General features: G+C 66.6%; 110 protein-coding genes and 2 pseudogenes (1 of these 112 only partly in view). 66 read left to right on the top strand and 46 right to left on the bottom strand.

What is annotated here, in order from left to right; all coding sequences use genetic code 11:
- A protein-coding gene (locus tag J2X45_RS15340; RefSeq protein ID WP_310216327.1) for a sugar kinase crosses the window boundary here: on the top strand, positions 1–896 show its 3' portion. Its footprint begins 211 nt before the window's first position; 896 of the gene's 1107 nt are visible here — the last part of the coding sequence; its start codon lies off the left edge, out of view; its stop codon occupies positions 894–896.
- Here the strand turns inward: J2X45_RS15340 and J2X45_RS15335 are convergent.
- From J2X45_RS15335 to J2X45_RS20360, 3 genes and pseudogenes are all read right to left on the bottom strand, one after another.
- Positions 893–1102, bottom strand: coding sequence for a hypothetical protein (locus tag J2X45_RS15335; RefSeq protein ID WP_310216325.1), 210 nt, complete (start codon positions 1100–1102; stop codon positions 893–895). The genes J2X45_RS15340 and J2X45_RS15335 overlap by 4 nt on opposite strands.
- 677 nt (positions 1103–1779) lie before the next feature.
- Positions 1780–2091, bottom strand: coding sequence for a DUF1244 domain-containing protein (locus tag J2X45_RS15330; RefSeq protein ID WP_310216322.1), 312 nt, complete (start codon positions 2089–2091; stop codon positions 1780–1782).
- Positions 2092–2133: 42 nt separating this feature from the next.
- A pseudogene (locus tag J2X45_RS20360) lies at positions 2134–2254 on the bottom strand (hypothetical protein); the annotation flags it as partial.
- An 81-nt stretch (positions 2255–2335) separates the two neighbouring features.
- On the opposite strand from J2X45_RS20360, the gene pip reads away from it, so the two are divergent.
- Together pip and J2X45_RS15320 are read left to right on the top strand one after the other, a co-directional pair.
- On the top strand, positions 2336–3421 hold the full coding sequence (pip, locus tag J2X45_RS15325; RefSeq protein WP_310216321.1) for a prolyl aminopeptidase: 1086 nt from the start codon (positions 2336–2338) through the stop codon (positions 3419–3421).
- A 61-nt stretch (positions 3422–3482) separates the two neighbouring features.
- Entirely contained in the window at positions 3483–4220 is a 738-nt protein-coding gene (locus J2X45_RS15320; RefSeq protein WP_310216317.1) for a hypothetical protein, read from the top strand.
- A gap of 124 nt (positions 4221–4344) precedes the next feature.
- Here the strand turns inward: J2X45_RS15320 and J2X45_RS15315 are convergent, their stop codons facing one another.
- Both J2X45_RS15315 and J2X45_RS15310 read right to left on the bottom strand, forming a co-directional pair.
- Positions 4345–4845: a PIN domain-containing protein gene (locus J2X45_RS15315; protein WP_310216314.1), complete on the bottom strand. Its 501-nt coding sequence runs from the start codon at positions 4843–4845 to the stop codon at positions 4345–4347.
- Positions 4845–5072, bottom strand: coding sequence for a type II toxin-antitoxin system Phd/YefM family antitoxin (locus tag J2X45_RS15310; protein WP_310216313.1), 228 nt, complete (start codon positions 5070–5072; stop codon positions 4845–4847). The genes J2X45_RS15315 and J2X45_RS15310 overlap by 1 nt, the downstream gene beginning before the upstream one ends.
- 209 nt (positions 5073–5281) lie before the next feature.
- Here J2X45_RS15310 and J2X45_RS15305 point away from each other — a divergent pair, with 209 nt between their 5' ends.
- The 3 genes from J2X45_RS15305 to J2X45_RS15295 all read left to right on the top strand — a co-directional run bounded on the left by J2X45_RS15305 (position 5282) and on the right by J2X45_RS15295 (position 9056).
- Complete coding sequence (locus J2X45_RS15305) at positions 5282–6646, top strand: cation:proton antiporter (RefSeq protein ID WP_310216310.1); 1365 nt, start codon at positions 5282–5284, stop codon at positions 6644–6646.
- A gap of 114 nt (positions 6647–6760) precedes the next feature.
- On the top strand, positions 6761–7474 hold the full coding sequence (locus J2X45_RS15300; protein ID WP_310216308.1) for an AraC family transcriptional regulator: 714 nt from the start codon (positions 6761–6763) through the stop codon (positions 7472–7474).
- A 76-nt stretch (positions 7475–7550) separates the two neighbouring features.
- Positions 7551–9056, top strand: coding sequence for a serine hydrolase domain-containing protein (locus J2X45_RS15295; RefSeq protein WP_310216306.1), 1506 nt, complete (start codon positions 7551–7553; stop codon positions 9054–9056).
- Between the two features lie 10 nt (positions 9057–9066).
- On the opposite strand, the gene J2X45_RS15290 is transcribed toward J2X45_RS15295, so the two are convergent.
- Genes J2X45_RS15290 through J2X45_RS15270 form a run of 5 tightly spaced genes read right to left on the bottom strand, consistent with a single transcriptional unit; the run spans position 9067 to position 12667 of the window.
- Positions 9067–10626 (bottom strand): tryptophan 7-halogenase, encoded by a 1560-nt coding sequence (locus J2X45_RS15290; protein ID WP_310216303.1) that lies wholly within the window; start codon positions 10624–10626, stop codon positions 9067–9069.
- Between the two features lie 53 nt (positions 10627–10679).
- Complete coding sequence (gene arsC, locus J2X45_RS15285) at positions 10680–11093, bottom strand: arsenate reductase (glutaredoxin) (RefSeq protein WP_310216301.1); 414 nt, start codon at positions 11091–11093, stop codon at positions 10680–10682.
- On the bottom strand, positions 11090–11764 hold the full coding sequence (locus tag J2X45_RS15280) for an MIP/aquaporin family protein (protein ID WP_310216298.1): 675 nt from the start codon (positions 11762–11764) through the stop codon (positions 11090–11092). Before J2X45_RS15280 ends, arsC begins: the two co-directional genes overlap by 4 nt.
- 4 nt (positions 11765–11768) lie before the next feature.
- A complete protein-coding gene (locus tag J2X45_RS15275; RefSeq protein WP_310216296.1) occupies positions 11769–12299 on the bottom strand; it encodes an arsenate reductase ArsC in 531 nt (176 codons plus the stop codon).
- Positions 12296–12667 (bottom strand): helix-turn-helix transcriptional regulator, encoded by a 372-nt coding sequence (locus tag J2X45_RS15270; protein WP_310216293.1) that lies wholly within the window; start codon positions 12665–12667, stop codon positions 12296–12298. Before J2X45_RS15270 ends, J2X45_RS15275 begins: the two co-directional genes overlap by 4 nt.
- A gap of 54 nt (positions 12668–12721) precedes the next feature.
- Between J2X45_RS15270 and arsH the strand changes: the two genes are divergently transcribed.
- Positions 12722–13456, top strand: coding sequence for an arsenical resistance protein ArsH (gene arsH / locus J2X45_RS15265; protein ID WP_310216291.1), 735 nt, complete (start codon positions 12722–12724; stop codon positions 13454–13456).
- On the top strand, positions 13453–13962 hold the full coding sequence (locus J2X45_RS15260) for an arsinothricin resistance N-acetyltransferase ArsN1 family A (RefSeq protein ID WP_310216289.1): 510 nt from the start codon (positions 13453–13455) through the stop codon (positions 13960–13962). Before arsH ends, J2X45_RS15260 begins: the two co-directional genes overlap by 4 nt.
- 42 nt (positions 13963–14004) lie before the next feature.
- On the opposite strand, the gene J2X45_RS15255 is transcribed toward J2X45_RS15260, so the two are convergent.
- The 3 genes from J2X45_RS15255 to J2X45_RS15245 form a co-directional block, all read right to left on the bottom strand.
- Complete coding sequence (locus tag J2X45_RS15255; protein WP_310216287.1) at positions 14005–15231, bottom strand: PQQ-dependent sugar dehydrogenase; 1227 nt, start codon at positions 15229–15231, stop codon at positions 14005–14007.
- A 119-nt stretch (positions 15232–15350) separates the two neighbouring features.
- Entirely contained in the window at positions 15351–16625 is a 1275-nt protein-coding gene (locus J2X45_RS15250; RefSeq protein WP_310216737.1) for an MFS transporter, read from the bottom strand.
- Positions 16626–16671: 46 nt separating this feature from the next.
- A complete protein-coding gene (locus J2X45_RS15245; RefSeq protein WP_310216285.1) occupies positions 16672–17490 on the bottom strand; it encodes a 2-keto-4-pentenoate hydratase in 819 nt (272 codons plus the stop codon).
- Between the two features lie 219 nt (positions 17491–17709).
- Here J2X45_RS15245 and J2X45_RS15240 point away from each other — a divergent pair, with 219 nt between their 5' ends.
- The gene (locus J2X45_RS15240) at positions 17710–18072 is read left to right on the top strand and encodes a BlaI/MecI/CopY family transcriptional regulator (RefSeq protein ID WP_310216283.1); all 363 of its coding nucleotides are present in this window, start codon (positions 17710–17712) and stop codon (positions 18070–18072) included.
- Between the two features lie 6 nt (positions 18073–18078).
- Here the strand turns inward: J2X45_RS15240 and J2X45_RS15235 are convergent, their stop codons facing one another.
- The 4 genes from J2X45_RS15235 to J2X45_RS15220 all read right to left on the bottom strand — a co-directional run bounded on the left by J2X45_RS15235 (position 18079) and on the right by J2X45_RS15220 (position 25174).
- On the bottom strand, positions 18079–19569 hold the full coding sequence (locus tag J2X45_RS15235) for a trehalose-6-phosphate synthase (RefSeq protein ID WP_310216280.1): 1491 nt from the start codon (positions 19567–19569) through the stop codon (positions 18079–18081).
- On the bottom strand, positions 19566–20345 hold the full coding sequence (otsB, locus tag J2X45_RS15230) for a trehalose-phosphatase (RefSeq protein WP_310216279.1): 780 nt from the start codon (positions 20343–20345) through the stop codon (positions 19566–19568). Before otsB ends, J2X45_RS15235 begins: the two co-directional genes overlap by 4 nt.
- A 109-nt stretch (positions 20346–20454) precedes the next feature.
- Positions 20455–23268 carry a TonB-dependent receptor gene (locus J2X45_RS15225; protein WP_310216276.1) on the bottom strand — a complete coding sequence of 938 codons (2814 nt, stop codon included), beginning with the start codon at positions 23266–23268 and terminating at the stop codon, positions 20455–20457.
- Between the two features lie 94 nt (positions 23269–23362).
- Complete coding sequence (locus J2X45_RS15220) at positions 23363–25174, bottom strand: glycoside hydrolase family 15 protein (RefSeq protein WP_310216272.1); 1812 nt, start codon at positions 25172–25174, stop codon at positions 23363–23365.
- A 205-nt stretch (positions 25175–25379) separates the two neighbouring features.
- Here J2X45_RS15220 and J2X45_RS15215 point away from each other — a divergent pair, with 205 nt between their 5' ends.
- From J2X45_RS15215 to J2X45_RS15200, 4 genes are all read left to right on the top strand, one after another.
- Positions 25380–26888 (top strand): L,D-transpeptidase family protein, encoded by a 1509-nt coding sequence (locus tag J2X45_RS15215; RefSeq protein ID WP_310216271.1) that lies wholly within the window; start codon positions 25380–25382, stop codon positions 26886–26888.
- A gap of 72 nt (positions 26889–26960) precedes the next feature.
- Positions 26961–27611, top strand: coding sequence for a DUF882 domain-containing protein (locus J2X45_RS15210; RefSeq protein ID WP_310216268.1), 651 nt, complete (start codon positions 26961–26963; stop codon positions 27609–27611).
- Between the two features lie 109 nt (positions 27612–27720).
- Complete coding sequence (locus J2X45_RS15205) at positions 27721–28053, top strand: hypothetical protein (protein ID WP_310216266.1); 333 nt, start codon at positions 27721–27723, stop codon at positions 28051–28053.
- A gap of 116 nt (positions 28054–28169) precedes the next feature.
- Complete coding sequence (locus J2X45_RS15200) at positions 28170–28544, top strand: GFA family protein (protein ID WP_310216265.1); 375 nt, start codon at positions 28170–28172, stop codon at positions 28542–28544.
- 70 nt (positions 28545–28614) lie between these two features.
- Here J2X45_RS15200 and J2X45_RS15195 read toward each other — a convergent pair whose 3' ends face one another.
- The 3 genes from J2X45_RS15195 to J2X45_RS15185 form a co-directional block, all read right to left on the bottom strand.
- Positions 28615–29655 (bottom strand): substrate-binding domain-containing protein, encoded by a 1041-nt coding sequence (locus J2X45_RS15195; protein ID WP_310216263.1) that lies wholly within the window; start codon positions 29653–29655, stop codon positions 28615–28617.
- 126 nt (positions 29656–29781) lie between these two features.
- Positions 29782–32154: a transglycosylase domain-containing protein gene (locus J2X45_RS15190; protein WP_310216259.1), complete on the bottom strand. Its 2373-nt coding sequence runs from the start codon at positions 32152–32154 to the stop codon at positions 29782–29784.
- A 283-nt stretch (positions 32155–32437) separates the two neighbouring features.
- Positions 32438–34519: a TonB-dependent siderophore receptor gene (locus J2X45_RS15185; protein WP_310216257.1), complete on the bottom strand. Its 2082-nt coding sequence runs from the start codon at positions 34517–34519 to the stop codon at positions 32438–32440.
- A 147-nt stretch (positions 34520–34666) separates the two neighbouring features.
- On the opposite strand from J2X45_RS15185, the gene J2X45_RS15180 reads away from it, so the two are divergent.
- From J2X45_RS15180 to J2X45_RS15170, 3 genes are read left to right on the top strand one after another with little or no spacing between them, the layout of a single operon-like run.
- Positions 34667–35392, top strand: a complete 726-nt coding sequence (locus tag J2X45_RS15180) for an ABC transporter ATP-binding protein (RefSeq protein WP_310216734.1) — start codon at positions 34667–34669, stop codon at positions 35390–35392.
- Positions 35389–36837, top strand: a complete 1449-nt coding sequence (locus J2X45_RS15175; protein ID WP_310216255.1) for a DUF3526 domain-containing protein — start codon at positions 35389–35391, stop codon at positions 36835–36837. Before J2X45_RS15180 ends, J2X45_RS15175 begins: the two co-directional genes overlap by 4 nt.
- Entirely contained in the window at positions 36834–38189 is a 1356-nt protein-coding gene (locus J2X45_RS15170; protein ID WP_310216253.1) for a DUF3526 domain-containing protein, read from the top strand. Before J2X45_RS15175 ends, J2X45_RS15170 begins: the two co-directional genes overlap by 4 nt.
- 7 nt (positions 38190–38196) lie before the next feature.
- Here the strand turns inward: J2X45_RS15170 and J2X45_RS15165 are convergent, their stop codons facing one another.
- On the bottom strand, positions 38197–39333 hold the full coding sequence (locus J2X45_RS15165; RefSeq protein ID WP_310216250.1) for an acyltransferase: 1137 nt from the start codon (positions 39331–39333) through the stop codon (positions 38197–38199).
- A 132-nt stretch (positions 39334–39465) separates the two neighbouring features.
- Between J2X45_RS15165 and ligA the strand changes: the two genes are divergently transcribed.
- The 3 genes from ligA to J2X45_RS15150 all read left to right on the top strand — a co-directional run bounded on the left by ligA (position 39466) and on the right by J2X45_RS15150 (position 42966).
- Positions 39466–41817 (top strand): NAD-dependent DNA ligase LigA, encoded by a 2352-nt coding sequence (ligA, locus tag J2X45_RS15160; protein WP_310216248.1) that lies wholly within the window; start codon positions 39466–39468, stop codon positions 41815–41817.
- Positions 41793–42422, top strand: a complete 630-nt coding sequence (locus tag J2X45_RS15155; RefSeq protein ID WP_310216247.1) for a 3'-5' exonuclease — start codon at positions 41793–41795, stop codon at positions 42420–42422. The genes ligA and J2X45_RS15155 overlap by 25 nt, the downstream gene beginning before the upstream one ends.
- Positions 42423–42537: 115 nt before the next feature.
- A complete protein-coding gene (locus tag J2X45_RS15150) occupies positions 42538–42966 on the top strand; it encodes a DUF2147 domain-containing protein (protein WP_310216246.1) in 429 nt (142 codons plus the stop codon).
- Between the two features lie 118 nt (positions 42967–43084).
- On the opposite strand, the gene J2X45_RS15145 is transcribed toward J2X45_RS15150, so the two are convergent.
- The 3 genes from J2X45_RS15145 to J2X45_RS15135 form a co-directional block, all read right to left on the bottom strand.
- Positions 43085–44896 carry an aminopeptidase P family protein gene (locus J2X45_RS15145; RefSeq protein WP_310216243.1) on the bottom strand — a complete coding sequence of 604 codons (1812 nt, stop codon included), beginning with the start codon at positions 44894–44896 and terminating at the stop codon, positions 43085–43087.
- An 80-nt stretch (positions 44897–44976) separates the two neighbouring features.
- Complete coding sequence (locus J2X45_RS15140) at positions 44977–45843, bottom strand: 50S ribosomal protein L11 methyltransferase (RefSeq protein ID WP_310216241.1); 867 nt, start codon at positions 45841–45843, stop codon at positions 44977–44979.
- Positions 45844–45882: 39 nt separating this feature from the next.
- Positions 45883–46386, bottom strand: a complete 504-nt coding sequence (locus J2X45_RS15135) for a hypothetical protein (RefSeq protein WP_310216240.1) — start codon at positions 46384–46386, stop codon at positions 45883–45885.
- 55 nt (positions 46387–46441) lie between these two features.
- Here J2X45_RS15135 and J2X45_RS15130 point away from each other — a divergent pair, with 55 nt between their 5' ends.
- Entirely contained in the window at positions 46442–47656 is a 1215-nt protein-coding gene (locus J2X45_RS15130) for a low temperature requirement protein A (protein WP_310216238.1), read from the top strand.
- On the opposite strand, the gene J2X45_RS15125 is transcribed toward J2X45_RS15130, so the two are convergent.
- A complete protein-coding gene (locus J2X45_RS15125) occupies positions 47657–50074 on the bottom strand; it encodes a UvrD-helicase domain-containing protein (protein ID WP_310216236.1) in 2418 nt (805 codons plus the stop codon).
- 145 nt (positions 50075–50219) lie between these two features.
- Between J2X45_RS15125 and J2X45_RS15120 the strand changes: the two genes are divergently transcribed.
- Positions 50220–50408 (top strand): hypothetical protein, encoded by a 189-nt coding sequence (locus tag J2X45_RS15120; protein ID WP_310216234.1) that lies wholly within the window; start codon positions 50220–50222, stop codon positions 50406–50408.
- A 17-nt stretch (positions 50409–50425) separates the two neighbouring features.
- On the opposite strand, the gene J2X45_RS15115 is transcribed toward J2X45_RS15120, so the two are convergent.
- Positions 50426–50671, bottom strand: coding sequence for a ribbon-helix-helix domain-containing protein (locus tag J2X45_RS15115; protein WP_310216232.1), 246 nt, complete (start codon positions 50669–50671; stop codon positions 50426–50428).
- A gap of 120 nt (positions 50672–50791) precedes the next feature.
- Here J2X45_RS15115 and J2X45_RS15110 point away from each other — a divergent pair, with 120 nt between their 5' ends.
- The gene (locus J2X45_RS15110; protein WP_310216229.1) at positions 50792–52303 is read left to right on the top strand and encodes a tryptophan 7-halogenase; all 1512 of its coding nucleotides are present in this window, start codon (positions 50792–50794) and stop codon (positions 52301–52303) included.
- A 3-nt stretch (positions 52304–52306) separates the two neighbouring features.
- On the opposite strand, the gene J2X45_RS15105 is transcribed toward J2X45_RS15110, so the two are convergent.
- The gene (locus J2X45_RS15105) at positions 52307–52483 is read right to left on the bottom strand and encodes a DUF4169 family protein (protein WP_310216226.1); all 177 of its coding nucleotides are present in this window, start codon (positions 52481–52483) and stop codon (positions 52307–52309) included.
- Positions 52484–52488: 5 nt separating this feature from the next.
- Positions 52489–53391 carry a DUF6807 family protein gene (locus tag J2X45_RS15100; protein ID WP_310216223.1) on the bottom strand — a complete coding sequence of 301 codons (903 nt, stop codon included), beginning with the start codon at positions 53389–53391 and terminating at the stop codon, positions 52489–52491.
- A 172-nt stretch (positions 53392–53563) separates the two neighbouring features.
- On the opposite strand from J2X45_RS15100, the gene J2X45_RS15095 reads away from it, so the two are divergent.
- A complete protein-coding gene (locus J2X45_RS15095) occupies positions 53564–54199 on the top strand; it encodes a glutathione S-transferase family protein (protein ID WP_310216731.1) in 636 nt (211 codons plus the stop codon).
- Positions 54200–54443: 244 nt separating this feature from the next.
- On the opposite strand, the gene J2X45_RS15090 is transcribed toward J2X45_RS15095, so the two are convergent.
- On the bottom strand, positions 54444–55646 hold the full coding sequence (locus tag J2X45_RS15090; protein WP_310216219.1) for a pyridoxal phosphate-dependent aminotransferase: 1203 nt from the start codon (positions 55644–55646) through the stop codon (positions 54444–54446).
- Between the two features lie 263 nt (positions 55647–55909).
- Between J2X45_RS15090 and J2X45_RS15085 the strand changes: the two genes are divergently transcribed.
- Positions 55910–56503, top strand: coding sequence for a hypothetical protein (locus J2X45_RS15085; protein ID WP_310216218.1), 594 nt, complete (start codon positions 55910–55912; stop codon positions 56501–56503).
- 110 nt (positions 56504–56613) lie between these two features.
- Here J2X45_RS15085 and J2X45_RS15080 read toward each other — a convergent pair whose 3' ends face one another.
- Together J2X45_RS15080 and J2X45_RS15075 are read right to left on the bottom strand one after the other, a co-directional pair.
- A complete protein-coding gene (locus J2X45_RS15080) occupies positions 56614–57153 on the bottom strand; it encodes an NADPH-dependent FMN reductase (protein ID WP_310216215.1) in 540 nt (179 codons plus the stop codon).
- Between the two features lie 9 nt (positions 57154–57162).
- Entirely contained in the window at positions 57163–57825 is a 663-nt protein-coding gene (locus tag J2X45_RS15075; protein ID WP_310216212.1) for a ParA family protein, read from the bottom strand.
- Between the two features lie 219 nt (positions 57826–58044).
- Between J2X45_RS15075 and J2X45_RS15070 the strand changes: the two genes are divergently transcribed.
- Positions 58045–58764: a TVP38/TMEM64 family protein gene (locus J2X45_RS15070; RefSeq protein WP_310216210.1), complete on the top strand. Its 720-nt coding sequence runs from the start codon at positions 58045–58047 to the stop codon at positions 58762–58764.
- Here the strand turns inward: J2X45_RS15070 and J2X45_RS15065 are convergent.
- Positions 58727–59401, bottom strand: a complete 675-nt coding sequence (locus J2X45_RS15065) for a helix-turn-helix domain-containing protein (protein ID WP_310216208.1) — start codon at positions 59399–59401, stop codon at positions 58727–58729. The genes J2X45_RS15070 and J2X45_RS15065 overlap by 38 nt on opposite strands.
- A 48-nt stretch (positions 59402–59449) precedes the next feature.
- On the opposite strand from J2X45_RS15065, the gene J2X45_RS15060 reads away from it, so the two are divergent.
- From J2X45_RS15060 to rodA, 9 genes are all read left to right on the top strand, one after another.
- Entirely contained in the window at positions 59450–61405 is a 1956-nt protein-coding gene (locus J2X45_RS15060) for an alkyl sulfatase dimerization domain-containing protein (RefSeq protein ID WP_310216205.1), read from the top strand.
- Between the two features lie 96 nt (positions 61406–61501).
- Positions 61502–61558, top strand: a complete 57-nt coding sequence (locus J2X45_RS15055) for a hypothetical protein (RefSeq protein ID WP_127847010.1) — start codon at positions 61502–61504, stop codon at positions 61556–61558.
- Positions 61559–61645: 87 nt separating this feature from the next.
- Complete coding sequence (locus J2X45_RS15050) at positions 61646–63220, top strand: 2-isopropylmalate synthase (RefSeq protein ID WP_062097130.1); 1575 nt, start codon at positions 61646–61648, stop codon at positions 63218–63220.
- A gap of 124 nt (positions 63221–63344) precedes the next feature.
- Positions 63345–64223, top strand: coding sequence for a DMT family transporter (locus J2X45_RS15045; protein WP_310216202.1), 879 nt, complete (start codon positions 63345–63347; stop codon positions 64221–64223).
- Positions 64224–64575: 352 nt separating this feature from the next.
- A complete protein-coding gene (locus tag J2X45_RS15040; RefSeq protein ID WP_004623009.1) occupies positions 64576–65619 on the top strand; it encodes a rod shape-determining protein in 1044 nt (347 codons plus the stop codon).
- A gap of 49 nt (positions 65620–65668) precedes the next feature.
- Positions 65669–66718, top strand: coding sequence for a rod shape-determining protein MreC (mreC, locus tag J2X45_RS15035; RefSeq protein ID WP_310216200.1), 1050 nt, complete (start codon positions 65669–65671; stop codon positions 66716–66718).
- A complete protein-coding gene (locus J2X45_RS15030) occupies positions 66715–67230 on the top strand; it encodes a hypothetical protein (protein WP_310216197.1) in 516 nt (171 codons plus the stop codon). Before mreC ends, J2X45_RS15030 begins: the two co-directional genes overlap by 4 nt.
- A gap of 4 nt (positions 67231–67234) precedes the next feature.
- Complete coding sequence (mrdA, locus tag J2X45_RS15025) at positions 67235–69256, top strand: penicillin-binding protein 2 (protein ID WP_310216195.1); 2022 nt, start codon at positions 67235–67237, stop codon at positions 69254–69256.
- Positions 69253–70410 carry a rod shape-determining protein RodA gene (rodA, locus tag J2X45_RS15020; RefSeq protein ID WP_310216193.1) on the top strand — a complete coding sequence of 386 codons (1158 nt, stop codon included), beginning with the start codon at positions 69253–69255 and terminating at the stop codon, positions 70408–70410. The genes mrdA and rodA overlap by 4 nt, the downstream gene beginning before the upstream one ends.
- Before the next feature lie 28 nt (positions 70411–70438).
- Here the strand turns inward: rodA and J2X45_RS15015 are convergent, their stop codons facing one another.
- On the bottom strand, positions 70439–71116 hold the full coding sequence (locus J2X45_RS15015) for a uracil-DNA glycosylase (protein WP_310216190.1): 678 nt from the start codon (positions 71114–71116) through the stop codon (positions 70439–70441).
- Between the two features lie 2 nt (positions 71117–71118).
- Positions 71119–71715: an NYN domain-containing protein gene (locus J2X45_RS15010; protein WP_310216188.1), complete on the bottom strand. Its 597-nt coding sequence runs from the start codon at positions 71713–71715 to the stop codon at positions 71119–71121.
- A 48-nt stretch (positions 71716–71763) separates the two neighbouring features.
- Between J2X45_RS15010 and folK the strand changes: the two genes are divergently transcribed.
- From folK to J2X45_RS14995, 3 genes are all read left to right on the top strand, one after another.
- A complete protein-coding gene (folK, locus tag J2X45_RS15005) occupies positions 71764–72258 on the top strand; it encodes a 2-amino-4-hydroxy-6-hydroxymethyldihydropteridine diphosphokinase (protein ID WP_310216728.1) in 495 nt (164 codons plus the stop codon).
- 128 nt (positions 72259–72386) lie between these two features.
- Positions 72387–72746 carry a DNA-directed RNA polymerase subunit omega gene (gene rpoZ, locus J2X45_RS15000; RefSeq protein ID WP_010919426.1) on the top strand — a complete coding sequence of 120 codons (360 nt, stop codon included), beginning with the start codon at positions 72387–72389 and terminating at the stop codon, positions 72744–72746.
- A gap of 80 nt (positions 72747–72826) precedes the next feature.
- Positions 72827–75076 (top strand): bifunctional (p)ppGpp synthetase/guanosine-3',5'-bis(diphosphate) 3'-pyrophosphohydrolase, encoded by a 2250-nt coding sequence (locus tag J2X45_RS14995; RefSeq protein WP_310216185.1) that lies wholly within the window; start codon positions 72827–72829, stop codon positions 75074–75076.
- Here the strand turns inward: J2X45_RS14995 and J2X45_RS14990 are convergent.
- The gene (locus tag J2X45_RS14990) at positions 75073–75480 is read right to left on the bottom strand and encodes an NUDIX domain-containing protein (RefSeq protein WP_310216182.1); all 408 of its coding nucleotides are present in this window, start codon (positions 75478–75480) and stop codon (positions 75073–75075) included. The two genes, J2X45_RS14995 and J2X45_RS14990, sit on opposite strands and share 4 nt — an antisense overlap.
- An 82-nt stretch (positions 75481–75562) precedes the next feature.
- Between J2X45_RS14990 and pyrE the strand changes: the two genes are divergently transcribed.
- Positions 75563–76144, top strand: a complete 582-nt coding sequence (pyrE, locus tag J2X45_RS14985; RefSeq protein WP_062097104.1) for an orotate phosphoribosyltransferase — start codon at positions 75563–75565, stop codon at positions 76142–76144.
- A gap of 114 nt (positions 76145–76258) precedes the next feature.
- On the opposite strand, the gene J2X45_RS14980 is transcribed toward pyrE, so the two are convergent.
- A complete protein-coding gene (locus J2X45_RS14980; RefSeq protein WP_310216178.1) occupies positions 76259–77875 on the bottom strand; it encodes a M20 family metallopeptidase in 1617 nt (538 codons plus the stop codon).
- A 175-nt stretch (positions 77876–78050) separates the two neighbouring features.
- Between J2X45_RS14980 and J2X45_RS14975 the strand changes: the two genes are divergently transcribed.
- The 4 genes from J2X45_RS14975 (at position 78051) to rnc (ending at position 80933) form a co-directional block, all read left to right on the top strand.
- Positions 78051–78815 carry a pyridoxine 5'-phosphate synthase gene (locus J2X45_RS14975; RefSeq protein WP_310216175.1) on the top strand — a complete coding sequence of 255 codons (765 nt, stop codon included), beginning with the start codon at positions 78051–78053 and terminating at the stop codon, positions 78813–78815.
- Entirely contained in the window at positions 78812–79213 is a 402-nt protein-coding gene (gene acpS / locus J2X45_RS14970; RefSeq protein WP_310216173.1) for a holo-ACP synthase, read from the top strand. The genes J2X45_RS14975 and acpS overlap by 4 nt, the downstream gene beginning before the upstream one ends.
- A gap of 169 nt (positions 79214–79382) precedes the next feature.
- On the top strand, positions 79383–80228 hold the full coding sequence (gene lepB, locus J2X45_RS14965; protein ID WP_310216170.1) for a signal peptidase I: 846 nt from the start codon (positions 79383–79385) through the stop codon (positions 80226–80228).
- A 9-nt stretch (positions 80229–80237) separates the two neighbouring features.
- The gene (gene rnc / locus J2X45_RS14960; protein WP_310216167.1) at positions 80238–80933 is read left to right on the top strand and encodes a ribonuclease III; all 696 of its coding nucleotides are present in this window, start codon (positions 80238–80240) and stop codon (positions 80931–80933) included.
- Between the two features lie 152 nt (positions 80934–81085).
- On the opposite strand, the gene J2X45_RS14955 is transcribed toward rnc, so the two are convergent.
- Both J2X45_RS14955 and J2X45_RS14950 read right to left on the bottom strand, forming a co-directional pair.
- Complete coding sequence (locus tag J2X45_RS14955; RefSeq protein WP_310216162.1) at positions 81086–81916, bottom strand: ABC transporter permease subunit; 831 nt, start codon at positions 81914–81916, stop codon at positions 81086–81088.
- On the bottom strand, positions 81916–82833 hold the full coding sequence (locus tag J2X45_RS14950; protein WP_310216159.1) for an ABC transporter ATP-binding protein: 918 nt from the start codon (positions 82831–82833) through the stop codon (positions 81916–81918). Before J2X45_RS14950 ends, J2X45_RS14955 begins: the two co-directional genes overlap by 1 nt.
- A 171-nt stretch (positions 82834–83004) precedes the next feature.
- On the opposite strand from J2X45_RS14950, the gene J2X45_RS14945 reads away from it, so the two are divergent.
- From J2X45_RS14945 to J2X45_RS14890, 12 genes and pseudogenes are all read left to right on the top strand, one after another.
- Entirely contained in the window at positions 83005–84234 is a 1230-nt protein-coding gene (locus tag J2X45_RS14945; protein WP_310216157.1) for an ectonucleotide pyrophosphatase/phosphodiesterase, read from the top strand.
- Between the two features lie 62 nt (positions 84235–84296).
- Positions 84297–85919 carry a GMC family oxidoreductase gene (locus tag J2X45_RS14940; RefSeq protein WP_310216154.1) on the top strand — a complete coding sequence of 541 codons (1623 nt, stop codon included), beginning with the start codon at positions 84297–84299 and terminating at the stop codon, positions 85917–85919.
- Between the two features lie 67 nt (positions 85920–85986).
- On the top strand, positions 85987–86442 hold the full coding sequence (locus J2X45_RS14935) for a glyoxalase/bleomycin resistance/extradiol dioxygenase family protein (RefSeq protein ID WP_310216152.1): 456 nt from the start codon (positions 85987–85989) through the stop codon (positions 86440–86442).
- Positions 86439–86774: an MmcQ/YjbR family DNA-binding protein gene (locus J2X45_RS14930; RefSeq protein ID WP_310216150.1), complete on the top strand. Its 336-nt coding sequence runs from the start codon at positions 86439–86441 to the stop codon at positions 86772–86774. Before J2X45_RS14935 ends, J2X45_RS14930 begins: the two co-directional genes overlap by 4 nt.
- Positions 86771–87100, top strand: coding sequence for a metalloregulator ArsR/SmtB family transcription factor (locus tag J2X45_RS14925; protein WP_310216147.1), 330 nt, complete (start codon positions 86771–86773; stop codon positions 87098–87100). Before J2X45_RS14930 ends, J2X45_RS14925 begins: the two co-directional genes overlap by 4 nt.
- Positions 87097–87591, top strand: a complete 495-nt coding sequence (locus J2X45_RS14920; RefSeq protein WP_310216144.1) for an SRPBCC domain-containing protein — start codon at positions 87097–87099, stop codon at positions 87589–87591. Before J2X45_RS14925 ends, J2X45_RS14920 begins: the two co-directional genes overlap by 4 nt.
- The gene (locus tag J2X45_RS14915) at positions 87588–88838 is read left to right on the top strand and encodes a TCR/Tet family MFS transporter (RefSeq protein ID WP_310216143.1); all 1251 of its coding nucleotides are present in this window, start codon (positions 87588–87590) and stop codon (positions 88836–88838) included. The genes J2X45_RS14920 and J2X45_RS14915 overlap by 4 nt, the downstream gene beginning before the upstream one ends.
- 92 nt (positions 88839–88930) lie before the next feature.
- Positions 88931–90349 carry a Do family serine endopeptidase gene (locus tag J2X45_RS14910; protein WP_310216142.1) on the top strand — a complete coding sequence of 473 codons (1419 nt, stop codon included), beginning with the start codon at positions 88931–88933 and terminating at the stop codon, positions 90347–90349.
- Positions 90350–90386: 37 nt separating this feature from the next.
- Entirely contained in the window at positions 90387–91688 is a 1302-nt protein-coding gene (locus tag J2X45_RS14905; protein WP_310216141.1) for a replication-associated recombination protein A, read from the top strand.
- Between the two features lie 169 nt (positions 91689–91857).
- On the top strand, positions 91858–92667 hold the full coding sequence (locus tag J2X45_RS14900; protein ID WP_310216139.1) for an RluA family pseudouridine synthase: 810 nt from the start codon (positions 91858–91860) through the stop codon (positions 92665–92667).
- Positions 92654–93189, top strand: a pseudogene (locus J2X45_RS14895) (CC0125/CC1285 family lipoprotein). The gene J2X45_RS14900 and the pseudogene J2X45_RS14895 overlap by 14 nt, the downstream one beginning before the upstream one ends.
- 166 nt (positions 93190–93355) lie before the next feature.
- A complete protein-coding gene (locus J2X45_RS14890; protein ID WP_310216136.1) occupies positions 93356–94138 on the top strand; it encodes an SDR family oxidoreductase in 783 nt (260 codons plus the stop codon).
- 928 nt (positions 94139–95066) lie between these two features.
- On the opposite strand, the gene J2X45_RS14885 is transcribed toward J2X45_RS14890, so the two are convergent.
- Positions 95067–96194 (bottom strand): serine hydrolase domain-containing protein, encoded by a 1128-nt coding sequence (locus J2X45_RS14885; protein ID WP_310216134.1) that lies wholly within the window; start codon positions 96192–96194, stop codon positions 95067–95069.
- Between the two features lie 228 nt (positions 96195–96422).
- Between J2X45_RS14885 and J2X45_RS14880 the strand changes: the two genes are divergently transcribed.
- Entirely contained in the window at positions 96423–97223 is an 801-nt protein-coding gene (locus J2X45_RS14880; RefSeq protein ID WP_310216130.1) for an SDR family oxidoreductase, read from the top strand.
- Between the two features lie 124 nt (positions 97224–97347).
- On the opposite strand, the gene J2X45_RS14875 is transcribed toward J2X45_RS14880, so the two are convergent.
- Positions 97348–98007 (bottom strand): DUF1176 domain-containing protein, encoded by a 660-nt coding sequence (locus J2X45_RS14875; RefSeq protein ID WP_310216128.1) that lies wholly within the window; start codon positions 98005–98007, stop codon positions 97348–97350.
- Between the two features lie 299 nt (positions 98008–98306).
- Between J2X45_RS14875 and J2X45_RS14870 the strand changes: the two genes are divergently transcribed.
- On the top strand, positions 98307–98798 hold the full coding sequence (locus J2X45_RS14870) for a hypothetical protein (RefSeq protein ID WP_310216125.1): 492 nt from the start codon (positions 98307–98309) through the stop codon (positions 98796–98798).
- 157 nt (positions 98799–98955) lie between these two features.
- Here the strand turns inward: J2X45_RS14870 and J2X45_RS14865 are convergent, their stop codons facing one another.
- The 3 genes from J2X45_RS14865 to J2X45_RS14855 all read right to left on the bottom strand — a co-directional run bounded on the left by J2X45_RS14865 (position 98956) and on the right by J2X45_RS14855 (position 101231).
- The gene (locus J2X45_RS14865; RefSeq protein ID WP_310216124.1) at positions 98956–99303 is read right to left on the bottom strand and encodes a hypothetical protein; all 348 of its coding nucleotides are present in this window, start codon (positions 99301–99303) and stop codon (positions 98956–98958) included.
- 529 nt (positions 99304–99832) lie between these two features.
- Positions 99833–100543, bottom strand: coding sequence for a DUF6624 domain-containing protein (locus tag J2X45_RS14860; RefSeq protein ID WP_310216120.1), 711 nt, complete (start codon positions 100541–100543; stop codon positions 99833–99835).
- A gap of 259 nt (positions 100544–100802) precedes the next feature.
- Positions 100803–101231 (bottom strand): hypothetical protein, encoded by a 429-nt coding sequence (locus J2X45_RS14855; RefSeq protein WP_310216118.1) that lies wholly within the window; start codon positions 101229–101231, stop codon positions 100803–100805.
- 173 nt (positions 101232–101404) lie between these two features.
- Between J2X45_RS14855 and J2X45_RS14850 the strand changes: the two genes are divergently transcribed.
- From J2X45_RS14850 to J2X45_RS14830, 5 genes are all read left to right on the top strand, one after another.
- A complete protein-coding gene (locus tag J2X45_RS14850; RefSeq protein WP_310216115.1) occupies positions 101405–102073 on the top strand; it encodes a hypothetical protein in 669 nt (222 codons plus the stop codon).
- A gap of 122 nt (positions 102074–102195) precedes the next feature.
- Positions 102196–102963, top strand: a complete 768-nt coding sequence (locus J2X45_RS14845; RefSeq protein WP_310216111.1) for a tetratricopeptide repeat protein — start codon at positions 102196–102198, stop codon at positions 102961–102963.
- Positions 102964–103007: 44 nt separating this feature from the next.
- On the top strand, positions 103008–103958 hold the full coding sequence (locus J2X45_RS14840) for a hypothetical protein (protein ID WP_310216108.1): 951 nt from the start codon (positions 103008–103010) through the stop codon (positions 103956–103958).
- Between the two features lie 106 nt (positions 103959–104064).
- A complete protein-coding gene (locus J2X45_RS14835) occupies positions 104065–105051 on the top strand; it encodes a phosphotransferase (protein ID WP_310216104.1) in 987 nt (328 codons plus the stop codon).
- A gap of 148 nt (positions 105052–105199) precedes the next feature.
- A complete protein-coding gene (locus tag J2X45_RS14830) occupies positions 105200–105649 on the top strand; it encodes a DUF1330 domain-containing protein (protein ID WP_310216101.1) in 450 nt (149 codons plus the stop codon).
- Positions 105650–105873: 224 nt separating this feature from the next.
- On the opposite strand, the gene J2X45_RS14825 is transcribed toward J2X45_RS14830, so the two are convergent.
- Together J2X45_RS14825 and J2X45_RS14820 are read right to left on the bottom strand one after the other, a co-directional pair.
- Positions 105874–106497, bottom strand: a complete 624-nt coding sequence (locus tag J2X45_RS14825; RefSeq protein WP_310216098.1) for a hypothetical protein — start codon at positions 106495–106497, stop codon at positions 105874–105876.
- Positions 106494–106916, bottom strand: coding sequence for a LuxR C-terminal-related transcriptional regulator (locus J2X45_RS14820; RefSeq protein ID WP_310216095.1), 423 nt, complete (start codon positions 106914–106916; stop codon positions 106494–106496). Before J2X45_RS14820 ends, J2X45_RS14825 begins: the two co-directional genes overlap by 4 nt.
- Before the next feature lie 328 nt (positions 106917–107244).
- Between J2X45_RS14820 and J2X45_RS14815 the strand changes: the two genes are divergently transcribed.
- Positions 107245–107910: a hypothetical protein gene (locus J2X45_RS14815; RefSeq protein ID WP_310216092.1), complete on the top strand. Its 666-nt coding sequence runs from the start codon at positions 107245–107247 to the stop codon at positions 107908–107910.
- A 358-nt stretch (positions 107911–108268) separates the two neighbouring features.
- Here J2X45_RS14815 and J2X45_RS14810 read toward each other — a convergent pair whose 3' ends face one another.
- The gene (locus J2X45_RS14810; RefSeq protein WP_310216088.1) at positions 108269–108613 is read right to left on the bottom strand and encodes a hypothetical protein; all 345 of its coding nucleotides are present in this window, start codon (positions 108611–108613) and stop codon (positions 108269–108271) included.
- Positions 108614–108758: 145 nt separating this feature from the next.
- Between J2X45_RS14810 and J2X45_RS14805 the strand changes: the two genes are divergently transcribed.
- The 4 genes from J2X45_RS14805 to J2X45_RS14790 all read left to right on the top strand — a co-directional run bounded on the left by J2X45_RS14805 (position 108759) and on the right by J2X45_RS14790 (position 111759).
- A complete protein-coding gene (locus J2X45_RS14805) occupies positions 108759–109847 on the top strand; it encodes a histidine kinase (RefSeq protein WP_310216086.1) in 1089 nt (362 codons plus the stop codon).
- A complete protein-coding gene (locus J2X45_RS14800) occupies positions 109844–110617 on the top strand; it encodes a LytTR family DNA-binding domain-containing protein (protein WP_310216083.1) in 774 nt (257 codons plus the stop codon). Before J2X45_RS14805 ends, J2X45_RS14800 begins: the two co-directional genes overlap by 4 nt.
- A gap of 100 nt (positions 110618–110717) precedes the next feature.
- Positions 110718–111284, top strand: coding sequence for a GNAT family protein (locus tag J2X45_RS14795; protein WP_310216082.1), 567 nt, complete (start codon positions 110718–110720; stop codon positions 111282–111284).
- A gap of 202 nt (positions 111285–111486) precedes the next feature.
- Positions 111487–111759, top strand: a complete 273-nt coding sequence (locus tag J2X45_RS14790) for a hypothetical protein (protein ID WP_310216080.1) — start codon at positions 111487–111489, stop codon at positions 111757–111759.
- Positions 111760–111807 lie beyond the last annotated feature (48 nt).

The following is a 111807-nucleotide window of genomic DNA, read 5'->3' as shown; positions in this document are numbered from 1 at the left end:
CGGTGAACGACCTCGGCTGGCTCGTTGAGGATCTGATGATGCAGGGCGGTGTCGACACCTCCCACATCATCTGGCGTGATTTCGACGGCCTGGGCCGCAACACGCGCGTCGGTCTCAACTTCACCGAAAAGGGCTTCGGCGTTCGCCCGGCCCTGGGCTGCAGCGACCGGGGTCACTCGGCCGCCTCGCAGATCCGCCCCGGTGAAGTGAACTGGGAAAAGCTGTTCGGTGAGGAAGGCGTGCGCTGGTTCCACACCGGCGGCATCTTCGCGGCCCTGGCCTCGAACACGGCGGAAGCCGTGATCGAAGCCGTGGAAGTGGCCCGCAAGTACGGCACCGTCGTGTCCTACGACCTGAACTACCGCGCCAGCCTGTGGAAGTCGCAGGGCGGCAAGGAAGGCGCCCAGAAGGTCAATCGTCACATCGCCCAGTACGTCGACGTGATGATCGGCAACGAGGAAGACTTCACCGCCTGCCTCGGCTTCGAAGTCGAAGGCCTGGACGAGCACATCAGCTCGATCGACCCGGCCAACTTCAAGAAGATGATCCAGACGGCCGTGAAGGAGTTCCCGAACTTCAAGGTCGCCGCCACCACGCTGCGCAACGCCAAGACTGCTTCGGTCAACGACTGGTCGGCGATCCTGTACGCCGGCGGCGAGTTCTACGCCTCGATGATGCGCGAGAACCTGGAAATCTACGACCGCGTCGGCGGCGGCGACGGCTTCGCTTCCGGTCTCGCGTTCGGCTTCATGGAAGGCAAGGGCCCCCAGGCCGCCGTCGAGTACGGCGCGGCTCACGGCGCCCTGGCCATGACCACGCCGGGCGACACCTCGATGGTGCGCAAGGAAGAGGTCGAGGCCGTGATGAAGGGCAAGGGCGCACGGGTCATCCGCTAAAGCTCTCTGTCCACGGACACGATTGAGCCCTCGGTCGCAAGGCCGAGGGCTTTTTCTTTGGCCAACATCCGTCGGTACTCCTCCGAATTGCGGAACTTCCGGACTTTCTTGAACACCGCGCGCCGCAGCGCCGCGATGCGGGTTGGCGGCCATTCGCAATCGGGCGCGATTGGGCGCGAAGTTGCGTTCTTTTTCTTGCGGGACATCGACCCCTCCTGGGACGTGGGAAGGCGCTCCGACGCGGCGCGCCGGAGGAATGGGGAGGGAGGCGGGGCGTCCGGGCCACGCCCGGAGCAAAGGAAAAATACCGTTTCGACGAAGCCTGAGCGCCCCGCGCGATCGTTATCCAGAAGCGTGACGTCGCGACGCTATTGGCGCCTCTTCGCCCTTGAAGCCTCCGACGGGCGGGCCAGGCCGCGAAGCCTAGTCCCGGTCAGGAGTCTTTCAACTCCCCTGTCGCTCTCCTCGGCCCGCATCCACCGTCGTTTCTGTGTTCCAGGGTCGACTACCTCGGGGATGGTGCGGTTGCGGAGTTTTCCCCGCGCCGACGAGCGCGCCCGCTCGACCGCTCCCCAAAGCCGCGAAGGTCGCTGGCCGCGCGCCCTCCCCAGTGCCTCGAGGTGGGAAGAGGATAGGGCCGGTTTTGCAGGGGAGGATGAAATCGCGTGAACGCCCACCGGGTCCCCTCTCCTTTCGAGAGAGGGAGGGGCCCAAGCGAAGCTTGGGAGGGTGAGGGGTTTCACCCTTTCAAGGGAGGATGGGGTCGAGTAAGATATTGAATTCGTATAGGATTTGTGGTTAGCTCCGTAACCACTCACCCTCCCACGCCTGACGGCGCGGGCCCCTCCCTCTCTCGAAGAGAGAGGGTTTCTACGCCCATCCCCTAAGAGCGTTCGCCGCGCAGCTTGGCGTTCAGCGCCAGGCTCGCCTCCATCCGCGCCAACTGTTCGGGCGTCGCTGGCGACTGGTGCTTGGCCTTCCAGTCGGCGGCCGGCATGCCGTGGACGGCTTCGCGGGCGGCTTCCTTGCTGATCGCGCCTTCCGAGGCCTCGTGGACCCAGTCGCCGAGACAGTTGCGGCAGAAGCCGGCCAGGCCCATCAGGTCGATATTCTGCGCGTCGGCCCGCATCTGCAGGTGCTCCACCAGACGGCGGAAGGCGGCGGCGGCGAGGCGGTCTTCGATCTCGAGGGTCATGGGTGTAGCGTCCTGTAAGGGCGACAGTTGTCTCCACCACCCTCAGTGAAAAGTCCAACTCAACCTCGTCATCCCGGGCGGAGAAGCCGACCCGGGACCTAGGGGCCAAGCCCAGTGCGGTCGCCCCTGGGTCCCGGCTCTCCGCTTCGTTGCGGCCGGGATGACGAGAGAAATGAACAGAGGGCTCTGGAGATCGCCCCTCTTCAGCGCGAGAGTGCCCGATCCCTTTCGACCGGATTCGACCATGGATTTCTCGAAGCTTCGTACGACCAGCAAGGTCACCACCGAGTGGACCTATCCGCAGGGCGAGCCGCTGCGCGCGGGTTGGCTGCGGGTCGACACCGCGCCGGACCACGAGCTCTACTGGGAGGAATATGGGCGCGCCGACGGCGAGCCTGTGATGTTCCTGCACGGCGGGCCGGGCGGGGCGTGCGCGCCGGTGATGTCGCGCTTCTTCGATCCGGACCGTTATCGCGTGATCCTGTTCGACCAGCGCGGTTGCGGCAAGAGCCGCCCGACCGTGGCGGCTGATGGGCCGGCGAAGGCCTTGGCCAACAACACCACTGATCACCTGGTCTCCGATATCAACGCCCTGCGCGACGCGCTGGGGATCACCGGCAAGATGCATGTGTTCGGCGGCAGCTGGGGCAGCACGCTCGCGCTGGTCTACGCCATCCGCCATCCGGACAAGGTCGCCTCGCTGATCCTGCGCGGCATCTTCCTGGGGCGGACGGAGGACCTGCTCTACATGTACCAGGGCAATGCTGCGACCTATGCCGAGCAGCCCTACGCCATGACCGCGCCGGGCGCCTACATCACCTATCCCGATGAGTGGAAAGCCTTCGTCGAGGTGATCCCGCCCGAGCAGCGCGGCGACATGATGGGCGCCTACAAGGCGATCTTCGATACGGCGCCGACCACGGACGCCGAACGCGAGGCGCAGCTGAAGGCGGCCCTGGCCTGGTCGGTCTGGGAGGGCACGATCTCGAACATGATCCCGGCCGCCGACGACGCGGGCAAGTTCGGTGAGGCCGCGTTCGCGCTGAGCTTCGCCCAGATCGAGGCGCACTTCTTCGCCCACGACCTCTTCCTGAAGCCGGACGAGATCACGGACGGCGTCGCGGCGCTGAAGGGCGTGCCGGTTCACATTGTCCATGGCCGTTTCGATCAGGTCTGCCCGCTCACCCAGGGCTCGCGGCTTGTCCAGGCGCTGGAGGCGGCGGGTCTGCCGCCGGCGACCTTTGTCATGACCGACGCCGGCCACAGCGCCATGGAGGCGCAGACCGTGATCGCCCTGACGGCCATCATGGACGGCTTGCCACGGCTTTGACGGAACGGCGCGGGCGTCTTCGCGGTTAACCCGACATGCTCCACCGCTCGGGACCTGGAAGATGACCGCGCCAGCCTCACCGTCGTCGGCCTCGCCATCCGCCGCCTTGCTCGGCGTGGCGGTTTTGGCGCTGGCCTTCGGGGGCGCCGCGCCGGCGCGGGCCGAGCGTCAGCAGAAGCCGCCCCAGACCTCGGCTGAGGCCAACACCGACAATCTCGGATCCGCCGTCGTCGCGCCGCTGCGTGATATCAATATGGTCCGGTCAGAGATCCCCGACCTGCTGAAGCGGGCGGTGGCCGATCCCTACGCCCCGCCGGCCACGGGTTGCGAGCCGCTCAAGGCCGAGATCGAACAGCTCGACGCCGTGCTGGGCGACGATTACGACGAGCCCCGGAGCGACAAGAAGGACGACAGCGCGCTGTCGCGTCCCGTCCTTGGCGTGGTGGCCAGTACGATCACCGACGTCATTCCGATGCGCGGCTGGGTTCGACGCCTTACCGGCGCGGAGCGTCATGACCAGGCGGTGCGCGACGCCATCAAGGCGGGCTTTGTCCGGCGCGGCTACCTGAAGGGCCTCCAGAAGGCGGGAACCTGCCAGAGCGACCGGGTGGTGTTCGTCGCCGCCAAGTCCGCGCCACCGGTGGTTCTGGTCGCCGCGCCGACAGCGCCGCCAGCCATGGTCGCGGCCGCGCCGGCGACGCCGCCGGTCGCTGCGCCCGTGGCGCCTTTCACCAACGTGATCCGCGTGGCCTCGTCCAGCGAGGCGCGTACGCCGGTCGCCGCTGTCCCGGTGCCCTAGAGCATTTTTCGAGCGAAGTGGTTCCGGTTCGCGTGAAGAAAAATGCGCCAAAACAAAAGATTAGAGCTCACGGCCTGACGCAGTCAGGTCGTGAAATGCTCTAGCGGGCGGTGGCCACGCGTTCTCAGCCGCGCACGAAGATGTTGCGCAGCCACTGGCTGCCGGCCTTGGCGACCTGGCCCCAGTCCTCTTCGTCGTCCAGCGCCTCGGGCTTGTAGCTCCAGGGGTTGAACAGCTTCAGACGCGGGATCTTGGCGAAGGTCGCGGTGTCCCGTGTGGCCAGGGTCAGGCCGTGCTCAAGCGCCGTGGCGGCCAGCAGGGCGTCGCGCGCCTGCGTCAGCGGGATCTGGCTTCGACGGCGGGCGACTGCGGCGTCGACCGCCAGGATGCGGCCGTCAAAGGCGGGCAGCACGCGCTGGTCCAGCCATTCGCGCATCACCGCGCCGCCGCCCTTGTCGCTCCGCTCGGCCCGCGTGGCGGCGGTCTCCAGCTCCATCAGCGTGATCGCCGAGATGAAAAGGTTCGTACGGGCCACGCCGGCGGCCCAGGCCGCCAGGCCCGCATCGGCCATCCCCGCCTTGGCGTTGCGCAGCTCGTAGACCACGCCGGTGTCCAGAAGGTGCATCAGCGGTCCCAGCGCTCGGGCGCCAGGTCGACGGCGGGGGAGGGCGAGGGCATGGCCAGCAAGTCGACGATCGTCTCGCTCTGGCCCGAAAGGCGGCGGTAGGTCTCGACGCTCATCAGCACATGGGTGGGACGGCCGCGGTCGGTGATGAACACCGGCTCGATTCGCGCCGCGCGCTTGGCCTGGGTGACATCCTGGTTGAATGCGCGGCTGGTGACGACCTTCATGAGCCTGCCCCTCTCGCCCTGCATGACAAGGCTGTCTTGTAGGTATGTTACTACATCGTGGCGTGGCGGCAACAACCGATAGGCCAACAAAAACAATCGACTGACAAGGCTGTCAAAAATATGCCCGACCGGTTGCGCGAACGACCGATCTCTGTTCGGCATGCGGTCAAGGCGCAAAGCCAAGGACGATCCGTTAGGGGGCTAAGGACGTGTCAGACATCATCGCGCACACGCTGCACACGATCGCGGACGTCCTGTCCCCGCACGGGCCGGCGACCAAGGCGGCCGCGCAGAGCTACACGCCCAACGACTTCTCCATCCATTTCTTCCTGCAGCTGGCCGTGATCATCCTGGCCTGCCGGGTGGTGGGGTGGCTTGGGAAGAAGCTCCTGGCCCAGCCGCAGGTGGTGGGCGAAATGATCGCTGGCGTGGTCCTGGGCCCGTCTCTGCTGGGTCTGTTGTTCCCCGACTTCCAACTGGCGCTGTTCCCCAAGGAGACGCGCAACGTTCTCTATGTGGGGGCGCAGCTCGGCGTGGGCCTCTACATGTTCATGGTCGGGACGACATTCCAGGCGGGGCACTTCAAGGCCAAAGCCAGGAGCGCGATGAGTGTGTCGTTCGCTGGCATCGCCGCGCCGTTCGCGCTGGCGGCGATCATCACGCCGTTCCTGCTGAAGGTCCCCGGCCTTTTCGCGCCGACCATCAGCCAAGGCGCAGCGACGCTGTTCATGGGCGCCTGCATCGCCCTGACCGCCTTCCCGATGCTGGCCCGGATCATCAACGAGCGCGGCCTGCAGAAGACCTCGCTGGGCACCCTGTCCCTGACCGCCGGCGCCTTTGACGACGCGGTGTCGTGGTGCGTGCTGGCCGTGGTGCTGGCGACCTTCGGCGGCGGGCCGGGCGTGGCGGTGCTGGCCATCGGCGGCGGCCTGGCATGGGTGCTGTTCGTTACTACCCTGGGTCCGAAGATCCTCGCGCCGCTCGGCCGCATCGTCGAGCGCGAGGGCGAGATGAGCACCCATGTCCTGGCGCTTGTGATCCTGGCCTTCTGCGTCTCGGCCTTCCTGATGGACGCGGTCGGCATCCACGCCATCTTCGGCGGCTTCATCATGGGCGTGGTCATGCCGCGCGGCCGCCTGACCGAGGAGCTGAAGAAGAAGGTCGAGCCGCTGGCCGTGGTGCTGCTGTTGCCGATGTTCTTCACCTATTCGGGGCTCAACACCCGCATGGACATGGTCAATTCCGGCGAGCTGCTGCTGATCGCGCTGGGTATCCTGGCCATCTCGATCCTGGCCAAGTGGGGCGCGTGCTACGTCGCCGCGCGCCTCACGGGGGAGGACCACCCGACCGCCATGGGCATCGGCGCCCTGATGAACTCGCGCGGGCTGATGGAGCTGATCATCATCAATATTGGCCTTCAGAAGGGCATCATCGGCCCCACACTGTTCTCGATGCTGGTGTTGATGGCGATCGTCACCACGGTGATGGCCAGCCCGCTGTTCGAGGTCGTCTACGGCAAAAAGGCCCGCGAGCGCGGGGAGTTGGAAGCGGCGCCTGACGCGGCCAAGGCCTAAGCCTTGTGCGCGGGGCCCGCTTCGACGGGCCCCGTCGCGCTGTCGCCAGAAAAGTTTCAGCGCCCCGCCTCCAAAGCGCTCGCCCGAGGCCTCTAACAGACGGGAGGCCGCTTCATGCCCGTCAGTATCGTCCTGTCCGCGTCGTCGGATCACCGCTGGGTCCTGTCGCACTATGCGCCCGGCGAGACCTGCCGCGCGCACCGGCACGCCGAGGCCCAGACCTCGCTCTTGCTCGCCGGCGACTATGTCGAGGATAGCCCCGAAGGCCTGATCCGGGCGCAGGGGCCGCACCTCAGCCGCAAGCCCAGCCTGTTCGAGCACGAGAACCAGTTCGGCGACGCGGGGGCGCTGATCCTGTCGGTGCACGGCGTCGACGCGAGGGCGGGCCCGGCGCGCTATGATCTTGAGGCGTGCGAGACGCGGGAGGTCGGTCACGCGGCGCTGACCCGGGCGGCCTTGGGCGAGACGATAGCGCCAGGCGCCGTCACGCCGACGCGGCGAGACGCATCGCCGGCGGCCTGGCTGGTCAAGGCGCGGGATCGCTTGGTCGGCGCGCCTGATCAACCCGTCGGGATGTTGGCCGAGACTTTGGGGCGCCATCCGGTCGCCTTCGCCCGCGCATTTCGCAGCGCGTACGGGCGTTCACCGACGCGCTATCGCCATGACTGGCGCGTGGCTGGGGCCATCGACCGGGTCGTGCGCTCGACGGCGCCCCTGGCCGATGTCGCGGCGGAGGCCGGCTTCGCCGATCAGGCCCACATGACCCGCGCCGTACGTCACGCCAGCGGTTGGAGCCCCGGCGCCCTGCGGCGGCTCTTCGTCCCCTGAAAGGGCGGTTTGCTCCGTTCAAGACCCGGATCGGCGATGACGGCTTAGCTGTCGTCTCCTTCCAGAGGCCCATCGCATGATCACACGCCGCCACGTCATCGCCGCCTTCGTATCCGCGCCCTGGCTTGCCGCGCCCGCTCGCGCCTTGGCCGCCGGCGCCCGACGAGGCCAAGAGGCTGACGCGATTGACGCCTTCGTGCGCCGAGCCCTGGCCGAGGTCGCGGTCGTGCCGGGTCTCTCGCTGGCCGTGGTGCGGGGCCATGAGGTGCTGATGACCGCCGGCTACGGCGTCGCCGATGTCGCGACCGGCCGCCCGGCGGACGCCGACACGGCCTTCTACATCGCCTCATCGACCAAGGCCTTCACCGCTCTGGCGATCAAGGCCATGGCCCAGCGCGGAGCCTTTGATCTGGACGCGCCCTTGAGCCGCTGGGTTGGAAAGAGCGCCTTGCCCGTCGATCTGGCGGCGTCGGTGACCCTGTCGGATCTCCTGTGTCACCGCTCGGGCCTCGAGAACCTGGCCATTCCCTATCGCGCCGCCTTCACGGGCGAGCACACGCCGAGGGTCATGAGCGCCTTGCTGGGCGCCACCAAGCGCAGTCCGGACCCGCCGTACGGCGTTTTCCGCTATTCCAACACCGGCTACAATCTGGCGACCACGCTGATCCAGGACCGTTTCGGCCTGGACTGGCGTGACATGGTCGACGAGGCGGTGCTTCGGCCTGCGGGCATACGACGCACGACGGCGCGCATCAACGGCGCGCGCCGTCGGATGCAGGTCGCTGTGGGCCACACGCCCGCCGCCGACGGCCGCATAGCGCCCAGCCCGTTGCAGAAGGTCGACGCCACCATGCAGTCGGCCGGCGGACTCGTTTCCACCGCCCGTGACATGGCGCGCTGGCTGGAGATCCAGTTGAACGACGGCGTCCTGGCGGGGAACCGGCTTTTTCCCCAGGGCCTTGTCGCCTCCACGCACCGGCCGATCGTCGAGCAGCAAGCCAAGTTCGGCCCCTATGTCCGCGATGGCTATGGACTGGGCTGGCAGACGGGACGCTATGGCGACCAGCGCTTGATCCACCACTTCGGCAATTTCGCCGGGGCGCGCGCCCATGTGTCGTTCATGCCCGAGCGCAGCGTCGGCGTTGCGGTGATGGCCAATGAGGACGTCATGGGCGGCGAGGTCGCCGATCTGGTGGCCAACTACGTCTATGACCGTCTGGCCGGACGCGCAGACCTGGAAGCGGTCTATGAAGGGGAACTGACCGCTCTGAAGATGCGGATCGACAAGCGTCGCGCCGGCCTGGCCGCCAGCCGCGCCGACCGTGCGCGGCGCGCCTGGTCGTTGGGTCAGCCGAACAGTCACTATGTCGGGACCTACCGCCATCCGCTGATGGGGCGGCTGGACATCGTCGAGCTCGAGGGCCGGCTGACGGTGCGCGCCGGGGCGATGGCGGCTGTCGCCGAAGCCGGCGCGGAGCCCGAGACGTTGCGGGTGGAGCTGGTCCCGATGAGCGGCCAGACCCTGCGGTTCTCGGGGGCTGACATTCTGGTGCTGGACGGTCAGACCTATCAGCGGGGCTAGGGCGCGGCGCTCACACCCCCTCCAACGCCTTGTCGAAACCAAACTGGTTGATCTGGGTAATCAGGTCGCGGTGGCTGGGCAAATCCAGGGTGGCGCGGTCGGCGAAGCCGCGGATCTTGGCGAAGAGCTTGGCGGCGCCCGCCACGTCCGGGAACTCGCCCGCGCCGTCCGCCAGGTCGGTCTCAAAGCCCATGCCGTACAGAATGTACTGGTAGTTGAAGAAGGCGAAGGTCTCGAGATCCAGGATGAAGTCGAACCTCGCCGGCGGGCGGTGACGCCACTGTTCCAGCAGTTCGGCAAGACGCTCGGGGATCGAGGCCGGATCGACATTGTCGCGCCAGAACGGCTCGGTGCGTCGGCTGAGAGCATAGTGCAGCTTCAGAAAGACGATGATGTTGTCGAAGCGCGCGGCCATCAGCTCGTTGAAGCGGCGGGCGGGGGCGCTGACCGGGCCTGAGTGGGGAAAGAGTTCGGCGATCATCGCCACGGCCGCCTCGATCAGCACGACGCCGGTCGACTCCAGCGGCTCCAGGAAGCCGGCCGCCAGGCCCACCGCGACGCAGTTCTTGATCCACTGCTGCTCGCGATAGCCGGCGTCGAAGGCGATCTTGCGGGTCTCGATATCGCCCGCCGCCTTGCCGAGATAGTCGCGCAGCACCGCTTCGGCGCGGTCATCGTCCATATAGTCGCTGGCGTAGACGCAGCCGACGCCGCGGCCGCCGGCCAGGGCGATGTCCCAGATCCAGCCCGCCTCATGGGCGGTGGCGACAGTGTAGCTCTGGATCGGCGCGTCGGGGCGCTCGTAGGGCGCGCGGCAGGCCACGGCGCGGTCGGCGAACAGGACGGGCTTGGCCGACTTGAACGGCGAGCCCAGCGCCTTGCCGATCAGCTCGGCGCGGAATCCGCTGCAGTCGATGAAGAGGTCGGCGCTCAGGGCCCCGTGGCCTGGCGAGGCGACGTGGGCGATCGCGCCGGTCTCGTCCAGCGCCACCTCCGACACCGCGCCTTGCAGGTGGCGGACGCCCAGCTCCCGCGCGCGATCGGCCAGCACCTGGGCCAGCTTGGCCGCGTCGAAGTGATAGGCGTAGTTCAGGGGACCCGCAAAGTCGCTCTCGTGCGGACGCTTGGGCGCTCGGGCCGCGTCGGCCACCCGCGCCTGGATCGTGACAGCCTCGGCGAACGGCGCGCGGGTGCGTTCGTTCTGCAGCAGCCAGTAGGGCGCCAGGCTGGTCCCCTCGGTGGCGAAGGGGGCCTCGAAGGGGTGGAAGTAGCTGTGGCGATGTCCGTCGCGCGGCGCCTCGGCCCAGTCGACGAAACGGATGCCCTGCTTGAAGGTCGCCGATGTCGCGCGAATGAAGTGCGCCTCGTCGATGCCCAGGAAGCGCAGGGTGTTGCGGATGGTCGGGAAAGTGGCCTCGCCGACCCCGACGATGCCGATGTCGGGCGACTCCAGCAGGGTGATCTCAAGATGGCTCTGTTCGGCCACCCGCAGCGCCTTGGCCAGATAGGCGGCCGTCAGCCACCCGGCCGTCCCCCCGCCCACGATCAGAATGCTACGCCTGCGCTGCATGGCCCCAGTGATAGCAGAGTTCGGGGCGGGGGAGGGAAGTTCCCAGCGTCGCTTCAGGGGATCACGACCTCGCCGTCTTCCTTGCTGAACTGCTCGGGCTTGCGGTCCAAGAGGTCGAGCACCAGTTCGGACGGACGGCACAGCTTCACGCCCTTGGGCGTGACGACGATGGGGCGGTTCACCAGGATCGGGTGCTCGACCATGGCGTCGAGCAGGCGCTCGTCCGACACGTCGTCGGCCAGTAGGCCCAGGGTCTCGGCGGGCGTGCCCTTTTCCCGCATCAGAGCGCGCAGCGATCCGCCGGACCTGGCGGCGAGATCCCGCAGCTGCTCACGGGTCCAGCCGGCCTCCAGGTACTCGACGACCTGCGGCGCATAGCCGGCGGCCTGGACCATGGCCACGGTGTTGCGCGAGGTGCCGCAGGCCGGATTGTGGAAGATGGTGATCGGGAACGCGGTGTCGGTCATCGAGAAGGGTCCGTCTTGAGAAGCCAGCCAAACAGCGCCGCCGCGAGCAGGGCGCCGACCAGCTGGGCGAGGATGAAGGCGGGCGCGCTGGCGGGCGCGATGCCGGCGAAGGTGTCCGACAGGCTGCGCGCCACCGTGACCGCCGGATTGGCGAACGAGGTCGAGGCGGTGAACCAGTAGGCTGCGGTGATGTAAAGCCCCACGGCCATGGGCGTGCTATCGGGTCGAAAGCGGCTGACGCCCAGGATCGTGGCCAGCAGGCCAAAGGTCGCCACGACCTCGGCGAAAGCCTGGTCGCCGCCTGACCGCAGCTTGGTCGAGACTTGCAGGATCGGCTCGCCGAACATGGCGTGCGCCGTCCAGACGCCGGCGATCCCGCCCAGGACCTGCGCCAGCGGATAGGCCAGAGCCAGCGCGATCGGCAACTCGCGTCGCAGCGCCGCCACCAGGGTGACCGCTGGATTGAAGTGGGCGCCGGAGATCGGGCCGAAGACCCAGATCAGCACGACGAGGGCCGCCCCTGTCGCCAGGGTGTTGCCCAGCAGCGCGATGGCGACGTTCCCGCCCGACAGGCGCTCGCCCATGATCCCCGAGCCGACCACGACGGCGAGCAGAAAGGCCGAGCCCAGGGCTTCGGCGACGAGGCGGCGCCCCGAGTCGAATGAGCTCATTCCGTCAGGCCGCCGTATCGTTTGGCGCGTCGGTGCGACCGATCTCGTCGAGGCGGCGCTGCAGAGACAGACGATCCAGGGACGTCATGGGCAGGGCGCAGAAGAGGGTGATGCGGTTGTTGAGCTGGCGATAGGCGTCTGCGAACGCGAGGGCGATCTCGGCTTCGGACCCTGTCGCGGCGGACGGATCGGGAATGCCCCAGTGCGCGCTCATCGGCTGGCCGGGCCATATCGGGCAGACCTCACCGGCGGCGTTGTCGCAGACTGTGAACACGAAATCGAGCTCCGGCGCGTCGGGATTGTTCTCGGTCGCAAACTCTTCCCAGCTCTTGGAGCGCAGGTCGTCGGTCTTGAAATTGAGCTGTCGCAGAAGGCCGATCGCGTGCGGGTTCACGGTTCCGCTCGGCATCGAGCCTGCGGAATAGGCTTTGAACCGGCCCGCGCCGACCCGGTTCATGATCTTCTCGGCGAGGACTGACCGGGCGGAGTTGTGGGTGCAGAGGAACAGGACGTTTAGAGGCTTGGGGTCGCTCATGCGGGTTCCCTTTCCGGCAAACAGGTTCCGTCGCAGGCCTCGGCCTTGCTGACGATCGCGCCCAGCGGGGCGCAGATCCGTGGCGCGCCGGCGCAGCAGTCTTCCATCAGAAAGCCCAACAGCCCGCTCATCGCGTCATAGTCCGCTGTGTAGATGATCGAGCGGCCGTCTCGGCGCGAGGCGATCAGGCCTGCGTGGGAGAGCACGTTCAGATTGGCCGACAGGCTGTTGGGCAGCACGTTCAGCGCGCGCGCGATTTCGCCGGCGGCGACGCCGGCGGGGCCGGCCTGCACCAGGAGGCGGAAGATGGCCAGGCGCCCTTCATGGCCCAGGGCCGACAACATGTTGACAGCGGCTTTCGATTCCATATTTCCAATATGCTCGAATTATTCGACAGTTCAATGACGATGCTGGAGACGCCGTTGTCCGAGTTCCCCGCCCTGGATGCCAAGTTCCTGGCCAAGATCGACAGCGGCCGCCTGGAGGTCGACGCGCGCGCCGGGCATCCGCCGCGGATCCTGCTGCTGTACGGCTCGCTGCGGGAACGCTCGTTCAGCCGCCTGCTGGTGGAGGAGGCCGCCCGGATCTTGCAGGCGCTGGGCTGCGAGACGCGGATCTTCGACCCCCGCGATCTGCCCTTGCCCGACGCGACAGGCCCCGACCATCCCAAGGTGCAGGAGCTGCGCGCGTTGTCCCAATGGTCCGAAGGCCAGGTCTGGTGCAGCCCCGAGCGGCACGGCGCGATCACCGGGATCATGAAGGCGCAGATCGATTGGATTCCGCTGGAGATCGGCAGCGTACGGCCCACCCAGGGCAAGACCCTGGCGGTGATGCAGGTCAGCGGCGGGTCTCAGTCGTTCAACGCGGTCAACACCCTGCGCCTGCTGGGCCGCTGGATGCGGATGATCACCATTCCCAACCAGTCGTCGGTCGCGATGGCCTTCCGCGAGTTCGACGACAACGACCGCATGCTGCCGTCCAGCTATTACGATCGCGTCGTGGACGTGATGGAGGAGCTGGTGAAGTTCACCCTGCTGACGCGGGATCGCGCGGACTATCTGGTCGATCGCTACAGCGAGCGGAAGGCCCAGGGGCGGATCCCAGAGCACGTCGCCCTGGCTGCCGAGGCCATGAAGCACGAAACAGCGCCCGCATGACGGGCGCCGCGCTGACCACGCGTCCGGCCACCGTCGCCGATGCGACGGCGATGGCCGAGATCTACAACGAGGGTATCGCCGACCGGGTCGCGACTTTCGAAACCCGGCAGCGGACGCCAGAGGAGGTTCTGGGCTGGCTGGACAACAAGCATCCGGCCGTGGTCGTCGTGGATGGCGAGGGACGGGTGGTCGGCTATGCGGTGACCTTCGCCTACGCCGACCGCCTCTGCTACGCCGGCGTGGCGGAGTTCTCGGTCTATGTCCGGCGATCGCATCGTGGTCAGGGTGTCGGCGCGGTGGCCATGAAGGCCCTGATCGCCGCCGCGGAGGCCGCGGGCCTCTGGAAGCTGCTGTCGCGGGTGTTCGTCGAGAACCGGGCCAGTCTGGCGCTGTTGCGCTCGGTCGGATTCCGCGAGGTGGGCGTGCATGAGAAGCACGGCAAGCTCGACGGCGTCTGGCGCGACGTGGTCGCCGTGGAGCGGGTCATCGAAGCCAATCTTGGCTAGAAGCAGGGCCTGAGCGTCTCGGCTCAGGCCCTGCCTTCGAGATCAGCCCTTCGGCGTGATCTTGATCAGCTTGCCGTCTTCCTCGTCGGTGACGACATAGATCGCGCCGTCCGGACCGACCGCGACGTCGCGGACGCGGCCGCCGATGTCGGTGAACAGGCGCTCCTCGCCAACCACCTTGTCGTCCTTCAGCACCAGGCGCGCGACATGCTGCTCGCGCATCGAGCCGATCAGCACGCTGCCCTTCAGGGCGGGGAACAGGGCGCCGTCATAGATGGCCATGCCGGATGGGGCGATGACGGGGTCCCAGTAGTAGACCGGCTGCTCCAGACCTTCCTTCTGGGTCGCGCCGTCGCTGATCGCCTTGCCCGAGTACTCCTCGCCATAGGTGATCAGCGGCCAGCCGTAGTTCTTGCCGGGCTCGGGACGGTTCAGTTCGTCGCCGCCGCGCGCGCCATGCTCGACGGTCCACAGCCGGCCTTGGGCGTCCAGCGTAGCCGACTGGATGTTGCGGTGGCCCAGCGACCAGATGTCGGGCTTGGCGCCGGCCGTGGTCACGAACGGATTGTCGCTGGGGATCGAGCCGTCGGCGTTGATCCGTACGACCTTGCCCAGCGTGCCGTCGAGGTTCTGGGCCTGCACGCGGCCGGCCATGACCGAGCGTTCGCCGGTGGTGATGAAGAGCTTGCCGTCGGGCGCGAAGACCAGGCGGCCGCCAAAGTGCAGGGCGCTGGCCATTTTCGGCGTCTGGCGCCAGATCACTTGCACATTGTCGACCTTGGGCGCGGCGCCCAGGGTCAGCTTGCCGCGCGCTACGGCGGTGCCGTTCACGCCGTCGACCTCTTCGGCGTAGGCCCAGTAGACGAGGCCGTTCTTGGCATAGTCGGGATCCAGGGCGAGGCCCAGCAGGCCGCCCTGGCCCTGCGCGTAGATCGCCGGGAGACCCGTCACCGCAGGCGAAAGCTTGCCGTCCTTGCCAAAGACCCGCAGGCGGCCGGCGCGTTCGCTCACCAGGATTTCGCCGGTCGGCAGGAAGGCCATGCCCCACGGATGCTCCAGGCCGCTGGCCAGGGTCTGGTACTGGCCGGTGACGCCGGAGTTCAGGCCCGGGGCGCGGGTCTGGCCGGCGAAGGCGGGCTTCTGGTCGGGCGCGTTGGGCGCGCGGCTTTCGACCGGCGCGCCGGCCTGACCGGGCTGAGCAGGGGCGGGACCACAGGCGGCCAAGGCGGCGGCGAGGGCGGCGGAGGCGGTGAGCAAGGGTGTGCGCATGAGTCTTACTTAGAGCGCTTTTTACGGCGCGCCACCCTGATCCGCCCCAGTTCAAGCTTGATACGAAAAGGGCCGGGGATGGCTCCCCGGCCCGGATCGCGTTCGCGTGAAGGCGGTGACTAGATCTTCACCGGCTCCATCTTGGGCGTCAGCAGGTGGACGACCAGAAGGGCGATCAGATAGGCGCTGCCGGCCACGATGAAGATCGGCGTGTAGGTGCCGATGCTTTCCAGCACGCCGCCGATGTACTTCGAGAACACCATGCCGCCGAAGGCGCCCAGCATGCCGCCGATGCCGACGACCGAGCCGACTGCGCCGCGCGGGAAGACGTCCGAGGGCAGGGTGTAGAGATTGGCCGAGAAGCCTTGGTGAGCGGCGGTGGCGACGCCGATGATCAGCACGGCCAGCCAGACCGAGTCTGCGAAGGAGGCGAACATCACCGGCACGGCCAGCAGGGCGCAAACCAGCATGGTCAGCTTGCGGGCCTTGTTGATGCTGGCGCCGTTCTTCAGCAGGCGCGAGGACAGCCAGCCGCCGCCGACGCTACCCACGTCGGACAGCAGATAGATGGCGACGATCGGCGGGCCGAAGGTCTTGAGGTCCATGCCGTAGCGCTTGCCCAGGAAGTCGGGCAGCCAGAACAGGAACATCCACCAGATCGGGTCGATCAGGAACTTGCCCAGGGCGTAGGCCCAGGTTTCGCGCTTGGTCAGCAGTTTCGTCCAGGCGATCTTTTCGACCGGATCGGCCGGGTCCTGCTCGATGTGCGCCAGTTCGGCGGCCGACAGCGTCTTGGTCTCGCGCGGGGTGCGGTAGACCAGCAGCCAGATCGGCAGCCAGATCAGACCGGCGACGCCCGTGACGATGAACGCCATCTGCCAGCCCCAGGTCAGCACGATGGCCGGAACGACCAGCGGCGTGACGATGGCGCCGATATTGGTGCCGGCGTTGAAGATGCCGGTGGCGAAGGCGCGTTCCTTCTTGGGGAACCACTCGGTGACGGCCTTGATGCCGCCCGGGAAGCCCCCGGCCTCGCCGACGCCCAGCGCCATGCGGGCGAAGATGAAGCCTGTCAGGCCCCGTGCGCCGGCGTGGGCGATGTGCGCGACCTGCCAGATCAGGAAGGCGATGCCGAAGCCCCAGCGCGCCCCGATCTTGTCCATGATCTTACCCCAGACGAGGTAGGCCACGGCGTAGGAGAGCTGGAAGTAGAAGACGAGGTCGGCGTAGTCCTTCTCGCTCCAGCCGAACTCTTTGGACAGGTCGGTCTTCAGGAAGCCGATCGTCTGGCGATCGACATAGTTGATGACCATCGCCAGAAACAGCAGCGTGACGATGACCCAGCGATACCGTCCGATCTTCTCGGAGGGTTCGGGCGCTTTTGGAACGTCGATCAACTTAGCTTCCTTCCCCTGGTGTTTTTTATCGCGGTGGTTGGCGTCAGGCCGGAACGGCCACGCAGTCCACGGTTCCGAACGGGCCGAAACTGACGTGGGCGACGTCGCCGGCGACCACGTCGTGAATGCCCGTGGTGGCGCCGGTGGTGACGATCTGACCCTTCTTCAACGGCTTGCCGCGCGCGGCGACGGTTCCGAGCAGAAAGGCCAGAGCGGCGAGCGGTGAACCCGGGATCGTCGCGGCCGACGCCGTACCGACCGACTTGCCGTTAATGAAGGTCTCGACGGGCATATCCTCCCAGGCGATATCGCGCCAGTTGGAAATGGCCTGACCAATGATCTGACCATCGTTATTGCCGAAATCTGACGCCACGACCGTGGGGCCAAGGGCGTTGATGGTCTTGAGGGGGCTGCCGGCGATCTCGACGCCGACCAGCAGTTCGCCGACGTAGTCGGCGGCTTCCTCGACGGTCCAGTCGGTCTTGCCTTCGGGGGCGTCCTTGCCCAGGCGGATGATGAACTCGGCCTCGACGGCGCAGAAGCCGCCGTCGATGGCGCGGAAGCTGTTGGGTTCGCCGCTCGAGGCCTGCTGGACCTTGGACTTGAAGATGCAGCCGGCCAGACGCTCGGCGCCCAGGCGTTCGCGATGCTGTGGCGGCACCAGGCCAACCTTCCAACCGACCAGCTCGTCAGGCCAAAGATCGATCGCGATGTCCTGAACCGCGTAGCCGTCGGCCATGCTCGGGGGAATCACGCCGCCGGGGTAGCCGGGAACGCTGACGCCCTGCTGGCGCGCCTTGACGAACTGGGGGGCGATGGCCGCAGGGGCGAAAATCTCGCTGTCGGCCTCAGAAACGGTCACGCCGCAAGTCCTCCCTCGAATCCGGCACGTCCCCCGCTTTCGGGGTTTGCGATGTCTCTAATGGAAACCGGTGTCATTGACAATCACGCCGTTCGGCCCGGCGCAACGCAAGGTGTGCGGGAGGATCACGGGTCGGGTCGTGGGGCGTAAGGGCGGGACCGACTTGACACCCGTAATAGCGGGTATAGCGTCGCGCGTTGAATTACGGATGTAAGCGTCATGCACATCACCTCCGCCGAAGCCCATGTCATGGAAGCGCTCTGGCGCCGCTCGCCGCTGTCAGCCGATGAACTGGTGGCCGAGGTCGGCGCCGCGCAGAACTGGGGCGAGGCCACCGTCAAGACGCTGATCAATCGCCTGCTGAAGAAGAAGGCGATCAAGTCCGAGCGCTCGGACGGCAGGCATGGCTATCGTCCGCTGGTCGACCGCAGCGCTTATGTGCAGGCCGAAAGCCAGGGGCTGCTGGATCGTCTCTTCGACGGACAGCTGGCGCCGCTCATCAGCCACTTCGCCCAACACCGTCCGCTCAAGCCGGACGAAGTCGCCAAGCTCAAGAAGCTCATCGACGAGATGGGCGAGTAGGGCCCTCTAAGCCCGCACCTCGCGAGCCTCGGCGTTGCGCGCCTTCAAAGCCTTGGCGGTGACGTCAAGGCTTTGCACCGTCGACGGCGTCGGCTCATCGTCCTCGGCGTCGGGCGTCTCCGGCTCGCCGCGCAGGGCGGTGACGAAGTCGTCTCGCCAAGCGGTGACGTCCTCGCGCTGGACGTTGTCGAACAGGTCCCGCCAGCGCCTTTGACGCTCGACGAGGTCCATCGACAGGGCGCGCTCCAGCGCATCCGAAATTTCCTCGGGACTGTTGGGATTGACGATCAGGGCCGCTTTCATCTGGCGGGCCGCGCCGGCGAATCGCGACAGGATCAGCACCCCGGGGTCCTCTGGATCCTGAGCGGCGACAAACTCCTTGGCGACCAGGTTCATACCGTCCCGCAACGGCGTAACCAGCGCCGCCTTGCTGGCGCGATAGACGCCCGCCAGTTCGTCGCGACGGTAGGAGCGATTGACCCAGCGGATCGGGGTGAAATCCATCTCGGCGTAGGCCCCATTGATGCGGCCGATCAGGCCGTCGAGCCTCCCGCGAAGATCCTGATAGGCCTCGACCTCGTCGCGAGAGATCGGTGCGATCTGCAGCAGCATCACTTCGCGGCGGAGGTCGGGGTGGTCGTGCAGGAACCGTTCGAACCCGATGACCCGCTCCTCTAGACCCTTGGAGTAGTCGAGCCGGTCGACCCCCACCACCATCTTGCGAAAGACGCTGTGCGCCATCATCCGGTCGTAGACCTTGCGCGCGGCGTCGCTACGGACAAGGCGGGCGAAATCCTGGGCGTCGACGCCGATCGGGAAGGCCGCGGCGCGCGCCCGTTTGCCGAAGGCGACCAGACCGCCGCGATCGGTCTTGGCGCCTTCGACCTCGGAGAAGACATAGCCTTCGAAGGCCTGGAGCGACTCCTCGGTCTGGAAGCCGATCAGGTCGTAGTCGAACAGCGCCTCCACCAACTGGCGATGGCGCGGCAGGGTGACCACGAGCTGGTGGGCCGGCCACGGGATGTGCAGGAAGAAGCCGATCCGGTTGGTGACACCCAGCCGTCGCAGCTCTCGGGCCAGCGGGATCAGGTGATAATCGTGGATCCAGACGATGTCGTCGGGCTCGATCAGCGGCAGCAAGGTCTGGGCGAACAGGCGGTTGACGCGATCATAGCCCTGGCCGAACGAGCGGTCATAGGCGGTCAGGTCCACGCGATAGTGGAACAGCGGCCACAGCGTCTTGTTGGCGTAGCCGTTGTAGTACTCCTGATAGTCGGTCTCCTCGAGATCGACGGTCGCGACGGTGACGCCGTCGATCCGTTGCATGTTCAGCTGGCCGGTGAACTCGGGGACAGTCTTGCCGCTCCAGCCGAACCAGATGCCGGAATACTCGCGAAGCGCCGCCGCCAGGGCCATGGCGAGACCGCCGGTCGAGCTTTCGCCCTCGGCCGGATTGGGCGGGTTCACACGGTTGGAGACGACGATCAGCCGGCTCATGCGGTCACCGGCGCGGTGAGGGCCTGCAGCCAACGGCTGACGTCGCGGGTGTCGGAAAGACGGTAGCGGGCGGTGGTCGGGCGCGGCTGCCCGACCAGAACGCCGAACCCGCCCAGACGCTGGGCGGCTTCGAAGCCGTCCTCGTCGGTGAGGTCGTCGCCCACGAAGACCGGCAGCGCGCCTACGAAGGGGGTCTCGCGCAGGAACGCCGTCAGGGCCGCGCCCTTGTCGGCGCCGGGCGTGCGCAGCTCGGCCACCATGTCGCCCAGTTGCAGGATCAGCCCCGTGGCCTGCGACAGGCGCTCGGCGGCCTCGATGACCGCTTCGGCGGCGCTAGGCGCATTGCGGTAGTGGAGGGCGACGCTAAGGCCCTTGTCCTCGAACAGTAGGCCTCGGTCGCAATGGGCCAGTTCGCCCAGGATGCGGCGCGCGTCTTCCAGGCCGGCATGGGGCTCCAGAGTCGTGACGGCGCCGTCGGCGGACCGACGGACAAGGCCGTGGACGGCGCCGATGGCGGGAACGCCGCGACCCAGAATATGGTCAAGGTCGGGCAGCGAGCGCCCGCTGACGACTGCGACCCGATCTTCGAGGGTCTCACGCAGGCGCGCCAGCAGCCGCGCGCGCGCTGGGTCAGGGCCCACGTCATCGGGACGCGGCATGATCGGCGCCAGGGTGCCGTCAAGATCCAGGAACAGCGCGATGCTGCGGGGAAGATCCAGGGGCGGGGCGTGCAGGTCGACGGATTCCGTCCGCGCGCTGAATGGAGCAGCGGTCATGGCGAGAACCCCCTCATGGGTAAGCAACATGACGGGCACAACGCGAAACTGCGGCGTTCGATCCCAACCCGTGGTCAAGCGCGCGTGATCGGACAGCGCAATTCAGGGTCTAGAACAGCAGTTTCCTGACGGTGAACTGAACCACACGTCCGCGCGGATTGAGGTAGTCCGGCTGGTAGGTGAGGGGCGTCGCGCCATTGGCGTCGCGGACCTTGGTCTCAGCGTCGAACAGGTTGTTGACGGCCAGGCTGAGGCGCACCCCGCGCAGCAGCGGATGGGCCTGGACCAGCTCGCGCCGGACGCCCAGATCGGCGAACAGGCGCAGGTTCACGGTCGTCAGGCTGGAAAAGTCCAGCGCAGTGGTGGCGCCGCCGATCCCCCCGTCGACATGGGTGGCGCTCTTCCAGTTCGCGGTGAGCCGTGCGCCAAGCCCGTAGCGGGTGATCCCGGCTTGGGCCTCGACCTGATGGCGCGCCTGGCCGCCGTTGGAACCGAGGACGTCGCCGTCCAGAAGGTCGAGGACGGGAAGTCCTTCCGCGACGGTGACCTGCTCCTTGAGGTGCAGCGTGTGGAAAAGCGCCAATTGCAGCCGCGTGGCGCGCGGGTTGCCGCCGCCGCGTCCAAAGCCGCCGCCAAAACCTCGGCCGCCGCCGCTGCCGCCGAAGCGGGGGCCTTCGCCGCTGGGGGATCCCCCCTCGAGCGCTGGGCGCGGCGCCTCTTCGCCCGTCGTCGGCGCGGCGCCGGTTGCGGCTTGGGCTGGCGCGCTGGTTTCCGAAGCGGCTTCCGGCGCCGCGCTCGTGGGCCGCCCCGCGCCGTCGCCCCGCCCGCCGCGCCAGCCGCCGGGCGGCGGTGGCGGCGCCTTGCCGATCTGGCGCGAGAAATTGAAGCCCCAGCGGACCTGTTCGCTTTCGCGCTTCTGGAAATTCACGGGTCGGGTGTCGATCCGCGTCAGCACGCCGTCGGTGTCGCGCGTGAAGCGGTCAGGGAACGCGGCTTCCACCGCTGCGGTGGCGGCAGGGAAGCTGGCGACAGGGTTGTCGATCCTCGTGCGGCTGTAGTTGGCGGTCAGCGAGAGGCCCTGGATCTTCTCGGGCCTGTAGGTGGCGCCCAGGCGCAGGACGTTGCGGGTCTCGTCCTTGAGGTCGGGATTGCCGCCGCTGACCCGCGTGACGTCGACGCTGGTCCCGCGCACATAGTCGAACACCTGGCTCGCGGGCGTCACGATCAGCGGATTGCCCAGTTGGGCGATGCTGGGCGCGTTCTCTTGCCGCGTCGCCGACAGGATGATGCTGACGGGCCTGATCGGCGACCAGTTGAGCCCGCCGCCCAATGTGGTCAGGGTTCCGAAGTCGGAGACTTGTCGCGCGGCGAGGTTCAGGTTCGCCGACAGGTCGCCGATCTCGGCGCGAACGCCCTTGCGGCGGCTGGCCAGGGGCAGGTCGAAGCTGACCTGGGCGCTGGCCTCGCCCCGCGACAGGGTGCTGTCGCTCTCGACGCCCGAACGGATCGAGGTCGCCTCCAGGCGAGAGCCGGCGGCGCCGAGTTTGACGGTGGTCGACAGATCCCCGGCCCGGAGCTTGGCCAGGGCGCGGTTGGCGACGAATTGCAGGTCGGCGGTGTCGGTCGTCGACTTGGCGCGATCGGTGTTCAGCGGCAGGGCGGGCAGGGCGCCGAACGGATTCAGGCCGGCGTCCAGCGCGGTCAGCCGACCTTGCAGGGCGGCGATGTCGACGCTGCGATCGGTCTCAGTTCTGTTGACCGCCCGCTCATAGGTCCCGGTGAGCGACAGCCGCAGAGTCTCGGTGTCGCGGTTCAGGGTGACCCCGGCGTTGCCCGCGATGTTCCGGGACCTCTGGCCCAGGGCGTCCTGGTCGCCGAGATAGCGATAGAGCAGCACGTCCTGCCCGAACGGCGAGAACGGGCTCGCGGCGGGGAGAACCAGACGCGCGCGTGCGGGGCCTTGCAGCGAGTCGTTCTGCGAGGCGGTCAGGCCCAGGTTCAGCGTGGCTGAGATGTCGTCGAGGATGTAGCGGTTGGTGACGCTGTTGATGGTCAGCTGGCGGTTTTGCGGCAGCAGGGTCCGATCACCCGTGATGTCGCTGGTGTTGGCCCGGTTAGCGGTGGGCAGGAAGGCCGCCAGATCGGGCGCGCTCGCAGCGGCCGAAGCGGGAACGCCGGCCACGGTGACGGGTGTTCCGGCGAGGGCGCTCAGGTTGGTCAGGGTCGCGCCGCTGGCCGGAGTGACATTGCCGGCGAAGTCGTAGAGGCCCGTGCTGGAGCGACTGACGAGATCGCGATCGCTTTCAAGCAACTGGTCGCTGTTCTGGAGCTTCACCGACAGGTTGGTGCGGCCCTGGCGGTTCAGCTGCAGGCGGCTCCAGTTGAGCTGCTCGGTCATCTGGCCGCCCTCTGTCGATCCGCCCAGCGTGGCGTCGAGCGTGGAGGCGCGGAAGCGCTGGCGCAGCACGATGTTCACGACCTTCTGGTCGGCCGAGTAGCCGTACTTGAGGGCGACTTCCTCGGGCAGGACCTCGACGCGCTGGATGGCTTCGGTCGGGATGTCTCGGATCTCGGCGCGCCCGGAGATCCGCCGCCCGTTCAGCAGGAGGACCGGATCGCCGCCAAGCCCGCTGGTGGTTTGGGGCTGCAGTTCGGTGAGCAGGTCCTCGACCGAACTGACGCCAATCGCGCGCACGTCGGCGGTGGTGAAGGTCTGTTCGGGCGGGATGTCGCCCAACACCGCGCCGAATGGCTTGCCGCTGGCGGTGATGGTGACGGCCTCGACCTCGGTGTCTTCCAGATCGGACGACGTGACGTTCGAGGCGGGCGTCTGCGGCGTGGCGGCGGGCTGGGCCTGTTGAGCCTGCGCCGCGCCGGCGGTCACCAGGCTCAGGACGCCGGCGAGGGCAAGTTTACGGCTCACGATGAGCGCCTCCGATAGCGATACGTCCCGGGCCGGGTGTTGCGCGCCTGATATGACGCCTGGATTTCAGATCTTGCGAAAACCGCAACACGGATCAGCGGACAGACGTCCATGGACGGCTCAGCAGCACCGCGCAATTGATCAGGCCGACCAACGAGTAGGTCTGCGGATAGTTGCCCCAAAGCTCGCCGTCGGCGAAGCCGATGTCCTCGGAGAGCAGGCCGGCCGGCGTTCGCCGCGACAGCATGTCTTCGAAGAGCGCGCGGGCCTCGTCGCTTCGGCCGGCCAGGTGCAGCGCCTCGATCAGCCAGAAAGTGCAGATATTGAACGCCGTCTGGGGCGAACCGAAATCATCGGGAATGGCGTAGCGCAAGAGGTAGGCGCCGCGTCGCAGTCCGTCCTCGATGGCCTTCAGGGTCGCGACGTTGCGCGGGTCATCCGCGGTGTGGAAGCGCAGATCGACAAGCTGCAACAGCGAGGCGTCCAGTTCGTCGCCGTCGAAGGTGGCGGCGAAGCGGCCCAGCGTGTCGTTCCAGGCGCGGTCCTCGATCACCTTGCGCACATGGGCGGCGCGATCGTTCCAGAAGGCGGCGCGATCTTCCAGGCCCAGCTTCTCGGCCGCATTGCCCAGGCGATCGCAGGCGGCCCAGCACATGGCCGACGAATAGGTGTGGACATTGGCCCGCCCCCGGAACTCCCAGAGGCTGGCGTCGGGCTGGTCGTGCATTTGAAACGCTCGCTCGCCCACCGGCTCCAGCGCCTGGAAATCCTCGACGGTGGCGGGCCGCAGCAGGCGCTCGTCGAAGAACGCCTGCACGGTCGACAGGACGATCTGTCCATAGACGTCGTTCTGGATGTGCTCATAGGCCTGGTTGCCGACCCTCACCGGCCCCATGCCGCGATAGCCGGGCAGGGCGGGCGCCAGGCGTTCGGTCAGCACCTCCTCGAAGCCCACCCCGAACAGCGGCTGAATATGGCCGCCGTCGGCGCGGTCGACGATGTTGCGCAGATAGCCGAGATAGTTCTCCAGGATGTCCACCGCGCCCAGACGGTTCAACGCCTGGACCACGTAGTAGGCGTCACGCAGCCAACAGTAGCGATAGTCCCAGTTGCGGCCGCTATCGGCGTGTTCGGGAATCGAGGTGGTCAGGGCCGCGACGATCGCCCCGGTTTCCTCGTGCATGCAGAGCTTGAGGGTGATCGCCGCGCGGATGACCGCCGTCTGCCACTCCAGCGGTACGGCCAGGCCCCGCACCCAGTGCTTCCAGTACTGCTCAGTCTCCCGCAGCATCCGCTCGCAGGTCGGTCCGATGGGCGCGTTGAAGCCTTCGTCCGGCCCCAGATACATGGCGATCGGCCGCTCCAGCCGGAACGCCCGCTCCTCCAGAACGTGCGACACCGGCGCGTCGGTGGACAGTCGGAGGGTCATGTCCGAGCAAAGGTATCGGATATGGTTGGAGCCCGAAGTTCGCTCGGCGATCTTGGCGCCCCAGTCGGCAGTTGGTCGAAGGCGCAGGGTGATGCGCGCGACGCCGATGATGGGGCGGATCAGCCGCACGAAGGCGGTCGGGCGGAAGGTGCGGCCGAACTGCTGGTAGCGGGGCGCGAAGTCGATGATCTCGAACCGCGCGCCGTCCTCGTCCGCGATCTCGGTGCGCAGGATGGCCGTGTTGCGCAGATAGCCCTGGCGGACCTCCGCGCGGCGCTCGACCTGAACGTCCCAGAGTCCGTTGGCGTCAGGGCTGTCGGGATCCGTGTCGTCCAGCAGGGCGCTGAACACCGGGTCGGAGTCGATACGGGGCGCGCAGGCCCAGACGAAGCGGCCGGCGGTGTCGATCATGGCGCTGACGGCGCAGTTGCCGATCGGGAAGAGATCGAGTGTCTTTTTTGGCAAGGCTTTGTCCATCGTCGCCCCCGCGAGCTTTCGGGCGGCGCCCGGTCGGGGATGAAACCAACGGTGTGGCTTGCGGGTTCCTGTCAGCGAAAAACGTCTGTGCGCGGCTAGGGAGGGCTCGCCTTTCACGCTACCCGCGTTGACGTCGGCGGCCTTGCGCGGCCATCTGTAATCCTTAACGCGGCTTGGCCGCGCCAGTGCGGCGGACCGTTCGATAGTGATGCGATTTTCGAGAACCTGCGGCGTCGTGGCGGCGACGTTGAGCCTTCTGTCCCTCGAGGTCGCCCAGGCGCAATCGCAACGTCCGCCCGTGGTGGGCGCTCGGCCCGTCCAGAGCGGCGCGGTGGTCGCCCCGCGTCCTTCGGTGATCGCGCCGGACCTGTCGGCGGTGCAGTTCACCCCGGATCAGGTCGACGTGCTGCGGGCGGTGCTTGGCGACGCCTATTCCCATGGCTTCGCGCTGACCGCCTTCTCGCCGGATCGGGCGATCGCGCTGTACATGTCCGACGACGCCCCCTCGCGTGCGGCCGGCCAGGCGCAACTGGTCAGCCTGACGCTGGCCTATGCGCGCGCCGTGCGTACCGGACGCCTCCCCATCAGCGCGTTCAAGACCGAGTGGGGGCTGCGCCCGGCCGCCTATGACCCCACGCCGGAGTTTGTCGCAGCCGTGCAGCAGGGACGCCTGGCCGAATGGCTCGAGACCCTGCCCCCGCCTTACACGGGCTATCAGACCCTGCGGACGGGCCTCGCCACCTATCGCGAGATCGCCGCCAAGGGCGGCTGGCTGCCGATTGCGGCGGGGCCCGCTCTCAAGGAGGGCGCGACCGATGCCCGCGTTGTCGCGCTGGAGGCGCGCCTAGCGGTCGAGGACCCCACCGTTGCGGTCGACGCCGCGCCGGTTTTCGACGAGGCGCTGACCCAGGCGGTCCAGCGGGCGCAGAAGCGCTTTGGCCTCAATCCCAACGGGATTGTCGACAAGGCGACCCTGGCGGCGCTGAACATTCCCGTTGAGCGGCGGATTGACCAGATCGTCGCCAATATGGAGCGCTGGCGCTGGTTGCCGCAGACCCTTCCGGCCGAGCGCATCCAGGTGAACGTCGCGGCCGCGATCCTGTCGGTCTTCCACCACGACACCCCGACCTTGACGATGCGGGCGGTCACCGGCCGGCCCGGCGACGAGACGCCGATGCTGTCGTCGATGATCCACAGCATCGTGCTGAACCCGCCCTGGAACGTGCCGCAGTCGATCGCCTCCAAGGAGCTCTGGCCCAAGGAGCGGGCCAGCCCCGGCTATCTGGCGCGGAACGACTTCATCGTCATCCCGACGGAAGGCGGCGGCTCGCGCCTGCAGCAGAAGGCTGGCCCGTTGGCGGCGCTGGGGAAGGTGAAGTTCGACTTCAACAACCCCTATGGCGTCTATCTGCACGATACGCCCAGCCGCTCGCGGTTCGACAGCTTCAGCCGCCTGGCCAGTCATGGCTGCGTGCGACTGCAAAAGCCGATCGAGCTCGTCAACGAAGTGATGCGCGACGATCCCACCTGGACGCCCGAAAAGGTCAACGAAACCCTGGCCTCGGGCGAGACGGTGAGGGCCAAGCTGCCGCAGCAGATCGCCGTCTATCTTCTCTATTGGACGGCCTATGTGACGCCGGACGGGCAGGTGAACTTCCGCCAGGATCCCTATGGCTGGGATCGTGACCTGGTGCAGCGTATCGCCGCACTCTGACGCTGCTCAGCTTGCAATCCTGCGCGTGATGAGGTGTCCTGCCCGACATTCCGGGTCGGGTAAGGCGTACTCATGCAACGACGTAAGCTGCTCCAGTGGGGGCTGGGCGCTATCGGGGTCGGACTTCTGCCGTTGGCGGCGCGCGCCGACGACGACATCATCGGCGCGCTGCTGGAGGGAAAGCTCCCTCAAGCCGCTCCGGTTCCTCCACCGACGACCGTCGCCGCCACGGTGGCCTCGATCGACCCACCAAAGCTCGCGACCGCCGTCGAGCCGCGCTGGGTGCATCTGCATAACGTTCATACCGGTGAGAAGCTGGAAGCGGTCTACTGGGAGAAAGGCGCCTATGTGCCGGACGCGGTGAGCGCGTTGGACAAGGTGCTGCGCGACTATCGCAACGACGAGGTCCATCCGATGGACCGGGGCCTTTACGACCTGCTCGACCAGATCGCCCGCAAGACCGAGAGCAAGTCGCCGTTTCAGGTGATCTCGGGCTACCGCTCGCCGGCCACCAACCGGCTGCTGTCAAAGCGGAGCGGCGAGGTGGCCAAGAAGAGCCTGCACATGGACGGCAAGGCGATGGACATCTTCCTGGAGGATGTCGAGCTCAAGCATGTCCGCGCTGCGGCCCTCGACCTTGGCGTCGGCGGCGTCGGTTACTACCCGACCAGCAACTTCGTCCATGTCGACGTCGGACCGGTCCGCAAGTGGACGGGGACCTGAGCCGCGGCTCGCCTGTTAGCCGAATTCGGTAACCAAGCTCTGGCTCGTCCGTTTAGACCATGGTAGCCGGCGGTAAAGCCCAAGTCGGCGTGGATGGCGGACCCGTAGAATGAGCGAGCGTCGTAGCAACCCGTTTGGTTTGTTTCTGCTGGGGTTCATCGTCGGCGTTCTGGCCACTTTCGGGACCATCTTGTTCCTGACGTCGAGCGGCGGTGGTTACGAAGACGGGCCGGCTGAAACGCGGACCGCCGCCGACAACGCCGCCGCCGCCGCCATGGCCGCCAGGTCGAACCCGCCCCCGCCGGCGAAAGCGGAAGTCGCGCCGCCGCCGCCGGAGACGCCCGCCAACCCTTCGGTCCGTCAGAACGGACCTGCGCCGGAGCTTGACCCGCAGGTCGCCGACGACGCGGCCGCAGCGGGCATGACCTCTCGGACACGCTAGAGGGGGCTCAGCCCTAGAAGGGTGCGACGCACCGCCTCAGCCGCGATCAAAGCCTGCTGACACATCGCTGGCGGCAAGGGAGGCGCACGGTCCTTGAGAGATCAAGGAGACCGCGTGTGGCGATCAAGGGAAGCTGTTGTTGCGGCGGCGTTCGGTTCGAACTGTTCGAGCGTCCGGCCATGGTCGGCGTCTGCCACTGTTCGCGGTGTCGCAAGTCTGGATCAAGCGCCTACGCCTATGTTCGCGCCGAGGCGTTCTCCTGGGTTTCGGGGCGCAATCTCGTCGCCCGCTACGCGCCCGAGCCCCCGCTGCGGTTCACGCGCTGCTTTTGCGCGCGATGTGGGACAGCGCTGGGCGATCCGTTCTCGGGTCGCATCCTGGCGATCGCCGCCGCTTGCCTGGACGATGATGCGGACCTGACGCCCGATTTCCACGAGCACGTGGCGGATCGGCGGACCTGGCGGTGCGTCGCCGCCCGGGAGGAACCGTGAGCCGCCAAGCGCGCACGAAAAAGGCGGCCGCGCCAGCGACCGCCTCCATCGTTCTCACCTTTGGCGAGGACTAGTTCTTTGGCGCCGGCATCGGCGTCATGGCGTTGGCCTTTTGCTTCATCTGGGCGTGGACCGCCGGGGGCAGCGGGATCATGCCGCGGCCTTGGAGGTAGCCGCCGCGACCCGTGGCGGCGTCCGACACGAACTCGGTCACGAACTCTTTCAGGCCCGGCGTCACACCGATCTGGGACTTCTTCACGTAGATGTAGAGCGAACGCGACAGCGGATACTGACCGCTGGCGATCGTCTGGGCCGTCGGCTTAACGCCGTTGACCGAAGCGCCCTTGATGCGCGAGCCGTTCTCTTCGAGGAACGAATAGCCGAACACGCCCAGTGCGTTCGGGGTCTTCTCGATGGTGCCGACGATGGCGTTGTCGTTCTCGCCCGCGTCGACCCAGCCGCCGTCCGTGCGCATCGGCGAGACGGTGGCCTTGAACTTCTTCTCGTCGGCGGCCTTCATCTTGGCCAGGGTCGGCAGCTTGGCGGCGCCGCCCTCGATGGCCAGTTCGATCCAGGCGTCACGGGTGCCCGAGGTCGGCGGCGGGCCATAGGCCAGGATGCGCGCCTTGGGCAGGCCCGGGCCGACTTCGCTCCACATCTTGTAGGGCTGCTTGACCACCTGGCCGCCGCGCAGGCTCTGGTCGGCGAGGCCGAGGTAAAGCTGCTCAAGCTTGAAGTTGAAGTCGGGACCCTTCTTGTTCGACGCCACAACGATGCCGTCGAAGCCGATCTTGATCTCGATGATGTCCTTCACGCCGGCCTTCTGACAGGCTAGGAACTCGGACTTCTTCATCGGACGCGAGGCGTTGGCGATGTCGGGGAATTTCTCGCCCGTCCCGCCGCAGAACATCTTGATGCCGCCGCCGGTGCCGAGGCTTTCGATCTTGGGCGACTTCTTGCCGGTCTTCTTGGCGAAGTTCTCGGCGACGCGCGTCGAGAACGGGAACACGGTCGAGGAGCCGGCGGCCCAGACTTGGTCGCGAGCCGCGTGGGCTTGGTCGGCGACGGCGAGCAGAGCGACGGTGGCGACCGCGCCGATAAGCTTGTTCATGTCGTCAAATCCTGTGTGGTCCGGACGCAGGGGGAGCGTGCCAGACGGGTGACGGGCTTTTGTCACGGTTCGACGACAGTTTTACGACAAAGTGTCCGTGAGCGGACGAAGCTTGACTGTAAGATCCTACGGGCGCGGCTCGGGAGGCGGCGGCGCCAGCGGGACGCCGCCATTCGGCGGCGGCGCGGGTTCGCCGGGTTCGGGAGTGAACGGCGCGAGCGGCAGGCCGTCGGGACCCAGCTCGCCCTCGAGCGGCAGCCCCAGATCCTCGAGGGGGTCCTCTTCGACGACCGGGGCGACATCGCGGCCCAGAGCCGACAGCATGAACGCCTTCCAGATCTTCGCCGGCTCGCCGCCTCCGACCACGCCGTTCATCGAGCTGTTGTCGTCATTGCCCAGCCAGACGCCGACGACGAGATCCCCGACATAACCGACGAAGATCGCGTCGTGATAATCCTGGGTTGTGCCGGTCTTGCCATAGGCCCCGGGAATGGCGGCTTCCAGGCCAGTGCCGCGATGGGTGGCCGAGCGCAGAAGGTCGCGCATGTTGGCCAACACCTTGGGGTCGTAGGCCTTGGTCCTGGGCTTCTTGAAGTCGGCCACGCCGTGCGGGACGATCGGGTATTCGCCGGCGGCCACCGACGCATAGGCGGCGGTCAGGCGGGTCAGGCTCATCGGCCCGGTGCCGAGCGCCATGGTCAGATCCGACGGAATCTCTTCCGTGACGCCAAGCTCGCGCGCCACCTTGATGACCCTGGCGGGACCCAGGTCGTGCGCCAGACGCACCGCCGCGACGTTCGACGAGCCGGCGAAAGCGGTGATCAAGGGCACCTCGCGGGCGTGATACTTGCCCTCATGGTTCTTGGGCATGTAGCCGCTGACCTGGACGGGCGTATCGAGGATCGGCGTGGTTGTGGTCATGCCCTCGCGAAGGGCGGCCAGATAGACGAACAGCTTGAACGCCGAACCCGGCTGACGCTCGGCGTCAGCGCGATTGAACTGGCTCTGCTTGTAGTCGCGCCCGCCGACCATGGCGACCACACGACCGTCCTTGCGCATGGCCACGAGGGCGCCCTGGGTGACGTTGAGCACCTCGCCGTCACGCTCGATATAGTCGTTGAGAATGCGCTCGGCCTTCTCCTGGAGTTCGGGGTCCAGCGTCGTCTTCACGACGGTTTCGCCGTAGCGAGCCCCGATCAGCGCGCGGGCCTGGGGCAGGGCCCAGTCGGCGAAGTAGGAGCCGGTCGGCAGCTTTTCCTCGGCTTCGACGGGCGACACCTCGCCCACCGCGTCAGCCTGCGCCTGCGTGATGGTCTTGGTCTCGACCATGGCCCCCAGGACCACGCGCATGCGCTCGCGGGCGCCTTCGATGTTGTTGGTAGGGGCGAGGCGCGACGGCGCCTTGACCAGGCCCGCCAGCATCGCCGCCTCGCCGATGGTCAGCTGCTCGGGCGGCTTGCCGAAATAGTGGCGGGCCGCAGCGCGCAGGCCAAAGGCGCCGTCGCCGAAATAGACCGACGATAGGTAGCGCGAGAGGATCTCGTCCTTTGAAAGGCGCGCTTCCAGATAGACCGCGATCAGCGCCTCCTGGGCCTTGCGGCGCAGGTTGCGGTCGCTGGACAGGAAGGCGTTCTTGGCCAGCTGCTGGGTGATGGTCGAACCGCCTTCAGAGACGCCGCCGGCCTGGGCGTTACGGCCCACCGCGCGGGCGATGGCCTTGGGGTCCACGCCCATGTGGCTGTAGAAGCGACGATCCTCGATGGCGATGAAGGCGCCGGGCACATAGGCCGGCAGCTTGGCCACATCGATCGGCGCCTCCTTGTAGGAGCCGCGACGCGCGATCGGCGAACCGTCCTCGGCCACCAGCACGATGGCGGAATTGTCGAGCGGCTCCAGCGCGCGGCTGAGCGGCAGCGACCAGAACAGCGAGGCGAGCAGCACGATCACCAGCAGCGCCACGGCGCCGGCGCCGACGAGCCACGCGGGGCGCTTCCAGATCGGCGGCTTGGCGGCGGGCGCGGGTTTTTCCGGCGCTGGGGCTTCGACCGCCTCAACCCCCGCCTGGGACTCTTGCTTGGCCGAAGCCTCAGGCTCGACGAGGGCGGGGGCCTCAGGCGAGACGGCCGGCTCTGGCGTGGCCACGGCTTCGGTCGCGGGGGCGGCCTCGGGCGTGGTCTCAGGCGTTGCAGCCGCTTCGGTTTCCGCCGGGACGTCTTCAGAGTCGGTCTCGGCCTCTACGGCGGGCTCGAAGAGATCGGCGTCGTCTTGGGTTGCTACCGCGGCGGGCGGCGCCTCGGCCTCGGAGGCGGCGATCGCTTCGGGCTGGGCGCGGCGGGATTTGCGCGCGCGGCGCGGTTTTGGCGGCGTGGCGTCCGGCGCGGCGGGATCCAGACCCGCAGCCTCGGTCATGACGGTCTGGGCGCGCGGCTTTCGCGGCCGCCGGGGTTTGCGCGCCGGCGCGGCGGGAACGTCGTCTGCGGGGTCGGTCGGATCAGACATGGACTTGGCGCTCGCTTCGGGCGCACGCCCTCATTCGTCGAGGGCGCTCATATCATACGGCCCCGGCAAGCCAAGCGGGCCGCGCGTGAAGAATCTTTCAGGAGCGGCCTTGAACGCGTCGAAAGTGAACATAGATCACTCGCGTGAGGCTGAGAGCCTCTGCCCTTCCCGGGGCGTTTCCTCCCTACTTATTCCAGCCCGGCCATCCGCCGGGCTTTTCTTTTGGCGGTTCTGGCGTTCGCGCTCGATCGAGAACCGCCGACCGGCGCGAACGCTGGGGGGGCTAGAAGCTCACGCGCAGCCGGCCCGTGACCGTGCGCGGCGCGCCCGGCGTGATCCAGACGTTGCTGTACGAGCTTTCGATGTAATAGGTGTCGAACAGGTTCTCGACATCCAGGTGCAGCGAGACAGCCTTCGACACCTTGTAGGCGAGGTTGGCGCGCACCGTCACATAGTCCGGAAGCTTGAAGCCGGTGTTGACGTCGTCGCCCGCGCGCTCGCCGACATAGACGACCCCGCCGCCCAGGGTCACCGATCCCGGCGCCTCGCCGGCCGAGCGCCAGTTGGCGTACAGCGCGCCTGAATGCTTGGGGATATTGCTCAAAGCGCTGCCGATCATGTTGGTTCGGGTGTCGCGGGTGATTTCGGAGTCGGTGTAGGCATAGACGGCGGTAGCCGTGATCCCCTTGGGCAGGCGCAGATTGGCCTCGGCCTCGAAGCCCTGACTGCGCGCGCTGCCCACGGGAATGAAGAAGCCGCTGTTGGCCGGGTCATTGACCAGGATGTCCTCCTTGTCGATGCGGAACAGCGACGCGGCGCCCGTCAGGCGACCGGCCAGGTCCCACTTCACGCCCGCTTCCCAGGCTTCGCCCTTCTCGGGAGCGAAGGCGCCGCCCGTGGCGTCGGCGCCCTGGTTGTAGCGGAACGAGCGTCCCCAGCTGACATAGGCCGAGAAGCTCTCGTTCGGCGCCCACGTCAGGGCCGCGCGCGGCGAGGCCTGCGAGGGCGACTGCCGGGTGACCGTATTGTTGCGCAGGTTGGTGTTGCTCTGGCGGATCCAGTCCTGTCGGACGCCGACCAGCAGGGTGAACTGGCTGTTCAGCGTCACCAGATCCTGCAGGTAGAGGCTCTCGCCGCGCAGGTCCTCCAGAACGTTCTGGTTCAGCGGCGCGACCGGCTTGGCCTGTCCGTAGACCGGATTGAAGATGTCGATCGCGTACGGCGAGGCGGCCGTCGGGCTGAAGCGATAGAAGATCCGGTGCTGCTCGTAGGTGAAGGCGTCGGCGCCGGCGCGCAGCTGGTGTTCCAGGCCGCCGAGCTTGCCATCGAAGCTGACCTCGATCCGCCCGGAGAGATCGTCCCAGGTGTAGTCGTGGATGCGCAGCTGGCGGCGAAGCTGGCTTCCGACCAGTGACCCGTTATGCGTCGACTGCCCCCGGAACGAGCCGTCGCGATACTGCACGCCGGCTTCCACCGCGACGCTCGGGCTGAAGTTGTAGGTGGTCGTCAGCTGGTGCTGGAGGGTCTTCTGCGTGATGTCGCCGTCGTTCGGTTCGCCCAGGAACCGCTCGCGCGGCAAGGCCTTCCCATTGCCGGCGACCGCCACCAGGCCTCGGTCATGCACGAAGTGCACGGTGTTGGCCTCCAGCTGATAGAGCAGGCGCAGGTCGTCTGAGGGCGTCCAGGCCAGCGACGGGGCCAGCAACAGGCGGTCGCTGCCGACGTGATCGCGCCAACCGTCGGTGTCCTGATAGACGATGATCATGCGGGCTGAGACGCCGCCGCCCACCGGGCCGCTGACGTCGCCCATGATCCGCTTGGCGTCGAAGCTGCCATAGGAGAGCTCGCCCGAGCCTTGGGCGGTTTCGGTCGGCGCCTTGGTGACGATGTTGATCGAGCCGCCGGGCTCGCCCTTACCCGACAGGGCCGAGGCAGGCCCCTTGAGCACCTGGAAGCGCTCGACGGTCGCCACGTCGCGCCGCGCATTGAAGCCGCGATTGGCGGTGAAGCGGTTCACTAGGAGGTCCGGGCCCTGGTTGATGTCACCCGAGAACCCGCGGATCGCATAGGCGTCCCACGCCCCGCCGAAGCTGTTCTGGCGCGCCATGCCGCCGGCGAAATCAAAGAGGTCGGACAGGTTGGTCACGCCGGTGTCGACGATCAGCGCCTCGTCCAGAACCCGCACGCTCTGCGGCAGCCGCATGGGGTCGATGATGACGCCGTTGATGCTGGCGCTAGCCGCTCGCGAGCCGGTGACGACGACGCTCTCGACCTCGTCGGCCTTGTCCTGCGCGACAGCCAGATCGGCGAAGGCGAACTGCGAGGCGCCCGCGCAAAGGGCGAACAGGAGGGCCTTGGTGGTCATGTTTGGGTCTCGCTGGAGAACGGCGGTCTGGGTCGGGCCGGTCGAATAGGCGAGGGGTTGATCGACGGTCAAGATAATTGTTACGATATAACATTACTTGATGGCGCAAGCGGCGCCGCAGAGGCTTGCGAGGGTGGCGTGAAGACCGTGGATGGCGACAAGGCGATCGAGATTGTGGATCTCGTGGTGCGTTACGGCGATCGAGACGTGATCGATCATCTGGCCCTGACGGTCAGGGCCGGAGAGGTCTATGGCCTGCTCGGCGGCAACGGCGCGGGGAAGTCGACAACGCTGCAGGCGATCCTCGGCTTTGTCCGTCCCAGCGCCGGACGCGTTCGCGTAGTTGGCCGCGATCCCGTGTCGGAGCCCGCCGAGGTGCGCCGCGCCATCGCCTACATCCCTGAGAACGTGGCGCTGTACGAGCACCTGACCGCGCGCGAGAACATCGACTACTTCCTGCGCCTTGCGGGCCTGCGCCCCGTCGCTGACGAGATCAACAAGGCGCTTCGCACGGTCGGTCTCGCCGAAGAGGCCTGGGAGCGCCGGGTGTCGGGCTTCTCCAAGGGCATGCGGCAGAAGACGGCCATCGCCCTGGCGGTGCTGCGCCGCGCGTCGGTGCTGCTGCTGGACGAGCCGACCTCGGGCCTTGATCCGGGCGCCACCGCCGACTTCAACGCCCTGGTCTCGCGCCTGCGCGGGGAAGGGGCGGCGATCCTGATTGTCACCCACGACCTGATCGGCGTCGCCGACATCGCCGACCGCATCGGCTTCCTCGAGCGGGGACGGATCAGCGACGAGATGGTCGCCGAGGGCCCTGAGCGTTTCGACCTTCGCGCCCTGCACAACCGCTTCTCGAGGGCGCGGGCGGCATGAGCGTGATCCTTTCGGTGACGCGCAACGAGCTGCGTCACCTTGTTCGGAGCCGGGTCGCCTTGACCGGCCTGATCCTCGTTGCGTTGCTGACCTTCGCCGCAGCGCTGACCTCGAACGCCTATCAGGCCGATCAAGCTGGTCTTCGCGAGCGTCTGCAGCACGCCGCCGACCAGGACTTCGCCGCCCAGCCCAACCGGCATCCGCACCGGGTCGTGCACTTTGGCCACTTCGCTATCCGGCCGGCCAGCGGCCTGGCGGCGATGGACCCCGGCGTCGAGGCCTATACCGGCAACATGATCTTCCTCGAAGGTCATCGGCAGAACAGCGCCAATTTCGGCGATGCGCGTCAGTCCTCGCTGCTCGTCCGGTTCGGGCAACTGTCGCCCGCGCTGGTGCTGCAGGTGATCGTGCCGCTGCTGCTGGTGTTCATCGGCGCCGGGATGATCGCGGGCGAGCGCGAGCGCGGCACGTTGCGCCAGTCGCTGCTGGCCGGGATTTCCGGCGGCGCGCTGCTGAGCGGCAAGGCCCTGGCGCTGGGCCTTGCGGCCCTGGCCATCGCGACCCCGGCCTTTGGTCTACTGCTGTGGCTCGGCGCCAGCGGCGGCGCGCGGCTTTCGGCGGTCGGTCTGACCGCGCTGGGCTATGTCGCCTATCTGGCCTTCTGGACCCTTCTGATCATCGGCGTCTCCGCCACGGCCAATCGCAGCCGCTCGGCCCTGATCGGTCTGGTCGGCGCCTGGGCGTTCATGGTGGTGCTGGTTCCGCGCGTCGCGCCTGAGGCCGCCGCCGCCCTGGCGCCGCTGCCGACGCGCGTGGAGACCGACATCGCCGTCCAGCGCGACCTGCGCGCGATGGGCGACAGCCACAATCCCAACGACCCCTATTTCGCGGCCTTCAAGCAGAAGACGCTGAAGCAGTATGGGGTCACGCGGGTCGAGGACCTGCCGGTCAACTATCGGGGCCTGCTCGCCATCGAAGGCGAGAAGCTGACGTCCAGCCTGTTCGACCGCTACGCCGACCAGGCCTTCGGCGCGATGGAGGCGCAGGGGCGGGTGATGGACGCCCTGGCCATCGTCAGCCCGACCGTGGCGATCCGCCGTGTGTCCATGACCTTGGCCGAGACGGACCTCTTCGCCTACCGCCGCTTCCTCGAACAGGCCGAAGCCTATCGCTATGACCTCGTGCAGCGCCTCAACCGCCTGCAGGCCACGGCGGTCACCGCTGCGGACGACGCCGCCAAGAGCAAGAACGCCGCCGCCGAGGCGCGCAGCCGCATCTCGGCCGACCACTGGCGCGCCATGCCCCACTTCGACCCGACGCGCCCCTCGGCCGCCGATGTCGTCAGCCGCGCCCTGCCGGCGCTGGCGGCCCTGTTGCTCTGGCTCGTCGCCGGAGCGTTGCTTGCGGTCCGCGCCGGCCGCCGCCTGAACCGGAGGGCCGCATGAACGCCCTGCTTCGAGAAGTCCGCTTCCTGCTGGGCCTTAAATCAGTCGTCGCGGCCATGGTCGCCCTGCTTGCGCTCACCGCTGTGGCCGTCGGCGCCGGCCTCGTCGAGGTCGCACGTCAGGAGGCCGTCATCGCCCGGATCGGACCGCAACAGGCGTCCGACGTCGCCGCGATCACCGACTGGGTCTCGCGCGAGAAGGATCCGGGCAGCGCGGCCTACTACACCTTCCACGCCACCTGGGATCCGCCGTCGGACCTGGCGTTCGCCGCCATCGGCGCCCGCGATGTGTCGCCCTATGTCCTGCGGGTGCGGGCCCTGGGCCTGGAGGCGCAGCTCTATGAGGGGGAGATCGGCAATCCGGAAGCCGCGCTTCCGGGGCGTTTCGACTTCGCCTTCGTGCTGGTCTATCTGGCCCCGCTGTTCGTGATCCTGCTGTTCCATGACCTGCGGTCGGGCGAGCGGGAGGCGGGACGGCTGCGGGTCCTGGAGGCCTCGGTCGGCGCGCCCTCGGCGCTGTGGGGACCGCGTCTGATCGTTCGGGCGCTGGGTCTCTTCCTGGCGCTGGCGCTCCCGTTCTTTGTGGGCGCCCTCATCGCCGGTACGGCGCCTTGGAAGGTTGGAGCGGTGCTGGCGGTGGTGCTGGCCTATCTGGCCTTCTGGATCGTCCTGTGCCTGGTGGTCGCCCGTGCTGCGCGCAGCTCGCTGGCCAACGCCATGACCCTCGCGGCGGCCTGGATGACCCTGACCCTGATCGTTCCGGCGATCGGTCATGTGGTGCTCAACAGCGCCATCCCGCTGCGCCAGGGCATGGAGCTTGGCCAGACCCAGCGCACGGCGGTCCATCGCGCCTGGGACATTCCCAAGTCTGAAACCATGGACGCGTTCTTCCGCACCCATCCGCAGTGGCGGAACACTGCGCCGCTGGGCGAGGCGTTCCATTGGAAATGGTACTTCGCGTTCCACCAGGTCGGGGACGAACGGGCCGGCGACCTGTCGCGCCAGTATCGGCAGGGCGTACTGGAGCGCGCCGCCTGGAGCGAGCGGCTTGGGCTGGTGACGCCGGGCGTGGCGACGCAACTGGCCTTGCACCGGCTGGCGGCCACCGATCCTGCGGCGCAGATCGCCTACCAGGACCGCATCCGCGCGTTCCACGGCGCGCTTCGGCGGTTCTACTATCCGTACCTGTTCGAAGACCGCCCGTTCGACCGCGCCGACTTCGCGCGCGCGCCGCAGTATCGGGCCGCGCCGGCGGTCGGAAGCTGGCCGCTGTCCCTGCTGGCCGGCGTCCTGCTGACGACCGCGCTGGTCGGCGGGGCGGGCCTTGCGCTCCGGCGGAGGGATCGGTTCTGAGAGGCGCTTACGCCGAGGCCTGACGCATTTTGCCGACGCCCGGCGCACGCGCCTCGCGCGACCGCGACTTGATCCAGGTCTGCAAAGGCGCGTCCACCAGCCGCTCGAAGAGCCAGGCCGCCGCGATCGTGGCGGGGATGGCCAGCGCCCACAACGCCCATTGGGCGGCGACCGGCAGGCCAAGCTTGGCGTCGAGCATCTGCACGAGGCCGAACCAGACGACGGCGGTCAGGGTGTTGGTCAGGAACAGCGGGAACGACAGGCGACCGGCCGCGCCCGCCCAGCGCCAGGCGCGCGGCTTGGCGGCGCCGGCCGCGTAGATCAGGAACGCCAGCAGGGCGAGGCTGAAGTAGTCGAAGTTCCCAAGGGCCTGGACGCCGATGACCATGGCCAGGCTGGCGACCGCCAGCGGCAGGGCCTGCTGCTCAGCCAGTCGCGTGATCGGCAGGCGCGCGACCAGCACGCCGATCAGGAACAGCGGCACGCCGCGGATCAGACCAAAGCGCAGCGGCAACTGATAGCTAGGCACGCCGAAGGCCAGCAGCGCAGCCTGGTCGATGATGATCCAGGCGCAGACGCCCATGGCCAGTAGTCGCAGCGGACGGGCGCTGGCGGCGACCTTGCGCCAGACCATCGGGAAGAGGGCGTAGGCCACGATCAGGGCCGACAGGGTCCAGGTCGGCATGTTCCAGCCTGAGGTTCCCGGCACGAACCAGGCCTGAACCAGGAAGATCTGCGGCAGTAGCTGGTCCCACTGGAACCACTGCGGGTTCTGCGGCGCCAGGCCAATCGCCGTGGTGGCCAGGAAGAAAGCGACGAACAGGGCCAGCATGACGAGGTGCGGCGGCCAGATCCGTTGCACGCGGCGCTTCAGGAAGGTCCAGGTGTCGACCTCGCTGTTTGCGATACGCGATCCGTAGGTCCTCGCCAGCACATAGCCGGACAGCATCAGGAAGAAGTCGGTCGCGAGATAGCCGCGCCCGAAGGCCGGCGAGAGGCTGAACAGCGACACCGGCGCCCGCTCGGCCACGTGGTAGAGCACGATGAACAGGGCCGCCAGGAAGCGCAGGGCGTCCAACGGACCGTCCCGCGACAGGACAGGCGTGGCGCTCGCTTTGGCGAAACCTGTGCCGGCATTGAACATCGGAAACTCCTTCGCTCACGACGCCGCAAGGGGTGGGCCAAGTTTCGCCTGACGGGCGAGCGCATCGGCGACTCCCCCCGCCGGGGCCGCGTTGCTAACCTGCCTGCGTCCCACGCCACCCGGATTCGCCCCGTGTCCCAGATCCCCGTCGCCGACCTCACCGAAGCCCAGGCCGTCGAGGAACTGGAGCGTCTGGCCGACCTGCTGGCGACGCATGACATCGCCTATCACCAACAGGACAACCCGACAGTCAGCGACGCCGAGTATGACGCGCTGAAGCGGCGCAACCTGGATATCGAGACCCGCTTTCCGCATCTGGTGCGCGACAATTCCCCGTCGATGCGGGTCGGCGCGGCGCGGGCCGAGCAGTTCGCGCCGGTGGAGCACGGCGTGCCGATGCTCAGCCTGGACAACGCCTTCTCGAACGACGAGGCGATCGAGTTCGACGCCCGCATCCGACGCTTCCTGCGGATCCCGCCGTCCGAGACGGTCGCCTACACCGCCGAGCCCAAGATCGACGGTCTGTCGGCTTCGCTACGCTACGAAAAGGGCGTCCTGGTTCAGGGCGCGACGCGGGGCGACGGGCGCGTGGGCGAAGACGTCACCGCCAATCTGCGCACCATCGCTGACATCCCCCACCGCCTGAAGGGCTCAGGCTGGCCCGACGTCGTTGAGGTGCGCGGCGAGGTCTATGTCGAACTCGAGGCCTTCGCCGCCTTCAACAAGGCCGCCGACGAGGCCGGTCAGCGCACCTACGCCAATCCCCGCAACTTCGCCGCCGGCTCGCTGCGCCAGATCGACCCCAAGATCAGCGCCCAGCGGCCGCTGCGGTTCTTCGGCTACGCCTGGGGCCTGGTCTCGGAGCCGTTCGCCGAGACCCAGTGGGGCGCGCTGGAGAAGCTGGCCGAGTGGGGCTTCGTCACCACAGCGCCGCCCGCCCAGCGCGTGGAGAACGCGCAGGGGCTGCTCGACGTCTACGCCCAGTTCGAGACCCTTCGCCCGACCCTGGGCTTCGACATCGACGGCGTCGTCTACAAGGTCGACGACCTCGAGCAGCAGCGTCGGCTGGGCTTCGTCTCGCGCTCGCCGCGCTGGGCAATCGCCCGCAAGTTCCCGGCGCAGCGCGCGCGGACGCTCCTGGAAGCCATCGACCTTCAGGTCGGTCGCACCGGCGCCATCACTCCTGTGGCCCGGCTGAAGCCGGTGACGGTCGGCGGCGTCTCCGTCACCAACGCCACCCTGCACAACGGCGACGAGATCGAACGGCTTGATGTGCGGATCGGCGACACGGTCGTCATCCAGCGGGCCGGGGACGTTATCCCGCAGATCGTCGAGGTTGCGCTGGACGCGCGGCCCGATCCTGCGCCGCCGCCCTACGAGTTCCCCCATGTCTGCCCGTGTCCGCTACAGACGCCGCTGGCGCGTGAGGTCACGGCGTCCGGGCAGGAATCGGTGGTGCGGCGCTGCACCGGCGAGTTCGCCTGTCCTTTCCAGCGGGTCGAGCACCTGCGCCACTTCGTGTCTCGCCGGGCGTTCGACATCGAAGGGCTAGGCGAAAAGCAGCTGCGGGCCTTCTTCGAGGAGGGCTGGATCACCGAGCCGGCCGACATCTTCAAGCTGGCCCGCGATGAGGACAAGCTGGCCGCCCTGCGCGAACGCGAGGGCTATGGCGAAACCTCGGTGGCCAATCTGGTCAAGGGGATCGAGGCGCGGCGCACGATCGGCATTGACCGGATGATATACGGCCTAGGCGCGCGCGACATCGGCGAGACCACATCGACGGTGCTGGCCCGCAACTTCGACCGCTTCGAGGACCTGCAGGCCGCCGCCGAGGCCGCCGCGCGGGCGCTGCCCGGCGAGACCTATCTCGAGCTTTCGACGGCTCCCGGCGTCGGCCCCAAGGCGCTGGACATGCTGATCGAGGCCGGGAAGGGCGGCCTCGTCGCCGATCCCTGGCCGCAGACCGAGGACCTAGAGATCAAGATCGGCCACGCCGTTCCCAAGTTGACCAAGCCGGCGCGTGCGGCTCTGGCGCAGCGCTATGGGACCTGGGACGCCTTCGCCAAGGGGCTGGCGGCCGCGGCCTCGGGCGCGCCGGGCGAGGACTATCTGCATCTGGCCGCCATCGATGGCGTCGGCCCCGTCGCGGCCCAGTCCCTGGCCCGGTTCTTCGCCGAGGATCACAACCGCCAGAAGGTCGCCAACCTCGTCGCCGAGCTCGACATCCAGCCGGTCGCCAAGCCCAAGACCGACACCGCCGTGGCGGGCAAGACCATCGTCTTTACCGGTTCGCTGGAGAAGATGACCCGCGACGAAGCCAAGGCCCAGGCGGAGGGCCTGGGGGCCAAGGTGGCGTCTTCGGTGTCGAAGAAGACCCATCTGGTGGTCGCCGGGCCCGGCGCCGGCTCCAAGCTCAAGACGGCGACGGACCTGGGCATCCAGGTGATGACCGAGGACGAGTGGCTGGCGCTGGTGGGCGCATGAAGGTCATCGCCATCGATTTCGAGACCGCCAACGAGCAGCGCGCCAGCCCGTGCTCGATCGGTCTGGCCTGGATCGAGGACGGCGAGATCGCGCGCGTCGAACACCACTATATCCGCCCGCCCGGCAACCGTTTTGCAGGGTTCAACATGGCTTTTCACGGCATCCGGCCCGAGCACGTGGCGGACGCCGACGAGTGGCCGAACGTGCTGGAGCGCCTGCGGCCGGAGCTGGAGGGCGCGCTGGTCCTGGCGCACAATGCGTCGTTCGACATCAGCGTGATCCGGCGCACCTGCGAGCACTACGACGTGCAGGCCCCAGGCTTCGACTATCTGTGTACGGTGCAAGTCGCGCGCAGCGTCTGGCCTGAGCTGCCGTCGCACAAGCTGAACGTGGTCTGCGGTCACCTGGGCGTGGATTTCGCTCACCACGACGCGGCGGCCGACGCCTATGCCTGCGGTCGCGTGGCTTTGGCGGCGACGGGCCTGAACGCGCTGTCCCATGTTCGCGAGTTGCCGCAACGCCTGGGCATGACCCCGGGGCGTCTCGACCCTGATAGCTACAGGCCTTCGCGCGCGGCGACCGGGGCGCGTCGCCGTTTTGCGTGACCTGACTGCTTTCCGAATTCTCGCCGCGATTTCGTGCGAACGCTTGTTCCGAGAGACGTGATCGCGCAACCAAGCGACCAAGACGCACGCTGATCGCGTGAACAGGGAGACTTAGATGATCCGCAAAGCCATGATCGCCGCCGCCGTGCTCGGCGCCAGCTTCGCCACCGCCGCGCCTGCCTTCGCCGCTGACGTCACGGGGCTTTGGGCCACGCCTGGCAATGGCGGTCAGGTCGAGATCGCGCGCTGCGGCAACAGCCTGTGCGGCAAGCTGGTGACGTCCGACCACATCAAGACCAATCCGGGTCTGAAGGACATCAAGAACAAGGACGAGAGCCAGCGCAGCCGCACCCTGAAGAACCTGCAGATGCTCTACGACTTCAGCGGCGGTCCCACCAAGTGGAGCGGCGGCAAGGTTTATAATCCCGAGGACGGCGGCGTTTACGCCGGCACGATCGAGCTGGTCAGCAACACCGAGCTGAAGCTCAAGGGCTGCATCGTCGCGCCGCTGTGCAAGACGCAGAAGTGGACGCGGATCCGGTAGGGGGCATCAAATCCTCCCCCGAGCGGGGGAGGCGGTCGCGAAGCGACCGGAGGGGGAAGTCGGACTTCCCTCTCCGTCGGCTTCGCCGACACCTCTCCCTTGGGGAGAGGATTTCTCCCTAAAGCGGCGCGCAGGCCGTTTCCATCCAGGCCCGCACCTCAGGCTCCACACGAGGCCCGATCTCGCGCAGCACGCGGGCGTGGTAGGCGTCGAACTGGGCGATCTCTTCGGCCGTCAGCAGCATCTTGTCGATCAGGCGACGATCGATGGGCGCCAGGGTCAGGGCTTCGAAGCGGTGCATCGGACGCTCGCCGCCCGGCACGTCTTCGGCGGGCATGACGACTTCCAGATTTTCGATGCGGATGCCGTATTCGCCGTCCTTGTAGTAACCAGGCTCGTTCGAGACGATCATGCCGGGCTGCAGGGCGATGGTGTTCGGCGCCTTCGAGATCCGCTGCGGGCCTTCGTGGACGCCGAGGTAGACGCCGACGCCGTGGCCGGTGCCGTGGTCATAGTCCAGGCCGTGCGCCCACAGCGCCATGCGCGCCAGGGCGTCGATCGCCGAACCGGTCGTGCCGGCCGGGAAGCGCAGGCGGGCGATGGCCAGGTGGCCCTTCAAGACGAGCGTGTTGCGCTGGACCATCTCGGCCGAGGGCTCACCGATGGCGACCGTGCGGGTGACGTCGGTGGTGCCGTCCAGATACTGGCCGCCGCTGTCGACCAGCAGCAGCGAGCCCATCTTGGCGCGCTCATTGCTGCGCTCGGTCGGGCGGTAATGGGGCAGGGCGCCGTGGCCGTTGGCCGCGCCGATGGTGTCGAACGACAGGTCCTTCAGCACGCCGGTGGCCTCGCGGAAGGCCTCCAGCTTGGCGACGGCTTCCTTCTCGTCGGGCGGATTGACCTGACCTTCGGTGGCCAGCCAGTGCAGGAAGCGGGTCAGCGCTGCGCCGTCGCGGCGGTGCGCCTCGCGCGTGCCCTCCAGCTCCACGGCGTTCTTGCAGGCGCGCGGCATCGTGCAGGGATCCATCGCCCGCACCACCTTGGCGCCGGCGGCGATCAGGGTGTCGAAATACCAGGCCGAGGACTGGGCGGGGTCGACCACGACGCTCTTGCCCGACAGCTCGGCCAAAGCTGCCTCAAGTTTGTCCGGGGTCTCCAGCGAGACCTGATTGCCGAGCCAGGCCGGCAGGTCGGTCGTGACCTTGGCCGGTTCCAGGAACAGGCGAGCCGTGCCGTCGGCGTTCAGGATGGCTTGCGAGAGCGGCAGCGGGGTGCGGATCACGTCGCCGCCGCGCACATTGAACAGCCAGGCGATCGAAGCCGGAGCCGTGATCACGGCGGCGTCGGCGCCCAGCGCCGCAACTGAAGCGCCGACGCGAGCGCGCTTGGCGCTGGACTCTTCGCCGGCGTGTTCGAGGGGCTGCGGAACGACGGGGGCCATCGGCTGGGCCGGACGCGCCGAACCCCAGGCCTGGTCGACGGGGTTGGCCTCGACGGGCTTCAGCACCGCGCCGGCGCGGGTGGCGGCGGCCTTCAGGCCGTCCAGAGCGGCGGGGCTGTGCAGGCGGGCGTCATAGCCGATGACGTCGCCCTTCGAGACGGTTTCCAGATAGGCGGGCACGCCGCCCTCGACGAGGTCGCGGATCTCGAACACGCCCTGATCGACCTGCTCGCGGACCTGCAGGGTATAGCGGCCGTCGACGAAGACGGCGGCGCGGTCTTTCAGGATCACGCCCGCCCCGGCCGAGCCGGTGAAGCCGCTGGCCCAGGCCAGCCGGTCATTGGCGGCGGGCAGGTACTCGTTCTGGTGCTCGTCCTCGTGCGGCACGAGGAAGCCGTCCAGCCCCTGCGCCGCCATAGCCTGGCGGATCAGCGGGACGTGCTTGGGGCCGAAAGAGGGATCGGTGGATTCGTCGAAGGTCTGGCGCATGAGGAGGATTTAGGCTCGTCCGGGCGCGCAGGGAAGATGTTCAATCCTCCCCCTAGAGGGGAGGATTGGATTTCAGATATCTACGGCCGCTGCAGGACCAGGGTCGCCCAGGCGTCGCGGTGGATGCGGGTCACCACCTTGAAGCCGCGCGACAGGTAGGCGGCCTTGACCATCCGCTCCTGGGTGCGCAGCAGGCCTGACAGGATCACCGTGCCGCCGGGGACCAGGGCGCGCTTGATGTCCTGGGCCAGGCTGATCAGCGGGCGCGCCAGGATATTGGCGAAGACCAGGTCGTAGGGCGCGTTCTCGGCGACCAGGCGGTTCGAGAGGCCCGAAGCGTGGACGAAGCGCGCGTTGGCCTTGTTGACCTGGGCGTTCTCCTTGGAGATCCGCACACTGGGCTTGTCGATGTCGGTGCCGACGGCCAGCTTGGCGCCGGTGCGGGCGGCGGCGATAGCCAGCAGGCCCGTGCCGGCCCCGACGTCGAGCACCTTGTTGAACTTGCGCGCCTTGATCAGGCGGTCATAGGCCTGCAGGCAGCCGACGGTGGTGCCGTGGTGGCCGGTGCCGAACGCCGCGCCGGCCTCGATCCGCAGGTTGACGGTGCTGGCCGGCAAGCGACCGCGATCGTGCATGCCATAGACGAAGAACCGCCCCGCGCGCACCGGCGGGAGGCCCGACAGGGCCATGGCCAGCCAGTCGGCGTCGGCCAGGGTGTCGCGCGAAACCTTCAGGTCGTACTCGCCCAGCAGCGCCATCAGACTGGCGTCTTCCTCGTCGGTCGTCGGAAAGGCGTCGATGCGCCAGACGCCGCGATCCTCGTCCTCTTCCAGGATCGAGTAGGTGGCGCCTTCCAGGCCGGGATGGTTGTCGATGGCGTCGGCGGCGGTCTCGGCCTCGAGGCGCGCGCCACGGGCGACGATCTGCTGGGGCGTATAGTCGGTCATGCCGCTCCGTTAGCGGCAAAGCCGGCGAAAAGCGAGCCTTCAGCGCGACGTCATGCCGGTGGCGGCGGCGTCGGCGAGCATCAGATTGTCCGCGGGCGCTGACGGATGATCCTCGGGAAGCGACACGTTCAGGATGTCGCCGTGTTCGGACGCCCATCGCGCGCCCTCCGCCACCAGCGGCGGCGCTGGGCGCGCCGGCGCGTAGGGCGGCAGCTCGGGCGGAGGCGGCAGGGGCGGAGGCTCGTAGGACGCGTAGACGGCGGGGGGAGGCTGCGTCGCCTTCAGAAAGTCGGTGCCCACCACATAGTCAGGCAGGGTCCCCGAAGGGTAAGAGATCGGCTCCGCCATCGCCTGGGGCGTTGATCGCGCCGGCTCCATGTCAGGCTGGTAAGGCCCATCCTGCGGACCGGTTTGCATCGCGAGGCCCGCCAGCGCGCCAACCACGGCGCAGACGGGCGCGCCATAGGCCATAGGGCGGGTGGTCGCAAAGGCCTTGAGATGGCCAAGGAGGAGATCCAAGCGTTCCATGTCGGCATAGCGCATCAGGCAGATTTTGGTTCTCCATTCCCGGCGGCCGCTGATGCGTTAGGATGACGCCATGGCCAAGACCGTCCCCAGCTTGCTGCGCGCTCGCAATGCCGACGAGCATGCGCGCGTGACCTATGCCGAGCTGTTCTTCGACCTGGTCTTCGTTTTCGCCGTGACCCAGCTTTCGCATGTCGTGCTGAAGCATCCCGACGGTCCGGGGCTCCTACACGCGGCGGTGCTGCTGCTCGCGGTCTGGTGGTCGTGGATCTACACCGCCTGGGTGACGAACTGGCTGGACCCGGAGCGTGGGCCAGTCCGCTTGATGCTGTTCGTGATGATGGCCGCCGCCATGGTGCTGGCGGCTTCGATCCCCGACGCCTTCGGCGCGAGGGGCATGGCCTTCGCCGCAGCCCACGTCTTCATCCAGGTGGGGCGCAGCGCCTTCTTCCTCTGGACGGCGTGGAAGGATGAAGGGCACCGCGCCAACTTTCTGCGGATCACCGCCTGGCTTTCCTTCGCCGGCCTGTTCTGGATCGCCGGCGCATTTGTCGAGGGCGAGGCGCGGCTCTTGGTTTGGGGGCTGGCGCTGGCGATCGAATATGTCTCGGCCGCCGTCGGCTTCTGGACGCCCGGCCTTGGTCGCACCAAGACCTCGGAGTGGAACGTCGAGGGCGGCCATATGGCCGAGCGCTGCGCCTTGTTCACCATCATCGCGCTAGGCGAGTCGATCATCATCTCGGGAACAACTGTCATTGGTCTGGAGTGGGAGGCGTCGGTGATGGCCGCCTTCAGCGGGGCGTTCCTGTGCAGCCTGGCCATGTGGTGGATCTATTTCTCGTCCACGGCCGAGGCGGCCAGCAAGGCGATCGCGGAATCGAGCGATCCGGGCGCGATCGCCCGCGTAGCCTACACCTACGCCCATCTGCCGATCATCGCCGGGATCATCGTGACCGCGGTGGGGGACGAGTGGGTGATCCACCATCCGGTCGGCCACATGGAGACCAAGGTGGCGTTGGCCCTGACGGGCGGGCCCGCGCTGTTCCTGCTGGGCGCGCTCCTGTTCAAGCGGGCGGTGTTTCGGCGCTGGTCTCTGTCGCGCCTTCTGGGTCTGGCCGGCCTGGCGGGACTGGGCGTGGCGTCGCCGTTTCTTCAGCCGCTGGCGCTATCGTGGCTGACAACCCTGGTTCTGATCGCCGTCGGCGCCTGGGAGACGCTGGGGCCGCGCCCCAGCGAGGCGCAGCCTGAGCATGACGGCGTCCGACCCGGGCTGAAGCCCGAGCGCTGATCAGGCCTTCTCGACGAAGCTGTCGATCACCTTCTTTTCGCCGGCCTTGTCGAAGGCGACCGTCAGTTTGTTGCCCTCGATGGCGGCGACCTTGCCGTAGCCGAACTTGACGTGGAACACCCGATCGCCGCGCGAAAAGGCGCTGTTGGCGGGGGCGGAAACGGCGACCAGACGGCCTTCCCCCTCGATTGGCGCAGAGCGCGCCGCCGAGCCGGCGCGCACGCCCTGGTTTCCGCGCCAGGAGCCGCCGCGTTCGCCAAAGCCCGAGGTCCGCTCCTGAGCCCGCTTCCAGCCGGGGCTCTCGTAGCTGCCGGCCTGGAACGCGCTGGCGCCAGGATTGTCCCACTGCGAGGCCGCCGTCGACTGCATGCCGGGGCCGCCGCCATAGTAGCCGGTTTCCGAGGCCGCATCGACGTGGGCGATCGGCAGTTCGTCGACGAAGCGGCTGGGCAGTTGGCTGGTCCAGCGGCCGTAAACCTGGCGATTGGCCACGAAGCTGATCCGGGCCTCTTCGCGCGCCCGGGTGATGCCGACATAGGCCAGGCGACGCTCTTCCTCGAGGCCCTTCTCGCCCTTGTCGTCCATGCTGCGCTGGCTGGGGAACACGCCTTCCTCCCAGCCGGGCAGGAAGACCACAGGGAACTCCAGGCCCTTGGCTGAGTGCAGGGTCATGATCCAAACCGCATCGCCGGTGGCCTCGCGGTCCAGGTCCATGACCAGCGAGACGTGTTCCAGGTAGCCCTCGAGCGTGTCGAAGGACCCCATCGACTGGACCAGTTCCTTCAGGTTCTCCAGACGCGTCTGGCTGGTCGGGCCCTTGTCCAAGCGCAGGGCGTCGGTATAGCCGCTTTCCTCGAGCACGGTCTCGAGCAGGCGCTGATGGTGCAGCGTTCCAACCAGGGAGCGCCAGCGGTCGAGGTCGCGGATGAAGTTGCTGAGCGCGGTGCGCGTGCGGGCCGGAAGTTCGTCGCTGGCGATGATCGCCCGGGCGGCGTCGACCGTCGAAATCCCTTCCAGCCGGGCGATCTGCAGCAGCTTCTGCACCGAGGTGTCGCCGATGCCGCGCTTGGGCGTGTTGACGATCCGCTCGAAGGCCAGGTCATCGTCGGGCGACTGGATCAAGCGCAGATAGGCGTGGGCGTCGCGGATTTCGGCGCGCTCGAAGAAGCGCGGGCCGCCGACCACCTTGTAGGGGATTTGCAGCATCACGAAGCGCTCTTCGAAGGCGCGCATCTGGAAGCTGGCCCGGACCAAGATGGCCATCTGGCTGTACTTGCGGCCTGACTTTTTGGCCCGCTCGATCTCGTCGGCGATCATCCGGCTTTCGGCCTCGCCGTCCCAGACGCCGCTGACCTTGACCTTCTCGCCGCCCTTGGCCGGGGTCCACAGGGTCTTGCCCAGGCGCCCCTTGTTGGCGGTGATCAGGCCAGACGCGGCCGCGAGGATGTGCTCGGTCGAGCGGTAGTTGCACTCCAGACGCACGACCTTGGCGCCGGGGAAGTCGCGCTCGAAGCGCAGGATATTGTCGACCTCGGCCCCGCGCCAGCCATAGATCGACTGGTCGTCGTCGCCGACGCAGCAGACGTTCTGCCGACCCTGGGCCAAGAGGCGCAGCCACAGGTACTGGGCGACGTTGGTGTCCTGATACTCGTCGACCATCACGTATTTGAAGCGCTTCTGGAACTCGTCCAGCACGTCAGGATGGCCGGTGAACAGGCTGATATTGTGCAGCAAAAGGTCGCCGAAATCGCACGCGTTCAGGATGCGCAGGCGCTCCTGATACTGCCGATAAAGACTGATCCCCTTGCCGTTGGCGAATTCGCCCGCTTCGCTGGTGGGGACCCTGTCAGGCGTCCAGCCGCGGTTCTTCCAGCCGTCGATGATCTGCGACAGGATGCGGGGCGTCCACCGCTTGGCGTCGATGTTCTCGGCCTCGATCAGCTGCTTGAGCAGGCGCTCCTGATCATCGGTGTCGATAATCGTGTAGCTCGACTTCAGCCCGATCAACTCGGCGTGGCGGCGCAGGATCTGGGCTGCGACCGAGTGAAAGGTGCCCAGCCAGCGCAGGCCCTCGGCCTCGGGGCCGATGATGTGGGTGATCCGCTCGCGCATCTCGCGCGCGGCCTTGTTGGTGAAGGTGACGGCCAGGATCTCCCACGGACGCGCGCGACCAGTGGCGAGGATGTGGGCTAGGCGGGTGGTCAGCACACGCGTCTTGCCGGTGCCGGCGCCGGCCAAGACGAGGAGCGGGCCTTCGGTGGTCTCGACCGCCTCGCGCTGCTCGGGGTTCAGACCGTCGAGGTAGCCGGGCGCAGCGCCGGCGGGCGGACGCGCTCGAGCCAGGTCGGAAATGCGCGGGGAGGGCAGGTCGCCGGGGAAATCCTCGGTGGGGTTCGGCGAGTCGGTGTCGGGAAACATGGAACATATGTAGCACAAAGCGCGCCGGGCTTAAGCCCTTCGCCGTGCGCCTGTCCGTTGCAAGCCGCCGGGCGTGTGGGAACTTCCCATACCTCGCGCCGTTGATGGGCCATCGCAGACAGGCCCGTAGGGCGAGGAGATACAGATGGCAGAAGGCGCAAATCGTGGTGGAAATAGTGGGCTGGCGTTCATCGTCGGCGCGCTCGTCGTCGTCGTGGCCGTGCTCGCTTTCTTTATGATGTCGGGCGGCTTCACGCAGGAAAAGAAGGTCGACGTCGACATCTCGGCGTCTGCGCCGAAACTGCCCGAAGCGCCCAAGCCGGCGGGGGGCTAAGCCCGGCGGCGCTTCGTCTAGTCGATGACGGGCGGGGGGCGTGGCGACAGCGCGAGTTGAGTGACGTGCTCAAGCGCGAACACCCTGCAAGCTGACGCCAGCGGCCGCTCGCTCCGTTCCCGGTCAACGCTCTGGATCAGGGCGGCGAGGCTCTGGCCGCGCGCTGCGGCGGCATCTTCCAGCACCGCCCAGAACTCCGGCTCCAGAGCCAGAGAGGTGGCGTGGCCGACAAGGTTCACCGAGCGTTTGCGAAGGCCTGGCATGGGGCGATCTCCTGAGCGCCGGACATCGCGCACTTGCGTGCGCGGCGCAAGCGGCTGGCGCCGGGCGCTTGGATCGTCGACAAAGCGGTCTCTAAGCTCGGGGAGGGCCAACGGAGACTCATGGGCGAGGCGATACAGTCGATCGTGATCCTTGGCGGCGGCTCGGCGGGCTGGATGGCCGCTGCGCTGCTCAACGCCGCCTTAGGCAAGAGATGCGCTGTCACGGTGGTCGAGTCCGCCGAGATCGGCGTGGTCGGGGTGGGCGAGGCGACCATTCCCGCGATCCGGCAGTTCAACGCCATGGTCGGTCTCAAGGACCCCGCCTTCATGCGCGCGACGCGCGCTACGCTGAAGCTGGGTATCGAGTTCGTCGACTGGGGCGGTTCGGGCGAGCGCTACCTCCACCCGTTCGGCGTTCTGGGCGGTCAGCAGACGCTGGGCGTGTTCCCGCAGCATTTTCTGCGGTTGATGGTAGCTGATCCCGACGCGAACCTGGAAGACTATTCGGTCTGCGCCCTGGCCGCGCGGCTTGGCCGGGCGGGGCCGACCGCCATGGACCCAACCACGCCGCTGTCACAGTTGATGTCGGCCTATCATTTCGACGCGGTGCTCTATTGCCGCTTTCTGCGGCGCCTGGCCGAAGGGCGCGGCGTCTCGCGGATCGAAGGCGAGGTCGTCGCGGTCGACCAACGGCCCGACGACGGCTTTGTCGAGCGCTTGCGGCTGAAGGACGGTCGCGCGGTCGAGGGCGAGCTTTTCATCGACTGCTCCGGGTTTCGGGGTGTCTTGATCGAGGGCGCGCTGGCCGCTGGTTATGACGACTGGAGCCGCTGGTTGCCGGTCGATCGCGCTATCGCCGCGCCCTGCGCCAAGGTCGGTCCCGCAGCCCCGTACACCCAGTCGATCGCCCAGGAGGCCGGTTGGCGCTGGAGGATCCCGCTGCAACACCGCACCGGCAACGGCTACGTCTATTCCAGCGCCTTCACCGACGATGATCGCGCCGAGACGGTTCTACGGGACGGTCTGGACGGCGCCCTGGAGGCCGAACCGCGCAAGTTGCGGTTCGTAACGGGCCGCCGCCGCGCCGCCTGGAAGGCCAATGTCGTCGCCTTGGGTCTGGCCAGCGGGTTCATCGAGCCGCTGGAATCGACCAGCCTGCACATGGTTCATTCTGGTCTGCAGGCCCTGCTGAAGTATTTCCCGGACCGGTCGTTCAGTCCGGTTCTGCGGAAGGGCTACAACGCCGCCATCAAGGCTGAGGGCGAGTTGATCCGCGACTTCATCATCCTGCACTACCACGCCACGCGGCGGGCCGGAGACCCCTTCTGGGACTATGTCCGGACCATGCAGATCCCCGACAGCTTGACCGAGCGGGTGGCCCTTTACGCTGAGCGCGGAATTCTCGTCAGCGGCAGTGATGAGCTGTTTTCGCCCTCGTCCTGGATGGCGGTGATGCATGGCCAGGGAATTCGGCCGCGGCGAGCCAGTCCTCTGTACAACGCCCTGAACGCGGCCGGCTTGAGCGCAGAGTATGCGGCGATCGCGCGGCGACTGCGGCGAACGGTCGAAGCGCTGCCGCTTCACGAGGCCTATCTGCAGGAGATCAGCGCCTGGGCCGAGCCTGAAGCCTAGGTCTCATTCCTCGCGCTTGGCGCCGTCCAGGTCGCGGCGAAGCTTGTCGGCGCGCGCGGCGTCGAGCGTCTTTTCCGCCTTGGTGCGGCCAAAGCGGGCGCGGTTCTCTGCGGCGCGCGCCTTGTCCTCGGCTTTTGTCTTGGCCTTCCGGGCCTGGTTCAGATTGACGATATCGGCCATCGCTCTCAGGGCTTCTTCTTGTTGGCGGGGCGGATCACGACGGTCTCTTGAAGCCGAAGCGCCTCGTCCTTCTTGAGGATCAGGGGCGCGCGGCCGGGAAACACGCAGTTCTGCATGGAGCGCTCATTGTACAGCATCCAGCGCGTCACCGCCTCTCCATTGGCCTTGCACGCGAGGCCAACCGTCCAGGCCGGGGCGTTTGAGCCGCCCGCCCAGGCGAAGCCCATCGATGGACCCGCCTTGAGCGTCGCGCCATTGGGGATGAGCGTCTTGCCGCCCGAGGCGAAGGTCAGGTGCTCCGGGTCGACGAAGCGGATCGAGAAGCCGCCAAAGCCGCGGTCGTCCTCGCTGCCGCCCAGGCCGAGCGCGTCGACGCGGGCGGTGATGGTGGTGTCGAACTCTACGCGCCGCACGCCGGCCTTCAACGGCCGCACGATCACCTGCGTGACCTCGCGGGCGACATAGGCCAGCTCCGGCCCCGAATTGACGATCCAGTCGACCTCGACCGTCAGGGTTCCGCCGCCTTCGGCGTCGCCGAGAAAGCGTTTCTCGCGAACAAAATACGAGAGGTTCTTCATGTACCAGCCGTCGGCGACGGATCTGCCGTCCACCTGCACCTTCATCCATGCCCACCAAAGTCCTCGGTGGTGCGGGTGGTCGCCAGGCTTGTCCTCGGTCAGTGCGGTTCCGTCCGGCGCGTAGAGCGGGCTGACATAGTTTGCCCGCCCCGGCTCGTTCGCGGGCTCCAGCGGTTTGGTGCGATAGACCAGCACCGTCTTGCCGGCCTCGGTCAGGGTCACCGCATCGTCGGCGAAGACCGCTTCCACCCGTTTGCCGATCGCCGGATCAGCGAGGGCGGGCCCAGACAAAGCCAGCATCGCGGCGGCGAAGAGCGTGAGGAGGCGCATGCAGATCTCCCGGGGATGGCGTGAACGTATCAAGAACAATCTTGGCGTGCGTGGCAAGGGTGAAGTTTCGCCAGTGGCGACAGCAACGTCGGTAGATCGTCATGGCCTGATCGACTTGACCCAGCCCAGGAACCCATCGTCTATCCGCCTTCACCAAAGGAAGGCTCGCGCGATGTATACGCTTTACGGTTCGCCCAGCACCGCCGGTACGGCGATCCACTGGATGTTGCTGGAGCTTGGCGTTCCTTTTGCCTTGCAGATGCTCGATTTCGACAAAGGCGAGCACAAGACGCCTGAGTATCTGGCGCTCAATCCGGATGGGGTGGTGCCCACCCTGATCGTCGACGGCCTGCCCGTGACCCAGATGGCGGCTCTTTTGACCCTTCTCGCCGAACGACACCCAGAAGCGAACTTTGCGCCGCCCGTCGGTTCACCTGAGCGGGCGGCCTATCTCAGCTGGAGCTTCTGGCTGGCCAACAGCTTTCAGCCGCACTTCAGGGCCTGGTTCTATCCGCACGAGCCCGCCGGCGGCGAGGCGTTGGTCGCAGTGCAGGCCGCCGCGCGCGCCAAGATCGAGGAGGGCCTCGCGCGTCTGGACGCGCATCTGGCCGATCGCGATGTCATCGTCGGAGACGGTTTCACGACGGTGGACCTGCTGACGACGATCCTCTGCCGCTGGACGCGCAACATGCCCAAGCCGGCCACGACGTGGCCGAACCTGAAGCGCTATCTGGATCGCGTGCGGCAGCGACCCGCGCTGATCGAGGTCCACGCCCGCGAGGGTCTGACGGACTGGATCAGGGGGTAGGTCGTGCAAATCCTCCCCCCAGCGGGAGAGGCGGCCGAAGGCCGGAGGGGGAAGAGCGGGCTATCCGGCCTCTTCCCCCTCCGTCGTCTCTTCGAGCCGACACCTCCCCCGCTAGAGCGCGTTAGGTTTAAGTGTGAGCGGTTAAACCGCTCGAACGCGCTCTAAGTGTATGAATTAGAGCCTGTTTATCTGGTTCAGATGATTCCATCTGATCCAGACAGGCTCTAGGGGGAGGATTTGAAGGCTACTTCACGCTGGCGCAGAAGCGCTGGATGCGCGAGCAGGCGTCTTCCAGCACGTCGCTGCTGGTTGCGTAGCTGATGCGGAAGAACGGCGACAGGCCGAACGCCGCGCCGTGCACGACGGCCACGCCTTCGCTCTCAAGCAGTTCGGTGGCGAAGTCCTCGTCGCTCGCGATGACCTTGCCCGACGGGGCGGTCTTGCCGATGAGGCCGGCGCACGAGGGATAGACGTAGAATGCGCCTTCCGGGGTCGGGCAGTGCAGGCCGGTGGCCTGGTTCAGCATCGACACCACAAGATCGCGGCGCTCCTGGAACAGCTTGGCGTTCGGCTTGATGAAGTCCTGCGTGCCGTTCAGCGCCTCGAGCGCGGCCCACTGCGAGATCGAGCAGGGGTTCGACGTCGTCTGGCTGATCATCTTGCCCATGGCCTTGATCAGCGGCTCGGGGCCGCCGGCGTAACCGATGCGCCAGCCGGTCATCGAATAGCCCTTCGAGACGCCGTTCATCGTCAGGGTGCGGTCATAGAGCTTGGGCTCGACCTGGGCGATGGTGGTGAACTCGAAGTCGTCGAACACCAGGTGCTCGTACATGTCGTCGGTCAGCACCCAGACCTGCGGGTGGCGCAGCAGCACGTCCGCGATCGCTTGCAGTTCGGCGCGCGTATAGGCGCCGCCCGAGGGGTTCGAGGGGCTGTTGATGATCAGCCACTTGGTCTTCGGCGTGATCGCCGCTTCCAGCGCGGCGGGCGTGATCTTGAAGCCGCTCTCGGCGGTGGTCTCGACCGAGACGGGCGTGCCGCCGGCCAGCAGGGTCATGTCGGGATACGACACCCAGTACGGCGCAGGGATGATCACCTCATCGCCTGGGTTCAGGGTGGCGACCAGGGCGTTGTAGATCACCGGCTTCCCGCCCGGGGCGACGTGGATCTGGCTTGGCTTGTACTCCAGACCGTTCTCACGCTTGAACTTGGCGCAGATCGCGGCCTTCAGCTCGGGCATGCCGTCCGGGTCGGTGTACTTGGTCTTACCCGCCTTGATGGCCTCGATGGCGGCGTTCTTGATATTGTCCGGCGTGTCGAAGTCGGGCTCGCCCGCGGAAAGGGCGATCACGTCACGACCGGCGGCTTTCAGCGCGCGCGCCTTGGCGCTGATGGCGATGGTGGCCGACGGTGCGATGCGCCGCAGGGCGGCGGACTCGAGCGACATCTTGCAGGACTCCCCTGTGTTGCCTGGTCCGAACAACAGGACCGTTTTCAGGATTGCGGCGGTGTTTACGCCCCCGTTCGCCAGGGTGCAACGCGACACGGTCGTCGTTTGAGACATTTTGGCGAAGTTCGGCGCCAAGGGTTCTTGCGCGTCAACGCTCTGGAAGATACCGCTACCATTTGTAGGATCGATCCCGGGAAACGCGGACGATCCTCGGGGGAAACGCACGGCCGCCGGACGGCCACGCAGGGGGAACACCGCCTATGAATTGGAAGCTTCTGTACATCGCGCTGGCCGCCTTGGCCCTGGCGATCGGCGCCGCCTCGCCGGGCCTGGCGCGCCAGTCGGGCGACGGCGACATCATGCAGAAGGCGATCAACAAGCCTTCCGCGACTTGGGGCGTCTATGGCGCCGGGCAGAAGAGCGCGCCGGTGAAGGACGCTACGGTTCAGGGCGGCGCAGCCACTAAGGTCGAGGTGCTGAACGTCGGCGCCAACCCCTGGGACGTCGGGGCGTCGCAGCCCCTGACCGGCAAGATCACCAAGGGCGACGTGCTGCTGGTGGCCTTCTGGGCCAGGGCCGAACCTGTGAGCGGCGGCCCGGCCAGCGCCGACATTCCGGCCGTCCGGATCCAGCAGTCCGCCGCGCCCTATGACGCCGCGCTGCAGGGCGGGATCAAGGTCGGCGGCGAGTGGAAGATGTACACGGTGCCGGGCCGCGCCCTGATCGACATTCCGGCGGGCACCGGCGCGGTGGGGCTGCACTTGGGCTCGGCCAAGCAGACGGTGTTGCTGGGCGCGCTGTTCGTGCTGAACTTCGGGCCCGACTACGACCTGCGCAAGCTGGCGGGCGGTTAGGGCCTGTCTGGTTTAGATGAAGCCATCTGAACCAGATAAACAGGCCCTAAAATCAAACATTTAGAGCCCTTCCAAACGCTTTGGATGATTCCATCCAAAGCTAAAGGGCTCTAGGCCCGAGCGCGGACGATCTCGACGAAACTCGCCAGGTGGCGCGTGATCGCTTGGCGGGTGCGCTCGTCGATCAGCACGCCGTTATCGATCTTGGTGTGGGCCTGACCCACCAGGATGTCTGACAGCGGGGCGAGATCGCAGCCTGCGCGACGCAGGTTCAGGCGAAGGGCGTCCTGCGCGCGGACGGTTCCGGTGACGCCGGGGCTGGCGCCGATGGCGCAGGCGATCTTGCCGTCTAAGGGCGCGGGCTTGCCGCGCGAGGCCCAGTCGATTGCGTTCTTCAGCGACGCGGTCAGCCCGCCATTGTATTCTGGACAGGCGATCAGCAAGGCCGGGGCCGCACGGACCGCGTCCTTCCAGGCGACGACGGATGACGGGTCGCCTTGCGCCTCGACGTCCTCGTTAAAGAAGGGCAGGTCGTGCAGTCGGAAGATCTCGATCTCCACGCCGGTGGGCGCGAGTTCGCTCGCCGCGCGCAGCAGGGCGGTGTTGTAAGAGGCGGCGCGCAAGCTGCCCGAGACGGCTAGAATCTTCATGGGCGCAGGTTACCCCGCGCGGACCCGGATGTCCCCTTGGCCCAGCAGCATCGGGGCCAGCACCGTCCAGAGACGCGAGATTTCCTCGGCCGCGGGCGATCCTGGGTCCCACTCACACACGGAACGGCCATGGGCGATCGACTGCTGGAAGGCGGCGCGGGCGCGCAGACCGACTGCGGCGAGCGGCATGCCCGTGAAGCGCAACGCCTCGGCGGCCTTCAGCACCGCAGGCGGCTCCACGCCGTTGCGGCGCGGCGGGGCCTGGCTCAGGACGATCAAGCCCTTCTTGCCCAGACGGCGCACGGCCTCGGCTGAACGAACCACTGAAGCGATGTCCAGGAAGGTGGGGCGGCACACCAGCACGCACAGGTCGGCGCAATTGATCGCCTGCAGCACATCAGCTTCCGGTGAGGCTGGGGTGTCGATGACCAGCGCGTCGAAGTCCGTGTTCTGCGCCTGAACCTGGGTCGAGAACAGCTTTCCGGCGTTGATCTCGGCAAGCGCCGGGCCGTCGCCGACGCGGGCTCTCAGAGCGTCCGATGCGGAGCGTTGCGGATCGATGTCGGCGAGCATAACGCGAAGACCGGCCAGGTGCGCCGTGATCGCCAGATTGACCGAGAGCGTCGTCTTGCCCGCGCCGCCCTTGCGGGAAATGACAGCCAGGGTTTTCACGTCCGCGACTCCTTAACAGGCCAAGGTTTGCGGGTCTTGCAGCCTGTGGATAAGTAACGTTGTCATGTGAAGGGCGCGCAACACAAATGTCGCCACGGGCGAATTAGGGCGCCCCGCGGATCGCGGTTTGGAGGCATCGGCCCGAAAAACGCCCGTTTCGTCTGCAGCTGTCCGCCCGGCGCCGCTTGACCCCCGAGGGCGCTTGGGCGAGGAGGGCCCGTGATCCGCCGCTTCATCGACTTCGTGACCAATATGGACGCCCGCGCCTGGCGCATGGTGGCGGTGTCCTTCGTGCTGTTCGGCGGGGTAGGCCTAGTCTTTCTGTTTGGCGCGCAGCTGCTGGGCGTCAACGGCGAAGCGGCGGTTGAGCACTGGTTGGTCGCAGCGAGCGGACCGTGGGCGCTGCCTGTCGCCATTGCCGTCTTTGCAGTGATGGCCTTCCTGGGCGTGCCGCAGTTCGTGCTGATCGCGGCGGCGGTCGTCGCCTTCGGGCCCTGGACGGGTTTCGCCTACAGCTGGGTCGGCACCTTGGTCTCGTCGCTGGTCGGCTTCTGGCTGGGGCGCGCGTATGGCGCCCGGATCCTGCGCGACTTTGCGGGCGAGAGCGTCAACAAGTTCATGCGGATGATCGGGAAGAACGGCTTCATGGCCAGCCTGATCGTGCGCCTGGTGCCCAGCGCGCCGTTCATCGTCGTCAATATGGCCGCCGGCGTGACGCCGATGCGGTTGCGGGACTTCGCCGCCGGCACCGCCATCGGTATCGTGCCGAAGATCGCCCTGACCGCCTTCGCCGGAAACTCGATCGTTCAGGCTATGCGGGGCGGGGGCAAGCAGCATATCGCCATGATCGCCCTGGCGATCGTGATCTGGCTGGGCATGGGCCTTCTCAGCCGCGCCTGGCTCAAGCGGCGTGAGGCGGGGGAAGCGGAAGAGGCGTGAGGCCCGCCGCCGCATAGGTCGCCTCCCGCCAGGCTCGCACGATCTCGCCGAACCAGCGGGTCCGGGTCTCGTCGTCCATGCCATCGCTGGCCTCGATCCCTGCGGCCCAAGCCTCGATCACGAACGGCATGAAGGTTCGCGCCGCGTGACGGCAGGTGGCGCGCGCGGTGTCCGACGCTTCGGCGGGCGGAGCGACGAAGGGTTCGATCAGGCGCGTCAGCAGGGCTTCCAGAGCCGCACGCCAAGTGGCGGCCTCGGGCGCGCCGCGTGCGTCGCGAAGCAGCAGCAACGCGAGTTTCGGGTTGACGCGCGACATCGTGACCAGCCTGGCGATGCTCGAGCCATAGCCGCCCCACGGGCGACCGGCCTCGGCCTCGACCCGCGCCAGCATGTCGTCGAACAGGGCGTCGATCAGCGCCTGACGCGACGGATAGAGCCGATAGATCAAGATCTTCGCTACGCCCATGCGGTCGGCCACGTCCTGCATGGTCGCCGCCTGCAGACCCTTTTCTGCGAAGACCTCGACGGCGGCTTCCAGCACCGCCAAACCGCGCGCGGCCTTGTCGACGCGCGGCTTCGGCTGGCCGGGGCGGCCTCTCGCCACGCCAGAGGCGGGGGCTTTCGCAATGGAGCTCATCGATGCTATGTAGAATGAAACTATAAAGTTTCAAATAACGGGGGCGAGATGCGCAAGGGGATGTTCGCGGCCACCGCGCTGGCGATGTTGATGGTGGCCAGCGTGGCCAAGGCCGGGGATCCGGCGTCGCCGATCACCGCCGAGCGGCAGGCGGCCTTCGCCAAGACCCTTCCAGTGAACGACCGGCAGGACTTCGATTTCGCTGACAAGGGCTTTCTCGGGACGCGCACCGATCCGGTGATCAAGCGCGCCGACGGCCAAGCGGCCTGGAATCTGGCCACCTACGAATTCCTGAAGGCCGAGCCACCGGCGACGGTGAACCCCAGCCTGTGGCGGCAGGCGCAACTGCTGTCCAAGCACGGGCTCTACCAGGTCTCGGAGCGCGTTTATCAAGTGCGCGGCTTTGATATCTCCAACATCACCTTCGTGCGCGGCGACACCGGCTGGATCGTCATCGACCCCCTGACCATGCAGGAGACGGCCCGCGCCGCGCTCGACCTGGTCAACGAGAAGCTCGGCAAGCTGCCGGTGACGGCGGTGGTCTATACCCACAGCCACAGCGACCATTTCGGCGGCGTGCGCGGCGTGGTCGACGAGGCCGACGTCAAAAGCGGCAAGGTGCCGATCGTCGCGCCCAAGGGCTTCATGGAGGAGGTCGCCGCCGAGAATATCGTCGCCGGCAACGCCATGAGCCGTCGCGCCCAGTACCAGTTCGGCGTCATGCTGCCGCCGGGCGTCGAGGGGCAGATCACCGCCGGCATCGGCCAGAACATCGCCCGCGGGTCGATCACGCTGATCCCGCCGACGCTCATCGTCGATCACACCGGCCAGGAGCTGACCCTGGATGGCGTGAAGGTCCGGTTCCAGTACACGCCCTCGACCGAGGCCCCGGCCGAGATGAACCTCTACTTCCCGGATCTGCGCATCCTGGACATGGCCGAGAACGCCAATGTCTCGATGCACAACATCCTGACCCCGCGCGGCGCTCTGGTGCGCGACAGCAAGGCCTGGGCCGACGGCCTGACCGAGGCGCTGCGCTTGTTCGGCGATGTTTCCGACATCATGATCACCAGTCACGGTTGGCCGCGTTTCGGGGGCGGGGTGGTCAAGGATTTCCTGGCCAGCCACCGCGACGCCTACAAGTATCTGCACGATCAGACCGTGCGGATGATGAATCACGGCCTGACCGGCGACGAGATCGCCGCCAAGATCCAGCTGCCGCCCAGCTTGTCCAAGGACTGGTTCAATCGCGGCTACTATGGCTCGATGAGCTTCAACAGCCGGGCCGTCTTTCAGCGCTACATGGGCTGGTACGACGCCAATCCGGCGCACTTGATCCCGTCGCCGCCGGCTGACGCGGGCAAGCGCTACGTGGTCGCGATGGGCGGGGCCGCCAAGGTCAAGACGATGGCCAAGGAGGCGGCGACCAACGGCGACTACGGCTGGGCGGCCGCCTTGCTGAACCACGCGGTCATGGCCGACGACGGCGACAAGGAGGCCAAGCGCCTGTTGGCCGGCGTCTATGATCAGCTTGGCTATCAGGCCGAGAACTCGCTCTGGCGGAACATGTATCTGACAGCGTCCGACGAACTGCGCGGCGGCGTGCGCAAGCTGCCGCCGTCCATGGCGCCGCTGGATATGATCGCCGCGCTTGAGAGCCAGATGATCTTCGACGTCCTGGCCATCCGGCTTAACGCCGACAAGGCCGGCGACGGGCGGCTGCGTATGGTGTTCGCTTTCCCTGACCGGAATGAGCGGTTCCTGGTGGAGGTCCGCAACGGGGTGCTGGTCGCCCAGCCTTCAAAGGGCGGAGAGGGCGCGGACGCCACCCTTACGGTCGACAGGCCCGTTTTCCTGGACTCTCTGTTCGGTGGAAAATCGCTGCTGCCCAAGATTCTGAAGGGCGAGGTCAAGCTGGAGGGCGATCGCGCGGCGATGAGCCGTCTGGCGGGGTGGTTTGACGCGTTCCCCAGCGACTTCCCGATCGTAACGCGCCCGAACTAAGCGGTTGCGAGGAACAAAATTGCGCCATTCGCAGCGGAATGTTCGGGTGGCGCAAATTGCTTGCTCGATTCAGGGGCTATGTGTAGAAAGTCAGGCATGACTGTCGCGCGCGACCTGCTTTCGCTTCGGCTTATCAGCCCCTGGGCGCTCTAGGGGCCGCGCATCGTCGTGGCCGGGCGCACAGGGGATGATTGAACCCGCAGCCCGCACGCAGACACACCCCTTTCGACGAGTACTCCCATGACCACCGTACCCGCTGGCGCTATCAGCAAGCGCGACAACGTCGTCGTATTTGACACCACCATGCGCGACGGCGAGCAGTCGCCCGGCGCGTCCATGTCGCTGGAAGAGAAGCTGGAGCTGGCCAAGATCCTCGAAGAAATGGGGGTCGACGTCATCGAGGCCGGCTTCCCGATTGCCTCGAACGGCGACTTCGAGGCCGTCCGCCAGATCGCCGAACTGATCACCGAGAGCACGGTGTGCGGCCTGGCCCGCGCCGCCGCCGGCGACATTGACCGCTGCGCCGAGGCCGTGCGCCGCGCCAAGCGTGGCCGCATTCACACCTTCATCTCCACCAGCCCTGTACACATGAAGTACAAGCTGCAGATGGAGCCGGACGCGGTTCTGGAGGCGATCACCCGCTCGGTCAGCCACGCCCGCAACCTGGTCGGCGATGTCGAGTGGTCGGCCGAGGACGCCACCCGCACCGAGCGTGACTTCCTGAAGCGCTGCGTCGAGGCCGCCATCAAGGCCGGCGCCACGACGATCAACCTGCCCGACACCGTCGGCTATTCGTATCCGTCGGAGTACGGCGAGCTGTTCCGTGACGTGATCACCAGTGTTCCGGGCGCCGACAAGGCGATCTTCTCGGCCCACTGCCACAACGACCTGGGTCTGGCGGTCGCCAACTCGATCGCCGCCATCGAAGGTGGCGCGCGCCAGGTCGAGGTGGCGATCAACGGCATCGGCGAACGCGCCGGCAACGCCGCCCTGGAAGAGATCGTCATGGCCCTGCGGGTGCGCGGCGACCATCTGCCCTACGGCACCAACGTCGATCCGGTGCACATCACCCGCGCTAGCCGCTACGTCTCGGCCATCACCGGCTTCCCGGTGCAGTTCAACAAGGCGATCGTCGGCAAGAACGCCTTCGCGCACGAGAGCGGCATCCACCAGGACGGCATGCTGAAGAACGCCGAGACTTACGAGATCATGAAGCCCGAGGACGTGGGGCAGGGCGCCACGAACCTGGTCATGGGCAAGCACTCGGGCCGTCACGCCTTCCGTGAAAAGCTGAAGGCCCTGGGTTACGAGCTGGGCCAGAACGCGCTGAACGACGCCTTCGGTCGCTTCAAGGAACTGGCCGACAAGAAGAAGCACGTCTTCGACGACGACATCGTCGCCCTGGTCGACGACGCCCTGGCCCGTGGCTCAGAAAAGATCCGGGTGTCGCGCCTGCGCGTCGTGGCCGGCACTGACGGCCAGTCGGCCGAACTGACCCTGGACATCGACGGCGTCCCCAGCACCGCCGAGGCGACGGGCGACGGTCCTGTCGACGCGGTGTTCAACGCCATCCACAAGATCGTGCCGCACAGCGCGGCCTTGCGCCTGTTCCAGGTGCATGCGGTGACCGAGGGCACCGACGCCCAGGCCCAGGTCTCGGTGCGTCTGGAAGAGGACGGCCGCATCGCCACCGGCGCGGCCGCCGACACCGACACGCTGACGGCATCGGCCAAGGCCTATGTCAACGCGCTGAACAATCTCTTCGCCCGCAAGGAGAAGAGCCGGCCTGAGGCGGCGATCGCCAGCGGTTTCTAGGTTTTCGTCTGGCTTTTGGCGGACAGGTTGATCCTGTCCGTCAAGCTTGCCGGCCCGCCGTGGCCGTGCGAACGCACGCGCGTTTTGAAGGCGGCTCTTCGCGCATCGCGGAGAGGAGGGGCGTTTGATCTGGATACCTATCACCATCAGCGCCGCGGCCCTGCAGGTGGCGCGTAACGCCGCCCAGCGTTCCATCATGGGCGACGCCGGACCCTGGGGCGCGACCCTGGTGCGGTTTCTGTTCGGGCTGCCCTTCGCGACCCTCTTCGCGGCGATCGCCTGGCTGGTGACGCCCGGCGCGACCGCGCACCCCACGGTTCATTTCTGGATGGCTTGCGCGGCGGGGGCGGGGCTGCAGATCGCTGCGACGGCTGCCTTGCTGACCGCCATGCAGCGCTCGACCTTCGCGCTGGGCACGGCGATGCAGCAGAGCGGCCTGCCGTTCGCGCTGGTCTGGGGCGTGCTGTTCTTTGGCGACCATGTCGGCGTGGTGACCTGGGCCGGCGGGCTGATCGCCTCAGTAGGCCTTGCGATCCTGACCTGGCCACGCGGCGAGGTCACGCTCCGCAAGGGCGCGGTCCTTGCTGGGCTGGGATCGGGCGCGATTTTCGCGCTGAGCGCCAACTGCTTTCGGCAAGCCAGCCTGGCCTTTGACCCAGCGCACCCGGCGGCCTCGGCCTTCGTCACGGTGATGGTTGTGCAAGCCATCCAGACAGTGGCGCTGACCAGCTACCTGGCCTGGCGCGACCGCGCCGCGCTCGGGGCCGTCATCGCCGCATGGCGACAGTCTCTGGGCGCGGGCTTTTGCGGGGCGGCGGCCTCTGGCCTGTGGTTCACCGCCATGGCGCTGTCGCCCGTGGGGCCGGTGAGGGCGGTCGGCGTGATCGAGATGCCCATTGCGGCCATCGCTGGACGACGTCTGTTCAAGGAGCGCCTGACGGCCTTGCAGGTCGTCGCCGGGGCCATAACGGCGGTCGGCGTCGTCATGGCGGCGCTCGGCTAGATTTCGCCACTTTCGGATGCTTGGCGGGCTCGTCTGCAAAAGCCTTCAAAAGCCCCGCGAATAGACCTTGAAATCAACGCTTTCGCAGGGCAAACGGGCGGCGTCGGCGCGTTTCTTGTCGCTCGGACGACGGCGCGGCCAGGGGGCGGCGCTCCCGTCGGGCGGCTGGGCGCGCGGACCGGATCGAAATCCGCCAAATGCGGGAATCATGTTGTCCTCGCATTGAATTGAAGTAGGAGCCTTTTCTTCTCCGCCGACGCCGTCTTGGAGACGGAATTGGTCCTTCTTCTACGATCTGCTCTTCGATCCGACCGCTCGTAACGCCCCTCCTACCCCTCAGTCAGGGCTTTCAATGTTTTCTTCCCTCTTCGGCGTGATCTCGAACGACATCGCCATCGACCTCGGAACCGCCAACACCCTCATCTACATGAAGGGCAAGGGGATCGTTCTGAACGAGCCGTCGGTGGTGGCCCTGCGCAATGTCGGCGGCCGGAAGATCGTCCACGCCGTGGGTATCGAGGCCAAGCAGATGCTGGGCCGCACGCCGGGCCATATGGAAGCCATCCGCCCGATGCGCGACGGCGTCATCGCCGACTTCGAAGTCGCCGAAGAGATGATCAAGTATTTCATCCGCAAGGTTCACAACCGCAAGGGCTTCGTGAACCCGAAGGTGATCGTGTGCGTGCCGTCGGGCGCCACCGCCGTGGAACGCCGCGCCATCAACGACAGCTGCCTGAACGCCTCGGCGCGTCGCGTCGGCCTGATCGACGAGCCGATGGCCGCCGCGATCGGCGCCGGTCTGCCGATCCACGAACCGACCGGCTCGATGGTCGTCGACATCGGCGGCGGCACCACCGAGGTGGCCGTGCTGTCGCTGTCGGGCATCGTCTATTCGCGCTCGGTCCGCGTCGGCGGCGACAAGATGGACGAGGCGATCATCAGCTATATGCGTCGCCACCATAACCTGCTGATCGGCGAGACAACCGCCGAGCGCATCAAGAAGGAAATCGGCACCGCCCGCGCACCGGCCGACGGCGAGGGGCTATCGATCGACGTCAAGGGTCGCGACCTGATGCAGGGCGTGCCGCGCGAAGTTCGCATCAGCGAAAAGCAGGCCGCTGACGCCCTGGCCGAGCCGGTCGGTCAGATCGTCGAAGCCGTGAAGGTGGCCCTGGAAGCGACCCCGCCGGAACTGGCCTCGGACATCGCCGACAAGGGCATCATGCTGACCGGCGGCGGCGCGCTGCTGCGCGGCCTTGACGCCGAGATCCGCGACCACACCGGCCTGCCGGTCACGGTCGCCGACGATCCGCTGTCGTGCGTGGCCCTGGGCTGCGGCAAGGTGCTGGAGCATCCCAAGTGGATGAAGGGCGTCCTGGAATCCACGCTGGCCTAAGCCGGCATTCCTTCTAGAAGCGCCGCGGGGGGCGTCGGGAGAAACTTAAGTGCGCTTTCGTGAAGGTCCGCTGGGCGACCTGAAGGTGCCATTGACGTGGACGGCGGCGGTGGCCCTGATCGTGGCCGCCGTCATCGCTGTCGCCTTTCTTCTGGCGGACCGTCGCGAGACGCTTCAGGAGCAGGCCTACGGCGTCACGCGGCAGACCGTCGACACTGTGGCGCGGCCTGTCAGCGGCGCGATCGCCGCGCCCGGACGCTGGACGGGCCTGGGCTTGGACTATGTCCGCAGCTACTTCTTCACGGCGCACGAGAACCGGCGCCTGAAGACCGAACTGGCCGAGATGCGTCAGTGGCGCGATCGCGCCCTGGCGCTGCAGGACCAGAACGACCGCTTCAAGAGCCTGCTGGGTCTGCGCACTGACCCGCCGATCCCGATGGCCTCGGCCCGCGTGGTCAGCGACAGCCGCGGTCCGTTCGCCAACACCCGCCTCGCCGACGCGGGGTCGGAACGCGGGATTGTGGTCGGCAATCCCGTCCTGAACGAACGCGGTCTGGTCGGTCGCGTCGTCGGCGTGTCGGGCGGCGTCAGCCGCGTTCTGCTGCTCACCGATATCGCCTCGCGCACCCCCGTGATGATCGACCGCACCAATGCGCGGGCGATCCTGACCGGCGATGGCGGCCCCAATCCCAAGCTCGAGTATTTGCGGGGCGTTGATCCCATCCAGCAGGGCGATCGGGTTGTGACCTCGGGCGACGGCGGCGTCGTGCCGCGCGGCCTTCCGGTCGGCGCGGCCGTGAAGGGTCTGGATGGCCGTTGGCGCGTCGTGCTGTTCGCCGATCAGGCCTCGATCGACTATGTGCGGATCCTGCTGTTCAAGGATTTCGCCCAACTGGCCGATGAAAAGCAGTTGCAGGCTCGCTCGCTGCCGCCGGTCACGACTGAGGATCCGCAGACCTCGATTCTGTCGGCGCCAAAGCCGATTACCCCATCGCCATCGCCGCCTGCTAAGCCCGCTTCGACGGCGCAAAAGCCCCCGGCGCCCACAGCCAGGACGCCGGCCGCCGTCACGCCGCCTCAGACGGGAGCGCCCCGATGAGCATGAGCGGCGCTAGGCCTCTCAATCCGGCGCGATGGCTCGGCGTGCCTATGCTGATGTGCATCGGCGCCACGATGGCGTTCGCCGCCCCGATCCGAATCTGGGGTCTGCAATTGCCGGAGCCGGTGTTCGCCATGGTGCCGGCCTTCGCCTGGGCGATGATCCGACCGTCGATCCTGGCGCCGTTCGCCCTGCTAGTGCTGGGCCTGTTTCTGGACATCTTCTGGGGTGGGCCGACCGGCCTTTGGGGGCTGGCGCTCCTGGTCGCCTACGCGATGGTGCTGATCCTGCGCAACGCGATGACTGGCCAGAGCCGGCCGATGATGTGGGCTTGGTTCGCTGGCGTCACCGCGATCGCCATGGTCGCCGGCTGCCTGTTCACCATGCTCGACAGCCTGGCTATGCCCAGTCTGCTGGCGGTGTTCTGGCAGTTCCTGGTGACGGCGCTGCTGTTCCCGTTCGCCCACCGCTTGGTCGATCGCTTCGAGGACGCCGACGTGCGGTTCCGGTGAGGCGATGAGCGAACCGTCCATCTTCTTCTTTGAGGTCAACGAGCGTCAGGGCGTCTTCCACCGGCGCGCGTTCCTGCTGGGCGGTCTCACGGGCGCAGGCTTGCTGGCGTTGGGCGGACGACTCGCGCAACTGCAACTGGTTGAAGCCCAGCGCTACCAGAAGCTCTCGGCCGGCAACCAGTTCAACTACCGTCTGGTGCCGCCGCCGCGGGGCCTGATCATGGACCGTAACGGCGTTTCGCTGGCGTCGAACCGGCCGAACTTCCGCCTGATGATCAACAAGGACAAGGGCCTGGACGCCGAAGGCGTGCTTGACGATCTGTCCAAGCTGGTGCCCATCGACGGCACGCGCCGGGCGCGTATTCTCAAGGAACTGGACCGCGCGCCGCGCAAGGCGCCGGTGGTGGTGATGGAGGACCTCTCCTGGGAGGAGTTCTCGCGCGTCAACATCCGGGCGCCGGAGCTGCCCAACGTCACCGCCGACATGGGCGAGGTGCGGGTCTATCCGTTCGGCGGCGCCTTCGCGCACGTAATCGGTTATGTCGCCAAGGTGTCTGATCGCGACCTCAAGGCGGCCGAGGGCGATCCCACCCAGGATCAGGACCTCCTGCACCACCCGGGCTTCCGGATCGGCAAGCAGGGCGTCGAGAAGGCGTTCGACAAGGATCTGCGCGGGCGCGCGGGCGCCACCAAGGCTGAGGTCGACTCCGTGGGACGCGTCGTGCGCCTGGATCCGGCCGGCGACATTCCGCCCGTGGCCGGCAAGGCGATCCGCCTGACCCTGGACGCCGACATCCAGAACCGCGCGCTCGAGGTGATGGGCGAGGAGAGCGGCGCCATCGTCGTGATGGATTGCCGCAACGGCGACCTGTTGTGCATGGCCTCGGCGCCCAGCTTCGACGCCAACCGGTTCGTGCGCGGTCTGTCGGGGCCCGAGTACAAGGCCCTGGCCGAGTACGAGCGCAAGCCGCTGCTCGACAAGTCGATGACCGGTCTTTTCCCGCCCGGCTCGACCTTCAAGCCGACGGTGGGTCTCGCCGCCCTGGCCGCTGGTATTGACCCCGACATTCGGATCAACTGCCCCGGCAGCTGGTACTATGGCGGCCGCGTCTGGCGCTGTTGGGAGAAGGGCGGCCATGGCCCCCAGAACATGCACGACGCGATCAAGAACTCGTGCGACATCTACTTCTACCAGACGTCCTTGAAGATCGGTCCCGACGCGATCGCCCGCGCCGCGCGCGCGGTGGGCTTTGGCCAGACCTTCGACATCGGCATTCCCGGTCAGAAGAAGGGCATCGTTCCCGACCGCGAGTGGAAGAAGCGCGCCTTCAAGCGCAATCCCGCCAACCAGATCTGGTTCCCGGGCGAAACGCCCAGCTACGCGATCGGGCAGGGCGCCTTGACGGTCAATGCGCTGCAACTGGCCGTGATGACGGCCCGTCTGGCCAACGCCAAGAAGGCGCTGGTTCCGCGCCTGATCAAGTCCATCGGCGATGAGGAGCGTCCCGCCGGTTCAGAGGTGCCGGACCTGCCGTTCTCGCCCGAGCATCTGGCCTATGTGCGCGGGGGCATGGCCGCCGTGGCCAACGACGTGCGCGGCACCGCTTATCGCAACAGTCAGCTGGGTCTGGGCGACGTGCAGATGGCCGGCAAGACCGGCACGGCGCAGGTTCGCAGCTATGACAAGGGCGTCTCGCGCGACAGCAAGGACGTGCGCTGGCGCCTGAAGGACCACAACCTGTTCGTGGCCTTCGCGCCCTACGACGATCCGCGCTACGCTGTCTCGGTCATCATCGAGCACGGCGGTCTGGGCGGCGCCACCGCCGGCGCGCCGCGCGCTCGCGAAGTGATGCGCGTGGCGCTGCTGAAGGATCCCGAGATCCGCGCCCGCATCGAGCGTCCTGCGCCCTTGCCCGAAGCGGTTCCTGAAGCCGATATCGAAGGCGCCGCGCCGGACGATCCGGTCGAGGCGCCGCCGCCCCTCCCGGGCGCGCCCCCCACGGCTCCGCAGGGAGGCCAGACATGACCCTGAGTGGCGGCCTTTCCCGGCCCGGCGAACGCGACCGGCCGACCATCAAGTTCATGGAGATCGACTGGACCTTCTGTCTGGTTCTTTGCCTAATCGCAGGCAGCGGCGCGCTGATGCTGTTTTCGATCGCCGGGGCCTCGTGGGAGCCCTGGGCGGCCAATCACCTGATCCGTTTTGGGCTCTATTTCGTCATGATGGTCATACTGGCCATGTGCGATTTGCGCTGGTGGTTCATGGCCGCCTATCCGATCTATGGCGTGGGCCTGTTGCTGCTCATCGCCGTGGAGGTGGTCGGCGATATTTCACTCGGCGCGCAACGGTGGCTCTCGATTGGCGGCTTCCGTTTCCAGCCGTCCGAGATCATGAAGATTGGCCTCGTCTTGGCCCTGGCGCGCTATTATCACGGCTTGTCGGCCGACAGCGCCCGCATGTCCTGGCGTCTGCTGATCCCCGCCACCATGATCGCCTTGCCGGTGCTGCTGGTGGCGCACCAGCCCGACCTTGGCACCGCTTCTCTGATCGCCGCGACCGGGCTGTCGATCGTGGTGCTGGCGGGCCTCTCCTGGCGGATCATCATCGCCGGGATCACGGCGGTGCTGATTGCTATCCCGCCGTTCGTGATATTCGTGCTGCACGACTATCAGCGCAATCGGGTCATGACGTTCCTGAACCCCGAAGCCGACCCGTCGGGCAAGGGCTATCAGATCGTGCAGTCCAAGATCGCGCTCGGTTCGGGCGGCCTGCTGGGCAAGGGCTTTGGCCTGGGCTCGCAGAGCCAGCTGAACTTCCTGCCCGAAAAGCAGACCGACTTCATCTTCGCCACCCTGGCCGAGGAATTCGGCTTTGTCGGCTGCTTCGCCGTGCTGTTCCTGTATGGCGCGGTGATCTTCATGGCCCTGCGCATCGCCTCGATCAGCCACAGCCACTTTGGCCGTCTGGCCGCCGGCGGCACGATCTCGACCTTCGCGGTCTACGTGCTGATCAACGGCGCGATGGTGATGGGCATGGCGCCGGTGGTGGGCGTGCCCATGCCGATGCTGTCCTACGGCGGCACCGTCATGCTGACGGTGATGATCGGCTTTGGCCTGATCCAGGCCGTCCGCGTGCATCGCTACACCGAAGTGACCAGCGGTAAGGGCTCGCTGGTCTAATGGGCGGAGGCGGCGTGGGCTGCGCCGCTTAGTCCGTCTCGTCCAGATAGGCCTTCACCCGCGCGAACAGGTCCTCGAACATCGGCGTCGTCAGGCGGCCGGTGTTCGTGTTGAGCCGCGAGCAGTGGTAGCTGTTGAAGATCCGATACGGGCCTGCCTGGAACTCAGAGCCGTGGCCAGGCACGCCGGCTGAGGCCTTCAGGCCCAGGGTCTTTAGCACGTTGCGGCGTGAGACGTCACCCAGGGTGACGATGACCTTCAGGTTCGGGAACATATCAAGCCGCGCCTTCAGGAACGGCCGGCAGGCGTTCTCTTCCGAGGTCTCGGGCTTGTTGCCGGGCGGGGCGCAGCGGACGGCGTTGGTCACCGCCGCGTCGATCAACTGCAGCGAGTCGTCGGGCCGCGCCTCGAACTGGCCGGTGGCGAAGCCGAACTTGATCAGGGTCTCGTAGAGCAGCGCGCCGGCGAAATCGCCGGTGAAGGGCCGACCCGTCCGGTTGGCGCCCTTGCGGCCAGGGGCAAGGCCTACGACCAGCAGACGAGCGTTCCTGTCGCCGAACGAGGGGGCGGGGCCGTTGAACCAGTCGGGATAGAGCTCCTGATTCTCGCGACGATAGGCGACGAGTCGCGGGCAAAGCGGGCAGTCGCGTGGCGGCTCGGCGGGGTTGGGAACGACCTCACCGACGATGTTGGACGATTGGGACATGCTCAGTACTCGTCGTCGGCGTCGCGTTCGGCCGGGGTGCGGTTGTCCATCACCTGTCGGGGCGGCGTGCGCTGCGGGCGGCCGATGATGTTTCCGAGGTCGGCGAGATCGACGAAGTTGTCGGCCTGACGGCGCAGGTCGTCGCTGGTCATCGGCGGCTGGCTCTTCATGGTCGAGACCACGGTGACCCGGCGGCCCTTGCGCTGCACGGCCTCGACCAGGGCGCGGAAGTCGCCGTCGCCCGAGAACAGCACCAGATGGTCGGCGGTCTCGGCCATCTGCAGCATGTCGACGGCGATCTCGATGTCCATGTCGCCGCGCCAGCGCTTGCGGCCTTGGCTGTCGGTGAACTCGCGCGCCGGCTTCGTCACCAGGGTGAAGCCGTTGTAGTCCAGCCAGTCGACCAGCGGCCGGATCGGCGAGTAGTCGTCGTTCTCGGCTATGGCGGTATAATAGTAGGCGCGGATGAGAATCCCGCGCTTTTTGAACTCGTCGAGCAGCTTGCGGTAGTCGATGTCGAAGCCCAGCGCCTTGGCGGCGGAGTAGAGATTGGCCCCGTCGATGAACAGGGCGATCCGGTCGGTTGGATAGAAGGTCACGGTAATTCCTTGAAAAATCAGGTCGTTCGAAATGACTTGGACGAGGCCGTGATCGTGGCGCTCGGCTGCAATCTGCCCGGAGCCTATACGAGTCGCGAGGCCTTGTTGGAAGCCGCCGTGGCGGCGCTGCCCGAGGTTGGGCTTGAGGTCCTCACACGCTCCGGATGGTGGGTCTCGGCCGCCTGGCCGGATCCCACAGGACCGGCTTACCTGAACGGCGTCGCGGTCGTGCGGACCGCGCTGTCTCCGCGCGAGGTTCTGGACGCGCTGCATCAGGTGGAGGCGCGGTTCGGTCGCGCGAGGGGAGAGGCCAATGCGCCGCGCACCCTGGACCTTGATCTCATCGCCCATGGTCGCACCGTTCTGGATGACGGCCTTGTCGTGCCCCATCCTCGGGCCCACCAGCGGCTCTTTGTTATGGGGCCGCTCTCCGAGCTCTATTCGGGCTGGATCCACCCGGTCACAGGCGAGTCAGCTTTCCGCTTGGCCGCGACCGCCACGATCGGCCAAGACGCGCGACCAATGGCTGCGCCGACCGCCTAGAGGGTGGACATTAACCCCCGAAGCGGGCATAAGCGCCCGCTCGCGAAAGCAGGATGCTCGTGCGCGGCGTTGCGCGCCGCCGCACAGAAGCCTATTTTCCGTTTGCTTACCGGCAGCCCGAGGAATTCATGGCCCGCGTCACCGTCGAAGATTGCGTCGAGAAGGTTCCGAACCGTTTCGCGCTCGTTCTGCTCTCGGCCCACCGCGCCCGCGGCATTTCGGCCGGCGCCGCCCTGATGGTCGACCGCGACAACGACAAGAACCCGGTCGTGGCCCTGCGCGAGATCGCCGACGACGTGATCGACCACGAAGGCCTGAAGGAGCACCTCATCAGCACGCTGCAGCGCGTTGACGAGCACACCGAAGCCGAGGAAGAGGCCGAAACCCTGGCCCTGCTGGCCGATCCGAGCCACATGCAGATGAGCGAGCTGGAACTGGTCCGCGCCCTGCAAAGCGACCGCGACGGCGGTCAGGAGGAGCGGTACTGAGCCCCGACGGCGCAGACCCTCTGACCCTTGAAGCGGTCGGTCAGACCGCTCCATCCGAACGCGCGCCGGATTCGCCCCCTTTGGGGACCGAGTCGGGCGCGTCGTCGTCTGTGGCTCCGGCTACGGCGACCGAAGCGCCGGCCAAGCCGCGCCCCAAGTTTCTTCGCCAGTACGAACTGATCGAGCGGGTCCACGCTTACGACCCGACCGCCGACGAGGCGCTGCTGAACCGCGCCTATGTCTATGCGATGCGGATGCATGGTTCGCAGACCCGGGCCAGCGGCGATCCCTACTACGCCCACCCGATCGAGGTGGCGGGCATCCTCACCGAGTATCGCCTCGACACCGCGACGATCGTCACGGCGCTGCTGCATGACGTGATCGAGGACACGCCGGTCACCAAGGAAGAGATCGCCAAGCTGTTCGGCGAGGAGATCGGCGAGCTGGTCGAGGGCGTCACCAAGCTGTCCAAGCTCGAGCTGCAGGCCGAGCACATGCGGCAGGCTGAAAACCTGCGCAAATTCATCCTCGCCATCTCCAAGGACGTCCGCGTCCTGCTGGTCAAGCTGGCCGACCGTCTGCACAACATGCGGACGCTGCACTTCATCAAGAACCAGGCCAAGCGCGAGCGCATCGCCCGCGAGACGCGCGACATCTACGCGCCCCTGGCCCGCAATATCGGCTGTCATCGCATCTGCATCGAGTTGGAGGAGCTGTCCTTCCAGCACACCAATCCGGTGGCGCGCGACGCGATCATTCGCCGTCTGGACGTTCTGCGTGAAGAGCAGGGCGGTGCGGTGGCCCTGGTCAGCCAGGAAATCTCGGCGCGCCTGGAGTCTTCGAACCTGCCGGCCCGGGTCTTTGGCCGCGAGAAGTCGCCCTATTCGATCTGGCGGAAGCTTCAGCGCAAGTCGATCGGCTTCTCGCAGATGTCCGACATCTACGCCTTCCGAGTGATCGTCGACAGCGAGGAAGACTGCTACCGGGCGCTCGGCGTCGTGCACCGCGCCTGGTCCAGCGTGCCCGACCGCTTCAAGGACTACATCTCGACGCCCAAGCGGAACAACTACCGCTCGCTGCACACCACAGTAGTCGGGCCGCGCGGCATGCGGATCGAGATGCAGATCCGCACCGAGAGCATGGACCGCGTCAACGAGGAGGGCGTCGCCGCCCACTTCCGTTACAAGGACGCCTCGTACGGGCTTGACCTAGAGGGCATGGAGGCCGCCGGCGGCCGTGACCCGCTGGCGAACCTGCGCCAACTGGTCCAGGTGCTGGAACACGGCGGCGACAGCGAAGAGCTGGTCGAACACGCCAAGCTCGAGATGTTCCTCGACCAGGTGTTCGTCTTTACGCCCAAGGGCAAGCTGGTCAGCCTGCCGCGCGGGGCCATGCCGCTGGACTTCGCCTATGCCGTTCACACCAGCGTCGGCGACACCTGCATCGGCGTGAAGATCAATGGCGAGCTCAAGCCGCTGCGCACGCCGTTGGTCAATGGCGATGTGGTCGAGGTGGTGCGGGGCTCCAAGCCCGTGGTGCCGCCGGACTGGCGCTCGTTGACGGTCACGGGCCGGGCCCGCTCGGCCATCCGGCGTCACATCCGCCAGACCGAGAAGGAAGAGTTTCTGCGCCTGGGGCGCGCCTCTCTCGAGCAGGTGTTTGAGCGCGCCGGCAAGAAGCTGAAGGACGTGTCGCTGCGCCCGATCCTGGAGCGGTTCGTGCTGGAGAGCGACGAGGCGCTGTTCGACGCCGTGGGCCGAGGACGGGTCTCGCCCAGCCAGGTGCTGGAAACGGCCTATCCGGGCATGAAGGACTCCGAGCGCGAGGCCGCGACGGCGCGCCGCAAGATCGAGGGCGGTCAGGAGGCGGCGCGGCTCTACGTGCGTGGCGGCGGCCTGACGCCTGGCGTCTCGCTGCACTTCGCCCACTGCTGCAGCCCGGTGCCAGGGGACCGGATCGTCGGCATCCTGCGCGAGGATGGTGAGGGTCTCGACGTCCACACCATCGACTGCCCGCGTCTGGCCGAATACGAGGATCGTGAGGAGCTCTGGCGCGACCTGAACTGGACGCCGGAAGCCGAACGCTCGACCATCTCGCTCACCCGCCTGCACGCCACGATCCAGAACGCGCCCGGCGTGCTGGGTCTGGTCTGCACGATCATCGGCGAGGCGGGCGGCAATATCGTCAACCTGCGCATGCACCACCGGCAACGCGACTTCTTCGACACCGATATCGACGTCGAGGTCCGCGACGCCAAGCACCTGACCAACATCCAGGCCGCGCTGCGCGCCTGTCCGTCGGTGGAGACCGTGGACCGGACGCGAGGCTAGGTCGCCCTCAAAGCCGCTACAGCGTCGCGCGTCGCCGCCGTCAGCGGGGCGGGCAGGGCGTCCAGCGCGAACCAGCCCCATTCGTGCAGAGCGTGGGCCTCCTGAATGGTCGGCTCGCCCTCGAAGCCGTCGGCGGCGTAGGTGATCGCCACCCAGTGATAGTCGTCGGCGACCATGTCGGTGACCGCCAGGACGCGCCCGGCGGTGATCCGGACGCCCAGTTCCTCCTGGATCTCGCGCTCGGCGCAGGTGCGGGCGGCCTCGCCCCAGTCCAGCTTTCCGCCGGGCACGCCCCAGTGGTCGGCTTCCGGGTTCTTGACCCGCCTGACCAGCAGGATCCGGCCTTGGGCGTCCAGAATGGCCGCGCCGCAGCCGACGCGAGGGCGTTGGGGATCTTGGGTCATGGCAGGCGGTAGAGCGCGAAACGGCGGCCGGACGCAAGGCGGCGTTTGAAGACTCGGGCGCTTGGGCCTATAGGCAGCGCTCATGACCAACGATGACGTCCTCGACGAATTCCGCGCCGCAGGGGCCCTGCGCGAAGGCCACTTCGTGCTGTCCAGCGGCCTGCACAGCCCGGTCTTCCTGCAGAAGAACCTGGTGTTCATGCGGCCCGAGCGCTGCGAGCGCCTCTGCAAGGCCCTGGCGGAGAAGATCATCGCCACGGTCGGCCAGGTCGACGTGGCGGTCTCGCCCGCCGTCGGCGGCATCATCCCCGGCTATGAGACCGCGCGGCACCTGAACGTGCCGTCGATCTATGTCGAACGCGAGGGCGGCGGCTTCAAGTTCCGCCGCGGCTTCCACCTCGAGCCCGGCCAGAAGGTCGTGATGGTCGAGGACATCGTCACCACCGGCCTGTCGTCGCGCGAGTGCATCCAGGCGATCAAGGACGCCGGCGGCGACGTCGTGGCGGCCGCCTGCATCGTCGACCGCTCAGGCGGCAAGGCCGATGTCGGCGTGCCGCTGATCGCCCTGGCCAGCCTGGAAGTCCCGGCCTATCCGGCCGACGCCCTCCCGCCGGAGCTGGCCGCGATCCCGATCGAGGATCCGGGTAGCCGCCGGCTGCGGTAGGCAAGAGGAACCGAAACCTCGCCCTTCGACAGGCTCAGGGTGAGGTTTCTACTTCGGCCTCGACAATCCGCCTCATCCTGAGCTTGTCAAAGGACGAGGCGGACGCATCCCCGATCAGTCTTGAGCCGGCGGCGTCAGCGTCTTGACCGGCCAAGCGATCCCCAGCTGCTCCAGGTACGTGCCGTACTTGCCGGGGTCATAGTAGTACTTCGTCATCTCGGGCCGGTACGTCGCCATGATGTTGGCGTTCATCTGGACCTGCGGCCTGTCCGTGGCCGAGAGCATCGGCACGTACTTCTGGTCCTTGGTCTGGACGTTGGTGAAATAGGCCTTCGAGTCCGCCAGCAGCTTGGGCTGGGTCAGCAGGTCCAGCGCCGTCATCGCCACCACTTTGGAGCCGGCCACCACGCCCTTGTGGGCGATCGGGGTCGCCATCGAGATCGCGTTGGCCCAGTGGTGGCCGGGCAGGTCGGGGATGTTCGAGGGATAGTTGATCGTGATGGTCGGCATGATCCACGAGATGTCGCCGATATCGTCCGACCCGCCGCTCTCAGGCTTCTCCTCAGGCGGCTTGAGGCCCTTCAGCTTGACGTCCAGCCCCTCCTGCTTGGCCGAGCCGACGTTCTTCTGAACGGCCTTGGCGAAGGCCTGTTCGTCGTCGGTCCACTTCGGCAGGCCGACCAGCTCGATGTTCTTCTGCGCCGCCTCGGCCATCGGACGGTTGAAGTGCCGCGGCGCGGCCGTGCCCACGACGGCGGAGTCGACTTTGGTGTCGGTCATGTCGGCGGCGGCCTTGGCGATCTTGTCGGCGATCGCCCAGTTCTTCTTGATCGCGTCGAAGGTCTGCTCGCGGAAATAGTACCAGACTGTCGCCTCGGACGGCACGACGTTGGGCTGGTCGCCGCCGTCGCTGATCACGTAGTGCGAGCGCTGCTCGGGCTTCAGGTGCTCGCGGCGCATGTTCCAGCCGATATTCATCAGCTCGACGGCGTCCAGCGCGCTGCGCCCCCGCCACGGCGCGCCAGCCGAGTGGGCGGACTCGCCGTGGAAGCTGTACTTGACCGAAACTAGGCCGGTGCCCGACGGCTGCCCCCACGTGGTCTGCAGGTTGGCCCCCACATGGGTGAAGATCGTCGCGTCGACGCCTTTGAACACGCCGTCGCGGACCATGTAGGCCTTGCTGGCCACAAGCTCCTCGGCCACGCCCGGCCACAGAACCAGGGTCCCGGGGATGTTCTGCTTGACCATGAGGTCCTTGACCGCGAGGGCGGCGACGAGTTTCACGGCCTGGCCGGAGTTGTGCCCCTCGCCGTGCCCCGGCGCGCCGGGAACGATCGGATCGTGCCAAGGCACGCCCGGCTTCTGCGAGGCCTTGGGGATGCAGTCGATGTCGCTGCCCAGGGCGATGGTCGGGCCGCCCTGGCCGTGCGTCCAGGTCGCCGTCCAGGCCGTCGGAATCCCCGACACGCCCCGCCGGATGGTGAAGCCGTTCTCCTCCAGCACCTTGGTGATGTAGGCCGAGGTCTCGACCTCCTGAAAGCCGAGCTCCCCGAACGAGAAGATCTTGTCGTTCATCACCTGGGCCAGCTTGGCGCGGCTCTCGACGCCGGCGACGGCCTCGGCTTTCAGGCTCTTGAGCTTGCCCGCCGAGATCTCGGCGGCGAGCGCGCCATGCGCTGCCGTGAGCGCCACGAGGCTCGCGGTGATCGCGAGACCGGTCTTCCTGAACATGGCTTGGTGTTCCCCTGCTTGCCCCAGCGCCACGATCCGACGCCGCCGCGCCTTTGTCCATCGGCGCGGGCGCCGCCTTGGCGCGAATCCTCACCTGCCAAGTGAGGCGCACGGCTCTAGGCTTTGCGCGCTTGCGGGAGTAACCCTGCCGGGGAAGGCAGGAGGACCTGAGCGCATGAGCTTGCGGCTGGGCGTCAATATCGATCACGTGGCCACGATCCGGAACGCGCGCGGCGCGTCCTATCCTGAGCCCGTGCGCGCGGCCGAGCTGGCGCTGGTCGCCGGCGCCGACGGCATCACCGCCCACCTGCGCGAGGACCGCCGCCACATCAGCGACGCCGACATCGCCGTCCTCACCGACCTCTGCCACAAGCGCGGCAAGCCGCTGAACTTCGAGATGGCGGTCACCGACGAGATGGTCGCAATCGCGATCGGCGCCCGACCGCACGCGGCGTGTCTGGTGCCCGAGCGCCGCGAAGAGGTCACCACGGAGGGCGGCCTCGACGTCATCAAGGGGCAGACCCGGATCGCCGACGCCACCGCGCGTCTGCGGACCGTCGGGGCGCGGGTGTCGCTGTTCATCGAGCCGGATCCCGACCAGATCCGCGCCTCGGCGGCGGCGGGGGCGCAAGTCGTCGAGCTCCACACCGGCGCCTACTGCGACGCGGCGCGGGCGGGCGAGGACGCGCGCGCCGCAGCGATCCTGCAACGCCTGAAGGCCGGCGCCGCGCTCGCCCATGACCTGGGTCTGGAGGTCCACGCCGGACACGGGATCGACTACGCCACCGTCAAGCCGATCGCCGCCATCCCGCAGATCGCCGAACTGAATATCGGTCACTTCCTGATCGGCGAGGCGATCTTCGTCGGCCTGCCCGAAGCGATCCACCGCATGCGGTCGCTTATGGACGCCGCGCGCGTCGAGCTCGAGGTCCTGGCGTGATCATCGGCATCGGCTCGGATCTCTGCGACATCCGGCGAATCGAGAAGTCGCTGGAGCGGTTCGGCGAGCGGTTCACGAACAAGGTCTTCACCGAGGTCGAGCGGACGCGGTCGGAGCGCAAACCCGATCGCGCCTCCAGCTACGCCAAGCGGTTCGCCGCCAAGGAGGCGTGCTCGAAGGCCCTGGGCACGGGCCTCAAGCGCGGCGTGCACCTGGCGGGCATGGGCGTGGTCAACCTGCCGTCAGGCAAGCCGACCATGGCCCTCACCGGCGGCGCGCTGGAGCGGCTGAACGCCATGGTTCCGGACGGCATGGAAGCGGTGATCCACCTGTCCCTGACGGACGACCACCCCTACGCCCAGGCCTTCGTGATTATTGAGGCCCTGCCCAAGCGCTAAGGCCGGCGGCTCGGTCGAGATTCGCCTGCTGTCCGAGGACGTTTGACGTCGCGGCCCAAACCTCGCCATGAAGCTTGGCTACGCGCCGCTCTTGCCCGTCCGGCCAAGCCCGTCTAGCAAAGCCGAGCCGGTTCGCCGGTAACCCCTGTTCGAAGAGCCCCGCGCCCGCATGACCGACGCCGCCGACGAGATCACGCCGCCCGAAGAGAAGGGCGCGATCGCCGAGTTGATCGAGATCGTCAAAACCGTCGCCTACGCCCTGGGCATCGCCCTGGTGCTGCGGGTGCTGCTGTTCCAGCCGTTCACGATCCCGTCGGCCTCGATGGAGCCGAACCTCTACCAGGGCGACTACATCATCGTGTCGAAGTTCAGCTATGGCTGGAGCAAACACTCGATCCCGTTCAGCCCGCCGATCATCAAGGGCCGGATCTTTGATCGCGCCCCCAAGCGCGGCGACATCGTGGTGTTCAAGCTGCCGCGCGACAACCGCACCGACTACATCAAGCGCCTCATCGGCATGCCGGGCGACAAGGTCCAGATCCGCGGCGGCGAGGTCTACATCAACGGCAAGGCGCTGGCCCGCAAGGCGCAGGCCCCGGCCCTGGTCGACACCGGCTACGGCTTCACCCAGCAGGTGCAGCGCTTCCAGGAGACGAGCCCCGAGGGCCGCCCATACAACATCCAGGACTTCGGCCCCGACAGCCGCGGCGACAACACCGGCGTGTATACGGTTCCGGCCGGCTGCTACTTCTTCATGGGCGACAACCGCGACAACTCTGCCGATAGCCGGTTCGACCCGGGCGTCTCGCCGTACAAGGAAAGCGCCTGCAAGTGGGACTATGAGCTGGACCAGTATATCGGCGATGAGATCGGCGTGGGCTTTGTGCCCGCCGAGAACCTGGTCGGTCGCGCCCAGATCATCTTGCTGTCATGGAACGCCGAGGCCAGCCTGTTCAAGCCCTGGACCTGGTTCCTGAACGCGCGTCCGAGCCGCTTCTTCCACGTGCTGAAGTGATCGCCGCCAATGGATAGACGGGTCGCCGCCGTCGGCGACCTGGAACGCCGGATCGGCCACAGGTTCGTAGACCGCGAACTGTTGGAACGCGCCCTGACGCACGCCAGCGTCGGGGACGGGGCCAAAAAGGTCCGCGACAACGAGGTGCTGGAGTTCATCGGCGATCGCGTGCTGGGCCTGCTGGCCGCCGAGGCCCTAGCCCAGCGCTTTCCCAAGGCCAAGGAAGGCGAGCTGGCGCCCCGCTTGAACGCTCTCGTCAGCCGCGAGACCTGCGCCCGCGTGGCCCGTAAGGCCGAGCTAGGTCCCGCCCTGCGCCTGTCGGCATCGTCCAGCAAGATCGGCGGCCGCGAGACCGACTCGATCCTGGCCGGCGCCACCGAGGCCCTGATGGCCGCCCTCTATCAGGATGGCGGGCTTGAAGCAGCGCGCAAGGTGTTCCTCGATTTGTGGGCCGACGAATTCGACCGGGCGGGCGAGGGCCGTCCGCGCGATCCCAAGACCGCGCTGCAGGAATGGGCGCAAGGCAAGGGGCGTCCGCTGCCGACTTACCGGGTGATGGACCGTACGGGTCCCGACCATGCGCCGGTGTTCACCGTAGAGGTCGCCGTCAAGGGCGTCGACCCGGCCATCGCCAAGGGCAAGTCCCGCCAAGAGGCCGAGAAGGCGGCGGCGAGGGCGCTGCTGGAGCGCGAGGGGGCGGCGTAGGAGTCTCGCTGCAATCGGGGTGCTGAAGACGGCTTTCGACCCTTGTCGGACGTCGCGCAACACCCTCTCTCCATGAGAGAGGGATTCATTGTGGCGGCTCCCCACCCCAAACAGACCCTGGCTTGGCCTGCTTTGATGAAGTCGCAGCGCTCCTACTCCTTCGTCAGGTCCTGCCGCCGGAACAGCCATACCGCGCCGGCCGTCAGCGCCGCGACCCAGGCCAGCAGCACCACTAGCGCTGCACCGGCCGAACCGCTCGCTGCGCCCAGCTGGGCGGGGTCCAGCAGGGCCGCGCGCAGCAAGTCGGCGTCGTAGACGGGAAGGGCTAGGAGTTTCCAGCTCGGGGCTTCGTTCTGCTCCATCAGCCGCAGCGACCCGGCCAGGATCGTCTGCACGAACCGGAAACCGAGGCACGCGATGACCACGCCCATGGTTGAGCGCGACAGCACGCCAACGCAGGCCGCCAGCGCCGCCAGGGTCATGGCCTCCAGCCAGGTGATGGCCAGCACGCCGATGATGTCGAACAGGTTGCGGCCGAACATCGAAACGGTCAGGCTTTTGCTGTTGATCCCCGCGCCGATCACGGCGGCCAGCGCCGAAAGCACGGCGGTCAGCAGCAAGCTCCAGAACACCGCTTCGCCGACAACGATCAGCTTCGCCAGCAACAGGTTCTGGCGCGTATTGCGCGGGGTGAGCAGCCGCCAGGTCTCCCAGCGGTAGTCGCCTGCCAGCACAGCCGCAGCGCCGATCATCAGGAAGAGGGCTGCGAAGGTCGAGGCGCCGTTCGAGAGCGCCTTCAGCATCTGGTCGATCAGGCCAATGGTCAGGCCGGGTATGGGCTTCTTGATCACGAAGCGCAGGAAAAGATCCCCGCCGATACTGAGCATGAAACCCACTAGCGGCGCGAAGCAGAAGCCCCAGAAGACGGCTGAACGGTCACGGAGCAGGCGGAAGCGTTCGGCGGCGATGGCGTCGGCGAGCATCAGGCGGCTCCTTCGGCGGTGGCGGCCGTCGGCGTCTGGCCCAAGGATTTCAGATAGACCCCCTCCAGGTCGACCTCGCGCCATCGCGCTTCGACGATATCGGCGCCGGCCTCGACCAGGGCGCGGATGACGGCGGGAGCCTCGGCGCGGGGAACGTCGGCGAGCACGGCGTCGGGGCCATCGGCCTCGCCACGATCGCCCAGGACCGCGAGCGCTGGGGCGAGGGGAGACGCCAGGGTCAGGCGCAGGCGCGCCTCGCCGGCGGTCAGCTCGGCGACGCCGCCCTCGGCGACCACCTTGCCGCGCGAGAGGATGGCGACGCGGTCGCAGACACGCTTGACCTCGTCCAACTGGTGGCTGGCCAGGATGACGGTGACGCCCTCGATCTTGGCCAGGTCGATGATCAGGGCGCGGATCTCCTGGATGCCGGCCGGGTCCATGCCGCTGGTCGGCTCGTCCAGGATGACCAGTTCAGGCTTGGTCAGGAAGGCGGCGGCCAGGCCCAGGCGCTGCTTCATGCCGACCGAGAAGCCGCTGGTGGCGCGGTCGGCGGCGTGGGTCAGGCTGACCCGCTCCAGCCAGCCGCCGATGTCGGCGTCGGCCTTGCCGCTTTCCAGGGCCAGCATCTTCAGCGTGTCGCGCGCCGTGAGATAAGGCGGGTAGCGCGGGGTCTCGATCATGGCCCCGACCTTGCGCAGGGCGGTGATGTCGCCGGGCGCTGCGCCGAACAGCCGCGCCGAGCCGCTGGTGGGACGCACCAGGCCGAGCGCGATCCGGAACAGGGTGCTCTTGCCTGCGCCGTTGGGGCCCAGGACCCCGAACACGCCGCCGGCGGGAATGGCGATGGAGAAGTCGTCAAGGGCGCGCACCGCCCCATACGTCTTGGTGAGGCCAGCGGCCTCCAGGGCGATCGACATGGAGCGGTTCCGGACGCCGACGTGAGTCGGCTCGACCAGACGACTATGGCGAGCGCGGCGCCGCGCGCCAAGTTAAGAGGGTGTCATACCTTGCAAACCGCCGATCGTCATACGCCTGCAATCTGGGCCATGGATGACCGCTGAGATTGCCGTTTCAAGTCGAGCTAGAAGATGATCATGCGCCGCCTGCTTTTCTTGGTTTTGGCCCTGGGCCTGACCGTCGCCGCCAACGCGGCGGCGGCGCGGGAGACGGCGCCGCACCTGACCATCCTGGTGTCGATCGACGGCTTCCGGGCCGACTATCTCGACCGTGGCGACACGCCGGTGATGAAGTCCCTGGCCGATAACGGCGCCCGCGCGGCGATGCGGCCGTCTTTCCCATCGGTGACCTTTCCCAACCACTATACGCTGATTACCGGCAAGCGCCCTGACCGCCATGGAATCGTGGCCAACACCATGGTCGACCCGAGCGTCTCAGCCGATAAGTTCACCATGCGCAGTCTCCAGCCCGATTGGTGGAGCCAGGCCAAGCCGTTCTGGGTCTCGGTGGAGCAGCAGGGCAAGCGCGCTGCAGCGATGTTCTGGCCGGGCTCCGAGGTCGAGATCGACGGCGTTCGGCCCTCGCGCTGGGTGAAGTTTGACGCGGAGATGCCGGGTGAGGCGCGGGTCGATCAGGTGCTGGCTTGGCTGGACAGCGCCGACGGCCCGCCGATCGCTTTCTCGACGCTCTATTTCGATATCGTAGATACCCAGGGTCACCACTATGGACCCGAGTCGCCTGAGGTTCGCACCGCCGCCGCTTCGGTCGATGCGGCGCTAGGCCGCTTGGTCGAGGGGCTGAAGGCGCGAGGGCGCTTTGAGAACACCGACATCGTCATCGTCGCCGATCACGGCATGGCGCCGCTACCGGCCGCCCATCGGGTGGTGCTGGACGAGCTTGTCGACGTCTCGAAGATCCAGCTCGTCACCACGGGCGCTGTCACCGCATTCTCGCCCAGGGCCGGAGAGCGCAAGGCGGTCGAGAAGGCTTTTCTGTCCAAGCGCTTGCCGCACATGACCTGCTGGCGGAAGAGCCGGATCCCGGCGCGCTTCCACTATGGCCGAAATCCCCGCGTTCCTGCGATTGTCTGCCTGTCGGAAACCGGGTGGTACACCACCACGCTCGCGGCGAAGCAGAAGCCGAGCGCATGGGACGGAAAGGATGGCGGGGCGCATGGCTTCGACCCCTACGACCCGACCATGCAGGCGGTTTTCGTGGCTCACGGACCGTCGTTCAAGCCGGGTGTCGCACTGCCGCTGTTCGACAATGTCGACGTCTATCCGCTGCTGGCGAAGGTGACGGGCGTTCGCCCCGAGAAGGCGGACGGCTCGCTGAGGGTCGTAGGAAAGGCGCTGCGGTAGGCTAGTCCCTTTCCTGTCGGAGCGGCTGGCGGCAGTCTCCCCCTTGGGGAGGACCGTCAGGCGTGACCAGCGAAACGACAGATCTGGGTGAGTACGACTACATCGTGGTCGGCGCGGGCTCAGCGGGATGCCTCTTGGCCAATCGCCTGTCGGCCGATCCGCGTCACAAGGTGCTGCTGCTCGAGGCGGGCGGCGACGACAACTGGATCTGGTTTCACATCCCGGTCGGCTATCTGTTCGCGATCGGAAACCCGCGCGCCGACTGGATGCTGGAGACCACGCCGCAAGCAGGCCTGGACGGTCGGGTTCTAGCCTATCCGCGTGGCAGGGTGATCGGCGGCTCCTCGGCGATCAACGCCATGATCTACATGCGCGGTCAGGCTCGGGACTATGACGGCTGGCGTCAGCGCGGCCTGGTCGGATGGGGCTGGTCGGATGTGCTGCCGTACTTTCTCAAACACGAGGATCACCTCGACCTTCGCGGTGATCATCATCGGGCCGGCGGTGAGTACCGCGTCGAGCACCCCCGCGTGCGCTGGAGGGTGCTGGACGCCATCCGGCGTGCAGGCGAGGAGGTCGGTGTCGCTCAGGTCGACGATTTCAACGCCGGCGACAACGAAGGCTCTTCGTATTTCCAGGTCAACCAGCGCGCCGGGCGTCGATGGAGCACGGCCACCGCGTTCCTGAAGCCGATCCTCTCGCGGCCGAATCTGCGTCTGGTGAAGGGCGTGGAAGTGGAGCGCCTCATTCTGGACGGCAAGCGCGTGCGAGGGCTGCGCGGACGGCGCGGCGCCGAGGCGGTGACCGCCCGCGTGTCAGGCGAACTGATCCTGGCCGCCGGCGCGATCGGGTCGCCGGTGATCCTGCAGCGCTCGGGGATCGGCCCCGGCGAGGCCCTGGCGCAGGCGGGCGTGGCGGTGGCTCATGATCTGCCGGGCGTTGGGGCTAGTCTTCAGGACCACCTGCAGATCCGGCCTGTGTTCAAGGTCAGCGGCGTGCGGACGCTGAACACCGACTACGCCAACCTGCTGCGGCGGGCGGGCATGGGCCTGGACTATCTGCTGCGTCGCTCAGGCCCGCTGACCATGGCCCCGTCGCAGCTGGGGATGTTCTGCCGTTCGGGGCCCGAGCAGGACCGCGCCAATCTGGAGTTCCATTTCCAGCCCCTAAGCCTGGATCGTTGGGGCGAGGGGCTGCACCGGTTCGGTGCGGTAACCGCCAGCGTCTGTAACCTGCGCCCGACAAGTCGTGGGAGTGTCCATCTGTCGGGGCCGGGTCTCGAGTGTCCGCCCAGGATCGACCCCAACTATCTGGCGACGGAGGAAGACTGTCGCGTCGCCGTGGAGTCTCTGAAGTGGGCGCGACGGATCATGGGGCAGAGGGCCTTGGCGGCCTATGCGCCAGAGGAGTTTCGACCAGGTTCCGCCGTCGACAGCGACACGGCGCTGCTGGCCGCCGCAAAGGCGCTGGCGACGACGATCTTTCATCCGGTCGGCACGGCGGCGATGGGGCCCGATGGCGACCGGATGGCGGTGCTGGACGCGCGGTTACGAGTGCGGGGCGTCGAGGGGCTCCGCGTGATCGACGCCTCGGTGATGCCGGCGATCACCTCGGGCAACACCAATGCGCCGACCGTGATGATCGCCGAGAAGGGCGCGGCGATGGTCGTGGAGGATCGCCGCTAGCTGCGAGGGCTTGTGCAAATAGTTTCCATATGCGTTAAATATTGCGGAAAGAGAAAAGGAATGGCGCATGTCCAATCCCGCAGGTTTGGTTTCGGCCGTCACCTATCGCGACCCCAAGGCGGCGCTGGCCTGGCTAGAGGCCGCCTTCGGCTTTGAGCTCACCTTCCTGATCGAGGGGGAGGACGCCAGCGTCGCGCATGCGGAGATGACCCATGGGGCCTCGCGGCTAATGGTCGGCGGGGAATGGAGCCCGGCCCACGCCAGTCCCGGCTCAATCGGCGGCAAGGTCACCCAGACGGTGCACATCTATGTCGAGGGCGACGTCGACGCTCATTGTCGGACGGCCGCCGCAGCCGGCGCCGAGATCGTTCAGCCGCCAGAAACCCAATTCTATGGCGCGCGGACCTATCGCTGTCGTGATCTGGAAGGCCATATCTGGACGGTGTCGGCCGATGTCGAGACGGTCTCGATGGACGAGATGGAGGCGCGTAGCGGCCTGAAGATCTCGGTCGGTAAGTCTTGATCTCGCCGGACGACTTTCGCCGACTTGCTCTGGCGCTGCCCCAGGCGATCGAAAGTTCGCACATGGGCACGGTCGACTTCCGATGCGGTAAGATCTTCGCAACCCTGGGCAATCCCGATGCGGACTGGGCCATGGTCAAGTTGACGCCTGAACAGCAGGACATGCGCGTCTCGGCCGAGCCCGAGGTCTTTGTTCCGGTCCCAGGCGGCTGGGGGAAGGGCGGCGCGACGCGGCTACGTCTGGCGGCCTGTGACGAGGCGACCGCGCGCGGGGCCTTAGGCGACGCCTGGCGCAACGTTGCGCCAAAGAAGCTGCTGGACACTCAGGCGTGAGCGACGCCCTGGACCGCACCCTGGCGGCCCTGGCTGACCCGCATCGTCGGCGCGCGGTCGATCTGCTGCGCGAGCGGCCGCGCCGGGCCGGCGAGCTAGCCGAGAGTCTGGGCCTGACCCCACCGGCCATGAGCCGTCACCTGCGCGCTCTGCGCCAGTCGGGTCTCGTCGAGGAGAGCCACCCTGAGTTTGACGCGCGAGTGCGCGTGTATCGTCTAAGGCCAGGGCCGATGGCTGAGCTGAAGGCTTGGTTGGACGCGGCCGAGGATCACTGGGTCGATCAGCTTTCGGCGCTTAAGGCGCATGTGGAGGCCAAGTCCCCGTGAGCTCGCGGATTTTGGTGTCTCTGCGGATCGCCGCCCCGCCCGAGGTTGTGTTCGACGCCTTTGTCGATGACATCGCCGTCTGGTGGCGGCCCAATGGGTTGTTCGCCTTCACACCGCGCTCGCCGGGCGTGATGGCCTTCGAGGATGGTCGGCTTGTGGAGCGCCTGTCGAGCGGCAAGGTGTTCGAGGTGGGCGTCGTCAGCGTGTGGGAGCGCGGCGTACGACTGGTGTTCGGCTGGCGGCAGGCGACGTTCGCAACGGATATGAACACCGAGGTCGAGGTCCGTTTCGAAGCGGTGGGCGCCGGAACCCGCGTCACGGTCGAGCATCGCGGTTGGGACAGCGTTCCGGCCCCGCACGTGGCCCGTCACAGCTTCCCCAACACGGTCTTTCTGGCGCGACACGGCGAGTGGTGGCGGAGCCTCCTGGCCGGGCTTGCGGCTCAGGCCGGCAGCGTCCACCTAGGGGCGGGCGACAAGGGGCGGCTATGAACACCACCATAACCGGAGGACGGCGACAGGCCGCCTTGGGCTTCATCTTCGTCACGGCGATCCTGGACGTTCTGTCCCTCGGCGTGATGATTCCGGTCCTGCCCAACTTGGTGAAGGCGTTCGGAGGTGGCGATACGGCCTCTGCGGCCGATTGGAACGTGCTGTTCGCGACGACCTGGGGCGTGATGCAGTTCTTCTGCTCACCGATCCTGGGGCTGCTGTCCGACCGCTTCGGCCGCAGACCAGTGATCCTGACCTCGATCTTTGGCTTGGGCGTCGACTTCCTGTTCATGGCCTTCGCCCCGAACCTCTGGTGGCTGTTCATTGGCCGGATCTTCAACGGCATGACGGCGGCGAGCTTCTCGACCGCCAGCGCCTATGTCGCCGACGTGACCACGCCGGAAAACCGGGCGAAGGGCTTTGGTCTGATGGGCGCGGCGTTCGGGATCGGCTTCACCTTCGGCCCTGCGCTCGGCGGGTGGCTCTGGGAGTTCGACCATCGCGCGCCGTTCCTGGTCTGCGCGGCTCTGGCTCTGACCAACTGGCTCTACGGCTTCTTCGTGCTGCCGGAGTCCCTGCCGCCCGAGCGCCGCCAACCGCGTTTTGACTGGAAGAAGGCCAACCCGGTCGGCTCATTGCAGTTGCTGCGCCATCATCCAGGCTTGATGGGCCTGGCTGGCGTCGGCTTCCTGTTCCAGCTAGCGCACAACGTCCTGCCCAGCGTCTTTGTGCTCTACATGGGCTTTCGCTATGGCTGGAGCCCGCAGACGGTCGGCCTGACCCTGATGGCCAGCGGGATCGCCAGCATCCTGATCCAGGCCTTTGTCGTCGGCCCTGCGGTCAAGCGCTTTGGCGAACGCGGCGTACTGCTGATCGGCCTCTTCGCCGGTTTTCTGGGTTTCTCGATCTACGCCTTTGCGCCCACCGGACTGCTCTATCTGGCGGGCCTGCCGATCTTCACGTTCTCAGGCCTGATCCAACCGGGCTTGCAGGGCTTGATGACCCGGCGCGTCGGACCCAACGAGCAGGGCCAGTTGCAAGGCGCGAACGCGGCGATGATGGGAATCGCTTCGATCATTGGTCCGCCGCTGTTCCTGATCCCGTTCGCCTTCGCCGTCCGGCATGACGCCACGCTGCACCTGCCGGGCCTGCCGATCCTGATCGCGGCGGCCTTGATGCTGGCGGCGACCCTCCTAGCTTATGCGAAGGCCAAGCCAGCCCCGGCGCCGGACCCCCAACCGGCCTGACGGCTTTGGTGATGGCCAAACCTCGACCTTTCGTCGCCTTAGACTCGCCCGAAAGCTGGGCTGAGTTTCGGGCGAACCGCTAGGAGTCCTTCGTGACCAACATGCGCAAGCTTCGCGCCCTGCTGCCTGTCTTCGTCCTGCTGACGGCCTGCTCGAACCCGGCTGGCCCGTCGAACGCCCAATCGATCCCGGACATGCCCCAGCCCACACGCCGGGTTCCGGCTGATGCGGCCTCGATGAAGCAGTCGTTCTCGCCGGTGGTGAAGAAGGCCGCGCCTGCCGTGGTCAATGTCGCCAGCCGCCGCGTGGTCCAGCGCCGCGTCGATCCGTTCTGGGACTTCTTCATGGGCGGCGGGCAGGGCGGCTCGCAGGTGCAGAGCTCGCTGGGCTCTGGCGCGATCGTCCGCGCCGACGGCGTGATCATCACCAATCACCACAACATCAATGGGATGAGCGACATCACCATCCAGTTGGCCGACCGGCGAGAGTTTCCGGCTGTGGTGTTGTTGGACGACCCGCGCGCGGATCTCGCCGTGCTGAAGATCGACACCAAGGGCGAGAAGCTGCCCGTCATGGCGATCGACGACCAGGAGCAGCTGGAAGTCGGCGACCTCGTCCTGGCTATGGGCAATCCGTTCGGCGTCGGCCAGACCGTGACCAACGGCATCGTCTCGGCCCTGGCGCGAACCGACGTCGGTGCGGCCGATTTCGGCAGCTACATCCAGACCGACGCGGCCATCAACCCGGGTAATTCCGGCGGTCCGCTGGTCGACATGGATGGTGATCTGGTCGGCATCAACACCTTCATCATCTCGCGCTCGGGCTCGTCGTCGGGCGTTGGCTTCGCCATTCCGGCCCGCGTGGTGCGCCAGGTGGTCAACGCCGCCCTGGGCGGCGGGCACAGCATCGTGCGCCCCTGGCTGGGCGTGAAGGGCCAGACCGTGACCGGCGACATCGCCAAGAGCCTGGGCATGGCGGCGCCGCGTGGCGTGCTGGTGGCTCAGGTCTATCCGGGCTCGTCGGCCGAACGCGCCGGCTTGAAGGAAGGCGACGTGATCCTGTCGATCGACGGCCAACCGGTGAACGATGAGGGCGGCGGCGCCTTCGCGATCGGGACGCACAAGATCGGCGATCGCGTGCCGATGCAGATTCGCCGGGGCGATCGCGAGATGACGATCACGGTCCGCGCCGACGCCGCGCCGGAAACCCCGGCGCGCGATGAGCGCACCCTCAGCGGCAACAACCCCTTCAACGGGGCGACGGTGATGAACCTGTCGCCGGCCGTAGCCCAGGACCTGGGCGTGGATCCGTTCGCCGGACGCGGGGCGCTCGTGACCAAGATCGGTCCGGGCTATGCCGGCAACTGGATGCGTCCCGGAGATTTCGTGCGCAGCGTCAATGGTCGCCAGATCAATACGGTCGCTGATCTGGCCTCGGCGATCGCCGGTCGGGCGGGCCGCTGGAGCATCACCATCGAGCGCGGCGGACAATTGGTGCAGGCGCAGTTCTAGGTTTGGGTTCGACGGCGGCGGCCTGTAGACAGGGCGAATGTCCGATCTCTTCCAGGCCGCCGGCCTGACCCCTCACGCACCATCGCCTCTGGCCGACCGACTACGGCCTCAGACCCTCGACGAGGTCGTGGGCCAGCAGCATCTGCTGGGGCCTGAAGGCCCCATCGGCCGCATGGCGGCGGCGCGTCGGCTGGCTTCGATGATCCTGTGGGGACCACCGGGTACGGGCAAGACCACAATCGCCCGTCTGCTGGCCAAGGCCGGCGGCTATGAGTTCATGCAGATTTCGGCGGTGTTCTCCGGCGTCGCCGACCTGAAGAAAGCCTTCGAGCAGGCTCGTGCGCGTCGCATGGCCGGCCAATCGACCCTGCTGTTCGTCGACGAGATCCACCGCTTCAACCGCGCCCAGCAGGATGGCTTCCTGCCATTTGTGGAGGAGGGGATCGTCACCCTGGTGGGGGCGACCACCGAAAACCCGTCGTTCGAACTTAACGGCGCTCTCCTGTCGCGCTGTCAGGTCTTCGTGCTTAAGCGGCTGACAGAGGAGTCGCTGGAGCAGCTTCTCCAGCGCGCCGAGGCCGCCGAGAACCGGCCGCTACCGATCGACGCTGAGGCGCGTTCGGCCCTGGTGGCCATGGCCGATGGCGACGGCCGCTATCTGTTGACCCTGGCCGAGACCCTGTTCTCGATCGGGACCGACAGCCCGCTGACCCCGACCCAGCTGGGCCAGTTCCTGCAGAAACGCCGCCCGGCCTACGACAAGGACCGGGAGGAGCACTACAACCTCATCTCGGCCCTGCATAAGTCGGTACGCGGCAGCGATCCGGACGCGGCGCTCTACTGGCTGGCGCGGATGCTGGAGGGGGGCGAAGACCCGCTGTTCATCGCCCGCCGCCTCGTGCGTATGGCCTCAGAGGACATCGGCGCGGCCGATCCGCTGAGCTTGCTGCTGACCACGGCCGCCAAAGACGCCTACGATTTCCTGGGGAGTCCGGAGGGGGAGCTGGCCCTGGCGCAGGCCGTCGTCCACATGGCCAGTGCGCCGAAATCCAACGCCGTCTACACGGCCTACAAGGCCGCGCGTCGGGCCGCCAAGGAGACCGGTAGTCTCATGCCGCCGGCCCACATTCTCAATGCGCCGACCAAGCTGATGAAGTCGCTGGGCTATGGCGACGGCTATGCCTACGACCATGATGTCGAGGGCGGCGTGTCGGGCCAGAACTACTTCCCGGAAGGCATGGAGCGCCGGCGCTTCTACGAGCCCAAGCCCGTCGGCGCCGAGGCCAAGGTGCGTGAGCGCTTGGAAGCCTGGGGCAAGGTCCGTATGGACGGGAAGTAGACCGCGCCTTCATCGACTTCCCCGGCGAATGCCGGGGCCCAGATCCATCCAGAGCGGTTTGGTCGTTCTCGACATGGTGCTCTGACAGATTCAGAAGCGTGAGAGGGTTCGATCTGGACCCCGGCATTCGCCGGGGAAATCGGATTTTGGACATGCTAGGGGACTGGAGATGAACAAGCCGTCGCGCCGTCCTCCCGCCCAGGCCAAACCCAAGGCCTCCGAGACCCCCATTACCCTGACGCCGGAGGAGATCGCGGCGGCTCAATCGTGGGTGCTTTACGAGGACGAGACGATCATCGTGCTGAATAAGCCGGCGGGCCTGTCCAGCCAGGGCGGCCGCATCAAGGCCCATACCTTGGATGACCTGCTGTGGGCCTTCGCGCGGCCCAACCGGCCTCGGCCCAAGCTGGTGCATCGGCTCGACCGCGACACTTCGGGCGTGATCCTGACCGCCAAGACCAAGCCTGCGGCGTCCATGCTGGGCAAGGCCCTGGAGGCCAAGCGGTTTCGCAAGAGCTATCTGGCCATCGTCGCCGGCGCGCCCGAACCCAAGGGCGGCATGATCGACAGCCCGCTGCGCCGAGAGTCGATCGGGCGTGAAGCCTATATGCGCGTCTGCGCGCCTGACCATCCTGACGCTGAGACGGCGCGCAGCCGCTATCGGACCCTGGCGCACAATGGCCTGGCGGCCTTGGTGGAGCTGTCGCCGGACACCGGCCGCATGCACCAGCTGCGTGTCCACATGGCGTCTATTGGCCGACCGCTGGCCGGTGACAGCCGTTACGGCGGTGCGCTGATGCTGGGGGGCGTCGCTGCGCCACGTTTGATGTTGCATGCCGCCAGTTTGACGTTCCCGCACCCGCTGGGCGGTGAGCGCAAGGTCCTGGCCCCGCTACCGAGCGACTTCACGGCGATGCTCAAGGCCTTGGACTTGCCCGTCCCGGAACAGCGGCGTCCCGAGCCCGTTGATCAGGCGTAAGAGGTATCCGCCATGATGTTCAATCGCCCCTTGATCGCGGCTGGATTGGCTGCGCTGCTGCTCGCCGCCTGCGCTACGGCTCCGACCATCTATCGCTCGGCCGCCAGCTCGCCGACGGCTGTCGGCTACTCGGAGTACCGGCTTGAAGCCGGGCGCTACCGCGTGACCTTCCAAGGCGGCGCGGGCGCGTCGGAAGCCCAGGTGGCCGACTATGCCCTGTTGCGCGCGGCGGAGTTGGCGCTGCGCGATGGCTACGACTGGTTCCGCATTGCTGACCGCTCCACGACCGTCCGTGGCGGCGGGGCGGGGCCGCGCCTGTCGGTCGGTGGCGGCTCGGCGAGCTTCGGGCGACATAGCAGCGTTGGCGTAGGCCTGGGAACGAGCTTCAATCTTGGCCCGGGACCGGCCTACGCCCGCTCGATCGAGGTGGTCTTCGGCAAGGGGGCCACGCCGCGTGACCGTGACGCTTATGACGCCCGCGAGATCGTCAAGGTCATCGGCTATGGTCGCGCCGAGACCTGAGGCTCGTCCGTTGCAAAGGTCCAGCGCGCGCTTGACGTAGGGGCGTCCTTTCGCCCGCCTTTTGCGCATGCAAAACTTTGACCTCCTCCCGCTGCCAAGAGCGGCCGCTGCGGCGTCTGCCTAAGGGCGGCGAAGTCGCCCCCCTGTCCTTCCTCTGGAGCTCGCGATGTCCTCGCCCCTGCACGCGCTTTTTGACCTGACGGACCGAGTGGCGATCGTGACGGGTGGGTCGCGCGGTCTTGGTCTGCAGATCGCCCGGGCGCTGTCGGAATACGGCGCGGCGGTGGCGCTGGTCGCCCGCAAGCAGGGCGAACTTGACGCCGCCGTCGACGTCCTGACGGCTGAGGGACGCACCGCCGTCGGGTTCGTTGCCGATCTTGGGCAAGCGAGCGCGGCGCAAGACCTGACCACGCGCGTGCTCGAGCGCTTCGGCCGGATCGACATCCTCGTCAACAACGCGGGCGCGGCCTGGGGAGCGCCTGCGGAGGACTATCCGCTGGATGGCTGGAACAAGGTCATGGACCTGAACGTCACCGGCCTCTTTCTTCTCACCCAGGCTGTTGCGCGGGAGGCCTTCCTGAAGCAGGGCAAGGGCGCTGTCGTCAACGTCGCCTCGATCGAAGGTCTGCAGGGCCACCACCACAGCCAGCTGGGCACGATCGCCTACAACACCGCCAAGGGGGCAGTGATCAACATGACCCGGGCGCTGGCGGCGGAATGGGGGCCGAAGAACATCCGCGTGAACGCGGTGGCGCCGGGCTACTTCCCTTCGAAGATGACCATGACCACCCTCGGCCAGCATCGCGACGACATGTTGCGCCAGACCCCTCTGGGCAAGCTTGGAGGCGATACAGACCTGATGGGGCCAGCTCTGCTGCTGGCCTCTGACGCGGGCGGGCATATCACCGGCCAGATCATTGTCGTCGATGGCGGCATGACCATCATCTGACCTCCGCCGCCAGCTTCTTGGATCGATGGCGCACAGCGGCGAGCCAGTGCTCTAGTTTCTGCGCTATGATAACGCACGCGACGCAGGCGAGCCCCTGTCGGAAAGCCGCCAAGCTGATCGATGCGCCGTCAGTCTCGTCTTCTGGTTCTCTCGTCCTCCTGGTCTGAATGTCGAACAACGTCTTGTCTCTGAACGGTAATGCTTTGGAAAATCGGGCCCTGAGATTTTCCGTCGCGCCGATGATGGATTGGGAAATTTATTGATATAAATCAATATTTTATGGGGATTTGCGTGCAAAATGCGTGCACGCATTTTCCTGCGTGTCGTCGTTGCTGATCCTTCTATTTCGTCCGTAAGCGTCCTTTTTGGCCTGAGCTGACACCCTAGCGTCCGCACGCATTCGTATGCGTTTCAAGCTTCCCTCAGAACCCACCGGCGGTGCGCAAAATCAAGTCTCCCCGGTAGGACAGAATGACTCACGGCTTCCGTTGCGGGTCCGCTTCTGGACACCGCGCTGGAGCCTAAATCCAGTGCGCCTACGACGTCCGCAACTGTTTAGGTTTCTTGGACGCTCGCGAGGCGCGGCGACGGGACTGGCCTCGACGGGGGACTGAGAAAGGTGGAGGCTATGTGGAAACCGCAACTTCCCGGGCTGATATTGCTGAGGTTCACCCCGCTTCGGCCGCCTCATTCTTCGCCGCGCCCTGAGCCGAGATGTGTTCCTCCGGTAGAGAGGACCTGCTTGCGAAGACTAATGTCTGCCGCGCTTTTTGAAAGCGCCAGCCGGGGGACTGGCATATGCAGATCCCGGTAAAACCGGGAAGTTACTTAGTCATCAGTAGAGCGTGTTCGTATTCGGCGAATTATTGAGAGCGCCTTTTTGAACCTACCTTTACTCTTTCATAGCCTGTTCGAGCAGGCAGCCTTGTCAGGCTGACAAGTGAGCTACGATCGCCCGTCTAATGCCTCTGAATGGCAAGTTTGGACCGACCTCGCCGTTGCATAGGACTGCCATAGTCACGCCATGGTCTGTGTAGGTTTCCAGACAAGCCGAAAAACCCTCAATGTATCCGTAGTGCTGAACAAGGGGGCCGAGCTTGGCGGAGGGCGACACCAGCAAGCCCAGCGCATACTGGGTCTCGCCGTACCCAGCATCTTGCGGATTGAACCGGTTCGCGCCGCTGAGCCGGCCGTCTCGCAGACGGCCCGGCGTGAGAAGTTCTTGCACCCTCGCCTTGTCGAGTAGAGCGCCGGACAAGAGCAAGTCGTGCCACCGCATGAGCTCGGCTGCAGTCCCCCGCATGGCCCCCGAGGCGCCGGCCTTCGTGATATCGATGTGGTCGGCGTTCCTAAACCTCGCCGCCCCATCGGCAGCTGCGTATCCGCTCACGCGTCCTGAAACGACAGCGCTGTTCGAGTCGAACGCAAGGCTTTCCAAGCCTAAGGGTTGAGTTACAAGCTCCGACATCGCGGTGGCCAAAGGTTTGCCCGTGACCTGCTCAATGACAGCGCCCAGAACTTTGTAGTTCGCATTACTGTAGAGCCAAGCCGTGCCAGGCGAGAAGTCGAACAGCTTTGGCTGCTTGGCGATCTCCTGAGCGAGCTCGAGGGAGGAGGTCGTGCCTTCTTGATCCACCTGGGCGGGGGCTGGCGCCTCATCGCTGAGGCCGGCGGTGTGGATCATCAATTCGCGAACGCTGAAACGCTCTGCGGAGGCGAAAGCGGGCAAGTAGGTCTGAACGGCTTCGTCGAGGTTGAGCGCGCCGTTCGCGGCAAGCTTCAGGGCGGCGACCGCCGTGAATTGCTTTGTAAGTGAGGCGATACGAAAGACGCTGCGGCTATCGACGGGCGTTCCAGTCTCTAGGTTCGCAAAGCCATAGTCTTTCACAAAAAGCGGCTTTCCGCGCCGTCCGATCGCAACGGCGATCCCTGGGCAGGCTCCTGCGTCCAAGGCAGTTCGCGCTGCGGCGTCTATGCCTGCGCTGAGCGTCGAGGGTTGTGCATAGCTAGGTGCGCTGAAGGTCGCACTTACCGTGCTGGCGGCGGCGCCGCTCAAGATGGCGCGTCTCGAAAACCCCATAACAGTCCCCCCAAAATTTGCGCGAACTTTGCATGGGGGCTTCGTCGGCGAAAGGGCATCTCGTCGCTGCCGGTGAACCGGTACAGGTGAGGCCCTTTTCAGAGTCTGCTGCTTGGCGGCGTTTAAGGCGGAGGCGACGCTCCGCGATGGCCGGCGAGCTGGTACATCGTCACGGCGTTATGCGTAGCTGAAGGGAAGCAAGCTATGGGAAGACTAGACGGAAAGACGGCGCTGATCACAGGGGCCGCCCAAGGCATTGGCGAAGCTATCGCGAGGGCCTTTGTCGCAGAGGGCGCAACCGTGCACCTAACCGACATAAACGACGTGCCTGGGGCGGCGCTGGCGTCCAACCTTGGCCCGAAGGCTCACTACCACCACCTAGATGTTTCCGAGGAGTCTGATTGGCGCGCGGTTATGGAGACGGCCCTAGCCGGTTGCGGGCTGGACATCCTCGTCAACAATGCCGGCGTCACAGGCTTCGAAAGCGGGACCGCAGCCCATGATCCGGAGCATGCAAGTTTGGAGGACTGGCGCAGAGTCCATCAGATAAACTTGGATGGGGTGTTCCTGGGTTGCAAATACGCCATCCGTGCCATGAGGGCTTCTGGAGTGGGTTCTATTATAAACATTTCGTCCCGCTCAGGACTGGTGGGAGTTCCCGCTGCGGCTGCTTATGCATCTTCAAAAGCCGCGATCCGAAACCACACTAAAACGGTCGCTCTTTACTGCGCCACTGAGGGTTTGGCGATCCGCTGCAACTCAATACACCCCGCGGCCATCCTCACGCCGATGTGGGAGCCGATGCTGGGTAGTGGTCCAGAAAGAGAGATCAGAATGGCCGCACTCGTGCGTGACACGCCGCTCAAGCGGTTTGGGAATCCGGACGAGGTTGCGGCAGTTGCCGTCATGCTGGGGTCCGACGAGGCCGCATACATGACGGGCGTCGAGCTGAACATCGATGGCGGATTGCTTGCGGGATCCGCCGCATCGCCAGAGCGTGCATAACGTTTTGTGAGATCGAATGAACTTAGCTGAAGATAGTTGCTGTAGAGTAGGGCGACGGGCTGAGCACGGCCAAGGCCCGCGGAGGTAACCAGGTCGCGGGCTTAGCAAGGACCAGCAACACGAATCACGGTTGGGCGAGCGGGGGAGCGGGATCGGCCGAGCCCGGCGAGGATGCCGTTAGGGTCTCTGCTTCGTACTTCGCCCGAGCAGAGCGGCGGATTTTTCTGCCACCGCGCTCAAGCAAGGCGGTGACGGCGCCCGATCGAAGTTGGTTCATATCCATGGCCCGTAGCGCGTCGCGCGCACCTCTCAGTGAGGCTTTTGCAAAGCTTTGCAGAGATGTGTCGCCAAAATCGAGCGTTTCTCCGACGGCCATCGCTAGGAAAAGGCCAGAATCGGCCGGGAAGGCCAGGCCCGCTGGCGTGTTTGCGCGGCGTGCTTCCCTTGCATTGAGTTGCAGCCTGAAGATGGGCCTGCCGGCCGTATCGAGAACGGCAAGCTCACGAACTTGCGTTGGATCAGGAGCGTTGTCGGGCGTGCAGAGGTCGCACGGCAAGAAGCGGATATAAGGCGCCGCGTTGGCGCCAGGATCGCGATGGATCGCCAATCCGATGGTCCTTTGGGCGATGGCGCCGATCTCAAGCTTTTCGGACCTCGCCCCTGCGTGGGGCGTGGTTGCGTGGCAGACATGCTGATTGTCGCAGGCGACGCTCCACAACCGGTGGGTGTCGAGATCGCCGATCTGGACGGCGGTAACGGCCGCGGCAAGGATGATCTCTAGCAAGCCTGTGCTCCTACGACGATGGTCGGCCGAGTATCTAGAGTCTGCAGCGGCATCGCCATCAGTGGCGGTGCACCGGGACAGCGCCATGGCAACCGCTGGCGCCTGACGCGAAGCCCAAGGATTGTGGGGGACGATCAGGCTGTGAGCGCGGCCCCGAACGGGGCCTTGTCGGGCGGCTTATGATTTTTCTGGGGCGCGGCGGCGTTGGCCCCGATCGCCGCATGTACCAGTACCTCGCGCGATCACGACACCGCCGACTTATCCTGGATAGATAGAGGGGGGCCGAAAAGGGGAGAGTGATGAAGCAGGCGGTGGCAGCCCTCACCTGTGCGATCGCCTTTGCCTTATTCACCCCGGGCCGCGCTCTGGCCTGCATTCCTCGGCTGAACCAGAGCGCGGCCGATCGCGACGCAGATCAGCTCGCGGTGCAGGCTGAAGCCTGGTCCGGGGCAAGCACCGTGTTTATCGCGGAGATCATCGCGCTTGGGCCGTCGACGACGCAGGATCTAAGACCGGACACGCCGTCAGGCGGGCTAACGCGCGACGTGGTCCTGCTCCCGCGCGCTGTCCTCAAAGGCGGGCTTGCGCGGACCTCTATAACCCTGACCCTCTCGCTGCGCCCTAGCTGCGCGCCCTCCGACATCGCGCGCGGCCAATGGGGCGATCTCTTCGTGGTCTATGCTGGACCCCAAGGGGTTTCAGCTCGCAGCGGTATGATCGCTTTGGAAAAGATTCGTCACCCCGAGACCCTCGAGGCGTCTTCTGGTTTCAGAGCAGGTTTGGGGCGCTAGCGACGTTCGCCTTGGCTTCGCGGGGCGGACCTAGCCTTTGCAAGAGGGCCTTCAGCGGCGCGGCTGCGCCCTCGACGGGCCAGGCGCAGGGCGCCAGACGGCGACGAGGCCGCCTTCTGGCGCCATTGGTGTCTGGCACGGGTTTGGTTGAACGGTTCTAGGCGGTGAGATCGAGCAAGGCGCCGCGCTGGATCTTATCTTTGTCTCCGCCCATCACCTGCTGTTTGATCATTTCCTTGATCTGTTCTTCGATCTTTTGACGCTTCTTTGGCGGCATCGCTTTGAGCTCCTCCTCGGTGATGTTGAGTTTGCTCAGGATCGCCGCGCGCATCTTCTGTGCCGGGGTGAGTTTGGCGTAGTCGAGGAACGCCTCTTTGGCTGATTTGGCGCTGGTCGCGCTCTCGCCCGTCGCGCTCCCCGCGCTGGCTGTCGTGGCGGCCTGTGTCTGGGTCAGGGTCGAGGCCCCGAAAGACGAAACGGTTCTTGTGGAGTTGAAAAATTGCATGATGTCCGCACATCTGTATGACCTTCAGTGCTTTTGATGCAATAATTGTGCCAAAAATCGGCGATTAATGTTGAAGCTATTGGCCTGAATTCTATTCCTTATAGGTTCTATATATTTCGATTTCGACCTCATGTGGCGGCATATTCTGCCTATCGGCGCAGTTTTACATGTACATAATTTGACAGTGATCGTGATTACATGGTGATGGAGGTCTTGAATGCCTAAATGAGGCGGCGCGGAGGAAGCCCGCATCTTCGGCAGAGGCGTCTACGCGCGACGTCCGTTGCGAGCCCAAACGCGCCTCAATTTGCGGAAAGGCCGCCGCCCGCCTGTTGAGAGGCTAAGGCGTCAGGCCCCGAAAGGCTGTCGCTGGCCTATACGCGCCAAGGGTCTTGTCGCGAAGCTCGTCCCAGCGGGCCTCGTGCAAGGACTGGATCCAACGTCGTTCGGTCTGATCGCACGATCAGACCGGCGGACCCGCCTAGGGCTCGCCCTGGGCTTGAATCGAAATACGTTCGATCAGCGCCCGCTAGCCCGAGCAGGGCGGTCTTTGCGCAAACTGCGCTTCGTAGTGGGCCAGGGGACCTATCCCCAGGACCGCGCGGCGATCGTCGACACCCTCGCGGTCTTCCAAGGGGGCGACAACAAAGCGCCCCTCCAAGCAGACCATCTGGCTGCCGTACCTTTGCGGGCGCCCTTCGGCCAGGGCCAGCCGGTCATACATCAAGGCGTACATCGCCCCGTGGATCTCTCCGCTTTGCGCTAGCGGCTCCAGAACCGGCGCAAACCTCCGCCAAAGCTCAGGATTGGCGTGCTGGACGATCAAAAACGCAGCGTCAGACGCCTCAGCGCCGTAACGGCTGCGATAGAACCAGCCCTCTGGAGGCACCATCGCCAGCAGAGCAGCCTGATTGGCCCGGTCAACCGCCTGCATCTCTCTCGCCAGCGTGGCGTAGGCCAAGGCGCGGGCGCCTTCTGGAAGCTCAGACAGATCCAACTGGGCCTCCATCTGCCGGCCGACCTGATCCAGCAGTCCCAGTCGGATGATCCGCTCGCGGTCATCCTTGGGCGGCGGCAGCAAGGCTTGCCGCCGCTGCTCGGCCGCGATGGCCTCAAGGATCGGGGCGATGAGAGCCTGCGCTTCAGGTGTCACAGATTGCGAAACGGGGAGGGGCGGCTTGGAGGTCGCCAAGCCGCCCAGCCCGATCAGCAAGCAAAGGCAAACAGCAAGGGCTTGCATACGTCTTCCATGGCGTCAGCGCGCAGCGCCATCTTTCGTGGCGATGACCAAGGTTATCCAAACCTGCGGTCAGATGGATGATGCGAAGGTGTACCAGTGCATCGCGCGGCGCGCCGGCGCCTTGGCCGATCGCGCTTGGGCCTTGGGACCTCGCGCTCGCCGCTCTTGAGCGTAGGCGCTCCTTCGATCGGATCTCTTGGGCTCAGGCTCGGCCACTGGATGGGGGGGCAGCGACGGGGCGCCGGCTCGTCGGAGGCGGCTACCTTGACCGCGGCGAAGGTCGCGCGCAGCGCCGCCAAATCTGACCATGATCGCCCGATCCCGTCGAGACGCGGATGTATCGGTGGTTTGTACTGATATCGAGAAAAAGACGCCGCTTGCCGCCGCTCTTGTCGCGCAGCCTGGCGACAATGGCGGGGTGGTCGCTATAGGCTTCAACACCGACCACCCTAAGGGCGTTGATCGCCCGGGGACCGATCACCAGCCGGGCTTTGCGATCGCCTGGCCTTGCGCAGAGATCGCTTGGCTCGGCCCAGACGCCATGAAACGCCACCGGTATGGACCGGCCGGCCAGGACCATCAAAGATCCCTTCGCCGCAGAATCCGAAAAGGTCGGCGCAACCTCAACCGATGTCAGTCCCGCAGACAGCAGTAGGACGAGGAAGCCAAGTTTCAGAACTGCGATCATGCCCGGATCGTAGCGAAGTTCGAGCGCCCGCAGGCGATCGCGATGAACCGGTACACCGCAGTTCCGGACGAAACCCAAGCCATTGGATAATCGACATCGAACCCGTCGATGGGCCGTCGCGCGCGGCGGCCGTCATGACCCTGCCCAGGAGCCCCATGGATCGGAGCGGCTTGATGATGCGTCTGGCGTACCTAGCGCTCCTTGGGCTCTGCGCCTGCGGTCAAGACCATGTCGCGACTGAAACGAGGGCCTCGTCGCCATCGCCCCGACAAGCCGGCGATGCGCGCCCCAACCCTGATCCGACAAGCGCGCCAGCAACCAAGCCGCTGAGCGAAAGCGATCGCTTGATGTTGGAGTCCGCCGCCAAGGCTTGCCGATCACCTGGCGCGGACGGCTACACCACGTTCTTTGAGGCTTTCGCCCGCTCAGACGCGGTGAGGAAAAAGTATGCCGCAAGAACCATCAATCTTATCCAGTTGGACCCAGTGACTGGGCGCCGGACGCAGAGGCGCATTGACGGGCGCGCTTACCGGGAATTTCCCATCCAGATCGTCGACTACGACTACAAGACCGCCCAGCCTCTTCGTCCCGGCGACGACGATGAGTACGTCAAGCTTGAAATCAACCAAAGCCAGTCAAACCAGATTTCCGTCGAATGGACCCGCGTGCGTTACGATGGTCTGTCTGACGGCGGCGATGATCGAGGCGCGGCCTTTGATCTCGACGGCAGGCCCTATGATCCCGCGCGGCGCACCGATGGCCAGCTATTGTTTGAGCCCACGGACACGTGCTGGGCGCTTGTGGCGGATATTCGCCAGAGACGCGCGTCCAAGCGCCAATGAGCGTGGGGACGGCTAAGGGCGCCGCGGCCGCCTTGCTGTACGCGCTCTTCATGAGTGCGGTGATCTTGACGCCTGCGCTGAGCCTTGCCGCGCCCGGAGACGATAGGGGCCTTAGCGCCAATATGCTTCGCGCTGAGGCGGCGGTCGGTCGCGAAGACTATGATCTGGCGGCGCTCTATTTCGAGGCCGAGTGCCAATCCGGTGGTCCGCTGGGCTGCTACAATCTGGCGATCTTCGCCCATACGGGGACCGCAGGGCCCTTAGACCCGGCCAAGGCCGCGAGGCTCAATAAGCGCGCGTGTGATCTGGGAAGCGCCGACGGCTGCGCCAATTTCGCCACCCAGTTGCTCAACGGCGATGGCGTTGCTCAGGATCTCGCCAAAGCGCGGACGCTGTTGGACCGCGCTTGCCGACGACATGCAGCCTTGGCCTGTCTTGGCCTCGCGCAGGTGCTGGCGGGCCAGTATGGCGGCGCGCCCCAAGAGCGCCAGGCCAGCGCCATGCTCCAGAAGGCCTGCCGGCTTGGTGAAGGCGGCGCATGCTACAGCCTTGGCTTTCAAAGCGCCGCCCACGCCAAGACCGCAAGCCAATGGCGCCGCGTGGCCAGTTGGTATCTGGACGCCTGCGATCGTGGGGCGATGGCCGGCTGCAATGCGCTGGGCGTGATGGCGGCGGAGGGGCGGGGCGCGCCCGCGAACGGCGAGGCCGCGCGCGATCTTTTTCAGCTCGCCTGTGAAGGCAAGCTCGCGTCGGCGTGTCGCAATCTTGCGGACCTGCTGACCCAAGGCGCCTTGCTCGATCGCGACGAGGCTGGAGCGCGGCGCGCGCTCACGCGCGCAGCCAGCCTTGAGCAGGCTAGCCAAGCTCCGCTCAAGGTCCAACGGCCATGACCGATACTTTCGAGCTTCGCCCTGGCCACCTCAATGGCGATGGAATGACAGATCCTTTTGAACATCATGAGCAGTTGGTGCGGCTACGACAGGCCGGCGTCCTGAGTCAGGCGGAGTTCGAGCGCGAAAAGGCGCATCTGCTGGACGGGGTGACAGCGTCTGCGCCTGCGCTGGCGTCGCGGCGGTCCGGTCGGCGCTTTTGGGGAGGCTTGGCGGCTTTGACGCTCGCCGCAGGGCTCGGCGCGGTCTCGGCGCTTGGGATCGTTCAGGATTGGGGGCTCCAAGGCCTCACGTCAGCCGCCCCGTCGGCGCCAAACCCGGTGGCGAACACCCCGGTCCGCGCCGATATCTCACCCGAAAGCCTGCGCCAAAGTCCGCCGGAGCGTCAGGTTCAGCTGGCCATGCACGCGGTGTTCGGCGGGCGCGAGCCGATCGTGCAAACCCGCGACGGCGCGGTCTACCACTATAGGCGTGGCCAGCTTGTCTGGACGCCAACCGGCGCGGTGCTGGTGGCGCCCGGCGCCCATGCGCAGGCCTTGCCTGCGACCACGGGGACATTGGGCGTCTTTTACCTGAAGGAAGAGCAGGGCGCCTTCCGGGTCGAGGGCCGCTGGCCGCAGGCCTTGGACGGCGCGATCATGGGCGATCCGCCAGAGTGGGAGATCTCAACAGCGTTTGGCGCGGCGCCGGTGATCGTCTCCACGGCCGGCGGGGTTTGGCAGGGCGTTCGATGTGAGACCACAACCCTCACGGAGCTGGCCGCGTCGGGACCGGTCAACTTGATCGCCTTCCGCGCCATTTACGACAACACGGGCGCGGCGCGGGATGGCGGCGAGGTCGCCTCCATCAAGGGCGCGATCAGCAACATCGTTGCTGATAAGTCCTTTGACGTTGATTTCACCGGTTCGCGCAGCTTCACCCAGCGATATGGCCGGTTTGGCCAGCGCTATCAGCGCCTAGACGCCGACCCGACGCAGACAATGCCAGACTGTTGAGGCCATCTTGCGTCGCTCAGAGGAGCGCTCGCGCGCGCTGCTCTTTGGGAGCGGGTTGACAAATTTACCCGGATATTATTTCTTCGGATAAACATCCGGGTAAAAAATGGACAACCTTCTCCGATCCCCTCGCGTCAAGAACGCCTTGCAGCGCGCCTTTGGTGCCTCTGAGGTCGACGGCGCACGCCCACTCGACGGTGGTCTCTCGGATGCGCGCGTTCTCAAAATCCGGGTCTGCGGAATACCCTATGTCCTGAAGGTGGAAGAGCCGACGCATGCCGCCGATGCCATCCCTTGGCGGGCGATGGAAATCGCCGCCGAAGCCTGCATCGCGCCGCGTCTTTACGACCTCCGCCCTCAAGATGGCGTTGCGATCATGGACTACCTGGAGGCCCGATCTGTGCGGGAGCATCCGGGGGCGCCGGGAGCATGGCTGGCCGAGCTTGGTCAGACTGTGCGCTTCCTTCACCAAGCGCCCCCTTTTCCAGGTGGCGCAGACTATATCGAACGCCTTGGCCGATTGCTTGAGACGGCCAAGGTTTGGCTCAGCGCTTCGGCGCTCGAAAACCTGGCCTTCTCGCAGGCGGCGATTGAAAGGGTCTATCGGAAGATCGACCCTGAGCTGGTGGTCAGTCACGGCGACCTTAACCCGCGAAATGTCATCTATGACGGACGGCGGTTTTGGATCATCGACTGGCAGGCCGCATGTCTTGCCGATCGATATGTTGATCTAGCCGCCCTCGCCAATTTCTACACGGACGGCGAGGACCAGGCGAAATGGCTTCTCGACGGCTATTTCGGGCGCCCTGCGAGCGTTCAGGAACACGCCCGGCTCGTTGTCGCACGCCAGCTCAGCCACCTTTTCTATGGCGCTGCGCTTCTCGTGCAGAGCCGTCCGTCCTCAACGCTCGACCAACTGGAGGGCGCGAGCCTGGCGGACCTGCAGGGGCGCATGGCCATGGGAGACCCCTTTTTCGACAGCGCGTTGGGGGTCGCCGACTATGCGCGCGCGCATCTGCTCGCGGCCTGGCGCGGTGTGCTCTCTGCGGCGTTTGCGGCGGCGTGCAGCGCGCTTGGAGCGCAAGCAGCGTGAGATCAAAATCAAGGTTGAACGCGGACGCATGCACGCAACCCGAACGCCAGATCGCTGAGGCCTGAAGACATTCGCAACCCTTGCGATCCGCCTCGCTATCAGGGCGAGCGACAACCCGGCGCATGACGCGTCATGACACGGAGCCCCCATGACCACAGCCAAGACTGTTTCCTACCTGGAACCGACCCAGGAGGCTGGGCGCGCATTGGTCCAGCGCGGCCTCACCGGTCCCATCGTTATGCTCAACCTGTTACGCCTGAAGGATGTGGCCGACTACTCGGCTCATCCCGACCTGGCCCCGGCGGGGGCGATCAGCGGCGCCGAGGCGTTCGACCGCTATATTGACCATACGCTGCCGTTCTTACGGGAGACGGGGGGCGACATTCTGTTTCTGGGTCGTGGCGGTTCCTTCTTGATCGGCCCCGCCGATGAGACGTGGGATCTGGCGATGCTCATCAGACAGTCCGATGTGGCGTCCTTCCTCGCCTTCGCCAGCCATGCGGGATATCTCGCAGGGCTTGGTCACCGCACTGCGGCGGTTGAGGACTCCCGACTTCTGCCGCTGTCCGAAACGCCGTTTGCGACGGTGAAGGCTTGAGCATCGGCGCGGCCCCCTAACTTGATCCCCGTCCTTGGGGGCAGGTCAGGGCCAACCGCGCCGTTACTGAGCATCCTCCCCCCACGCGCCTTGCCCGCAAAGCCCGACCCAGGTTCACGCCGCCGCCGCAGACGCGCCGTGGAGGCCTTCTGTGACGGAGCGCCGGCCCTAGATGGGGCCTAGAGCCAGGCGTCTGAGGTCAGGGGCTGCTCGTCGGCCCGCCCCTAAGGCTGGATCACGTCGGTGCAAGCCAGGCCCTCGTCGGCCTCGGCCAGTGTGATCGTTCGCGCGGCGATGCGCACGGGCTTGCCGTTGAGATAGCCTCGGCCTGTGAGCAGGTTGAGGTCACAGAGGAGGCGGGTCTGGCTTTGCGTATCGTGGATGACGTCGGAAAGGCCTGCGAGTACGAAGCCGCCTTCGCGCCAGGCCAGGGTGCGTTGACGCTGGAACCGATAGCGTCCTGTGGATGTGTTGCGCTCGACAATCGCCAAGGCGCCGCCGACCACTCGCAACGACGGTTCTCGCCCGCGCCCGCCCGCCTTTGGCCAATAGCCCCAGACGCTTTGGGCGAGCGTTTGGGCCGGCGCGAGAAAAGACCCATCTGGTGTTTGCCGGATATAGACCCTCAACTCGGCCATAACCGAGGTGGTCGGGGACGAGGGCGCAATCAACAAGGCCAAGTCAGGGTGACCATCCTGGTTCCAGTCGCCGATGGCCGCGTCGATAACCCGGTCAAGGCCATCGCCCGGCGCACCTTCAGGCTCGGCGGCCCGACTGTGCAGGGGCCACAGCCAAGGACCAGCGCAAAGCAATAGCGCCAAGCGCCGCAGCGCGCGGCGGCGGCTCACAGATCAGCGCCGCCCCAGAGCGCCGCGGCCGCGCCGCGCGAGGGGACGTTGAAGAGCCTGAGAAGCTGCGAGATATGGTTGCGCACTGTAAAGTGCGACAGGCCCAGGGTTCGGCCAATCTCCTTGTTGGACATGCGGCTGCCCAGCAGCCTTAGGATTTCGAGCTGGCGGACCGACAGGCTCGCGCGGGTGTCGGTCGCGGTCTCTACGGGGCGCCACGCGCCGCTGGGGCCGGCGCACAGCAAGCTGCCCTGCGGCAGAGCGGTCTTCAGCGTCTCGACGGCGTCCAGGGCCTTGTCGGCGCGCACGGCGAAGAGGATCATCGACGTCTCCGACTCAAGCGACAGGGTCTGGCCCCTTCCGGTGGACATGGCGGCCGGCTCACCAGGCGCGGCGTTGATCAGCTGCAAAGCGGGCATAAACACTCTTTCCAAGAGTCTTGGTCGTCCTAGGCCCTGACTCTGCTGAGCCCCAGCGGCCCCTTCAATCCAGGCTCATGCGGAGGGCTTGGTCAGCCGGGGTCGACGTCACTTTTATCGACGAATGGCTGTTTCGGACCGACGAGCGTGAGGGCGATCGCGGCCGGGCGCATCGCTTCACCGCAGCGCGCCCTCATCGACTCGCTTCACATTGGCGAGCCCAAAGGCGCGTCAGCCAAGCTGCCATGCCTTGGAGGGGAAGGGCTTGGCGTACCGGTGCGGCGCGTCGTCTTGACGGTGAAGGGGCGGCCAGAGACCCCATGGCGCCATGACACTTTACGATCTGCGCCCCAACGCGCCTCGCCGGCGCGCGCGCGCCGCGCACGACGTCCTCAAAGGCCTGGCCGCCGCAGGCCTTTGCGTTCTTGCAGCCGAGCCTGGCCAGGTTGCGCTGGCCCAGCCGGCCATCCAACCAAAACTGAGCCTGGCCCCCAAGAAGGGCCACGAGATCACCTTCAGCTTACGCGGATTGACCTCGGATATTGGACCGCCCCGAGCGAGCCTCCATTACCGCGTGGACAATCGCGACTGTACGCCGATGGACTATCAGCGCGCTTTGGGCGGGGTGCGCCTGACCCAGCGATATCGACTGACCGCGTCTGTCCAGACCGCTGGCGAGGGGCGCTTTGTTGTTCGGGCCTGGGATGACGCTCTGGTCGACGAAGACTATTTCGGGCTCGGCCGCTGCCGTTGGGCGCTTGAGAGCGTGACCTTCAGCTTCGCTTCGGCGCAAGGCGCGCGGTTCGTAGCGGCGATCGCAGCCACCGATCTGAGGGCCGAGCAGGCGCTGAACCTGCGCTACCTGATCAGCGACCTTGCGGCCCCCGCAGGTTCGGATCCAGCGATCTTCGGCGAGGCGCCCGGCTTCTACCCCGATCACAAGCCGCAGTTTACGCTCACCATCGCCGCCAAGGTTCTGGGCGGGCTTGAGTGATCGGCCGGTTAGCACCCCGAGCGGTCCTGATCTTCGTGGCGCTTTGGCCCTGCCTCCTGGGCTGTTCGGCGGCCTCGCAGCCTAAGCTTGAGCAGGAGGTTCGCGCCCGCATCAGGCTTGGCGCGCCCTTGGCCCAAGCCCTCGCGGCCTTGCAGGCGACGGGGTTTGGCTGCGCACCGCCCACGCCTGGACAAGATGGAACACTCACCATGTCCTGTCGGCGCACCCGCGCGCACCGCGGGCTGGCCAGCTGCGTGCAAAGCCTTAGTCTGACCGCCACGAGCGGCGATCGGGCTCTGATTGCTGTCGATGTCGCGCCGCCGGCCTGCGCGGGTCTTTAGTGGGCGTGCGAAAGGCCCTAGGGACGGCCGCGCCGTGAACGCGCAAAAAGGGCGAGTCCCAGGGCCGCTGCGGCCAAATAGGCCAGGGCCAAGAGGATGGCGTGTTCTCGGCTTCGGCAAGACAGCACCGTGGCCGTCGCATCACCATTGAGTTCGTCCGATTGCGGGAGGTTCCAGGGGCTGACCGTTCCTGGCAGGCAATCTGAGACGGAAAAGCGCCGATCAGTCAGCCGGATCGGCTCGACCACGGACCGTGGGTCACCAGGATTGCTGGGAGTCCAGCCCCTCAGATCGTGGCGCAGGAAAATCAACGCGCTGATAAGGATCATGCCCACGGCGACAAGTCCGTTCGCGCTCTTCATGGGGGGGCTCGCCTAGCGCGGATCAACAGCCGTCCTTGTCGGCGTAGGGGCCTGTGCGAGCAATTTCTAAAGTGTACCAGTTCTACGCTGACGGATGACAAACCAGGCCGCAGGTCATTCTTACCAACCTTGCGAACCAGGGGCGATGGATATGGACGACGGAGCGCCGAGCCGAAGAGCCCTGGTGGGGGAAGCGGTCAGGTTGGGGATGACCTACCTGTGTCTGACGGCGTTGATCTATGGCGCGGCGACTCAGTTCTTTGAGGCCGGACCCGGCCAAGCCGACCCCAAGGGCTTTGCGGGCTACTCCATGCTGGTCGATTTGATCGCCGGCGTCACGTCTTACTTCGTCATGTCGGTCGCGGTCTGGAAGTTCCGCAGAAGCAAGATGATATACAATGTCATCGTTTGCTTTATCATTGCGACCTGCGTCGCGTTTGCTGATTTTTTTGTTATGCGAGAGGTCTATCGGGTCTTCTTCGCGTCTGCGAATTTGAACTATTCTATTCGCGCCAATGTCGAAGACCTGTTTATGTGTTGGGTCGCGTTCTTCGGCTGGTCGTGCGTGTTTCTGACACTACTGTTTAGTCTGGATGTTCGTGATCGTGAGCGACGGCTGGCGGCGGTGCGCGAAGAGGCGCTTTCGGCCCAAATGCGCGCCCTGCGCTATCAGATCAATCCGCACTTTCTGTTCAATACGCTCAACTCGATCGCCGGGCTGATTGAGGAAGGCTCGGCCACGCGCGCAGAGCAAATGGTGCTGTCGCTGTCGACCTTCCTGCGCACGACGTTGACGCTTGATCCCTTCCATGACGTGCGCTTGTCCGAAGAGCTGACGCTTCAGGAAGAGTATCTTGAGATCGAGCACCAGCGCTTTTCGGATCGCATGAGCTTCCATATCGATATGCCTGACGACGTGCGCCACGCCCTGGTGCCCAGCTTGATCCTCCAGCCCTTGATCGAAAACGCCATCAAACACGGCGTTGGCGCCATGGCCGGCCAGGTGAGCATCTGGCTTTCGGCCCGACGCGAGGCTGACCGCCTGCAGGTCGTGGTCGAAAACAACATGCCCGTCGAGATGGTCGGACCAAAGCCCCTTGGTATGGGTGTTGGGCTCAAGAACGTCGCGGGTCGGCTTCGCGCGCGGTTTCAAAACGACTGGCAGTTCACGGCGGGGCCCGCAGCGCCAGGTGTCTATCGCGCGGCGCTGGACCTGCCCTGGAGGACCGAATGACGCCCCTATCGGTCCTCGTCGTCGATGACGAGCCCTTGGCGCGTCGCCGACTGATCCGACTGCTCAACAAGCTCGACTGGGTCGGTGAGATCCGCGAAGCGGGCGACATAATCCAGGCCAAGGCCCGCGTCGACGAGCGCATGCCCGACATTCTCCTGCTTGATATCCAGATGCCCGGCGGCGCGGGGTTTGAGCTGCTCGATCGTCTAGGGGGCGCTGCGCCGGCTATCGTCTTCGTGACGGCGTTTGATCATCATGCGCTGCGGGCGTTTGACGCCAACGCCATTGATTACGTCACCAAGCCGATCGAGCCTGGGCGCTTTGCCCTGGCGATGACTCGCGCGCGCAGCGCCGCCCACGCCCAGGGTCAGGCCGATCGTATCGTCGAGCTGCAGGAAACCCTGTCATCTCTCAAGCGCGACCTGGACGCCAATTCCGATCCGGTGCGGGATTTCTGGGTGAAGTCCGGCGGCCACTACGTGCGCATTCCGCCTGAAACCATCCTCTATTTTCAGGCCGACCGCGACTATGTCCGCATTCATGTCCCGGCCAGCGACTATCTCTACCAAGAGAGTCTGGCGTCCCTCGAGCGTCGGCTTAGTCCAGGAGACTTCTGGCGCGTGCACCGCAGCGCGATCGTTCGCCGCGGAGCCATCGCTCGCATCAAACCCGCACCCTTCTCATCACTGGTCCTGGTGTTGACCGACGGCGCCGAAATCAGGGTGGGAAAAACCTACAGCGCCGCCGTCAGAGCCGCGCTGATGCGCTAGGCCCAGCGGTCCGCCGCAAAGGCGCGCGGGCGGTAAAGCGACCCCGCAGGACGCTCCTTCTGGGCCATCTGCGCGCCGCCCTTCAAAAAGGAGAAAGTGAATGCAGCGCGCTCAGCTGAACTTGGATGTCATTGCGGAGGCGGCGAGCTCACGCCGCCTGAGGCTTCGCCCGCGACGCCCGTCTGACGCCTACGCCCTGTTCTCGACCATGGCCGATCCAGACATGATGCGGTGGTGGTCCCGCGCCCCCTTTGAACATGTCGAGGACCTGCGCGCCTACTTTGCGCAGGACGATCAGTCAGATTGGCGGTCATGGGCGATTACGCGCACGGGTGAAGAGCAGGCCATCGGCTTTGTTTCGACCGGCCAGAAGCGCGAGGGCGTATCGGAGATCGGTTACCTGGTTGCGCGCGAGGCGCAAGGGCAGGGCTATGCGTACGAGGCTGTCGCAATGCTCGTTGAGCAACTCTTCGCGCTAGGACAGCGGCGCGTCTTTGCCGACACCGACCCGGACAACAAGCCCTCGATCATGCTGCTGCGGGCGCTTGGCTTTACGCTTGAGGGCCGCCTTCGGGGGGAATGGCGCACGCATATCGGCGTCCGGGATTCCCTGATCTACGGCGTCCTCGCGAGCGAATGGCGCGCGACACAGAATTTATATAACTAGAGTTTCAAGATGTCGGGAAATTTTGGATTCAAAAATAGTAGTATTTCTACACATTGCTATTTTCCTCAAATTTCCTGAACTTATAGGAGTGATTTTGAGAACTGGTACATACTAGAACTGTATATTTGGCGAAATCGACGGCTAGAACGGTGTGATTGGCGTCCCAGTTATTGCGGTGACGCGATCCCTGGGAGTCTGATCTATGCCCTCGTCTTTCACCAAGCGTCCTGACGTGCGGGCCGCCGTCACCGTTGTCGCCAAGACGGGCGGCGTTCTGGTGCTGTCGGCCCTCATCGTAGCCTGTCAAACCGCAATGCCGTCCTCGCCCGATCCGGATGCGCGCGGGCCAGGCCTGGCCGCGGCCGCGGAAGCAAAAGCCGGCAGCGCTTCTGATCCTGAGCGCCGCCACGAGGCCGCGATCACGGCGCCTGTCCCCCGTCAGCACCACTGGCACAGATTTGAGGTTGTGAGTTGAGGAGGATCTGGGCTTCGTCGCAGTGACGAAGGAACGAAGATGAAGCCC

Origin of the sequence: Caulobacter sp. BE264, assembly GCF_031457805.1 — a bacterium.
Classification (GTDB): Bacteria; Pseudomonadota; Alphaproteobacteria; order Caulobacterales; family Caulobacteraceae; genus Caulobacter.
Note: the sequence above shows the minus strand (reverse complement) of the source record. Positions and strands in the feature narration are given on the sequence as shown.

What these genes read in the sequence shown, in the direction of transcription:
- J2X45_RS15335 (WP_310216325.1), bottom strand. Translation starts at nt 1,102, where the DNA reads ATGTCCCGCAAGAAAAAGAACGCAACTTCGCGCCCAATCGCGCCCGAT.
- J2X45_RS15330 (WP_310216322.1), bottom strand. Translation starts at nt 2,091, where the DNA reads ATGACCCTCGAGATCGAAGACCGCCTCGCCGCCGCCGCCTTCCGCCGT.
- pip (WP_310216321.1), top strand. Translation starts at nt 2,336, where the DNA reads ATGGATTTCTCGAAGCTTCGTACGACCAGCAAGGTCACCACCGAGTGG.
- J2X45_RS15320 (WP_310216317.1), top strand. Translation starts at nt 3,483, where the DNA reads ATGACCGCGCCAGCCTCACCGTCGTCGGCCTCGCCATCCGCCGCCTTG.
- J2X45_RS15315 (WP_310216314.1), bottom strand. Translation starts at nt 4,845, where the DNA reads ATGCACCTTCTGGACACCGGCGTGGTCTACGAGCTGCGCAACGCCAAG.
- J2X45_RS15310 (WP_310216313.1), bottom strand. Translation starts at nt 5,072, where the DNA reads ATGAAGGTCGTCACCAGCCGCGCATTCAACCAGGATGTCACCCAGGCC.
- J2X45_RS15300 (WP_310216308.1), top strand. Translation starts at nt 6,761, where the DNA reads ATGCCCGTCAGTATCGTCCTGTCCGCGTCGTCGGATCACCGCTGGGTC.
- J2X45_RS15295 (WP_310216306.1), top strand. Translation starts at nt 7,551, where the DNA reads ATGATCACACGCCGCCACGTCATCGCCGCCTTCGTATCCGCGCCCTGG.
- J2X45_RS15290 (WP_310216303.1), bottom strand. Translation starts at nt 10,626, where the DNA reads ATGCAGCGCAGGCGTAGCATTCTGATCGTGGGCGGGGGGACGGCCGGG.
- arsC (WP_310216301.1), bottom strand. Translation starts at nt 11,093, where the DNA reads ATGACCGACACCGCGTTCCCGATCACCATCTTCCACAATCCGGCCTGC.
- J2X45_RS15280 (WP_310216298.1), bottom strand. Translation starts at nt 11,764, where the DNA reads ATGAGCTCATTCGACTCGGGGCGCCGCCTCGTCGCCGAAGCCCTGGGC.
- J2X45_RS15275 (WP_310216296.1), bottom strand. Translation starts at nt 12,299, where the DNA reads ATGAGCGACCCCAAGCCTCTAAACGTCCTGTTCCTCTGCACCCACAAC.
- J2X45_RS15270 (WP_310216293.1), bottom strand. Translation starts at nt 12,667, where the DNA reads ATGGAATCGAAAGCCGCTGTCAACATGTTGTCGGCCCTGGGCCATGAA.
- J2X45_RS15260 (WP_310216289.1), top strand. Translation starts at nt 13,453, where the DNA reads ATGACGGGCGCCGCGCTGACCACGCGTCCGGCCACCGTCGCCGATGCG.
- J2X45_RS15255 (WP_310216287.1), bottom strand. Translation starts at nt 15,231, where the DNA reads ATGCGCACACCCTTGCTCACCGCCTCCGCCGCCCTCGCCGCCGCCTTG.
- J2X45_RS15240 (WP_310216283.1), top strand. Translation starts at nt 17,710, where the DNA reads ATGCACATCACCTCCGCCGAAGCCCATGTCATGGAAGCGCTCTGGCGC.
- J2X45_RS15235 (WP_310216280.1), bottom strand. Translation starts at nt 19,569, where the DNA reads ATGAGCCGGCTGATCGTCGTCTCCAACCGTGTGAACCCGCCCAATCCG.
- otsB (WP_310216279.1), bottom strand. Translation starts at nt 20,345, where the DNA reads ATGACCGCTGCTCCATTCAGCGCGCGGACGGAATCCGTCGACCTGCAC.
- J2X45_RS15220 (WP_310216272.1), bottom strand. Translation starts at nt 25,174, where the DNA reads ATGGACAAAGCCTTGCCAAAAAAGACACTCGATCTCTTCCCGATCGGC.
- J2X45_RS15210 (WP_310216268.1), top strand. Translation starts at nt 26,961, where the DNA reads ATGCAACGACGTAAGCTGCTCCAGTGGGGGCTGGGCGCTATCGGGGTC.
- J2X45_RS15205 (WP_310216266.1), top strand. Translation starts at nt 27,721, where the DNA reads ATGAGCGAGCGTCGTAGCAACCCGTTTGGTTTGTTTCTGCTGGGGTTC.
- J2X45_RS15195 (WP_310216263.1), bottom strand. Translation starts at nt 29,655, where the DNA reads ATGAACAAGCTTATCGGCGCGGTCGCCACCGTCGCTCTGCTCGCCGTC.
- J2X45_RS15190 (WP_310216259.1), bottom strand. Translation starts at nt 32,154, where the DNA reads ATGTCTGATCCGACCGACCCCGCAGACGACGTTCCCGCCGCGCCGGCG.
- J2X45_RS15185 (WP_310216257.1), bottom strand. Translation starts at nt 34,519, where the DNA reads ATGACCACCAAGGCCCTCCTGTTCGCCCTTTGCGCGGGCGCCTCGCAG.
- J2X45_RS15175 (WP_310216255.1), top strand. Translation starts at nt 35,389, where the DNA reads ATGAGCGTGATCCTTTCGGTGACGCGCAACGAGCTGCGTCACCTTGTT.
- J2X45_RS15170 (WP_310216253.1), top strand. Translation starts at nt 36,834, where the DNA reads ATGAACGCCCTGCTTCGAGAAGTCCGCTTCCTGCTGGGCCTTAAATCA.
- J2X45_RS15165 (WP_310216250.1), bottom strand. Translation starts at nt 39,333, where the DNA reads ATGTTCAATGCCGGCACAGGTTTCGCCAAAGCGAGCGCCACGCCTGTC.
- J2X45_RS15150 (WP_310216246.1), top strand. Translation starts at nt 42,538, where the DNA reads ATGATCCGCAAAGCCATGATCGCCGCCGCCGTGCTCGGCGCCAGCTTC.
- J2X45_RS15145 (WP_310216243.1), bottom strand. Translation starts at nt 44,896, where the DNA reads ATGCGCCAGACCTTCGACGAATCCACCGATCCCTCTTTCGGCCCCAAG.
- J2X45_RS15140 (WP_310216241.1), bottom strand. Translation starts at nt 45,843, where the DNA reads ATGACCGACTATACGCCCCAGCAGATCGTCGCCCGTGGCGCGCGCCTC.
- J2X45_RS15135 (WP_310216240.1), bottom strand. Translation starts at nt 46,386, where the DNA reads ATGCGCTATGCCGACATGGAACGCTTGGATCTCCTCCTTGGCCATCTC.
- J2X45_RS15130 (WP_310216238.1), top strand. Translation starts at nt 46,442, where the DNA reads ATGGCCAAGACCGTCCCCAGCTTGCTGCGCGCTCGCAATGCCGACGAG.
- J2X45_RS15125 (WP_310216236.1), bottom strand. Translation starts at nt 50,074, where the DNA reads ATGTTTCCCGACACCGACTCGCCGAACCCCACCGAGGATTTCCCCGGC.
- J2X45_RS15120 (WP_310216234.1), top strand. Translation starts at nt 50,220, where the DNA reads ATGGCAGAAGGCGCAAATCGTGGTGGAAATAGTGGGCTGGCGTTCATC.
- J2X45_RS15115 (WP_310216232.1), bottom strand. Translation starts at nt 50,671, where the DNA reads ATGCCAGGCCTTCGCAAACGCTCGGTGAACCTTGTCGGCCACGCCACC.
- J2X45_RS15110 (WP_310216229.1), top strand. Translation starts at nt 50,792, where the DNA reads ATGGGCGAGGCGATACAGTCGATCGTGATCCTTGGCGGCGGCTCGGCG.
- J2X45_RS15105 (WP_310216226.1), bottom strand. Translation starts at nt 52,483, where the DNA reads ATGGCCGATATCGTCAATCTGAACCAGGCCCGGAAGGCCAAGACAAAA.
- J2X45_RS15100 (WP_310216223.1), bottom strand. Translation starts at nt 53,391, where the DNA reads ATGCGCCTCCTCACGCTCTTCGCCGCCGCGATGCTGGCTTTGTCTGGG.
- J2X45_RS15095 (WP_310216731.1), top strand. Translation starts at nt 53,564, where the DNA reads ATGTATACGCTTTACGGTTCGCCCAGCACCGCCGGTACGGCGATCCAC.
- J2X45_RS15090 (WP_310216219.1), bottom strand. Translation starts at nt 55,646, where the DNA reads ATGTCGCTCGAGTCCGCCGCCCTGCGGCGCATCGCACCGTCGGCCACC.
- J2X45_RS15085 (WP_310216218.1), top strand. Translation starts at nt 55,910, where the DNA reads ATGAATTGGAAGCTTCTGTACATCGCGCTGGCCGCCTTGGCCCTGGCG.
- J2X45_RS15080 (WP_310216215.1), bottom strand. Translation starts at nt 57,153, where the DNA reads ATGAAGATTCTAGCCGTCTCGGGCAGCTTGCGCGCCGCCTCTTACAAC.
- J2X45_RS15065 (WP_310216208.1), bottom strand. Translation starts at nt 59,401, where the DNA reads ATGAGCTCCATTGCGAAAGCCCCCGCCTCTGGCGTGGCGAGAGGCCGC.
- J2X45_RS15060 (WP_310216205.1), top strand. Translation starts at nt 59,450, where the DNA reads ATGCGCAAGGGGATGTTCGCGGCCACCGCGCTGGCGATGTTGATGGTG.
- J2X45_RS15050 (WP_062097130.1), top strand. Translation starts at nt 61,646, where the DNA reads ATGACCACCGTACCCGCTGGCGCTATCAGCAAGCGCGACAACGTCGTC.
- J2X45_RS15040 (WP_004623009.1), top strand. Translation starts at nt 64,576, where the DNA reads ATGTTTTCTTCCCTCTTCGGCGTGATCTCGAACGACATCGCCATCGAC.
- J2X45_RS15030 (WP_310216197.1), top strand. Translation starts at nt 66,715, where the DNA reads ATGAGCATGAGCGGCGCTAGGCCTCTCAATCCGGCGCGATGGCTCGGC.
- mrdA (WP_310216195.1), top strand. Translation starts at nt 67,235, where the DNA reads ATGAGCGAACCGTCCATCTTCTTCTTTGAGGTCAACGAGCGTCAGGGC.
- rodA (WP_310216193.1), top strand. Translation starts at nt 69,253, where the DNA reads ATGACCCTGAGTGGCGGCCTTTCCCGGCCCGGCGAACGCGACCGGCCG.
- J2X45_RS15015 (WP_310216190.1), bottom strand. Translation starts at nt 71,116, where the DNA reads ATGTCCCAATCGTCCAACATCGTCGGTGAGGTCGTTCCCAACCCCGCC.
- rpoZ (WP_010919426.1), top strand. Translation starts at nt 72,387, where the DNA reads ATGGCCCGCGTCACCGTCGAAGATTGCGTCGAGAAGGTTCCGAACCGT.
- J2X45_RS14990 (WP_310216182.1), bottom strand. Translation starts at nt 75,480, where the DNA reads ATGACCCAAGATCCCCAACGCCCTCGCGTCGGCTGCGGCGCGGCCATT.
- pyrE (WP_062097104.1), top strand. Translation starts at nt 75,563, where the DNA reads ATGACCAACGATGACGTCCTCGACGAATTCCGCGCCGCAGGGGCCCTG.
- J2X45_RS14980 (WP_310216178.1), bottom strand. Translation starts at nt 77,875, where the DNA reads ATGTTCAGGAAGACCGGTCTCGCGATCACCGCGAGCCTCGTGGCGCTC.
- J2X45_RS14975 (WP_310216175.1), top strand. Translation starts at nt 78,051, where the DNA reads ATGAGCTTGCGGCTGGGCGTCAATATCGATCACGTGGCCACGATCCGG.
- lepB (WP_310216170.1), top strand. Translation starts at nt 79,383, where the DNA reads ATGACCGACGCCGCCGACGAGATCACGCCGCCCGAAGAGAAGGGCGCG.
- rnc (WP_310216167.1), top strand. Translation starts at nt 80,238, where the DNA reads ATGGATAGACGGGTCGCCGCCGTCGGCGACCTGGAACGCCGGATCGGC.
- J2X45_RS14955 (WP_310216162.1), bottom strand. Translation starts at nt 81,916, where the DNA reads ATGCTCGCCGACGCCATCGCCGCCGAACGCTTCCGCCTGCTCCGTGAC.
- J2X45_RS14950 (WP_310216159.1), bottom strand. Translation starts at nt 82,833, where the DNA reads ATGTCGATCGCCCTGGAGGCCGCTGGCCTCACCAAGACGTATGGGGCG.
- J2X45_RS14945 (WP_310216157.1), top strand. Translation starts at nt 83,005, where the DNA reads ATGATCATGCGCCGCCTGCTTTTCTTGGTTTTGGCCCTGGGCCTGACC.
- J2X45_RS14935 (WP_310216152.1), top strand. Translation starts at nt 85,987, where the DNA reads ATGTCCAATCCCGCAGGTTTGGTTTCGGCCGTCACCTATCGCGACCCC.
- J2X45_RS14915 (WP_310216143.1), top strand. Translation starts at nt 87,588, where the DNA reads ATGAACACCACCATAACCGGAGGACGGCGACAGGCCGCCTTGGGCTTC.
- J2X45_RS14905 (WP_310216141.1), top strand. Translation starts at nt 90,387, where the DNA reads ATGTCCGATCTCTTCCAGGCCGCCGGCCTGACCCCTCACGCACCATCG.
- J2X45_RS14900 (WP_310216139.1), top strand. Translation starts at nt 91,858, where the DNA reads ATGAACAAGCCGTCGCGCCGTCCTCCCGCCCAGGCCAAACCCAAGGCC.
- J2X45_RS14890 (WP_310216136.1), top strand. Translation starts at nt 93,356, where the DNA reads ATGTCCTCGCCCCTGCACGCGCTTTTTGACCTGACGGACCGAGTGGCG.
- J2X45_RS14880 (WP_310216130.1), top strand. Translation starts at nt 96,423, where the DNA reads ATGGGAAGACTAGACGGAAAGACGGCGCTGATCACAGGGGCCGCCCAA.
- J2X45_RS14870 (WP_310216125.1), top strand. Translation starts at nt 98,307, where the DNA reads ATGAAGCAGGCGGTGGCAGCCCTCACCTGTGCGATCGCCTTTGCCTTA.
- J2X45_RS14865 (WP_310216124.1), bottom strand. Translation starts at nt 99,303, where the DNA reads ATGCAATTTTTCAACTCCACAAGAACCGTTTCGTCTTTCGGGGCCTCG.
- J2X45_RS14860 (WP_310216120.1), bottom strand. Translation starts at nt 100,543, where the DNA reads ATGCAAGCCCTTGCTGTTTGCCTTTGCTTGCTGATCGGGCTGGGCGGC.
- J2X45_RS14855 (WP_310216118.1), bottom strand. Translation starts at nt 101,231, where the DNA reads ATGATCGCAGTTCTGAAACTTGGCTTCCTCGTCCTACTGCTGTCTGCG.
- J2X45_RS14850 (WP_310216115.1), top strand. Translation starts at nt 101,405, where the DNA reads ATGATGCGTCTGGCGTACCTAGCGCTCCTTGGGCTCTGCGCCTGCGGT.
- J2X45_RS14845 (WP_310216111.1), top strand. Translation starts at nt 102,196, where the DNA reads ATGCTTCGCGCTGAGGCGGCGGTCGGTCGCGAAGACTATGATCTGGCG.
- J2X45_RS14840 (WP_310216108.1), top strand. Translation starts at nt 103,008, where the DNA reads ATGACAGATCCTTTTGAACATCATGAGCAGTTGGTGCGGCTACGACAG.
- J2X45_RS14835 (WP_310216104.1), top strand. Translation starts at nt 104,065, where the DNA reads ATGGACAACCTTCTCCGATCCCCTCGCGTCAAGAACGCCTTGCAGCGC.
- J2X45_RS14830 (WP_310216101.1), top strand. Translation starts at nt 105,200, where the DNA reads ATGACCACAGCCAAGACTGTTTCCTACCTGGAACCGACCCAGGAGGCT.
- J2X45_RS14820 (WP_310216095.1), bottom strand. Translation starts at nt 106,916, where the DNA reads ATGCCCGCTTTGCAGCTGATCAACGCCGCGCCTGGTGAGCCGGCCGCC.
- J2X45_RS14815 (WP_310216092.1), top strand. Translation starts at nt 107,245, where the DNA reads ATGACACTTTACGATCTGCGCCCCAACGCGCCTCGCCGGCGCGCGCGC.
- J2X45_RS14810 (WP_310216088.1), bottom strand. Translation starts at nt 108,613, where the DNA reads ATGAAGAGCGCGAACGGACTTGTCGCCGTGGGCATGATCCTTATCAGC.
- J2X45_RS14805 (WP_310216086.1), top strand. Translation starts at nt 108,759, where the DNA reads ATGGATATGGACGACGGAGCGCCGAGCCGAAGAGCCCTGGTGGGGGAA.
- J2X45_RS14800 (WP_310216083.1), top strand. Translation starts at nt 109,844, where the DNA reads ATGACGCCCCTATCGGTCCTCGTCGTCGATGACGAGCCCTTGGCGCGT.
- J2X45_RS14795 (WP_310216082.1), top strand. Translation starts at nt 110,718, where the DNA reads ATGCAGCGCGCTCAGCTGAACTTGGATGTCATTGCGGAGGCGGCGAGC.
- J2X45_RS14790 (WP_310216080.1), top strand. Translation starts at nt 111,487, where the DNA reads ATGCCCTCGTCTTTCACCAAGCGTCCTGACGTGCGGGCCGCCGTCACC.